Source organism: Dictyoglomus thermophilum H-6-12 (assembly GCF_000020965.1).
GTDB classification, from domain to species: domain Bacteria; phylum Dictyoglomota; class Dictyoglomia; order Dictyoglomales; family Dictyoglomaceae; genus Dictyoglomus; species Dictyoglomus thermophilum.
This window is the reverse complement of the sequence record NC_011297.1, coordinates 922,745-1,038,087: the sequence shown is the minus strand read 5'-3', so window position 1 is coordinate 1,038,087 and position 115,343 is coordinate 922,745. Positions and strand designations below refer to the sequence as shown.

The window sequence follows — 115,343 nt, the reverse complement described above, 5'->3', positions numbered from 1 at the left end:
ATCGCCGTTGATTTATAGGATTCATTTTAGTCAGTAATAATACCACAGTATGTTTTTTTTGTAAAGGGGTTTTGGATGAATTTAAAATAGATTTTTCAGACTTTCAAATTTACTTCCGATAATATATATTATGTAAAGTTAAAAGCATAATAAATCAACTTTCTTTATTTATTTAAACAATTGAATAAAAATTATAAATTTTTGGTATAATTTATAAAAAGTAAAAAGTAATCAGTACCAAAGGAAAATAGATACAACATTAGGGTGATGGGTGTGACTTTAATTAAAAAATTGAAAGGGTTTTCTTTGGTAGAACTTCTGGTAAGCATGACTATTTTGCTTATTATTATGAGTTTTTCTCTTCCTGTTTTTATCTCTTCTGGAGAAAAAATAAAAAAAACAGAGCTTTCAGAGATGGCAAAAAATATAGCCTTTTTTACTGTTGAATATATAAGATCAAGAAATGTTAATTATCAAAATAATCCTGGAAAAGGATCTATTATAGATGCCAAATATGGATCCACATATGGTACTAGTTATACATTAGGTAATGATTCCTATCATTATTATCCTGGGCTTGTAGATATAAACGGCGATCCATTAGTCATAAATGTTAATCCTTCTCTTCCTTATCAAACTTATAATGATAAGCCTCAATCTTTCTATTCTGTCCTACAAGGATTTGTTCCCTTTGGAGCTTCTGATGCCAACCTCGATAATGGAAAAGATAAAACTACTAATTTAATTCCTTTGGTTAAATATTCTAAAAATATATCAAAAAATCTTTTCAAGGCAAAAGGAACTTATATACCTAAAATTTATACAAATGATGTTAAAAAAACTAATCCAAATTCTCCTGACTATGATCCTCACTATACTAACGATGCCAGTTTAATGAAAAGTACTATGAACTACGAAGGTTTTAGGATTCTTACAAGAATTATAGCAAGAAAAAGATATACTAGTGATCCAGAACATGTCCAATTTTATGATGTTCTTGTAAGAGTCTTTTGGGTTTATGGTGGTAAAGAATACTCTTATGAGGTAGCAAATCAAATAATGACTTGGGGAGATTAAGATGAAAATTAAAAAAGATAAAGGTTTTACCCTTGTAGAGACTTTAATAGTTATTGTTATATTTATGATCATTTTCTCTTTAATATTTGGTGCCCTTCTCTATTCTTTTCAAATATCCCGTTCCCAACAAATATATAATGAAATTCTCGATGATATGAGTATTTTCATTCAACAACTTTCTAATGATTTAAGACAAGCTTATACTATAACTTTTCCTTCCTACTCAAGCTCAAATGATAGTACTTCTGACTTTAGTCAGAACAAGCTCATTGAATTTAATACGGTAGATGAAAATAATCATATTAGAAAAATTGTTTATCTACCTGGTACTGCCAACTCAAAGGGAATGAGAGCTATTCTTTATTCTCTAAATTTATCTAACGATAATGGAGCTACTTTTCAACAAATAATAAATAGCCAACCATTAACAGAGAAAGTTTTTAGAAACGTAATTATAAGAAGACCCTTTTGGGATCCAAGAGTTGTAGAGGTGGAAATTTTTGCAGAATCTATTCTTCCTTATGGAAATACCATGAGTATATATAGGACTTTTCTAATTTCTCTAAGGCAATAAATAATTTTTCTGACTGGGGGGAGTTTAGCTATGATTAAAATTAAGGAGAAAGGATATTCGACTATTGTATTGGTGATTTTTCTTGGTTTCATACTTCTTGGAATCTCGATAACTCTTCTTAATACTGCTTTGACTAAGGATGTTCTTTTTAGTGAGGAAAAAATGTCGGATAATTTACTTGTCGCATGTGATTTGATGCTTGATAATACTCTACTTACTATAAACGATTTTTCTAAACTACTACTTTCATCTGTACTTGACATAAACTCAGATATTTACAGGGGGTTAAATATAATATCCCAAAAACTAACTGACGAAAATATGATCAAAAAAGCATCAGCTTATTATACTTTGAGTTTACTTCTTTCTAAAATCAATGGTGGAGAAGTAGTTGATCTAAACACTACATTAAACCCGTATAGTGCTGTAGGAGCAGATTATAGCAATTATTCTCAGGCTATTAAAAGTTCTGGGTCTCTTTGGGATATTTTAGATAATTATGGAAGTTACTTGTACGATCTATCCGAAAAGAAATTATACAAAGTAGTTGGATTAAATAATAGCGGAATGTATTATTTAATTCCAAATCTATCCGAAATAAATGAAAATACTTTGGTACAAGAATTCTATTCAAATAATACATATCGTTTATCTACCTTAGATAGTAATCTTAGAACAACCAATCGTTGGGTTGTCTTAAGAACTAATGTTCAATACACTGATGACAGTGGGAGTAATGGAGAATTTCATATAAGAATTACCGGATATTATTTAAACAACCCTAATAAGATTAGGTCAATTTATTCCTCCGCTAAAATTGGAAGTATATTAGCACAAATTATTAAAGATTATACCAATACCATAATACCACCTGCTTTTACTCATGCAGTTTGGTCTGGAAATGGCATAACTATAAATGGAGCTCTTGACATATATTCAGGGAATATATCTCCCAATGGTACTTATACTACTCAGTATAGTAATGGAGATTTATATGTAGATGGAAGAGTAACCCTGCATGGAGCACCAAATATATACGGCAACTTGATAACCTCTCTACCTCAAGAAGCAAATCCTATTACTATAACTGGTAAACCATATATAGGAGGACAGATAATTTACAATCAAAAAGAATCATTACCAGAGATTCCCCTTCCTTTAGAGGATCAGATAAAACAGATAGCAAGTTCATCAGGAGTTATTCATAATGGATCTTTAACCACTTACAATAATTATAGTCTTGTAGTAAACGGAAGAACTTACAATGGGACAAATGTACCTTATTATATAAATGGAGCATTAACTTTAAATGCTGTTGGAAACGTGAAAATAAATCCTACTTCAACCAATCCCCCAGTAGCCTTGTATATTAATGGTAATCTTACTTTTAATGGTGATTGTACTCTTGAATTTTCATCTCCAGGCGTTATATGGGTAAATGGAGATGTAACTTTTAATGGAATAGTCAAGATAAAAGGTTCGGGTACTATAATTTCCACTAAGAAGATACAATTTAATGGAGCTCAGGGAATAAAATACTTGGATGATAAAAATATTTCTGCCCTTGTTTCTCTTGGACAAGGATCTAATGGTGGAATAGTAGTAAATGGAAGTGTAGAGTATCATGGACTAATGTATGCTCCTTATAGTAACGTCACTTTTAATGGTGAATCTACTATATTTGGAGCTGTCATTGGTGGGGGTTATGGAAGTACCCAGGGAGTTACTTTTAATGGAAAGCAGAATATAATTTATGACAACAGACTTGCTAATAATACCATTGCTCCACCTCCATTAATGGGAGAGCCAAAGAAGTATGTTAGTGTTTCTTTTGAAGTTACATCTTCTGCAGGAAAAGTATTAAGAAATAAATGGTCAGAGATTATAACTAAAACTGTTTCTGAAAATTATATAGGATCTTTAAATCCTGTAGTTAGTGTAAAGCTATGAGAAAAGGGTTTAGCTTAATAGAATTATATATTGTCCTTGCTGTTTTAGCTATTATTGCAATAATTGGTATTCCGACTCTGCGAAATTTTTATGAAAGAAAAGCTTTGGAAAATACAATTTGGCAACTTGCTCAAGATTTAAGGATTGTAAGAGAAAAAGCTATTACTCAACAACAAGACCTTATTGCGTACATTGGTGAAGATGAATATTATGTTGAATTTATGCAATATGGAATGCTACAAAATCCTCAAACTTATAATTTACATTTTGTTCCAGGAGATACAACCTCTCGATACTTTAAAAATGTAAAGTTTCCAAGAAACATAAAAATGCAATTGGTATCACCTACTCTAAACATAAATGGCAAAAACTATTTGGTGATTGTATTTAAAGCAGGTGGAAATACGGATGAGATTAGAGGACAGGCGAAGATTGTTAATTCTTTAAATGGCAGAAGATTATCTTCGGACACTAATATTACAAGTAATAATGGTTTAGTAATAACAGGTAAAAATTTAACTATAAATCTCTCTTATTCTATAAAGATAACTACTACAGGTAAGATTGCGATGATGTATTAAGATTATAGTTTGAATTATTTTTAAATTAGCCATTAGAAATTCTCAAACTTCTTTTGAATTCAAAGAAGATAGGTTTATTTTTTGTTTTTTATGTGTATAATATATTTTAGAAAGATCTTAAATATTAATAAGGAGTGTTAACAAATGAGAGGTAAAAAGGGGGAGAAAGGAGACATAAGTTTAATCACGGCGATTACCTTTGCTATCTTTATTACTGCTTTGATTGCCCTTGTTGTAAACTTCCCTATTGAACAATCCTTTTTTACCCGTAGAAATCAGGCAAGAGATCAAGTGCTTTATGCTACTCAAGTCGGTATTAAAACTGTTCTTACTACAGCCAGATATTACCTAAAAGACCAATTGACAAGGCGAAAACTAACAGATATAGATAGTGATTTTCTCTCATATGTTCTATCAAAAAATAACTCAAACCTTGTTAATACGATCAATTACATTTATACCAATACATCTCAAGTAGACCCTACTACTGTTTACTCTATATTAGATTACTCTTTTAGTTTGGCAAGCTATAGTGCAGTGGTAAGAGGTGGAACAACTGACGAAATTAGCTATACTTATGTATATACAATAACCTGTTTGGGTCGAAAAATAAACTTTAATCCACCTATTAGCCTTGAGGTAACGGTAACAGGTAAAATTGAGGGAGTATTGAGAAAGGAAAATTTTGCAAGATTTGCATTATTTACTGATAGACATGTAATGGGAGATGGTACAACAAGAGTTTGGTTTACAGATAGGACAAGATTCTATGGTCCTGTCCATACCAATGGAGAATTTGCTTTTGCATACACACCACAATTTTTTGATGAAGTATCTTCCTATTCAAGAACAGCTCTATTTTACAATGGAGGAAATCAAAGAAGGCTTGATGCGGATAGTAATCCTCCAAGAGATATTCCCTATTTTGCAAGAGGATTTGTCAGAGGTGCTCCTGCAATTAATCTTCCTACCGTAGCTTATACTCAGCTTTACGCTGCACTATCCTACTTCCCTAATGATAATTTTCCAACCTATTCACCCACATACTCTATTATAAGGCAGTACCTTGGTCTACCCGTTAGTAATCAGGCACCTGATAATGGAATATATACCATAACAATAGCCAATGGTGGAGGAATATATGTACAAGGTAATGCAAGCATAGAACTTGGAAAAGATTCCTTAGGAAGAGCAGTTTATACTATAACCCAAGGATCAAATACTTATGTATTCACTATTGATACTCAAAATAATAAAACTTATGTAAAAATAGGCAATAAAACTATAGAAATAAATAAAATTCCCAATGGAGTAATCTATGTAAATGGAAGTGTCACAAGTATAAAAGGCATAGTACAAAAAGATCAAAGAATTACAGTGGTTGCTAAGAATAATATAACTATAACACATCACATAACCTATGAGGAAGATCCAAGAAACAATCCCGATGCTGTGAATGTACTTGGACTCCTTGCAGAAACTGGCAATATAATTCTTGACCCTAGAAATAGTAATGGAACTCCACTACAAGATCCTAATATCCATGCAGTACTTATGGCCCCCAATGGGGTGGTACAAGTAGCTAACTATAACACTAGGTCTCCTGCGGGAGATGTGCACCTTTTAGGTGGTATTATATCCAAAAATTATGGTGCTTTTGGTACATTTACCACCGATAGAAATGGTAATCCGGTTCCTCAAAGCGGTTATGGGAGAGATTTCTGGTATGATTATAGAATGAGATCGGGGTATGCTCCACCTTACTTCCCCACTACAGGAAGGACAATACAGGAGGGTAACCCTCAAACCCAGAGGTGGGTATCTATTGACTCTTGGAGGGAACAATGGAAATAAAAAATATCGATAGGGTTTTGTTAATTATAAGCATAGCTATCTTTATAGTTATATTAATTTTCAAGGCATTTTCGATTAAATCTACCAGTGGTGATTATGTTTCTTCAGGAGAAGTAAAAGAGAAGATAGAGAGAGATGTGAATTTGGAAGTCGAAAGTAACATTAATACAACCAATACTATCAATGTAGAAAGTAAAGGAAGTTCTGAAAAAGGTCCTTATCCTCCCTTTGTGGAGTTTATTGAGTAAAAAAAATTAGGGGGTGATGGGGTTGAAGATAAATACTGAAAAAGGTCAATCTTTAATAGGTGTAACAATATTTACCATAATTCTAATGATATTAGTACTTGGATTAACAGGAGCAACCATTTGGAGTTATGCTCTAAATAAGAGAGCAAGAGATAGGGCAGAAGCCCAGGATATAGCAAAAAATATTATTGAGACAGTAAAAATTTGGGCAGGAAGTAGCGAGGCAAATTTTGATGCACTAATAGAAAATGAAGTGAATGAAACAAGAGCAATTCCAGCAATACCAACTATAAGACCTGCAATTCCTGCGGATCCACCTGACAATGATCGACTGTATACAGATTTTTATAATATTCCTAAGATAAATGGTGTTCCTAAATATGTAGTACAATTTTTGGTTAAAGATTATAAAAATCCAGATTCGTCAGTGGCTATTCTAAAAAGGATAACAGTAAGGGTTTATTATGCCAAAAATAATGGCAAAATTAATACTAATCTCCACAAACCTGGGCCCGGTGCGCCACCTAAAAGATACGAAAATCCTTTAGCAGAGCTTGCGGGGGTAGTTACAAGACCATGAAAAAAGGCATGACCTTAGTTGAACTAATAATTTCTCTCTTTATACTCTTTATAATAATCGCAGTAACCTTTGCTATATGGATGTCAGTACAAAGAGATCTTATATCCCAGAGGCTTGATAAAGAAATATATGATTCCTTTAATTCAGCGAGAACTAACATTCTTGATTCACTACTAAAAAGTATTTTTGTATATCCTCCAAATGTGAATGTCAGACTTACTGACAACTCAAGTTTCAACCTAAATATAAACGAAAGAGTAGGATATGACAAACTCCTAACTATAACTCCCGCACCTTCTGGAGGTTATTATTTAAATGTCTATTTAACAAGGCCAAGAATACCTATGGATAATGCCCTTCCTAATGCAAGAATGCTCTTGTATTATAGAAAATTAATAAATTGGACTCCTCAATATACTACTTACACTATTGCTGTTGCCTTTACTGGTACATCAAAAACTTTGAAAATAGGCAAGATAGTCAACTACCCTACAAATATAACCTTTACTTCAGGAGAAGGCCCCAGAATAATTGCTGATTACATAGTACCAAATGGCTTTACTTTGACCTACTATGTTATTGACTATAGTACTTTTAACCCAACGAACAATACATATACCTTAAATACTTATACTGATACTGTTCCTGCAAGAAATACTAATATCCAACAGGTTCAAGTTTATTTAAAAATTCAGAAAAGATACCAAAATATTGTTAGGACAAGAGATATAACATTTAACGGAACAATATTTTTAGAAGAGCTACCTATCTCCTACTAATTTTAAGATAAAGTCTCTATTATTTTTACGTAAAGTAATAGTGTTGTTATCTATGTCTACCTTTATTATTCGATAACCATCTACTTCTTTGCCCTTCTCTACTACGAAGCTCTCTTCTTTTTCAGGTTTTTCTAAAATTACCACCTCATTGTATTTTCCCTTTAATATGCCTCTAACAACAAAATTTGGTCTCTCACTTTCAGGGATAACTTTTACAACATTCTTATCAGGTAAAATAGAATTTATACTGCCAGATTCTTGTCTACGCTCTTCAATTAGTGGTTTAAATGGATCTGTTCTCCCCAAAGACAATTTATATTTTTTCTTTAAATCATTTAAGTTTTCAGCTATCTTAATTTGATCTATTTTTTCTAAGTTTTGCTGAACAAAAGATACCTTCTTTGCTGATATTATTTCTTCAAAATCGTCCCTTATCAATTTATCCATATTAATCACAAAATAAGTGTTTAAACCTAAGGATGCAATCAAAAAACCACTTAGAACATAATCTATTTTTCTCATACTACTCCCCTCCTCTCTCAAGTACATACACATCAAAAACTACATTAAGGGTCAATATATTATTGTCACTTACAAGTTGAACTTGATTAAAGCTTAAAGGATAACTTTGATCATAAAGGTCTCTAAAAAAGTCTATAAATTGGTTATAATTTCCCACAACCTTTAGATTAATAGGTAATTTTTTTAATTTTAAAGGAAAGCCTTCTGGAAGATCCTTTATTTCTTCATATTCTAATGGTTTGATCTCGAAGCTTGTTATTTTGTTTCTTTTCATCACTATACTTAGATCTTTGAAAAATATTGGCACTTCTTCCTCTTCTAAGAAAAGAAGATTTCTTTCTGAAAAGATTACATTTCTTTTTTCTTTAATCTTATTTAAAGTATCTCTGAGTGCATTAATGCTTTCTATGGCATTCTCTAATTCTAATTTCTTTGTTTCATATAATTTCTCCTTTTTACTCACTTCAGAGTACTTTGGCATTATAAATAGAACTAAGCCGAGGACTAAAACTATTATGAAGATGTATAAATGTATCTTGTTTTTCATTTGATATACCCCACTATCTCAAATCTTTGTATTTGACGATTTTGCAAAACCTCTAAGATAGCACTCTCTAACTTAACATTTTTTATTCTCTCATATTGAGATAGAGCAAGGAGGAAATCCGCCACACCTTCAGTATCAAGGCTATAGCCTTCTATTGTTAGTTTTTTATCGACCCCAATATCCACAGATGTAAGCCAGACGTTTTGAGGAACCATATATTTTAAATCAGAAAGAAAGAGAAAAGGTAATGATACTGTAGATCTTTCTTGGAGCCATCCTTCCAATATTTTTACTATTGCATTTTGAGTATCGACCTCTTTTCTCAGATTGTTGATCTGGTCATTATATTTTGTAATTTCTCCTTGTAAGTAGTTAATTCTCCTGTCTAAATCCTTGATTTTAATATCAAGATAGAGATTCAAAGGAAACATTAAAGATAAGGCAAGTAAAAAAGAAATAGCAGACCTTATTATTAATTCTCTCTCTATAATAACTTTTTCTTTTACAAAACTTAGTTTAGGAATGTTTGTTTCTCCATATAGAGCTGTTCCTAAAAGAGAAATATTAAGATCTTCTGTTATCTCTACTTTATATTCTGGAGATATGTTTTTTACAAAATTTTCTACAACTTTAAAATACCTCTCATCTTCTCCAAATATCACTATATTTTTATCTTTACTTTCATAGAAAGCACTGTTTAAATAAGTAACTACTTCTTCTTGCCAACTTAAAAAGGTAGTATCAGAGGATAGATCATTTAAATTATAAAAGTCGTTAATTCCCACGCTCAAGTTTATTACAGAGTTAATTTTTCTATCTCTTATGAAAACTAAATCTGTAGTTTCATTACCTATAAATATAATTCCATCGGGATATCTGTTCTTAAGAGATACTAAGATGTATCTTATACCTGAAATAAAAGAGGGCTCAAGGGATATAAGAGTAAGCCCCAAGTTTTTAAATATATTTTCCCAAGTATCAATTATTATTTTAGGGATTGTAGCTACGACAGATCTTACCTTATTTTTATCCTGAGTAATTACGGAGAAGGTAAAAGAGTTGTAGCTTTCATCAAAGGCTTGAAATTCTTCGAGATCATCAAGTATTGCCATTTCAAGATCTTTTAAAGACATGCTGGGATACTCGGAAGTTCTTATAGAGATATCTTTACTTTCAAAAAGTAATATTACTTCTTTATCCTTTATTTTATTCTCCTTTAGGAATTTTTCGATTTTTTCCTGAACTAAGTTTTTCTCTTCTAATCCTCTATTCCAAAAGTCTCCTTGTGGTATCTCCATTTCCTGGTAATCTCTTAATTCTATACTCTTCCCTTTTTTTAAAACTCTCGCCATTTTTAATCTACCATTAAGCCATTGAATGCTAATCATGATTTCACCACTCCGTCCAACTTAATATAGTTATGGAATATGGGGCAGAAGTTCTGCTTCTTAATCCCTCAATTTTTAAACCTCTTGAATAAGTATAAGTTTGTCCAGTATATACAACGGTGATATTAGAGAGAGCATTGATTACAAAATAGCTTTCTGTGGCACTATAAGTAAGGTCAGATTTTGCAACACCATAAAAGTCAGTGTAAGAGAAAGTAGTAGGACCAAAAGAAGTATAGGTGGGTATATTGGTGAACCAAATCAGGCTGTAGATTGCAATTTCAGCCATACCTTCTGCCAAATAAAGAGCCTGTTTTTCTGCTATTTGGGCTTGAGTTTTTGATATATTGCCCTCCCAAAAGATAATAAGACCTGAGAATATAAGGCTTATTATGGCAGTTACTAATAAAACTGTGATAAGAATTTGCCCCTTTTTCATGGCGAATTAGAATTCTTCCCTCCAGGAGTACAGTATACATTATAGGTCAAAAGCAAGACACGCACAGAATAGTTCAAATTACTACTACTACCCCAGTTTGAAGGATCGTTAGGAAACATGTCCCAGTATTTTCTCTCAAGAGAATAATGATATCTATAGTTTCCAGAACTTGACGGATATCCTCCCCAAGTATATGAATAATTAACTTGGTCAACAGTTGAACCATTAGGATCTGCTAAGGTTACAGTACCTGCAGTATCAGATAATTCTCCTCCGCCTGAGGCAAGTCCTCTTGAATTAGTTCTTATATAAGTAGTATTTTGTGCCAAATTATAATACCTATCCAGTGCCGATCTATTTCCTCCTATTACTGCATAACTTCCTGGAGAAAGATTCCAACTTCCTGAAGCAAGAGTCACTAGAGTATTACCGTTGATCTGCCAATTCTGTATATTTACAGTCTGGTTTGAGGTATTGTATATTTCTATAAACTCTATATCTCTTTCATTTCTACCACGTCCATTTTTATCATAAGGAGCTGGATAATACATTATTTCATTTATTACAATAGGAGGCAAAAGACAATATACATCTATTCTTGGGGTCGAAAGAGAGTAGTTCTTAAATTTACTACTTTCCCAATTTGATGGATCCTGAGAGGGATTTTGTATACTCTTTCTTGATAAGGAATAGTATGTATTTCCCGAAGGTTGTCCTCCCCAACTTTTATCATAGGTTACTTTATCTACTACTGTGTTATTGATATCTTGTAGCACCACTGTGTCGCCATTGTTCCCCAATGGATTATTATTCTGTCCTAAATATTGATCGCTTACTTCAAGAATGATACAGTTTTTAGGAATAAAATAATGAGAAGACAAATTTGATCCTTTAGCTCCTATGATGGCAAGACCTTGAGCAGGTACCGTATAGGTACCACTTAGCGTGTTTGAAATTATGTGACCGTTAATCTTCCAGCCATTAAGGTTTATTGAGGAATAGGTAGCATTACTAATCACCACAAACTCCATCAAATTCTCGCTTATACTATTTCCTTGTCTATCCCGTGGGGCAGGGTAATACATTATCTCACGAATAAAAATTCCTATAATCTGAGGTATTGTTTGAGATCTTAAAGCTACTGTAGTACTTATATATCTACCATCATCCATGGTAATACTTATGGATAGAGTTCTTATAGCAGAAGTTACAGTAGTATAAGTTAAGTTATCATCAAGTCCCATAAATCTTATCTCTCTTATCGGACCTGCAAGTATTTCTCCATCAACAGTAAAATAATATTTCCCATTGTAATAGGAGTAAGAGTATGTAGATTGATCACCTGAGGGAAAGGATAAAACCAAATATCCAAGGGTTTGAGTAGGAGGACTTATATCTAATACTTGGTTCCCCTGTCGTATATCCCTTGTGAGTTTATCTACAATAGTTTGTAGATTACTTATAGATTCTCTCTCTTCAGTCTTTTGAGAGAAAAGAATATTAAAATTACTTAAAATGTTTGCTAATAAAATAGCTATAAGTCCTAATATAAGTACAGTTATTAAAATTTCAATAAAAGTTAGCCCCTTTTTCATGCTAACTCCTTTTAGAGATATAAGTAATGATTATGGTCGAAGGTTCAAAGTCGTCTGACTTGTTATTATTATTCTCTTCCTTCCATACTTGTAGAAATATCTGCCTTAAAGAATAAGTAGTACCTACATTTAATACTGTCATACTATAAAAGTAATCGGTGTATCCAATATTAGAAAAATTCCCTGAATAGGTAAAAGTTGCATTCCAATTTGCTGTAACAACCTTTCTATATTCTTCTAATTTTTCTTCTGTAAGAAGTAGGCAATTTTTCAACATATTCTCATACTCATCACTTTTTACGATATAGGAAACTCCAACACCTATGGAGGACATTATAATACCTAATAATAATATAGCAATAAGGACTTCTAAAAATGTCAAGCCCTTGCTCATAGCCCTATAACTTCAACATATCCTAAGGAATTGATTTTTATAGTAGCAGTGTACACATCAATACTTAAGGTTAAGGTAGCAGAAGTTTCAGAATCATCTCCCATAAAGTTTCCATCGCTATCAAAAGAAAAAAGTGTAGCAGTAGAGATAACCTGATTAATATCCGACAATTTTCTTAAAACTATTTTGTTCTTATCATCTAAAAATATATATGAAGTGTAAGTGGTATAGGTGGGTGATGGCATTAAAGAGAGAGTCCAGATAGTCTTGTTTATGATTGCTCTTTGTCTAACAAATCTAATATCCTCTTTAAACTGATTTACTACATTTTCTAAAATAAGCTTTTTATCAGGACCAGATCTCAAAGATATTAAAGCTATTCCTAACAGAATAGCGAGGATAAAGACTATTGCAATAACCTCCAAGAGATTAAATCCCCTTTTCATATTTTTATTTTAATAAAAAATTAAGTATTCTACAATAGGAATCATTCATCTATAAAAACGACCTTACCATTTTTATAAAATTTTACCCCTTTTTTATAGAAGTATGTAGAAAAGATGATTTCTCCTTCAGGGTATATATTGCCATTTTCAAAATAAAAAGTGTAAGTATTTGTAGGACTAATACCTTTTATTCCAGAAGGTAGAAGTTGAGGTGGAACGTATACCTTTTTAGTTTTTTCTCCATAAATCTGATAAAAGAGTATAGTATTTAACTTAGGAGAATATTCAAAAGAATAAATAATCCTCTCTCCTTTAACTATAGATAGTTCTGAGGCATATCTTGAATTTATGATGACCTCATGAGACAAAATAAAGGTATAAACCCTTAACCAGTAGAAGATGTGAAGAAGCATGTATAGTGAAAGAAAGAATATAGAGAGGAGTAAAAAATAAATTACAGCTCTCTTATACTTTTTAAGCTTGGCATAAATAACTAAAAAACTTTTCATTTAAAAATAAACCCCGGGGAGAATACCCCGGGGGATAATATTTATAAAAATTTTATGGAGCAGTATAGGTTAAGGTGTATGCGTTTGCTGTGCTTGTATATCCTAAATAATTTTCATTACCAGATGTAGCCCAATAGGTTGAAGTTTGTGAGACATCAACGGCAGTATATGCCTTATTATTATATGGACATACAACGGGTTCAGCAAAATAAGTTGGATCTGACAAGAATGAAGAAAAGTTTGTTAAAGTTGGATATGTGTTGTTTTTATTTCTGTAATATTCAAGGCTTGTTCTTATAATTGCTATGTTAGATTTTTGAGCTGATCTTTTTGCATCTGCCACTGCATCAAAATATCTTGGTAAAGCAATGGCTACTAGGATTCCTAAAATTGCGATTACTACTAAGAGCTCTAAGAGTGAAAAACCTCTACTATTCTTCAAAATATTCACCTCCTTTCATATTTAAAATATTTTTAAAATTATTCTTTTTGTATTATAGCATTTTTAATTAAGTTTTCAACAATACATTATTATCTTCTAAATAGTCTCACCATATTAAACATAGGCAGATACATGGATATAACAATAAAGAATACGACTACTCCTAAAAAAATGGTCAAGGCAGGTTCTATCATAGAGGTAATTCTCTTTGTACCTATATCTATTTCTCTCTCTGCAAATCTTGTGTATTCTTCAAGCATGGTATCAAGTCTACCGCTTCTCTCCCCTACCACAATCATTTGCTTCAAAAGAGGAGTAAAAACCTCTTCATCCATCATATCAGACAGATTTCGCCCTTCTAAAACCCCTGATAACATCTTTCTTAAATGTTCAGAGAAATATAGGTTTCCTATCACATCTTCTAATATTTCTAAGGATTGGGTTATCAATATACCTCCTGTGATGAGAACATAAAAGGTACTTGCAAATCTTGCAAGAAGTATTTGCCTCCATAACTTTCCTATTTTAGGAATTTTTAATTTATATTCATCCCACCATCTCTTGACCTTTTTATTCTTCAAACTTTGCCTTACTCCCACAATAAAAAGGGAAATAAGGATTAGTATTATCAAAATATTGTTTTTAACGAAATTGCCAAGAGAAATGGTAATCCTTGTGGGTAGAGGAAGGGGAACATTAGTTCTTGCATAAACCCTTTGAAAAGTAGGAATTACAAAGGTCAACATAAAAATTACTACAATTATCGCTGCAATTGTAACAATAAGAGGGTATGTAGTAGCCGATTTTATCTTTTCTCTTAACTCATGCTGAAGATCAAAATACTTAGAAAGCTTATCCAACATTACGTCAAGACTTCCTGTGACTTCTCCAGCCCTAACAAGACTTATAAATATTTTAGGAAATACATTTTGGTATCTACTTAGAGCTTCTGAAAGACTCAATCCTGCATCCACATTCTTTCTTACATCAAAGAGTACATCTCTAAAGTAGGCATTGTCAGTTTGGGTAGCAAGAGTTGACAAACATTCAGTTAAAATTATTCCAGATCTAAGTAAGGTTGCGAATTGAGAAGTAAATAACACCAACTCTGGAAGGGTAACCTTTTTCTTATAAGTGAGAGTTTTCCACAAATCTGATTCTTTCTTTACAGAAACTACATATAGTTTTTTAGCTTTTAAAAGCTTTCTTACTTCCCTTTCGGAAGAGGCTTCTAAAATTCCTTTATATATTTTTCCTTGTAGGTCCTTAGCTACATACCTGAAGGAGGGCAAATCAACTCTCCTCCCAGGCTATTACTCTTCTTATCTCATCAATAGTAGTGATTTTGTTTAGAACTTTTTCTCTAGCATTCATAAATAGGGTTTTCATTCCTTCTTTAAGGGCAGTATTTCTTATCTCGTCTATGGATGCACCAGAATTTATCAAACTTCTTATATTTTTGGTAACTCTGAGAATTTCAAAAACTCCTGTTCTTCCTGTATATCCAGTATAATTACAGAAGAGACAACCCTTTCCTCGAGCAAGAGTTATATTTTTACCTTCCTCTTTTGTTAGACCAAGTTCTTCAATCTCCTCAGGAGATGGGGTATATTCTTCTTTACAGGAAAGGCATATAGTTCTTACTAATCTCTGTGCTACGATGCCAATTAGAGAGGAGGCTATAAGAAAAGGCTCAACTCCCATTTGAACAAGCCTTGCAATAGCACTTGCAGAGTCATTAGCATGGAAAGTACTCAAGAGCAAATGCCCTGTTAAGGCTGCTTCTATGGAGGTATTTAGGGTTTCGGTATCTCGTATTTCGCCTACCATGATTATATTGGGATCAAGTCTTAGAATATTTCTAAGTCCTGCTGCAAAATCTATACCTATTCGGGGTTGTATCTGAATTTGATTTATGCCCGGGAGAGCATATTCTACAGGATCTTCAAGGGTGATTATATTCACTTCAGGTTTGTTTAATACATTAAGAGCAGAATACAAAGTAGTAGTTTTTCCACTTCCTGTAGGACCTGTCACAAGGATCATACCAAAAGGTCTCTTTATAAGATTTTCAAAAACTTTCAAATCGTAATCTGACATTCCTAATCTATCAAGTTCGATAAGTACCTTGGTTTTATCTAAAAGCCTTATTACTACCATTTCACCATAAGTAGCCCCAATAGAAGCTACACGCAGGTCAAAAACTCTATTTTCATATCTATAGGTAGCTCTACCATCTTGAGGTCTTCTTTTTTCTGCTATATCCATTCCAGAGATTACTTTTATTCTTGTAACTACCGCATCTTGAACCTCTTTAGGAATGGTCATTATATCATAGAGTATTCCATGTATCCTGTATCTTACCTTCATTTCCTTTTCTTGAGGGTCTAAGTGAATATCACTGGCATTTCTGTTTATGGCTTCATTTATTATGGATGATACAAGTTTTACAATTGGGGCTTCCTCTACCCCTAAGGCTGGGGGTATCTCTACAGTAGGTTCTGGAGCAGTTTTTTGAAAGTCTTGTACTACTGTAAGGGTTGCTTTTTCTAAGGGAAAAAGTTTAGATATTGCTTGGTTAAACTCCTTATCTGTAATGATAAAAATTCTTATAGGAGATTTAACAATTCTTCTTATTTCATTTATTACCACAGGATCTATAGGGGGTACAACTGCTATATGTAAGACGCCAGACTCTCTTTTAATGGGAATAAATTTATATCTTCTTAATAGATTCTCTGGAAAACTCTTTGCAACCCTTTCATCTATCTGAACTTCAGCCAGTGAAATATATGGAATTTCGCTCTGTTTTTCTAAAACCTTTCCTATATCTTCTGGTTTTACATATCCTCTTTCTATAAGAATTTGTCCAAGTTTTGCTCCTGTCTTTTTTTGCTCTTCAAGAGCTTTTTCTAGCTGTTCTTTAGTAATCAGCCCTTGCTCTAATAAATATTCACCTAAGGGCTTTTTTTCCTTCATAATTTATTCAACTCTTCTTCAAGAAGGTTTTTGACCACATCAAGACTTGCTCTACCCCTTGTTTCTTTCATCACCTGACCAACCAAAAAATTTATAACTTGTTTTTTACCCTTTTTCCAATCTTCCACTGCCTTACTATTGTTTGATATAACATTTTTAATTATATCTTGCAAATAGGAAGTATCGGCTACAACTCTAAGGCCTTCTTTTTCTATTATAACCAAAGGATCCTCTTTTTGGGTAAGATATTTTCTTAAAACTTCTTTAGCTACAGGCCTTGTGATTTCATTTTTATCTACCATTTCTATTAATTTTACAAATTTTTCAGGATCGATATCTAAATCTTTAAATTCAAGCTTATTTTCATTTAAATAACTTAGTATCTCTACCGACAACCAGCTATGAAGATTTTTGGCGTTTCCATAAATTCTTAATGCTTTATCAAAAAAATCTGATAAATCTTTGTCAGATACAAGAATCTCCACATCTACAGGAGAAAGCTCTAAAGCTAAATATCGTTCTCTTCTTTTTGCTGGAAGTTCGGGTATCTCGCTTTTTAATTTATTTTTCATTTCTTCAGTTACCATTAAGGGGGGAAGATCTGGCTCTGGAAAATACCTATAATCTTCTGCCTCTTCCTTACTTCTTAAACTTACAGTTTTTTGCTTCTTTTCATCCCAATGTCTTGTTTCTTGGATAACTTCTTCGCCTCTTTTTAAGATTTCAATCTGCCTCTCTATCTCATATTCAAGAGCTTTTTCGAGAGAAAAGAAAGAATTAACATTCTTAATTTCTGTTCTTGTTCCAAATTTACCTTCCTCGGTCTGGATGGATATATTAGCATCGCACCTTAGGGAACCCTTTTCCATATCACCACTACTAATACCCAAATATCTCAATATAAGTCTTAACTCTTGTAAAAAAAGTCTTGCCTCTTTAGGAGAATTTATATCAGGCTCTGTAACTATCTCAATGAGAGGTATTCCTGCTCTATTGAAATCCACAAGACTGTAGTCAGATTCAGAGAGTCTATCTCCAGAGCCTATATGGAGAAGTTTTCCTGCATCTTCTTCAAGATGAATCCTTTTTATTCTTACTCTTTTTATTTCTCCATCTACATAAAGATCTATATATCCATTTCTACACAATGGTAGATCATATTGAGAAATCTGATATCCCTTAGGAAGATCAGGATAGAAATAATTCTTTCTATCAAATTTGGAATAATTAGATATTTCACAATTTAAGGCAAGACCAGCCTTAATAGCATATTCCACTGCCTTTTTATTTACCACAGGTAAAACTCCTGGAAAGCCCATACAAATAGGGCAAACATTAGTGTTAGGAGGCAAATTTTCATGCTCAGTACTACAAGAGCAAAATAGTTTTGTCTTTGTAGATAATTGGGCATGAACTTCAAGACCAATAACAGGCTTATACATCTTTATACTCTCTCCTTATTAGGAAGGGTAGGATATTTCTTTGAAAAATCTACAAATTGTTGATAAGCATAGGCAAATTGGAGCAATTTATCCTCTGTAAAGAAGGAACTCATGAATTGAATTCCAACAGGAAGATTATTGTAGAACCCAGCAGGCATAGATATGGCTGGAATTCCTGCAAGATTTACTGGAATAGTCATTATATCTGTTAAATACATTTGTAGTGGGTCAGATATCCTTTCTCCAAGCTTAAAAGGCAAAACAGGACTTGTAGGTGATGCTATAATATCTACTTTTTTAAAGGCCTCCTCAAACTCCATCCTTATTAGTCTTCTTACCTTTGTGGCTTTTAAATAGTATGCATCGTAATATCCTGCACTTAAGGCATAGGTTCCAAGAATTATTCTTCTTTTTACCTCACTTCCAAAGCCCTTTCCTCTAGTCTGTTTGTACATAGAAATGATATCTTCTGCAGTAAAGTCTCTATAACCGTATTTTACCCCATCATACCGAGCAAGGTTTGAACTTGCCTCTGAGGTAGAGATTATATAATAAACTGGAAGGGCATACTCAAGAGAAGGTAAAGATATTTCTTCAATAGTTACGCCCATTTCTTTGAATACATCAAAAGAATTCTCAAGGGTCTTAAGTACTTCCTCTGAGACTCCTTTATACCAAAGCTCTTTTGGAATTCCCACTCTCCAATTTTTAACACTTTTTCCCAAGCCCTCTAAATAATTAGGAATTTCGTAGGGAGATGATGTTGAGTCCATAGGATCATGTCCTGCAATGATTTGAAGTGTTATTGCTATATCTTCCACAGTTCTTCCAAAAGGCCCTATTTGATCTAATGACGAAGCAAAAGCAACAAGTCCAAACCGAGAGACTAACCCGTAAGTTGGTTTTAGTCCTATCACTCCTGTAAAAGATGCAGGAAGCCTTATAGACCCTCCTGTATCTGAACCTAAGGATACCGGAACCTCACCAGCAGAGACGCATGCTGCAGATCCTCCACTTGATCCACCGGGTACTCTTTCTATATCCCAAGGATTTTTGGTAGGACCAAAAGCAGAATTTTCGCAAGAAGATCCCATGGCAAATTCATCTAAATTTGTTTTTCCAATTATAATGGCACCATTTTCTTTTAGTCTTTTTACTACTGTGGCATCATAAGGTGGTATAAAGTTTTCAAGAATTTTTGAGGCACAAGTAGTCTTTATATTCTTTGTAAGAATATTATCTTTAATAGCAATAGGAATACCATACAAAGGAAGATTTGGAGATTTACTTTCAAGTTCTTTAACCTGCTTTTCTATATCTTCGTAAGGTATATGTAAGAAAGCGTTAATATAAGGTTCCCACTCTTTTATTTTCTCAAGATAACTTTCGACAACTTCTTTAACATTAGCCTCTTTATTTTCATAAATTTTTTTAATCTCTCTTAAAGTTCTCATTCTTCCCTCTTCATTATCCTTGGTATTTTAAATCCTAAGTCCTCAATTTCAGGAGCATTTTTTAAGGCTTCTTCCTGAGATATGCTTTCTCTTACTTCATCTTCTCTCCAAATGTTATAAAGAGGTAATACATGAGCCATAGGTTCTACATTTGAAGTGTCAAGCTCTTGAAGTTTCTTAAAATAATCAAGAATATTTTGTAGTTGTTTTGCAAAAAGTTCTTCCTCCTCCGGAGTAAGATGTAATCTTGCAAGATGTGCTGTCTTCTTAAGTTGTTCTTTAAAGTCTCTTCTCTCCATACTCTTAATATAAATGACAAGCCACAAAGTGGCCCGGATTAATTTCTTTTAAAATTGGCTCTTCTTTTGAGCAAATATCCATCACACTGGGACATCTGGGATGAAATCTACATCCTGAAGGAGGATTTACGGGGCTTGGAACGTCTCCAGTAAGCACAATCTTTTTCCTTTTTTCTGCCACTTCAGGATCTGGAATAGGTATAGCAGAGAGCAAAGCCTGAGTATATGGATGAAGGGGAGAATTATACAGATCATCATTATTGGCTATTTCTACAATTTTCCCCAAATACATCACAGCAATTCTGTCACATATATGTCTTATAACTGCTAAATCATGAGATATGAAAAGATAAGTTAACTTAAATTCTTTTTGAAGATCTTGCATCAAATTAATTATCTGAGATCTTATTGAAACATCCAATGCAGAAGTTGGTTCATCAGCGACTATAAATTTGGGGTTCAAGGCAAGAACTCTTGCTATTCCTATTCTTTGCCTCTGACCACCCGAAAATTCGTGAGGATATCTTGTGGCATGATAAGGGGCAAGACCCACAAGTTCTAAAAGTTCCTGAACTCTTTTCTCTTTCTCTTTAGAGTTTCTTACAATACCATGAACTTCTAATGGTTCTCCTATAATTTCACTTACAGTCATTCTTGGATTTAGAGAAGAATAAGGATCCTGAAATATTATCTGCATATCCTTTCTGATTTTTCTTAAATCTTTATTAGAAAGTTTTGTAATATCACTCCCATCAAAAATTATTTGCCCATCAGTTGGTTCAAGAAGTCTTATAATAGTCCTTGCTACAGTACTTTTACCACACCCTGATTCCCCAACAAGACCTAAAGTTTCTCCTTTTCTTATATAAAAACTTACATCATCAACGGCCTTTACATCACCAACATGCTTTGATAGTATTATTCCTCTCTTTATTGGAAAATATTTTTTAAGATTTTTTACTTCTATTATGATCTCTTCAGAAAAGTTATTCATAGGACCTCCTAAGATTTTTAGCATGTATACAACGAGAGTAATGTCCTGGTTCTATCTCTACAAGGTCAGGAATTTGCTCAAAACATTCAGGAGTTTTATATGGACATCTTTCAGCATAATAGCAGTAATTAGGAAGAGAGACCAAGTCAGGAGGTTGACCTTCTATTGCTTTTAATCTATCTTTTCTTACATCAAGCCTAGGAACTGATTCTAAAAGCCCTATGGTATACGGATGAGAAGGTCTCTTGAATATGGTCTTTACATCAGCATATTCTACAACCTTTCCAGCGTACATTACAAGAACATTATGACATGTTTCTGCCACTACTCCCATATCATGGGTTATAAGTATCAAAGACATACCTAACTCTTTTTGGAGTTGTTTTATAAGATCTAAGATTTGAGCTTGAATAGTTACATCAAGAGCTGTGGTAGGCTCATCAGCAATTAAGACTTCAGGATTACAGGAAAGGGCCATTGCAATCATAACTCTTTGTCTCATTCCTCCACTGAACTGGTGGGGATACTCATCTATTCTCTTACTTGCTTCGGGTATCCTAACCAATTCTAACATTTCAATAGCCTTTTTCCTTGCTGATGTTTTATCTAACTTTTGATGCAAAATTATAGCTTCCATTATTTGATCACCAATAGTAAATACAGGGTTTAATGAGGTCATAGGATCTTGAAAAATCATAGATATTTTATTACCTCGAATCTCTCTCATTTCAGTCTCTTTCTTCTCAAGCAGGTTCTCTCCCCTATACCAAATTTCGCCCCCCATGATTTTTCCTGGCGGATTTTGAACTAACCTCATTATAGAAAGAGCTGTTACACTCTTTCCGCTTCCAGACTCTCCAACTATACCTAAACTTTCTCCCTTACTAAGACTAAAACTAACATCGTCAACAGCCTTTACTATACCTTCATCGGTAAAAAAATATGTTTTTAAATTTTTAACCTCAAGCAGTAGCTCGTTCACAAGTGTTGCCTCCTTTTAAAATAAAACCCTTCCCGTTTTGGGAAGAGTTTTATTTTAAGAATTGGTGCCGAGGCCGGGATTTGAACCCGGACGGGCTTATGCCCATAGCACCCTCAATGCTACGTGTCTGCCAAATTCCACCACCTCGGCATTTTCTTTAAAGATTATATAAAGCTTTGCTTTAGCTGTCAAGATTTCTTACATGACTTTTTATATTGATTATTTTGTGGCTTTTTTTCCTGTTTTTTCTTCTTTTGGTTCTTCTTTTACATTATTATTTTCTACAGTTATCTCTTCAAAACCCCATATTTTTCTTATTTCTCTTTCTATTTCATCGGCGATTTCGGGATGCTCCTTTAAATATAACTTTGCGTTTTCCCTGCCCTGCCCTAATCTGATATCTTTATAAATATACCAAGTACCACTTCTTTCTATAACTTTTGCTTCAACTCCTGCATCTAATATACATCCTTCTCTAGATATTCCTTCCCCATAAATAAGCTCGAATTCTCCTTCTTTAAATGGTGGTGCAACCTTGTTTTTTACCACTTTAACCTTGACTTTTGTTCCTGTTACCTCGCTTCCCTCTTTCATTGATTCTGCTTTTCTAACATCTATTCTTACCGACGCATAAAATTTTAATGCTCTACCACCTGGAGTAGTTTCTGGGTTTCCAAAAAAAACTCCTACTTTCTCTCTCAATTGGTTAATGAAAATAGCCACAGTTTTAGACTTGCTTATTACTCCTGTAAGTTTTCTTAAAGCTTGGGACATTAATCTAGCTTGAAGACCAATAAAGGCATCACCCATCTCTCCTTCAAGTTCAGCCCTCGGAACCAAAGCAGCTACAGAGTCTATAACTATTACATCTACTCCTCCACTTCTCACAAGTATTTCTGCAATTTCAAGAGCTTGTTCGCCTGTATCTGGCTGCGATATTAAAAGATTTTCTAAATTAACCCCAATTTTCCTTGCATAATTAGGATCAAAAGCATGTTCTGCATCAATAAAGGCTGCAACGCCTCCCATTTTTTGTGCAGAGGCTATAATTTGTAGCGCTACAGTAGTTTTTCCTGATCCCTCAGGGCCAAAAAGTTCTATTATTCTTCCTCTAGGGACTCCACCAACTCCAAGAGCATAATCTAAAGTAAGTATACCTGTGGGGATAACAGGTACCTGGAATCTTTCCTGACTCCCCAATCTCATTATAGCGCCTTTTCCGAATTGTTTTTCGATTTGAAATATCGCTGACTCTAAAGCTTTTTCTTTTTCCATATATTAACTACCTCACCTCTATTTTTTCTTGTTTAATTATATCAATTCAAAAATTTTATAACAAGTTGAATTGAAAATCTTCGTCTATTTCATGCTTTAGCTCTTTAGATAGTAGTGAGTAAAGAGCCTCCTTGGGTGACTTGTTTTCGTAAAGTACTTTGTAGACCTCTTGAGTAATAGGCATGTACACTTTGTTTTCTTGAGAAATATAATAGGCAGACTTTGCAGTATAAACTCCTTCTGCTACCATTCCATTAAGCCTATTTAAAGCTTCTTCCAAACTTAACCCTTCTCCTATTAGTTTACCTATGGTCCAGTTTCTGCTAAGAACACTTGTGGAGGTTAATACTAAATCTCCTAATCCGGAAAGTCCTAGTATAGTGAAAGGATGAGCTCCATATAAAATTGCTATTCTATTTATTTCCACAAGACCACGAGTAATAAGACTTGCTTTTGCGTTATACCCAAATCCAAGACCATCAGATATGCCTGCTGCAATAGCTATTACATTTTTAAGGGCTCCACCTATTTCCACTCCTATTATGTCATCGCTTCTGTATATTCTCATAAAAGATAAGCTTAAGATGTCTTGTAGGTACTTTGCTGTATTTAAATTCATCGATGCAATAACAATAGCTAATGGCTTTTTTTCCATAACTTCTTTAGCAAAACTTGGACCTGAGAGAGTTGCAACTCTTTCAAAGTCTACATTAAGCTCTTCTTTTATTATCTCAGAAGGTCTTTTTAGAGTGGAGATTTCTATGCCTTTGCCTGTGTTAACAAAAAATTTTATCTTATCTAAGTATTCTTTATTTGTTTTTAAAAAATCCCTTAATCCTTGTATAGGAATACTAAATATCGCAATATCAACATCTTTTGTAGCGTATTCGATGTCCGACGTAATCTCTAGTAATGGATCAAGCTTATAACCAGGTAAATAATATATATTCTCTCTTAGTTCTAATATTTTCTTTACTTTATCCTCATTTCTACCCCATAATATTATCTTGTAGCCCTTTTCACATAAAACATTTGCAAGAGCTGTTCCCCAACTTCCACTTCCAAAAACGGTAATTTTCATTTTTTTATCTTCCAACTTATTTTGTGTTCCTCCCCCTTTATAAGTCTTTTCACATTAGGAATATGCCGGTATATAATAAAAATACAAACCAAGATTACTCCCGTAAGGTATTCTACAGGAGGTTTCTCGATACTATAGAGTAAAAAGGGATAAATAATAGCACAAGTAATAGAAGCAACAGATTTGTATTGGGTAATTGCTGCTATAATTATAGCAATTACAAAAATTATTATCGATGATTTTGGAAAAAGGTAGAACAATATTCCAAAGGAAACCCCAACACTCCTTCCTCCTTTAAATCCTGCAAATATGGGAAACGAGTGGCCAATTACAGCTGCAATGATACATAACAGTATAAAAAGATAGTCATTGCGTAAGAAGGTCTGAGCTAAATATACTGCAAGGATTCCTTTACCTACATCCATTATGGCAACTAAAATTGCTGGTCCCCATCCAAGTACTCTTAGTACATTTGTAGCTCCTAGATTTCCACTACCATGCTTTCGAACATCTACTCCTTTCCATAGCTTTCCGACAATTAGAGCACTGGGAATAGAACCAAGTAGGTAAGAAACTATTACGAGGATTACTTTTGTAAACATACCTACTCCCTCTTTCTTACCTCAATTTTTATCGGAGTTCCTATCCATCCAAAGTAACTTCTAAGGAACTTTTCAAAATATTTAACTACATTTTTATTCATTATTTCAGGTTCATTTACAAAAAACACAAAGGTAGGTGGAGCCACATCTACCTGAGTGGCATAATAAACTTTTAAAATTTTTCCTTTTTTTGAGAAATTTGTTTTAGAAAGTGCTTCTTCTATAGCTCTATTTACCTGAGAAGTAGGTATCCTCATATTTCTTAACTCAAAAAGCTTATCAACCCATGGCAATATCTTTTTTACATTATAATTCCTAATAGCAGATGTAAAGATGAAGGGAAAATAATCAAATGGTTGCAAAATTTGAGGAACAATCTTTTCAAACTCTCTTCGTTCTTTTAAAGATGGGAATAGATCAGTTTTATTAAAAACAATTAAACAGGATTTTCCTTTATCTTCAATATAATGTAGTATTCTTTTTTCTTGCTCTCTTACTCCCACTGATAAGTCAATAACCATGACAGCTACATCAATTTTTCTTATGGTTTGTAGAGTCTTCCGTACAGAAAGCTCTTCTAACCCCTCTTCTACCCTTGCTGGCCTTCTTAATCCTGGTGTGTCGACGATGATATATTTTTTACCATTGAATTCCCAAACCAGATCAACAGCATCTCTAGTAGTACCAGGAATCTCACTTACTATGCTTCGATCTTTTCCAATCAAAGCGTTGAGAAGAGATGACTTACCACTATTAGGTCTTCCCACAAAGGCAAATCTTATAAATTCGTCTTCAGTATGGGATTCTTCTGTTGGAGGCAATAGTGATATTATCAGATCTAAAAGTTCATATAAATTTTGCTTATGAAGGGCGGATATGGGAAAAGGCTCGCCTAATCCTAAGGTAGTAAAAGGAGCAAGATATTCTTCTTTATCGATCCTTCCTTCCATTTTGTTTACTACTAATATAACTTTCTTTCCGGACTTTCTTAATATATCTGCAAATTCATAATCTAAAGCTGTCAATTCTGATCTTCCATCTAAGACAAAAAGTATAATATCACTTATATTTATAACCTCTTGAATTTTCTCCTGAACAAGATGACTTAAATCGTCATTAAGGCCCCATCCAGCAGAATCTATCAAATAAAAATATTTGCCTTCGTGCTCACATAAGTGAACAAGAGGATCTCTTGTTACTCCTGGCTCATCAGCAACAATTGCTTTCTCTTCTCCTGCAATTCTGTTAAAAAGTACAGATTTTCCTACATTTGGTCTTCCGACTATGCTTACTACTGGAATGCCCTTTTTTATACCAAATGAATCTCTAAGGGATACAGACTCTTTAATAGCTCTACTACCTCCTCTACAAAGTCATTAGGTGTTGATGTACCTGTAATTATACCAACTTTATTGTCTTCTTTAAACCAACTTTTGTCTATTTCTTCTATATTCTCAATGTGATAAGTTGGTATTTTCTTACTCAAAGTGATATACAGCCTCCTCGTATTTGCACTATTTTTTCCACCTAAAACAAGAGCAAGATCTACCATTTCCGACAACTTTTTAGCTTTTTCTTGTCTCTCAATAGTTTCAGGACATATGGTGTTAAATATTCTAATCTCTTTACCCTTTTCCATTATTAGATTTACTTTTTGAAGAGCATTATCTAAACTTTGAGTAGTTTGAAAAACTATACCAATCTTAGGATAATTTTCAATCTTTTTTATGTCATCTTCATTTTCTACTACTATACCTTGATCATCCGTGTAGCTTAATATTCCTATTACTTCTGGATGATTTTTTTCTCCTATGATCACTACTTTGTATTTATTCTTGTTTAGATATTCTGCGAGAATTTGGACTTTCTTTACCAGAGGACAAGTAGCATCATATACTCTGTTCCCTAAAGTTCTATAGAATTCTATATCCCTCTGAGGCAAACCATGAGCTCTAACGATTAGAGCCTTTCCTTCAACAAATCCGTTTTTCTCAAGAATTTTTATACCTTTTTTGGATAACTCTTCTATAACTTTAGGATTATGAACTAAAGCTCCTAAAGTATATACTTCGCCCTCATTAGAAAGGACTTTTTCGGCAAGGGATATAGACTTTTTAACCCCAGAACAAAATCCATAAGGTGTAGCAATATACAAAATCATTTTAAAAGCTCCATTAAGTTTGCCTTTATTTTCTCATTTACTTCTTTTATATCTTCCTTACTTGGCCTTCTAACCTTAGGTATCTCTATAATTTTCCCTATTCTGATTTTAATTCGTCCCTTAACCTGAGGGAAGAATTTTTTCCTTCTCCATATTTTTTCGGTACCTTTAATACCTACGGGTAGAATAGGTAGGCCGTGAGTTAGGGCAAGAGAAGCAGCACCATCTTTTAATTCCAGAAGTCCCATCTCAGGATGATCATTTCTTGTTCCCTCCGGAAAGATTACTATTATTTCGTTTTCTTTTATTAATTTATTTATCTTTTTCCATGTTTCGTATTTAAAATCCTTTCTATCTACATCTATTGCACCAAGCCATCTTAAAAAAGGATTAAATATTTTGGATTTAAATAACTCCTTTTTAGCAAGATAGAACAACCTTTTATCAAAAGCGGCCCCTATTACAATAGGATCAAGTATACTCACATGATTTGCCACAAGAATAAAAGAACGAGAGGGAATATTTTCTTTTCCCTCTACCTTATATCCCCATGTAATTTTTAATAAAAAACGGACAATAATTATTAAGGTTTTATAGAAAAAATGAGAAATTGCTTTTTTAATTTTCTTCATAATTTAAAGATTCTCTCCTTAAGACAGCTTCTATCTGTTTCATTATATTATTTGTAAACTCTTCTTCTTTAGCTCTATCAGGCTCTCCTTCATAATAAACAGGCTGTAAAAATATTACTTTTATTTTTCCTCTTAAAGATGGTACCTTTTTCTCAGGAGGCCATATACGATCAGCACCTATTATAGCTGTAGGGATAACTGGAACTTTCATCTTAGCTGCAAAATATCCAATACCTCTTTTAGGCTTAACTTCTTTTTTCTCCATTCTTAATCTCGTCCCCTCGGGAAAAACCAGCAAAACTTCTCCTCTTTTTAAGGCCTCAATACCACCTTTTACTGCAGAAAGATCAGCATGTTCTCTATTTACAGGAATCCCACCCAGAAAACGAGCAAATCTTCCCAATAAAGGATATTGAAATCTCTCTATTTTGCCAAGAGCCTTTATAGGTCTAGGTAAACTTACAGCAATAGCTAAAACATCAAGACTACTTCTATGATTTGGAGCAATTATTACAGGTCCATATAAAGGTATATTCTCAATACCCTTTACTTCCAATTTATAAAGTTTTTTGAGGAATATCCTTATAATATTTGCGATACCTTTATATATTAGAGGCTGGAAACTCGTACTATATTTCCTCCTTTTCATAAGGGATCCCATCACAAGCAGGAGGAGTAGACTTTCCAACAGCACCTACAAGAACAAGCATGGTTAAGATATAAGGTATCATCTGAATAAATTGAGTAGGTATTCCTACTCCTTCAAGTCTTATCCTTACCGCCTCTGCTATACCAAATAATAGACATGCTCCAAATGCCCCTATAGGGTTCCAATTACCAAAAATCATAGCAGCAAGAGCTATAAAACCTCTACCACCTGTCATGTTTTCTACAAATACTCTTGCGTGCTCCAAAGAAAGAAAAGCCCCACCCAATCCGCCTAAAATACCACTTATTAAAACTCCTACATACCTATACTTATAAACATTTACTCCTAAAGTATCTGCAGCCTGAGGATTCTCTCCTACAGCCCTTAATCTTAATCCAAAAACCGTCTTGTATATTACGTAATTAGAAAAAAAGACTATAACTATCATTAAAATTATAAGTGGTGACAAATCTTTAAAAAGAATACCAACGCCTGGGATAGACGACAAAATAGGGATACTAATAGGACTAAATCCCTCAATATGAGGAGACGATCCTGCAGCCTTAAATATTAGCCTAGAAAGAAAAGTAGTACCACCAGATGCCAACATATTTAAAGCTGTACCACTTATTATCTGATTTACTTTGAATCTTATAGATACTATTGCATGAATCAAAGAAACAGTCATACCAGCAAGAATAGCAAAAATTATACCTATTAATGGACTTTTGAAAAAGTAAGTTCCTACAGCAGCAAAAAAAGCGCCAAAGAGCATTATCCCTTCTAAAGCAATGTTTACTACTCCACTTCTTTCTGAGAATACCCCACCTAAGGAAGCATAAGTAAGAGGAGTAGCCATTCTAATAGCAGATACTATAGTTTCCCAAGCAAATATAGACTCAAACATATAAAATTTTCCTCCTTCTCTTTAAGAAACGAATAACTACTTCGTTTGTAACTACAATGGTCAATATTATTATAGCTTGAAGAACAGATATTATTTCACGAGGAATATGAGTAAAGACATCCATACCTATAGCCATTCTATCTAACGCTCCAAAAAGAAGAGCAGAAAATATAATACCTATAGGATGGTTTTTACCAAGCAAGGCTACAGCTATACCAGTAAAACCCATTCCATGGGTAAAGTTATCAAGAAACCTATACCTATAGCCTAAAACATCATTAATACTCGCTAATCCCGCTAAGGCACCACTTATCAGCATAGATAATAAAATTATTTTTTGAGGATTTATTCCTGCATTCTCTGAGGCGTGGGGATTTAGACCTAAAGCTCTTATCTCATATCCAAGTTTTGTCTTCCAAAGCAGATAATAGGTGAATATTATGGCAAGAACAGCAATTATCAACGAACTATTTAAAGGATTACTCTCTGGAATATTTATTCCTATTTTCTGGAATATACTGAAGAGTTTTGGTAAGGTAGCTGAAGAAGGTAATTTAGCTGTTTGAGGAAGAGGGTATATTACACCTTTTTCCCTAAATGTATTCACAACAAGATAATTAGTAAGGGCATATCCTATCCAGTTCATCATTATGGTATTTATTACTTCATGAGCTCCTAATTTTGCTTTTAGAAGCCCAGGAATAAGAGCCCATAATGCTCCACCTAAGGCTGCAAAAAGAAGAGTAATAAATAAGTGTAAAAAGGGAGGAAATAAAGGAGCAATATATAAACCTGCAATAGCAGAAACAAAACCTCCCACAAGAATTTGTCCTTCTGCTCCTATATTAAAGAGTCCAGCCTTAAAAGCTACTGCTACAGCGAGTCCAGCAAGAATGAAAGATGTAGTGTTGAAAAGAACATATCCCCAACCATTAGGGTTACCTAAAGCAAAACTTATTACTTCCTTATAAGTTTCTATAGGATTGTGTCCTAATAAAAATATTACAATACCCCCAAAAAAGAGAGCAATTAAAATGGAGATTGCAGGACTTATTATATTTAGAATTAAATTTTCAAGAAAATCTCTATTTTTCAAGTTAGAGCCTCCTTTAACTCTTTCTGTCTTTTAACTCCAGTCATATAATAACCTAATTCTTTTTCATCTACTTCACCCTCAACAAAAGATCCTACTATCTCTCCATTATACATAACTAAAATTCTGTCGCTTAAATTTAATATCTCATCCAAGTCTGCTGAAACTAACAATATTGCCTTACCTTGGTTTCTTAAATTAACTAATAATTGATGTATGAATTCTGTAGCTCCAATGTCTAATCCTCTGGTAGGCTGGGAAGCTATTAAAAAATCAGGAGAAAAACTAATCTCTCTTCCTACCACTACTTTTTGTTGATTTCCACCAGAAAGATTTCTAATAGGAGTCTTTATGCTTGGAGTTTTTACATCAAATTCCTTCACAATTTTCTCAGCATGAGAATTTATCTTTTCATAATTTAGAAAAACACCCTTTGAAAATTCTTTATAAAAATGTAAGCCAAGAATAGAATTTTCTGCAACCGAAAAATCAAGTACAAGTCCTCTTTTATGTCTATCTTCGGGGATATGACCTATATGCAGACGCCTTTGTCTTATGGTTTTCGAGGTTATATCTTTTCCTCTTACATAGATTTTTCCTTTTTGTATAGGAATCAATCCCACTATGCTCTCTACAAGTTCGGTTTGTCCATTTCCTTCTACTCCTGCAATACCTACAATCTCTCCTGCTCTAACATTAAAAGAAATACCCTTTACCACATCAAGACCTTTTCTTCCTTTTACCCATAGATTCTCTACTCTAAATATCTCATCACCTTTTTTGATTTTACTTTTCTCTACTTTTAAGAAGACCTCTCTTCCAACCATGAGTTGAGCAAGTTGATATTTATTAGTCCTTTTTGTCTCAAGAGTATCTACCAATCTACCTCTCCGCATTACACTAACTCTATCGGATATTTCTAAAACTTCATTTAGCTTATGAGATATGAAAATTATAGTCTTACCCTGTGAAGATAAATTTCTTAAGATTTTGAATAGCTCCTCTACTTCCTGAGGAGCAAGAACTGCTGTAGGTTCGTCTAAGATTAAAACCTCAGCTTTTCTATATAAAAGTTTCAAGATCTCTACTCTTTGAGCTTCACCCACTGATAGACTTTCAACTTTTGCGTATAAGTCTACTTTAAAACCTGTACTTTCCAGTAATTCTTTAATTAAAGTTTCTGCTTTTTTAAAGTCAAGAGAGATACCATTTTTTATTTCAGATCCTAAAATTATATTTTCAATTACTGAAAATGGAGGAATAAGCATAAAATGTTGATGCACCATACCAATTCCATTTTCTATAGCATCCCTTGGAGAATTAAATATAACTTTTTTACCTTTAATGTAAATATTTCCCTTGTCTGGCTTATAAAGACCATAAAGAATTTTCATCAAGGTAGATTTTCCTGCTCCATTTTCACCAACAATAGCATGAATTTCTCCAGGATATATAGAAAGATTTACATTATCATTTGCTAAAACTCCAGGAAAAACCTTTGTTATTCCTTCAAGTTTTATAATCTCTTCCACAGAAAAACCTCCTTAGTAAAGCCCCCTCTTTATATAAAGAGGGGGCTAATCTAAATATTATTTACTTCTTCAAATATTTTGCCTTAAACTCTTCAAAGGTCTTATCATCATAAGGTACCACGATTTTACCAGCTATGATATCTTTCTTTATCTGTTCAACTTTTTGTATTACACCAAGAGGTAGTAGTTTAGTTTTTTCATAATCAACCCCATTGTTCTTAAGACCAAAAACCCTTATTCCACTCTTAAAATTACCCTCTTTCACATCTTTGATAGTCTCATATACTGCTACGTCTACTCTCTTCAACATGCTTGTTATAATTCTATCAGGCATAATCCAGGATTGAGGAGAATCTACTCCAATGGCGTACTTATTAGTCTCTTTTGCTGCTTCAAATACTCCCTCTCCTGAAGCTCCCGAAGCGTGATAAATAATATCTGCTCCTTGTTTATACTGAGCTAATGCTAATTCTTTTCCTTTTACAGGATCTTTAAAGGCATCTCCAGTAACACCTATGTAATTTATCAAAACCTTTACCTTTGGATTTACATACATTGCTCCAGCCTTATATCCTACTTCAAATTTGTGTATTAATGGCATATCCATGCCACCCACAAATCCTATAACGTTACTTTTAGTCATTAAACCTGCGATAACTCCTACAAGGAAGGATCCTTCATGTTCATTAAAAACTAAAGAAGATACATTGGGTAATCCTTCGATCACTCCATCAACGATTGCAAATTTTACCTTTGGAAAATCTTTTGCTACCGCTGTAATAGCATCGGTAAATAGGAAACCTACACCTATTACTAAGTCATAATTTTGCTCTGCAAGAGTTCTAAGGAGTTCTTCTCTATTTGCTCCTCCGGGCCCTGGCTCTAAATCTTTTCCTTCTACCTTGAGGACTTTTATAGCCCTTTGAAGTCCTGTATATGCAGCATCATTAAAGGATTTATCTCCTCTTCCTCCCACATCGTAAACAATACCTACTCTTATAGTTTTAGCTGAAAATCCAATACTCATCAAACCTATAAAGGAAAGAATCAGGAATAACACAAAAATTTTACGCATTCTAAAAACCTCCTTCGTTGAGTATAGTATTTGGTTGTGTACACAAAATAGACTTGAAATCTTTAAATCTCATCACCTCCCCGCAAAACTTTTCTTGGTTTTCCCTCTCCCTGAGAGGCAACGTATCCTTTTTCTTCTAATATATCTAAAAGTCTTGCTGCTCTATTATAACCTATACTAAACTTTCTTTGAATATACGAAGTGGATATAATTTTTCTTCCTTTTAAAAGCTCAATTACCTGAGGAAGTAATGGATCACTAAACTCTGAGATCTCTTCTCTTTCTTCTTCCTGTTCAAGACTTTCAAGGGATATAGGTTCTACAGAGATTTCTGGAACATTTTCTAAAATATAATTAACTACATTCTTAATATCTTTTTCGTCCACGTATGGCGCTTGAAGTCTTATAGGATGTCCACTGGTTATAGGTTGGTAGAGCATATCTCCTTTACCAATTAATTTTTCTGCTCCGCTATCATCCAATATTATTCTTGAATCTATTTGAGAGGATACTGCAAAAGCAATCCTTGAAGGAATATTAGCCTTAATTAAGCCAGTTATAACATCTACTGAAGGTCTTTGAGTTGCTACTACTAGGTGAATCCCAGCAGCTCGTGCTTTTTGAGCCAATCTACATATTAAGTCTTCTATCTCCTTAGGAGAGGTCATCATTAGATCATTTAACTCATCGATGATTATTACAATATATGGTAAGTTTTCTTTTTCGTTTAGATTTTTATACTCCTCTATATTTCTTACCTCATTTTTTTCAAAAATCTCATATCTTCTTTCCATCTCTCCAACAGCCCATTTAAGAGCGAATACAGCCTTTTTAGGCTCTGTAACTACTGGGTGTCTCAGATATCTACCCATAAGCTTATTGTAAATGGAAAGCTCTACTCTTTTAGGGTCTATCATAAGTAGATTTAAAGTTTCAGGTGTATTCTTATAAAGAAGACTTATAATTAAAGCGTTTATAAACATACTCTTACCTGAACCCGTGGTTCCTGCAATTAAAAGATGTAATACTTCAGATAGATTTGCAACCTTTATATTACCTATAAGATCTTTACCAAGAGCAAAGGTTAGTGGATGTTTTGACTCTATAAAAGCATCGCTTTCTAATATTTCTCTTAGATATACTTTTACGGGTTTTCTTCTCGGGATTTCTACTCCTACAACCGATTTTCCTGGAACAGGAGCTTCAAACCTTACACTTGGAACAGCAAGGGCAAGAGCAATATCATTTGATAAATTTAAGACCTTACTTACCCTTGTGCCAGGAGCAAGAGTGATGTTATATCTAATAACAGAGGGTCCTATATTCCAATCTTGCACCTTTGCATCCACCTTAAAGCTTTTTAGAGTTTCTTCTAAATTTTTGGCTATTTGCTCATAATCCTCGAGCTCAGCTTTACTGGGAGCAGAATATGACAAGATAGATGTGGGAATTGAAAAGTCTAACTTAGTCTTTCTTTCTATATAAGAAGTTATTTGATTACTCTCTTTTGAGGTTTTTTTTGTTGTCTTCTCAAAAGATCTATCAGAGATTTTTTGAGTTTCTAAGTCTAAATTTACCTTTTTGTTTTTTTCCTTTTTTATACTAACTTTAGACTTAGGTGGTGGAAGCAAAAAAACAGCAATCGTAAGTGTAGCAACAGAAAATATAATATATCCAAAAAAGCCAATGTAAGGGAATATATTAAGTAAAAGTCTTCCTAATTCTCCTTCATATTTATATAAATTGAAAAATTTTATAAAAACAGTAAAAAGGCTAAATAAAGAAATAAGATAAAGTACTAATGCCAGAAATTCTTTTTCAAGGATTTTTCCTCTTAAAAGATAATATATGGCAAGGCCTTGAATGACAACAAATGGAATTAGATATATGCCAAAGAAATTTTTCAAAAAGTCAACAAAAATTCTACCCAGAACCCCACTTGACTCTGGAAATAACCAAGATAAAAAACCAAATATATTTATGCAGATTAGAAAAATACCAACCAATTTTCTCTTTTCCATCTTTCTAAATTTCCCACACTAGAGGTATAATCACAGGTTTTCTTTTTAACTCTTCATTAAAAAAATTCTCAAGAGTTTCCTTGACAAGAGCCTCTTTGTTTATATTGCCATTTTTTCCAGCTTTCTTTCTAAAAACCTCTCTCACTCTTTCTCTTGCTATCTCTATAAGCTCCTCCGAATCTTTTACAAATATAAAACCTTTTGAGATGATCTCTGGTCCATCTAAAATAAGACCTGTTTCACTGTCAATAAGAACCCCTACGATCAGGACTCCATCCTCAGCTAATCTTTTTCTCTCCATTAAAATAATGTTTCCTACGTCTCCAATACTAAGACCATCTACATATATATTATTTAAACTAATTTTACCATCTGTTATTGCTCTTCCATCCTCAAACTCCAAAATAGTACCATTTTCTATTATTATTATGTGATCCTTAGGAATACCTAGCTCCAAACCTATTTTCTTGAGAAGAGCTAAATGTCTATACTCTCCATGATAAGGGATAAGGTATTTGGGCTTTAACAAATTTATAAACATTTTCACTTCCTCTTGAGCAGCATGCCCTGAAACATGAACTCCTGCGTCTTTACCATATATGACTTCTACACCTTTTCTAAATAATTGATCTACCATTCTGTAAACCATAACCTCATTTCCAGGTATGGGTTTAGTAGATAATATTACAGTATCTCCTGGCCGAAGAGAGAGTTGTTTATAAGAATGGTTTGTAAGAAGAGACAAGGCTGAATATGGCTCTCCTTGACTTCCTGTTGTAAGAACAAGAACTTTTTCATCAGGAAGATTATTAACATCTTTTATGTTTATCATAATATCATCCGGAATGTTTATATATCCTAATCTTTTAGCAACTTCTATGTTGGTTATTAAACTTTTTCCAGCTATAGCAACCTTTCTACCAAATTTTAATGCCATATCTACTGCTTGTTGAATACGATGGAAATTAGAAGCAAAAGTAACAAGAAATATTCTGCTTTTAGTAGAATTGAATATGTTCTCAAAAGAACTTTTTACCAAACTTTCTGATGGTGTTATTCCAGGTTGTTCTACATTTGTACTATCACAGAATAGAGCAAGCACTCCTCTTTTTCCAAACTCTACTAATTTATTAAAATCAGGAGGATTACCATCTATAGGCGTCTGATCAAGTTTAAAATCACCACTTATTACAATTAAACCAACAGGAGTAGTTATAGCAAGTCCAATGGTATCGGGAATGCTATGAGTTTGTCTAAAGGTCTCGATGGTAAAAGGACCTATAGTTATGGTATCATTAGGTTTAATCTTATTAAGATTAGCTTTAAGCCTAAATTCTTCTAATTTTTTTTCCACCAAACCAAGGGTCAAGGGAGTTCCATAGATAGGAATATCTAAGTCTTTTAATAAGTATTGAAGAGCTCCTATATGATCCTCATGCCCATGAGTAAGAATTAACGCTTTAACTTTGTCTTTATTAGAAATCAGATAAGATATATCAGGGATAACAAAGTCAATACCAAGCATATCTCCATCGGGGAACATTAAACCAGCATCTATTACAATAATAGTATCCCCGTACTGGAGAAGAAGCATATTTTTACCAATTTCTCCAAAACCACCAATAGGAATAATTTTCAGCCTATGCCTCATTTATCTGAAAACCGTACTCCTTTAGAATTTTTATCAGCTCAGCTCTATTCTTACTATCTATAGGGGATAATGGTAATCTACATTTTCCTACTTTGTATCCAAGTAGATTAAGAGCTTCTTTTAAGGGGATAGGATTCGTAGTTAAGAACAACCCTTTAAATATAGGTAAAAGCTTAAGATGCAACTCTGCAGCTTTTTCCACATTACCACTGAAATAACTATTTATCATTTCTTTTATCTCTTTTCCTACTATGTGAGAGGCTACACTTATTACCCCATCCCCTCCTACACTGAGTAATGGAAGGGTCATAGAGTCATCACCACTATACAGCAAGAAGGGACGTGGTAAAAGCCTTCTTATCATTGCAATTTGGTTAATATCTCCACTTGCTTCTTTTACTCCTACAATATTTGGACAATCTTGGGCTAATCTCTTTAAAGTTTCAGGAAGGATATTTACTGCAGTTCTCGAAGGTATGTTGTATACTATAATTGGTAAAGAAGTTTCAGAGGCAATTTTAGCAAAATGTAGATATAAACCATCCTGTGGGGGTTTGTTATAATAAGGAGCAGTAGCTAAAATACCATCAACTCCTATTTTTTCAGCTTCTTTTGTAAGCTCTACAGACTCTTTTGTACAATAATTGGTAGTTCCAGCAATAACTTTAGCCCTATTTCCTGCTATCTTCTTTACTCTCTCAAAAAGTGCTAACTTTTCTTCTTTAGACAAAGTAGGAGCTTCCCCTGTAGTTCCAGAGACAAGAATACTATCGCTTCCATCTTCAATTAACTTTTCTACAATTCTGTCAACCTCACTCCAGTTAATTTCCCCATATTCGTCAAAAGGAGTTATCATTGCTGTTATCAAACTACCAAAATGAACCATAATTCTAAGCCTCCTCCCTATTTAGAAAAGATTCGAGCCCATAAAAGAAACCTTCTCTCTTAATTATCTCTCTGATGGCCATTAATACTCCAGGGATATAACATTCTCTACTAAGAGCATCGTGTCTTATACTTAAAGTCTGACCGAGCCCCCCAAATATAATCTCTTGATGAGCAACTAAACCAGGTAATCTAACACTATGTATATTTATTGAGTCCAGTTTTCCGCCACGAGAACCTGGTAATTTTTCAACTTTTGTTGCGTCCTTATGGGTTAAGTTATGTTTTTTCATCTCTTCGGAAAGTATTTCTGCGGTTAAAATTGCTGTGCCAGAAGGAGCATCAGCTTTTTCATTATGATGTAGTTCAATAATCTCCACATCTGGAAAATATTTTACAACTTGTTTGGCGAGTTGTATCATTAATACAGCTCCTAATGCAAAATTAGGCGCAATTAAAATTGCCGTATTGTTCTTTACTGCAAGGTCTTTAAATTCATTTATCATCTCCTGAGTAAGTCCCGTAGTTCCTACCACCATTCTTTTTCCCATCTGTAAAATCTTTTTTATATTTTGATAGGCTGCTTCAGCATTAGTAAAGTCTACGGCTACGTCAAAATCCTCTTTCAATTCTTCTATACTTCCTAAAACTTCAAGAGAAATTTTATCTGTCCCAATAATTTTCTCATATTTTTCGCCTTTAAAGTATGGGTCTATTGCTCCTACAAGTTCGATATCTACAGCATCAATTAATGCTTTTCCTATAACTCTTCCCATTTTTCCACAAGCTCCAAATAAGATAGTCTTAATCATTTTTAATTTCCCCCTTTAAAACATCTTTATGTTGAGAGTTTATAGGCCCCACCACAGATATGGAAAAAGGTCTATTAAAAATATCCCTAATGGTATCATTAACATCTCCTACAGTTACTTTTCTTATTTTCCTTATTTTGTCAAGCCAAGGAATAATCTTTCCATACACAAGATAAGAATCTAAAAGATAAAATAGTCTCTGAGAAGGACTTTCTATAGCCATTAAAATACTATTTATTGTTTGTCTTTTAGCAAGATCCAATTCCTCTTTAGATATCCCATTTTTGAGCAAGTTTTCTCTTTCTTGAAGCAAAGTCTGAAAAGTCTCAACTACTGTTTGGGGAGCAGTTGCAGTATAAATGCCAAACAGGGAGGCATCTTTGAAAGTTAAAAGTTGAGTTTCTACGTTATAAACAAGCCCCTTTTTTTCTCTTAGTTCTCTAAATAATCTTGAACTTATACCACCTCCAAGACTTACTGAAAGCAGAGCAAGAGACTCCCTTCGAGGATCTCCAGGAATATAACCTTCTGTTCCCCACAATATCTGTACTTGTTCAAAATTCCTCTTTAAAAATATTGATCTTGGTCTATACTTTGGAGGTTTTTGGTTAATAGTTCTTAAAAGGTTATTCACATCATTTTTATAAAAATAGTTTGCAAAAACCTCCTCTACTTTTTTTGAAGATACATCCCCGCTTACTCCCACAATCATATTATCTGTTCTGTAATGCTTGTTATAAAAAGAAATTATAAGATCTTTATCAAAACTTGTAACAGATTTTTCTGTACCTAATATTTCTCTGACCAATGGATGACTATCCCAAGAAGCCTTAAAAAAATTATCAAATACTAATTCTTCAGGGGAATCCTTATACATTCTAATTTCTTCTTTAACTACTAATTTCTCTAAATTTATCTCATCATCTGAAAATTGAGGCTTTAAAATAATATCACTAAGAAGCTTTACCCCCTTAACAAAATGATAACTCAATATTTTCAAAGTAAAATAGGTTACCTCTTTTGTCGTGAAAGCATTAAGTTCTCCACCTAGCTGATCAACTTCTTTTCGTATCTCATCTATCCCTCTTTCAGAATTGTTTTTAAACAAAAGATGCTCTACAAAGTGAGCAAGACCATGTTCTTTTTTTTCCTCATGTCTTGATCCAACTTTAACAGCTACTATTATATTTATGGTCTTTCTAGAGGGTGTATAATCATGAATAATTTTTAACCCATTTTTTAATTCAATTTCAGAAATATTCATCTATTTGTACTAAAGATCTTTTCTAGTCAAACTTATCCTTCCACTCGAATCTATCGAATCTACCTTTATAAGAATCTCATCACCCAAATTAATTTCCTCTCTTGTTTGGTTTTTACCTGTACCGGTGGTTTTGTATTTTGAGATATGAAGAAGTCCTATCTTTCCTGGTAATATCTCTACAAAAGCTCCATAATCTGTAACTCTTATAACTTTTCCTAAGAATATATCTCCTTCCTTAATATCTCTCGTATAGTCCTGTACCATCTGAGCAGCTTTTTCTGCGGATTCTTGATCTGGAGCTGAAATATAAACCAAACCTTCAGGCTTTATATTTATAGTAGTATGAGTTTCCTCAATAATCTTCTTTATATTCTTACCACTTGGCCCAATAAGGTCTCCAATTTTACTAGGATTAATTTCTAAAACCATTATTCTCGGCGCATATGGGGAAATTTCAGGCCTCGGCTGAGGTATAGTCTTTTCCATAATATCAAGAATTTGATATCTTGCCTCTTTTGCTTGTTTCAAAGTTCTCTCAATAATTTCATAAGATAGCCCATCAACTTTGATATCAAGTTGCACAGCTGTAATACCATTTCTGGTTCCAGCTATCTTAAAGTCCATTCCTCCTAAAGCATCTTCAAGTCCCTGAATATCCGTAAGTACTTCAAACCTATCTCCTTCTTTGATAAGGCCCATTGCAACTCCAGCTACGTGTGTCTTTATCGGGACCCCAGCATCCATTAATGAAAGACTACTACCGCATACACTTGCCATAGAAGTAGAACCATTAGAACTCAATACCTCAGAAACAACTCTAATTGTATAAGGAAATTCTTCTTCTTTAGGAATAAGTGGAAGTAATGCTCTTTCAGCAAGAGCTCCATGTCCTATTTCCCTTCTTTTAGGACCTCTCAATGGCTTTGCTTCTCCAACGGAAAAAGGTGGGAAGTTATAATGGTGTATATATCTCTTAGGTTCGCTTTCTATAACACTTTCTATTATTTGTTCCTCTCCAGCACCTAAAGTTACAACAGAAAGAACCTGAGTTTCTCCTCTCTGGAAAAGGGCAGAGCCATGGACTCTTTTCAGAACTCCGACTTCACAACTTACAGGTCTTATTTCGTTTAACTTTCTTCCATCTACCCTTCTTTTTTCTTCAAGCACTACTTGAGATAATATTTTCTTTGCTTCTTGATTAATTATTTCATCAACTTGAGCAGTTATTTCTCCATAAATAGGTTTAAAATGCTCTATTACTTTCTTTTTCAAATCTTCAAGAGCTTTTTGTCTTTCAGATTTACTTGGGGTAAAAATAGCATCCCTTATTTGGTCAACCGTAACATAGTCTAATACAGCTCTCTTTAATCTTTCGTCAACTACAAAGGGATCGTAATTAAATGGCGCAGGATTTATTTGAGATAAGATTTCTTCTTGGAAGTTAATTACATCTAACATTGCACTATGAGCCTTAATAATTCCTTCCAAAAAGATATCTTCAGGTACTTCCTTTCCGTCGCCCTCTATCATCAACACAGCATCTTTTGTGCCAGCCACAACCAAATCAAGTAATAAGGAATTGCTTAAAGTAACCGGTGGATTTATATACCATTCATTGCCGTCCCAACCTATTCTGACAGCTCCAATAGGTCCTTTGAATGGAAGACCAGCAAGTATTATGGCACAAGATGCACCAATTATGGAAGGAATATCTGTAGAGTTCTCGTGATCATAAGAAAGCACAGTTACTATTACTTGAACTTCGTTCCTAAAATCTTTTGCAAATAAGGGTCTTAAGGGCCTGTCAATTAATCTGGCAAACAGAATTTCAGGCTCTGTAGGTTTTCCTTCTCTTTTAAAAAATCCACCAGGAATTTTTCCAGCAGCATATAATCTCTCTACATACTCAACAGTTAACGGGAAAAAATCTACATCTTCTTTTTTATCTTCCGAAGCTACCACTGTAACAAGTACAGTAGTCTCCCCGTACTGAACAAGAGCTGCTCCTGTAGCTTGCCAAGCAACCTTCCCTATATCAATTTTTAGTTCTTTTCCTGCAAATTCTCTTTTAAACGAACAAACCTGTCGCATAGTCTACTACTTTCTTAACCCCAATTCTTGTATTAGTTTCTTGTATCTTTCAAAATCTTTCTCTTGTAGATACTTAAGTAGTTTTCTCCTTCTACCAATCATCTTTAATAGACCAACACGAGAATGATAATCCTTCTTATGTACTTTTAAATGTTCTGTAAGTCTCTTTATTCTTTCCGTAAGCAATGCAATTTGTACTTCTGGTGATCCAGAATCATTCTCGTTTAATCTGAATTTTTCAATTATCTGTTTCTTTTCCTCTTTAGTTAGAGCCATATTTTACCTCCTTCTATATTACAAAAAATCGCCTATAGCAATGGTGACCCATCACTATAGGTTAGTTATATTTTAACATAATTTATCTAATATTGACAACCTCAGGAACTGAAAACTTCAATAGATTCTTCTTAGCCTCTTCTATGTCATTTACAAAAATACAGTAAAGATCACCTTTTTTCTTATTTAAGTCTTTTTCGTTTTGAAAGGGCAATATTAAAACATTTAAATTTTCAGAAAGAGCTATTGAATATTTATTATTTATCCCTAATACAGGTAAAACCTTACCTTCTTCCGAAACATCCCCAATTATACCTATTTTAAAGTCATCAATAAACTTAAGTCTATTACTATAAGCCCAAAAAGATAGCATCAAACATAACATATCGGACTTACCATAAAATTGAATATCATCTCTTACTTTAAACCCTTTAAACTCAATTAGCTTATATTTTGAGAGTCGATTGTAGAAATAAAGATCTTTCATCAAAAGATGATAAATAAAGTTGTAAAAATGTGGATTTTTAGCTCTCAATAGAATAATGTAAAAACTTGATGGAAAATCTTCTGGCATATTTAAAAATAAGTCCTTAATATTAACAACTTTGCCTTCATCAAAATAAACAAAAAAAGAAGATAAAGTCTCTAAGATTAAAATAGAAATTAAGATTATTACTATAATTCTGATTTGCACTTCTTTATAAGTTCTATCTCCTTTTTTAGGAGATCTTCTACTTTGCTTAATAAATTTTCAATATATGCTTCCATCTCCTTTTTCACTTCTTCTGCCTCTTTCTTTGCATTGTTAATTATTTCTTCAGCTCTCTTTTGAGCCTCAAGAGTAATCTTGTTATTACTTACAAGAATTTCCGCTTCTTTTTGAGCTTGCTTTATTATCTCTTCCGCTTCCATATAGGCTCTATTTATTATCCTCTCATTATTTTCTATTATCTTTTTTGCCTCATAAAATTCTTGCGGAATAGATTTATCAAGTTTTTCAATTAATTCCATCAATTTTTCCCTATCCAGAAGAACCTTATCCCAAACTGGTATAGAAGGTGAGTTCTCAAGAGTTTCTCTTAATATTTTCAAAGTCTCTAAAATCTCATCCATTTTTAATCAAACTCCTTTAGGCTTAACTCCAAATTTCTCATAGAGTTTTTCTGCCACATAGTCAGGAACAAGGCCTTTTATACATCCACCAAAACTCGCAATTTCTTTGACCACACTTGAACTCAAAAATGTATACTTTAAATCACTTACTAAAAAAACAGTCTCACAGTCTGGATATAACTTCTTATTTGTCAAAGCTTGTTGAAACTCATATTCAAAATCTGAGACTGCTCTGAGTCCTCTTATAATAATTTTAACATTAATTTTTCTCAAGTAATCAACAAGTAAGCCACTAAAATGATCTATTCTTACATTTGGTATATCTTTTAAAGAATGCTCTAACATATCAAGTCTTTCTTCTAAAGAAAAAAGAGGTTTTTTAGAAATATTCTCAGCGACAAGAACTATGATCTCATCATAAATTTTTGCTCCTCTTTGGATAATGTCAATATGCCCATTGGTAACAGGATCAAAACTTCCAGGATAAACTGCTTTTATCATGTTTTTTCTCCCTTTTTATAAAATGATAACACAGTCTCACCATATTTTTTCTCCAAAAATTTAAACAAATGAGCATATTTTTCAGGCAAAATCGTCTTTTTGTGATGTTCTATAATCAGCATACCTTGATCTTTTAGCCAATTAAAATCATTAACATATTTTACCACATCTACAATTTTTTCACCTAACTCATAAGGTGGATCTGCAAATATAATATCAAACCTTTCCAAAGAAAACTTATTTAAAAAATCAAATACATCTTTATAAATTACCCTTGTCTTATCTTGCAAACCAAGACTCTTAATGTTTTCTCTCAAGAGTCTTACAGCATTAAGGTGATTTTCTACGAAAACAACCTTTTCTGCTCCATAGCTTATAGCTTCAATACCTACAATACCAGATCCTGCAAAGAGATCAAGAAAAAAGCTTCCTAAAATTTTGTCTGAAATCATATCAAACATAGATTTTCTTACCTGTTCCATGGTAATCCTATAATTTCCCTGTTTAAGGACCTTTATTTTCTTATCCTTTAAAAGACCTCCAGAGATTTTTATTTCAGAGGACAATTTCTTTTAACTCTCCCTTCAAATATCTATTTAGCCACTTATTTATTAAATTCTTCTCATACTCACTTAATCTCTCATTTTCATATCTCATTAATTCGAAAGCTTCATTCCTCGCTATCTCAAAGAGTTTCATATCTTTTGTCAAATCCACAATGAGAGAATTAAGAGCACCGTGCTGTCTCGTTCCGAAGAATTCTCCAGGACCTCTAATTTCAAGATCTTTATTAGCTATTACAAAACCGTCGTTGGTTTCCACCATTACTTTTAATCTTTCAGTTGCATCTTCACCCTTAAGATCTGCTATAAGAAAACAATATGCTTGCTCACTTCCTCGCCCTACTCTTCCCCTCAACTGATGAAGCTGAGCAAGTCCAAATCTATGTGCATCCTCTATAACCATTATGGAAGCATTAGGTATATCCACGCCAACCTCTATAACTGTTGTAGCAACAAGAATTTGGATTTCACCATTTTGAAACTCTTCCATTATTCTATTTCTTTCTTCACTTGGTACTAATCCATGGATCAAACCTATTTTAAACTGGGGAAAGAATTTCTTTAATTCCTCATACAATTTCTTCGCCGATTCTGCCTCCAATTTCTCTGACTCTTCTATTAATGGACATACTACAAAAGCCTGTTTACCCTTCATGATTTCTTTCTCTACAAAGGAATAAACCTTTTTTCTTTCCCTTTTGGAGAAAAGATATGTTATAACAGGTTTTCTTCCAGGGGGAAGTTCATCTATTATAGAAATATCCAGCTCTCCATAAAGTACCAAGGCAAGAGATCTTGGAATAGGAGTTGCAGTCATTACAAGAAGATGAGGGTTTTCGCCTTTTTTCCACAGTTTTGCCCTTTGAATTACTCCAAACCTATGCTGCTCATCAATAATTACCAAGCCTAATTTCTTGAAAGTTACTTCTTCCTGAATTAAAGCATGTGTTCCTATTACTATAGGCAATTTACCTTCCGCAAGATCAAGATAAATATAAGTTTTTTCTTTTTTAGGAGTACTACTAGTTAAGAGTGCTATTCTTATACCTAAAGGCTCAAAAATCTTTTTAAGTCTATTATAATGTTGCTCTGCTAAGATTTCTGTTGGGACCATAAAGGCAGTTTGGTATCCGTTATCATAAGCAAGAATTGCAGCAAGGGCTGCAATTACGGTCTTTCCTGAGCCCACATCTCCCTGCAAAAGCCTATGCATAGGCCTTCCCGAGGATAAATCTTTTTTTATTTCCTCCCAAACTTTTTCTTGAGCTTTTGTTAATTTAAAAGGTAAAGAATTTAAAAACCTCTCTACTAACTCACTATCGGTTTTAAAAACAGGAGCAGACAGTTTCTCTATTTCTTTTCGCTTCTCGGCAAGGTTAAGCTGTAAGAAAAATAACTCTTCAAAGGCTATTCTCTTGGAGGCGCTTGCCATGGTTAGAAAAGAAGTTGGGAAATGCTTTTCCCAAATACTCACAGGTTTATCCATGAGATTGTATTTTTCTCTCAAATACTTAGGTAAAGGATCTTCAAGGAAAATAGAATAATCAGTCAATGCGTCATATATAATCTTCCTCAAGACTTTTTGAGTAAGACCAGAAGTCAATGAGTAAATAGGTACTATTCTTCCTACATTTAAGAACTCTTTGTCTTCTTCATCTAAAACTTCATATTCAGGGTTTTCAAATTCTATATGTTTTAAAACTCTCTTTACTTCACCAGAGATAAGTACATCAGTTCCCTGAGGAAGCGCTTGTTTAATGTATTTTTGGCCATACCATACTCCGTAAACTATACCAGTACCATCAGTTAATTTTGCTTTTATTATGGGGATTTTTTTATAAAGAGTTTTTGTCTCTTCGTAGTCTATGATTTTTACCTTTATAGTTACCTTTTCTCCAGGTTTCAATTCAGAAATTTTCTTTAATTTAGATCTATCGTCATAATCCCTTGGATAATAAGTGATCAGATCATAAATAGTGTATATTTCAAGCTTATTTAAAAGCTTTGCTCTATGAGGACCAACTCCTTTTAAGAATTGAACCGGTTTTTCCCAAAAATTCTCTTCCGTATAAAACTCTATTGCCCTTTCAATAATATCCTTAATTCTTAATACAATCTGGGATCTCTCTTCTTGACCCCTTTTTGAATAGTCTTTTATCAGATCCAAAACCTTTTGAGTCCAAAAACCATTATAGACGGGAAATTGTTTAATAGCTACGGTAATCGCTTTTTCAAGTCCATACTTGATACTCTTATCAGAAAAATTAGAAGAGATTTCCTCTTCTAATATTTTTTTGAGTCCCTTAAGAAGTTTTATTTCTATGGACATTATTAAGTTTATTCAATGCCAAAATAATAATAATAGAAGGGTTGGCCTCCGTATAGAAGTTCAACAGAATACTGAGGATACTTTTCTTTTATTATTGATAACAAAGTTTCTGCTTCTTTTTCTTTTACTTCTTCTCCATAGTACACACTTATAATTTCTGAACTTTCATCTAAAAGCAAATTCAAAAGGTCTAAAGAGACTTTATAAATATCATTTCCTGTTACTTTTACCTCGTCATTAGTAAGACCTATAAGATCACCCTCTTTTATGGCCAGTCCATTTACAGAAGAATCTTTTATAGCTCTTGTTATCTCTCCTACCTTAATCTTGTTCATGGCTTTTTCCATCTTTTCCTTTACAACTTCCCAACTATCCTTAGGGTTATATTCGTATAGGACTCTTATACCTTCAAGTACATGTTTTGTAGGAATTATAACCACTCTATCTTTATGAATACTTTCCAACTGTTTTGCCGCAAGAATAACATTTTTATTATTAGGCAAAATAAAAACTTTTCTTGCTCTTACTTTTTCCACTGCATTGGACAGCGATTCTACACTGGGATTTAAAGTTTGTCCTCCATTTACTATCATGTCCACGCCTAAACTCTTGAATATTTCGTTTATACCCTTTCCCCAAGATACAGCTACAAATCCAATTTCCTTTAATGGTGTCTTTACATCCTGAGATATTTCTTCTTTTAATCTCTCTTCATGCTGCTCAGCCATATTATCAATCTTTATCCTTGATAGACTCCCAAGCTCCAATGCTCTTTCAAGTACTAGTCCCGGATGGTTGGTATGAATATGAACCTTTAAAAGACCCGGAGCTTCTGAGGTTACTATACTATCTCCTTGAGTTTCAAGCCATTTTTTAAAGTTTGTAAAGTCAACATTTTCGTAGGAATTTATTATAAATTCCGTACAATATTGGTAAGTTAACACATAACTTTCAAGAATTTCTCTTTCAGGTTTTTCTTTTATCTCTACCACTTTTTCTTTCTCTTTTGGTAATTCTAATTCAACCCCAGAAAGGGCTTCATAAAAACCTGTCCATATCCAAACAAGACCTTGACCTCCTGCGTCAACTACTTTTGCTTCTTTTAATATAGGCAATAAATTAGGAGTATTTAAAAGAGATTCTTTAGCTTTCTCAAGGGTTCTCTCCATTATTTTTAAAATATCCTGTGTCTCTCTTAAAGCTAGTACTGCTTCTTTTACCCCATCTCTGAGTACAGTTAGTATTGTTCCTTCTGTAGGTTTAAGTACTGCTCTGTAAGCAACTCTAGTAGCATTCTGCCAACTTTTAACCCATATCTTAGCATCTATTTCTTCGTGATTCCTAATAACCTCACAAAAACCCCTTATAATTTGAGAAAGTATAACTCCTGAATTTCCCCTTGCTCCCATCAGAGATCCTTTTATAGCTGCGTCTGCTATGCTTCTTATAGTTAAGGTTTTTACTTTTTTAATTTCATTTAAAGTTGACCGCATTGTATAAAGCATATTAGTTCCAGTATCCCCATCAGGTACAGGAAAAACATTTAATAAATCTATTTCTTCTCTATGTTTTTCTAATTCATAAGTAGCATACTCAAAGAGTTTAACCAACAAATTACTATCAATTATGTATACGCCCATCATATCTCTTCTTCCCACATTATTGGTTCTTTTTCTTCTTTAACTCTTATACCCCACACATTTACATTTATTTCTTTTACATTAAGTCCTACCGTCCTCTCCAAACTCCACTTTACCCTTTCCATAACATTATGAGCTACTTCTGGAATTCTTACACCGTAAGCAACAATTATATAAAGATCAATTTTTATACCATCTTCGTCTATCTCTACTTTAACCCCTCTATTAGCTTCTTCCAATTTAAGTAACTCGCTTATTCCGTCTGCAATGTTACTTGCTGCCATCCCAACCACACCGTAGCTTTGAAGCGTGGCAACACTAGCCAATGTTGCGATAGCAGTAGGAGATATTTCTACCCATCCGAGTCCTGTGAAATATTTTTGTTTATTTTTTTCTTTAGATATAAAGTCTCGGATCCAGCGCATCTCTTAAACCATCTCCTAAAAGATTAAAACCAAACACTATTATCATTATAACAAGACCTGGAGCTACAGGATACCACCAACAACTTCTCAAATAAGCAAGCCCTGCCTGTACCATAGAACCTAAACTTGGAGTAGGTGCTTGAACTCCTAATCCTAGAAAAGAAAGCCCTGCCTCTAACATAATCATACCACCCATTCCAAGGGTTGCCTCAATTATAATTGGAGACAAAGCATTGGGCAATATATGCCTGAAAAGAATTCTCCAAGTAGATGCTCCAACCGCTTGAGCCGATGCAACAAAATCTCTCTCCCTGAGACTGAGTACTTGTCCTCTTACTATTCTTGATACTCCTGCCCAACCAATTATTGCAACTGCAATATACAAGTTGTGAATTCCCGTACCTAAAGTAGAGACTACAGCAATAACAAATAATAAGAATGGGAATGCAAAAAGTATTTCGACGATCCTCATTATCAAATCATCAATCCATCCTCCATAAAAACCTGCAATAAGTCCTAATACTGTCCCAAGAGAAATAGAAATAAGTTGGGCAAAAAAGGCAAATTGTAACGATATCTTTGTTCCATATATAATTCTGCTCAAAATATCTCTCCCAAACTCATCGGTTCCTAAAGGATGTTCCCAACTCGGCGGTTGCAAGGCTCGAGAAAGGTCAACCTCATTCCAAGGATAGGGTGAAATATATTGAGCTGAAAGAGCAACTATGACAAAAAAGATGACTATTCCAAGCCCTAATAAGGCAAGTTTGTTTTTAGATAATCTTTTCCAAGCGATTTTCCATAAACTTCTTGGTTTTCTATTTTCTTTTTTAATTTCAGTTGCCATAACTTAAAACCTCCAACTACTCGTACCTTATCCTTGGATCTATTAGAGCATAAGATAAGTCCACAATCAAATTTGCTAAAATATAAATAAGAGCTATCACAATGACCCCACCCTGAAGTACAGGAAGATCTCTATCAAGAATAGCTTGGACAACTAATCTTCCTATGCCTGGCCATGCAAATATAGTTTCAGTTAAAACTGCTCCAGTCAACAAATCTCCTACTACCATACCTGCATATGTTACTACAGGAATTAGAGCATTACGTAAAGCATGTTTAAATATAACTTTAGACTCAGGTAATCCCTTAGCTCTAGCAGTTGTAATATATTCCTGTCTTATCACTTCTAACATTGATGACCTTGCTAACCTAGCAAAATAGGCTGCAGGCCTTGTACCAAGAGTTATAGCAGGTAGTATTACTGCTTTTATACCATATTCAGAGATATATCCGCCCAAGGGTAGCCATCCTAATTTAAAGCCAAAAATAAGTAGCAATATTATTCCAACCCAATATACAGGAGCAGATACTCCTAAAAGAGCAATAACCATAGCAGTATAGTCAAAAAAAGAGTACTGCTTTACCGCTGAAATAATACCCGCTGTGACTCCTAACAAAATAGCTATTATGAAGGCAAAAAAGGCAAGAACTGCTGTTGCTTGTAATCTCTCTCCAATGGATTCAATAACTGGAATATTGGTCTTAAAAGATCTACCAAAATCCAACCTGATTATTCTCCCTAAAAAGAGGAGATATTGAACAGCTAAAGGCTTATCTAATCCCCAAATTGATCTAATTCTCGCTATAGTTTCTGCATCCGCTCTTTGTCCAGCAATAAGCCTTGCTGGATCTCCAGGTGCAATAAAAAACAGAATAAAAGTTATCAAAGTTACACCTATAAATACTGGTATGGCTTGTAGTAATCTTCTTACTATATATCTTAACAACTTAGTCCTCCTTTCTCATACAATATAAAGAGGGAGGAGATCTTTCTCCTCCCTCAAGTTTTTATTTCAAACTACTTTTTAGAAAGCCAAACTACTCTATATCTTACTCCAGAAATTCCCGTTAGAGGATCTAAATAGAGACCATTTACCCAAGGTTGATAAATAATTTGAGATATGTAGTAATAGATAGGAACTATTGGACAATCCTCAAGAATTATCCTCTCAGCCATTTCATAGTATTTAGCTCTTACAGACCAAAGAGTCTCAATTCTTGCTTTGTTTGTATACTCATCTACTTTATCATTCTTGTAGAAGCTATGGTTCCCTTCAGGGCCAAAGTTGGCAGAGTTGAAAAGAACCCATAAGAAGTTATCAGGATCAATATAATCAGCCACCCATCCAAGTCTATAAACAGGGAGTTCTCCTTTGTCAAGCAAATCAAGATAAACTGCCCAATCATAATTTTGTAATTTAGCTTTTATTCCAATCTTCTCTAAATCTGCTTGAATTGCCTCCATGATTCTCTTGTGTGCTACACTGCTATTGTAATATAGCGTTATTTCAGGAAGTCCTTTTCCATCTGGATATCCAGCCTTTGCAAGGAGTTTTTTGGCTTCTGCTACATTGTAGCTAAACTTTTCTTTTGCCCAATCATAGTTAGCTTTACTAAAGCCAGGCATAGATGGTGGTAATATAGTATAAGCTACTTGAGCCCTGTTTCTTCTAATAACCTTTACTATAGCCTCCTTGTTTATAGCACGAGCTATGGCTTGTCTCAAATATTTGTTATCAAGAGGTTTTTTCTGGACATTAAACCCTAAGTAGTATATACCAATAATAGGTTTTTCTAAGATGTATGGCTTATATTTAGGATCATTACTTACTCTATCCCATTCGGGATCTGGAATAGTAGTTACATCAAGTTGACCCTTTTCAAAATTCATAAAATCAACGTTCTCATCTGGAATTATCATCCATTCAATACCATCTAAATATGGACGCCCACGGAAATATTTTGGATTTGCCTTTAAACTTATTTTTACATCATGTTTCCATTCATTGAACATGAAAGCTCCAGTTCCTACAGGCCTGGTTGCAAAGTCTTTTCCAAGCTTCTCTACTTCTTCCTTAGGCACTACCCAGAAGCAAGAGTATGTCAAAGTAGAAAGGAACGGCGCAAAAGGTCTCTTTAAAGTAATTACTAAAGTATATTTATCTTTAGCTACCACATCTTTTATTGGTTCTGCAAAGCTTGCTCTTGGAGAAGCGGTTTTTGGATCCATAACTCTCTTAATAGAATAAACAAAATCTTCTGCTGTAACGTTCCTACCATTATGGAAATATACGTTATTATTTAAATAGAAAGTATAAACAGTACCGTCTTTAGAAATACTCCATTTTTTAGCAATTGAACCTACAACTTTACCGTTGGGATCGTATTCTACCAAACCATCAAAAATTTGTCTTGCTACCTCATCAGAGGCAGTATCAGTTATCATTGCAGGATCAAGAGTGGGTGGATCATTAACAAGACTTCTTCTTAGCACGCCACCATATTGAGGGGTATCAGCAGAAGAAACTCCTGCAAATAAGAAAATTAAAAAAACTAACAAAAACATTAAATAGACTTTACGCATCCTCGCAAACCTCCCCTTTCTAATTTTTTATTAATGAATAACAAAGATAAGCACAGATGTAATCATAAATAGCACAGCAAGAACAACGGTAGCTTGTTTTAACCCTTTTTCCATCTGCCTCTTTGCCTTATAAAAGGTAGTCTCTCCACCCCCAATAAAACCTAAACCTTCCCCCACCTCTGACTGAAACAAAATTACTGCTATCATACCTATGGAGACTAAAAAGTGCAAGATATAAAGAACAATAGTCATATTATCTTCTTCACCTCTTTTCTAACTTTTTACTATGTTCCAAAAAGACTGTGGCTTTAAGCTTGCTCCACCCACCAAAGCACCATCAATCTCATTTTGAGATAGGAATTCGGTAATATTTTGGGGATTAACACTACCACCGTACTGAATTCTAATTTTTTGAGAAACTTCTGTATCATACATTTCAGATATTATCTTTCTTATTAAACCTGCAACCTCATTAGCGTCTTCGCCCTTTGCAGAATGGCCTGTTCCTATAGCCCATACTGGCTCATAAGCTATAACAATTTTTTCCACGTTTTCTTTTTCTAAACCTTCCAAACCTTCCCTTACTTGTTTAGTAATAACTTCTTCTGTTTTCCCTCTCTCTCTTTCTTCCCATTTCTCTCCCACACAGAAAATAGGTATCAAACCATAATTAAAAGCAGATTTTATTTTCTTATTTATCATCTCATTAGTCTCAGAAAAATAATTTCTCCTTTCAGAATGTCCTATTATAACATAGGTACAGTTCAAATCTTTAAGCATTATGGGAGAGATTTCTCCAGTATATGCTCCTTCTTTTTCCCAAAACATATTTTGAGCCCCTAATTTAATAGCTGTATCTTTAAGAAGTTTACTAGCTACATATAGAGAGGTAAATGGTGGGCATATTACAATTTCCTTTTCCTCATATCCTTTTGAAAGTTCTATAAATTCTTTTATAAAACTCTCAGTCTCTGCACAAGTTTTGTACATTTTCCAATTTGCAGCAATAATTTTCCTCCTCAATTTCTTCCCTCCTAACAAGATATTTATATTAACCTAGCCAGCTGAAAAGCACACTTCTTAATTCCTATCCTAATCTTTCCTAAATTCGCCCCCTTACTGGAAACTACCACCAATATAGCAGGTTTTCCTTCTAATGGTACTATAAATACAGCTCCATCCTCAAATATTATAACCATTTCTCGGGTAGACCCCTTAGCAAGCTCCATTCCTATCATTTCTGATGCTCTCAAGCTTCCAGAAGCTACTGCTGCTAATGATTCAGTATTTGATCCATCTTTCGCTACACTTTCGATAAGAAGACCATCATCACTTACAAGAACAGAAACTTGTACTCCATCTAATCTTGAAATTTCTTCTAATGTTTCTCTTATACTAGCCAACTTATCCCCCTCTTTTATTTATTAACTATTTATCTTGTAAAACCGCCACCCCTGGCAGTTCTTTTCCTTCTAAGAATTCAAGAGATGCTCCACCACCTGTAGAAATATGAGTGAATTTATCTTCTAAACCTAACATTTGTATGGCTGCGGCGCTGTCTCCTCCCCCTACAATGCTTATACAATTTTTGTTTTCAGCTATAGCCTCTGCTATCCTACGGGTACCATTTGCAAAAGCTGGAATTTCAAATATCCCCATAGGCCCATTCCAAATTATTGTTCTTGCTTTTAAGATTTCTTCTCTAAAAAGTTCAATAGTCTTTGGTCCAATATCAACTCCAATATCGTCCTTTTCAAATTTATCCACGTCCTTTATAGAAGTAGGAGCATCCTCTTTAATTTCTTTTACTACCACAGCATCTTTAGGAAGTAAAAACTCAACTCCCCTCTCCTTTGCCATATTCATAATTTCTTTTGCAAGTTCAAGCTTATCATCCTCCACAATAGATTTACCTGTTTCATATCCAAGAGCTTTTAAGAAAGTGAACATCATTCCCCCACCAATGAGAAAACCATCTACTTTAGTCATTAGATTCTTTATTACTCCTATTTTATCTGATACCTTCGCTCCTCCAAGAATGCATATAAAGGGTCTTTCTGGAGATTCCAATGCTTTCCCCATAATCTCAATTTCTTTCTTCATTAAAAGTCCTGCAACACCAGGAATATATTGAGCAACTCCCGCGGTAGAAGCATGAGCTCTATGAGCAGTTCCAAAGGCATCATTTACATATAAATCAGCAAGTTTTGCGAGTTTTTTGGCAAATTCTGGATCATTTGCTTCTTCCTCTTTGTAGAATCTTATGTTTTCTAATAATACCACATCTCCCTCTTTCATATTTGAAATTTCTTTTTCGACCTCTTCTCCAATACAGTCATTAAGTTTCTTAACGGGTTTACCAAGAAGCTCACTTAACCTTTTAGCTACAGGGTCTAATCTTAAATCGTCCTGAAATCCCTTAGGTCTTCCAAGATGAGAAACCAAAATTACTTTTGCACCTCTATCTATTAGGTACTTTATTGTTGGTAAAGCTTCTCTTATTCTCCTATCATCAGTAATGACTCCATTTTTTATAGGTACATTAAAATCAACTCTAACAAGGACCCTTTTACCCTTTAACTCCTCATCTTGTAAATCCAAAATTGTCTTTTTAGCCATTAATAAAGCCTCCCTTCCTTTATAGATTTATATTATAGAAGTATACAATCTTTTGTCAATTTTTAAAACTCCTTCTATTTTATAAATTTTTTAACTACAAAATCTGCTACTTTAAAGGAATCATGCCTTATCAGATCACTATCATTTATAAAATCCCCAGACAAAATATTAATATTAAAATTTTCAAGATTTTCAAAATCCGGTTCTACAAAGTCTGCACCCCTCTCCCTATATTTTCTCAGGACCTCTTCAGAAGGCTTTTTTGTGTTCACTAAAATATAATTGATAGGATTAAATCCTAAATGTTCAATAATTGCTCTTAAGTGGTCTGATGCTTTATAACCTAAAGTTTCTCCAGGTTGAGTCATGACGTTACATATATACAGAATATTCTTTTTATCACTAACTTCTTTCAAAACTTCCTGAATTTCCTTTAGCAATAGATTGGGAATTATACTAGTATAAAGGCTCCCTGGCCCTATTATAATCAGATCTGATTTTTCTATAGCATTTATAGCTTCAAGTGTTGCTGATATTTTTACGTCTGGATCTACAGGCAACAATTCTATTCTTTTAATCCTGCTTCTCCCATAAGAAGAAATAGAAGTTTCTCCCAAAATCACAGTTCCATCCTCAAAATAAGCCTTAAGCTTTACCCTATTTAGAGTTGATGGCAATACCCTTCCCCTTATAGCAAGCACCTTACTGGTCTCTTTAATACCTAAAAGAAAATCACCAAGAATTGCTGCCATTGCCACTAGAAAGAGATTCCCAAAAGAGTGTCCTTTTAAATCGCCATTAGTAAACCTATATTGAAATAACTTTGCCATTAAAGACTCCTCATCAGCTAAAGCCACAAGACAGTTTCTTATATCTCCGGGAGGAAGCACTCCTAAATCCTCACTTAGTTTACCAGAACTTCCCCCATCATCACTTACAGTTACAATGGCATTTAAATTTAATTTATATCTCTTTAGACCTCTCAATATAGTAGAGAGGCCGGTTCCACCACCTATAACTGTCAAGGTTTTTTGCTCTTCCATATTACTTTGCAATATTCCTGTCTTTATCTACATCTCTATGAAAAAGATGGGTATTATATTTTTGAGATAAGTAAGAGAAAATCTCGTCGGCTATTACTACAGCCCTATGTCTTCCACCTGTACAACCTATAGCAATATTAAGAATATTTCTTCCCTCTTCTTGATATAAAGGTACTAAAAAGTCAAGAAGATTTTTCACATATTCGATGAAATCTCGAGCTTCCTTTTTACTCAATACAAAATTTTTAACCTCTTCTGCTTGGCCTGAAAATGGTCTAAGTTTTGGATCATAAAAAGGATTAGGCAGAAATCTCACATCAAAAACCAAATGAGCATCAATAGGCAAACCATATTTGAAACCAAAAGATGTTATAGTTATCAGAAAATTAGACTTAACTGATGAATTAAATGAGCTCAATATTTTCAATATATTGTCTTTAAGATCCTTTAATGAAAATTGTGAAGTATCAATAATATCTGTAGCAAAGGTTTTAATTTCTTGAAGTCTCTCCTTTTCAAGTTTAATGCTTTCAAGAATAGTTTTTCCTTCTCTTAAGAGCGGATGTATTCTTCTTGTCTCATTATATCTTTTAACTATTACTTCGTCATCAGCTTCTAGAAAGAGTATCTTAAACGGAATATTTTTAGAGTTGATTGTATCTACCATTTCTTTGAAATCTTCCAAAAAGTTTTCAGTACGTATGTCTATTACTACTGCAAGTCCAGAAATTTTACCATTCGTAGCTAAACATAAATCAATAAGAGTAGGCACCAATTTAGGAGGTATGTTATCTACACAGAAAAAACCAAGATCTTCCAAAATCCTTAATGATTGAGACTTTCCAGCACCTGATAATCCTGTTATTATAAATACTTGAAAATCCATAATCCACCTGTAAAATTGAATTTTGATTTTATATAATACTATAATATCATATTTTTCAGAGGAGGAAACAATTTTAAGGGATATGAAGAATAAATATGTTAAGGAGATAGCCTTAAGCAAAAACAAAAAGAGAAAAACCCTCTTATATGTCACACTAGGCATTCTTAGTGTTCTATTAATTTCATTAATTGGAGGATCCATTTATGTGTTAATGGTGATTAGAGACATTCCACCTATAGATAAATGGATGGAGATTAAACCTAGTCAAACTACTATAATATATTCTATAGATAATAAGATTTTAGGTAGATTATACAAAGAGAATCGCATCTATGTTCCCCTTTATAAAATATCTCCTTATCTTCAACAAGCAGTTGTGGTTTCAGAAGACAAAGAGTTTTATACCCATTCGGGAGTAAGTATAAGAGGACTGATAAGAGCAATTATTGTGGATCTTCTCCACTTAGAAAAGAAACAAGGAGGAAGTACTATTACTCAGCAAGTAGCAGAATTACTTTTCTTATCTCCAGAAAGAACTATAAATAAGAAAATTAAGAAGATCTATATAGCTATTAAATTAGAAAAATTCTTCACTAAGCAACAAATTCTTGAAATGTATTTAAATTTGATATATTGGGGACATGGCACCTACGGGGCAGAGGCAGCTTCACAATATTATTTTGGAAAAAGTGCTTCTGAATTGACCATACCCGAGGCTGCATTACTTGCGGGTATAATTCCTGCTCCTGAAAATCTTTCTCCTTATAAAAATCCTGAAAAAGCCTTAGCTTTGAGAAATATTGTAATTGAAAAGCTATATCAGGAAGGCTATATAAACCAAAGTGAGTATGAAAAAGCAATCAAAGCACCCCTCGGAGTAATAAAGAGAGATAATAATTCTTCTACTCAAAATATTGCACCATATTTCTTTAATTATGTATTAAAAGAGCTTATAAATAAATTTGGAAAGGATATGGTATATGGTGGCGGACTTAAAGTATATACAACTTTAGATACAAACCTTCAAAGCTATGCAGAAAGTTCATTAAAGAAGATTATTAGTCAATACGGAAAGAAATATAAGGTAAGTCAAGGAGCCTTACTTGCCATTGATCCCAATACCGGATATATAAAGGCCTGGGTTGGTGGAATAGACTATTCAAAAAGCCAGTTTGATAGAGTATCCATGGCAGTAAGACAGCCTGGATCAGCTTTTAAGCCCTTCGTTTATTTAACTGCTCTTCAAAAAGGATTTCAACCATATGATCTTATAGAAGAGAGGGAAGTAACCTATACTTTTAACAAAAAGGAATGGAAACCCAAAAACTATGATGGAAAGCTACATGGAACTGTCACACTTCAAGAAGCTTTAGAAAATTCATATAACATAGCTACAATTCTCTTACTTGAAGAGATAGGAGTTGGCGATGTAATAAGAAATGCACGAAGATTAGGCATAGAAAGTCCTCTTGAGCCAAGTCTTGCCCTTGCCTTAGGGACTTCTGGCGTTACCCTTTACGAACTTGTAAGAGCTTATTGCGGTTTCGCAAATGGTGGTAATAGAGTTACTCCCATAGCCATTTTAAGAGTTGAAGATTCAAAGGGTAATATTATATACAACAGTACTCCAGAAATTGTTCCAGTCATAGAAAAAGATGTAGATGCGACTCTTGTTAAGATGATGAAGAGGGTAATTACCAATGGAACCGGCAAAAGAGCAAATATTGGAAGACCCGCAGCAGGGAAAACAGGCACTACCGATGATTATAGAGATGCTTGGTTTATTGGATTTACTCCTGATCTTTGTGCTGGCGTCTGGATGGGTAACGATGATTATACTCCAACAAATAAGGTTCCTGGAGGGTTACTACCTGCAATGACATGGAAGGAATTTATGCAAAATGCTCTTAAAGACGTACCTCCTAGAGAATTTGACTTTCTAATAGAAGAAAAAACAGAAATACCACAAGGACAACCTAATACAGAGCAGAATCAAAATCCAACATACACCTCGCCATAAAATTATTTATGCCTCTTAATTAGCTCTTCGATGATTTCTCTTAATTCTGCGTCTTCTTCCACCAAAGAGATTAGAAAATGAAATGTTAAGTCTGCTCCCTCATATAAAAATTCATCCTTATTTCCTTTCATCCCAGCAATTATTGTTTCAACAGACTCTTCACCTAATTTTTGTAAAATTTTTTCCTTACCTTCTTTAAAAAGTTTTGCAGAGTAAGATCCATCTGGAAGCATTTTTTTCCTTTCTTTCAAAAGATTTTCAAGATAAAAAAGAAAACTTACTCCACCTTTTAGAGATCTATAAAAACAAGAAAAATTTCCTGTATGACAAGCAACTCCAATTTGTTCTACAATAAGGAGTAATGTGTCTTTATCACAATCTACAGCTATATCTATAACCTTTTGATAATTACCAGAAGTTTCCCCTTTATGCCATAAGGTTTTTCTACTTCTACTATAATACCAAGCTTCGCCTGTTTCTATTGTTTTCATTAAAGCTTCCTCATTCATATAAGCATGCATTAAAACTCTTCCTGTTTTGTAATCTTGTACTATTACAGGAATAAGCCCCTTTTCGTCGAATTTTAAATCTTTAATTAACTCCTCAATCTCTAATCTAATCTCACCCATATGCCCTTCTCCTTTAAGTATTTTTTAACTTCAGGAATAGTATAGGTACCAAAATGAAAGATTGAAGCAGCAAGAACTGCATCAACTCCTATTTTTAACGCTTTATATAAATCCTCTAAGGATCCCGCGCCACCAGAAGCTATCAATGGAAGATTAGAATAATTCAAGGCACACTCAAGAAGTTCATAGTCATAACCAGAAAGATGACCATCTGCATCTATACTAGTTAAAAGTATCTCACCAGCTCCTCTTTTTTCTACCTCAACTATCCAGTCTTTAAAATCAATGCCAGTAGGAACTTTCCCTCCTTTTACATAAACTTCCCAAGATTTTTTTCCTCTTTTCTTCACATCTATAGCCACCACAAGACATTGGCTTCCAAATTCCGAAGCAATCTGATTTATAATATCGGGATTTTCTACGGCTGCAGTATTTATTGAAACTTTATCTGCTCCCGCCTTTAAAAGTTTTCTTACATCTTCTATATTTTTTATACCTCCACCCACAGTTAAAGGCACAAAAAGCTCGGATGCTACTTCTGTAACTACATCTACAAAAGTTCCTCTTCCCTCTTCACTAGCAGTTATGTCAAGAAGTACTATTTCATCTGCTCCTTCCCTCTCATATCTTCTTGCAAGTTCCTTAGCATCCCCAACAATTCTGATATTTACAAAACTTGTTCCTTTAACCACATTCCTTCCAATAGTATCAAGGCAAGGAATTATTCTCTTAGCTAGCATCTATGATCTTCTTTGCCTCCTCCCAGTTAATTTTTCCTTCTAAAAGAGCTCTACCTATTATTATTCCTTTTATTCTTCCTGTATTTTCAGAAAGATCCTTTATTTTTATAACATCTTCAATAGAGGAAATACCTCCTGCTATCCACACATCATAATCATGGAGAGATAAGAAATTTTTAATATTTTCAAGATTTACCCCTTTAAGGGTACCATCACGAGATATATCTGTAAAAATTACTTCTCTTACTTTAAGAAGGTCAATTTTTCTCTTTATATCTCTCCATTCTATAAAATCTTGCCATCCCTTAATTCCCACTTTTCCATCATACCAGTCTATACTTGGAATTATTTTGTTTTCATATTTTGAGAATAGATCTAGAAGATAATCCAACTCCATACCTAAAATACTGCTCACAATAACTCTCCATACCCCCCAGCTTATGGCCTCTTCGATTTTTTCTCTACTCCTATAGCCTCCTCCAACCTCTACAGGAATAGAAACGCTTCTTACTATATCTCTTACTATACTCTTGCTTTCATCATTAGCATCAATAGCACTCTGAAGGTCAATAAGATGAAGCGCTTTTGCTCCTTTCTCCTCCCAATATTTAGCAAGATCTAACGGATTATTAAACTCAAGAACTATTTTTTCCTTTTTACCAGTCTCCATTCTCACTACCTTATGTTTATATATATCAATTGCAGGAATAATTAGCATTTTTTAATCTCCTCCAGAAAATTTTTTAAGAATTTTATTCCTTTACTACTACTTTTTTCTGGATGGTACTGTACCCCAACTATATTATCCTTCATAATAAAGGATGGGAAAGTTACACCGTACTCTGTAAGTCCATATACAATATCCTCTTCTGTATCTACATAATAAGAATGGACAAAATAAAAGAAAGAATTATCGGGTATATCCTTAAAAAGCATACTCTCCTTTTCTAATTTCACCTCATTCCAGCCAAGATGCGGAATTTTGTCAACAGGAATCCTTCTAACCTTACCCTTAAAAATACCAAGCCCAGGAATGCCTGGAGCTTCATCGCTTTCTTCAAAAAGTATCTGCATACCAAGACAGATCCCAAGAAAGTATTTTTCTTTCAAAAGTTCTCTCAAAATAACATCTTTATTATCTTCTCTTAACTTAATCATTGCTTGTGAAAAATTTCCTTGTCCAGGAAAAACAAGAAGATCCGATTTTTCCCAGTCTTTATAATCGCCACTTACCACCGGCTCAAGACCAATATACTTAAAGGCTTTAACTATACTAAATAAATTTCCTCCTGCATAATCTATAATAGATACCTTCACCATATCTTTCCTTTCGTAGACTTAAGATTAGATACTTCTTTTGATGCCTCGCCTAAGGCAAGCCCCAATGCCTTAAAAATGGCCTCTTCAACATGATGCAAATTTTCTCCTGACAGTATCCATATATGTAAGGTCATTTGAGAATTATTGACAAACCCTCTTAAAAATTCCTTTATAAGTCTTCCTTTTAAAATCTCTTTATCATCCTTTATCTCAAGATAAGGTCTTCCACTTATATCAACCACCACCATAACCAAAGCCTCATCCATAGGAATAACCTTGTTAGAGAACCTTAAAAAACTTGACTTAAGAATTGCACTGTTAAATGCTTTCCCCAACGTTATTCCTGTATCTTCTATGAGATGATGTGGATCTACTTCTATATCGCCTTTAGCATTTATCTCTACATCCCACCCTGCATAAAAACATAGGGTAGAGATAAGATGTTTATAATATGGAATAGGAAAATCTCCTAAAAATGACCCTTCGCCATCAAGATTTAAAGCTATCTTTACATAGGTTTCTTTAGTTTCTCTTTCAATCTCCGCCCTTCTCATAACACACCTCTTTTAAGATCTTTATAAAAACATCATTCTCCTTTATATCTCCAATAGAAACCCTAAGACAATTTTCAAGAAGAGGTTCTTTACTGAAATCTCTTAGTGCAACCCCTTCTTCCTCACAACTTTTTAAAATTTCCTCTCTTTTTCTAGACCTAAACAATATAAAATTTGCCTCTGAAGGATAGGGAACTATATCTTTTATATTTTTCATCTCTTCAAAAATTCTGTCTCTTTCTTCCTTTATTACTTCTATTTTTTCTTTTAATAAGGGCCACTTATCGATTAATTTTTCTCCTGCTATTTGAGTAAATATATTTACATTATAAGGTAGTTTGAAATTATTTAAATAATTCACAATTTTAGGATTAGAGATTAAATATCCAAGCCTTATGCCTGCACCTGAAAAGGCCTTAGAGAAAGTTCTTAAAATAATTATATTAGGGAAATTCTCTATATAGGGCAAGAATGTTAATCCAGAAAACTCATAGTAAGCCTCATCTATTAGTATGATCCCTGGAAAATCTTGAATTTTTTCAAAATCATCGCTTTTTATTAAAAAATTTCCAGTAGGATTATTAGGATTAGTAAGTATAAGAAGTTTAGGATTATATTTAAAGTAATCCCTAAGCATATCAAAGTCTAAAGAGAAATCTTCTTTGTTTAGTAATATTTTTATTATTTCTACTTTTTTTTGCTGAAGAATTTTTTCATATAAAGGAAAGGTAGGGACAGGTAATATAACTTTATCTCCCTCTTCTATAAATCCGTTGACTATCACCTGAATTAATTCTCCAGAGCCAGTTCCTACTAAGATATTATCAGCAGAGAAGCCCAAAAAATCTGCCAACTTAATTCTCAATCTTAAAGATTGACCATCGGGATATCTATTCCACGGAGTTTTTAACAGTTCCTCAATTATCTCTTCCTTTATCTCCTTAGGAACGTCATAAGGATTCTCATTTCTTGAAAGCTTAATGGGCAAATCAGGGACATTAACTTTATAACCCACATAATTATTTTTTAAAAGTTTATCTATATTCAAGTTTTTCACTCCTCTCCATAATTTCTCAAACTTTTTTCATGCATATAGAAACCTTCCTCTCTTGCTATTGTACTACCATATTTTGCAAGTATTTTTTGATCCTGAGTAGAGAGCTTTACAAAGCTGATCCTTTTAAGAAAAGAGTTTACCGAAAGTCCAGAAGAGAATTTTGCAGAACCACCAGTAGGCAAAATATGACTTGGACCAGCAATAAAATCGCCAAATATGGAGGAATGATTTATGAATATAGCACCTGCATTTTTAATATAAGGAATATATCTCTCTCCGAAAGGATCGATTATCTCAAGATGTTCTGGCCCAATCTGATTTATTAAATTAATTGCATTCTTCTCATTCTCTTCAATAATTAAGAAGGAATTTTTTAAGGACTCTTTTAAAATATCCCCTCTTTCCGAATCTTCAACTTCCTTTTTTATTAATTCCAACAAATCATAAACTAAATTTTCTGATACAATAATCCATCCTCTATCGTAAGGAGAATGCTCTAACTGAGCTAAGAAGTCACATACAACCTTTCTCAGATTTAAATCTTTATCATAGTTGACCCAAACTAATACTTCGCTTGGCCCAAAAATCCCATCAATATTTACATCTCCAAAAACCTTTTTCTTAGCCAAAGCCACATATAAATTTCCTGGACCTATGATCATATCTACCTTAGGAATAGATTCTGTACCATAAGCAAAGGCTGAAATTGCATGAGCACCTCCAAGTAGATATAATTCTTTTATTCCAAGAATTCTCAAAGTATAAAGCAAATTTTTATCATCCCTCTTGGACGGAGGTGTTGTTACATAGAGATTTTTAACTCCAGCAATAATTGCAGGAACAAGTCCCATAACTACGGTAGAAGGATAAGAGGCTCTACCACCTGGCACATAAAGAAGTACGCTATCAACAGGCACAACTAACTGTCCAAAAATACTTTCGCCATCTTTATAAAACCAAGAATTTTTGTACTCATGCATGTAGTAATTTTTAACTCTTTCAATCATTACTTTGATCGCTACAGCAAAATCAGTAGATAAATCAATATCAGGAACATTGATTTTAAAGCCATATTTTCTAGAGTCATAGTTGTCATATCTCAAAGAAAAATCATAAAGAGCTAAGTCTCCCTTAGTTTTTACCTCCTCAATTATAAATTCCACATTTTTTTCTATCTCTTTGATTTTTGAATCCTCTATTCTTAAGAAATTAGGGTCAAAATCTTTTCCTCTAATTACATTTATCATTTAATTTTCTCACCTCTTTTACAAAACTTAATATCTCATCTCTAAGATACACAAAACTTGCCACATTTGATACCAGGCAGGCAGAAGATTCAAATAAGACTTCCTTAATTTCGAGACCATTTTCTTTTAAAGTCTTTCCTGTTTCTACTATATCCACAATAAAGTCTGATATATTTAATATTGGACCCAGCTCTACTGAGCCATTAAGTTTAATAACTTTAATTTTACTCCACTTATCTTCAAGAAACTTTCTTGCGATGTTTTCGTATTTTGTGGCAATCTTAATCTCTTTACCATTTTTTTCTAAAGAGATATGTGGATACCCTGCTATAACCATTTTACAGTAACCAAAAGGCAACGATAGTAAATTAACTAAATTTCTTTCTTGCTCTAAAATTACATCCCTTCCAATAATTCCCAGATCTACAACTCTTTCCTCTACATATAGAGGAAGGTCCCAAGGCTTCGCAAGAAATACCTCAAACCTCTCACCACGTATTCTTAATTTACGTCCCTTTTCTTCGTCCAGAAGCTTCTTATCAAAGTTTCTCAAAAAATCTAATGTTTGTTCAAGCATTCTACCTGTGGGAATAGCAATTCTTATCATTTTAATACCTCTTATTAATTATTAGGAATAAATATAGAGACTATACCTTTCTCTCTTTCTCTCTTCATATCTTCATAAATCCTAATGAAATCATCATCAAAACCCATAAAGTATTTAGCACTTTCTTCAGGCATATTCTTATTAACTAATCCTAATAAATTCTCTTCAACAAAAGCAAACCCAAATCCATATAAAAGCTCATTATATTTATTCTTCTCAATATAACTTCCTCCGCCCCCCAACGCCAGTTTAGCATTTTTCAAATAAACCTCAAAGATAATACCATCGTAATACTCATAGGGTCTCATTAAAGCTGGATTCATCACAATGTTACTTTCTTTAAAACCCAATTTAATTAGATTTTCTATAAAACTAAGCAAAAGCTTTAATCCTTCCTCTATTAAAGGATTAACGAAATTAATAGAACTATCATAATAAAGAAGATTTATAACTTCATTTCTAATTTCGCTGGTAATTTCCAAATTCTCTAAAAAAGACACATAATCTCTCTTTATGAGATAACCCTTCAAGACCTTGATCCTTTCTTTGTCTTCTATCAACTTCCAGATAGGCTCCCATATTCTTGTGTTTCCAAGCTCGATAATGTAATCTTCAATATTTAATTCATCAAATATCTCCTTAATAATAAGAAGAACCTCCAAATCCCTCCAAATAGAAGGCCTATAAACAAGTTCCCATCCAATCTGATAGTTTTCCTCTACTTGACCACCATTCAATTTAAAAATTGGACCCATATAAAACATCCTTTTAGGAGTTTTCTCATATCTTATCGACTTTAATATCTCTCTTGTAATTTCTGGCCTTAAAGCCAAAAACTTTCCATTCTTCTCAAAATAAATAAGGTTTTTTTCTCCCCAAATATCCTCGTATAGGATAGGGATTCTTACCTCGTTATATCCCCAAAGTTCAAGTTTTCTTCTTATAACTTTCTCAAGATTTTCCCTCTTCATATTATCCTCTTTATTTCTTTAATAATTTAAAGTAAAAAAATTATATAATCATTAGAAATTTTTGTCAATAGAAATTTTTAAGGTTATAATTTTTACCATGAAGAGGAGAAAGATTAAAAATCTTTTTTTAATTGCATACTTTTTATTACTAATTTCTCAAACTTTTAGTGCTGAAAGATTTAATATAGCACCAACAGCTATTTACGAAAAAATTGTAACAGATAACTTAACCTATCACGTAACAAAAATAGAACCTGATCCTTTCTTAGAGATGGAAACAATTGTTTCTCAAAATAAACTTTCTGAAGTTTATAAGTATGAGAGTTATGATCTCATAATAAATGGCAATTTCTTTGATCCTAAAACCTTTGAACCTGTTGGTTTGGTTGTTAAAAACGGAGAGTTAATTCACCTTCCTATAAAAAGAGGAGTCTTTGGACTTACCTTTGACAACAAACCTATTATAGATATATTTCAGATCAATTTAAAAATAAAGATTGGTGAAAACATTATACCCGTAAATGCCATAAACTCACCGAGAGGTTCAGATAATCTAAACTTATTTACAAAATATTTTGGAAAAGAGACTCAAATTCGAGAGAATGCTTCTGCTGGAATTGATATAGAAGTAGTTCTTAAAGATAAAATTCCTTCTTTGGGAAAAACTAGCGGTATAGTATCAAACATCTATTATGGAGTTAAGAAAACCCCTATAAAAGAAAATACATGTATCATATCTCTTGGTGGTACAGCTCTAAAATATCTCCCTCTCTTTTCTATAGGAAAAGAGATTGAAATAATTACTGAGTGTAACCCTCCAATACCTCTAAAGGAGGCTATAGGTGGCGGACCCATACTCCTAAAAAATGGAGATATAGTACTTGGAAATACTGACGAACTGGCTTTTGATAACAACATCGTAAATTCAAGGCATCCGAGAACCATTATAGGGATAAAGAATAATAGTATATATTTTATTGTCATAGAGGGAAGAAAGGAAAATTCCGCAGGTGTATCCCTTAAAGAGGCATGTGAAATTTTGAAAGAAATGGGAATTAATGATGCCATAAATATGGACGGGGGTGGATCAAGTCAAAAATTAATATGGGGTAGATTGGTAAACCAAAAGGTAGAAAGACCTGTACCTGTAGCCTTTGGGATTAAAAATATGTATCCTTATACCCAACCCAAATATTTAGCCTTTAAGGAAAACGAGGATATTTATATCAAAAGGGGAGACAAGGTTAAGTTAGAATTGTTACTCCAAGATGAAAACTATCATACTTACCCGATTGAAAATTCAAATTTAACTTGGACCATATCAAATCCCATAGCAAACTTTGATACTAATACTTTTGTACTAGAAGGGAAAGATTTAGGGGAAGCCTTACTTACTGTAAATATGAATGGACTAAGTGCAAGTAAAAAAATTTACGTATGGGACTTTACTGCTTTAGAAATTAGTGTAGATGAGGAACAGATTTTCTTAGGAGATACTTTTAATATAAAGATCTATGCCATTGATAACTTTCTCAGAAAGACCGAGCTTCCTATTGATAATTTGAAATTTGATCCAAATTTCCTTACAAGGGATGGTAAAAAGTTTACTGCGATAAATGTTGGAAAAACAAGACTTGAATATACTTTAAATAATTTGTCAATCTCGTTACCCATAGAGATACTAAGTAGGAGTAACAAAATTTTTGAAGACTTTGAGAATGACAAAAACTGGGTTATAAAAGGTAAAGGCTATGATATAAATTCAACTACTTATACTTTAACTAGTGATTCTTATTCCGGTAAGAGTGCCCTCCTACTTACCTATTCCTCTCAAGAGAACAATTCTTTTATATACCTGGAAGTAAATATTCAAGTACCCGAAGACAAAAGCAAGTTCTCTATAGCCTTAAAAGGTGTTGGTGAAGGTTGGATAAGAGCTTTATTCTATGATAATGAAAAACAACCATGGGTTATAGATATTACAAATTCTTCTAATTTTAATTTTTCAAATTGGACTATTTTTGAGAGAGATTTAAAAAATCTAAAACCTCTTATCAACAAAAACCTTACTTATCCCGTATTTCCTATTAGATTAGATAGTATTTACATTGTTGGTCTTAACCCTACGGGAATAAAAGGTAAACTACTAATTGACACAATTAGCTTTTATTAGTCTTAAGAGATCTTAAGTAATATAAGAGATAGTCCATCCCAGCCATCAAAGAAAGAACTAAGCCTATCAGAAACACAACACTTGAAAAAGAAATGTTTAAAAGAGCCATTAAGATGGATATAGAAATTAACACCATTGCTAATTTACCATAAATTTTAGACGATATAATCTCAACACCCCTTATTAGGAAGAAAAAACCTACTAAAAGCATTATAAGTTCTTTAATAAAAAGAATTAACACTCCCCATAATGGAAAAATAGCCTTTAAACCCAGATATATTAAACTTATTATAACGATAATCTTATCTGCCAATGGATCTATTATTTTACCGAGATTTGAAGTTTGATTTAGTCTCCTTGCTAAATAACCATCCAATATATCACTTATAGCAGCAACTCCATAAAGAATTGCCGCTATAAATAAGTCATTCGTCAATAGGAAATATGTATAAAAAGGTATAATTGCTAATCTTATTAAAGTTATTATATTAGGCAAAGTCATAATCATATTGCTCATCTATATAATACTAATAATGCAGCCCCTATTCCTCCCGCATCTTCACCAAGCTCTGCCCACGAAAAAGTAACCTTATCTCTAAAACTTGGTAAAACTCTTTTATAAAACTCTTCTTTCATAGGCTTTCCTATATATTCTCTCACGTTTGCTACTCCACCACCAATTACAATCTTCTCAGGATCTATAATATGAACATAATTAGCAAGGGCAATGCCTAAATAATACCCTGCATAGTTAAAAATATCAACTGCCAACTTATCTCCTCTTTCTGCTGCCTGATAGATAATCTTAACAGTTACCTCATCCAAATTACCATTACAGAGTTCCCATATTAAACTGTTAGGATATTGGGGTAAGATACTCTTTGCATACTTTTCTATACCAGTTCCAGAAGCTATAGCCTCAATACATCCCCTATTACCACACCCACAGACAGGACCATCGGGAAGCACTGTTGTATGACCAAATTCACCTGCCATTCCATGAGCTCCAATCCAAAGTTTACCATTTAGCACAATACCCGAACCTATACCTGTACCAAGAGCTACACAAATCATAGTTTTTGTTCCTCTTCCTGCTCCTACTAACCACTCTGCCCAAGCAATCAAATTAACATCATTTTCTAAATAGACAGGTACATTAAAAGTCTCTTCCAGCTCTTTTCCTAAAAGAACTTCTTTTTTCCACTCATCTCCTAAATTGGGAGCATATAGGGTAGTTTTCTTATCTCTATCCATAAGGCCTGGAAACCCTATTCCTATTCCTTCGATCTCTGTTATTTTTAATCCTGCCTGATTCAGTACATTATCGATCATACTCTTAATTTTGTTTATAACATGATCCTTACCCTTCTCTGACTCCGTAGGTTGCTTATCTCTTCCCAAAACCTTTCCTTGATCATCAACAAGAAGTACATTTATTTTTGTTCCTCCAAGATCAACCCCAACAGCCTTACGCATAACTACCTCCTTATCTTCCTATAATAAATTCAAAATCATATTTCCTAAATGATTTCTCCCAAAATACTTCGGGTATTATAAATCTCAAGGGATATCTGTAATAGGGAGCATAAAAAGCTAAAATCCCACTAACCCTTGCTCCAGGAAATACTTTTCCATCCTTAAACTTCAAAAGTTCATAAGTTCTAATTAGTTCCATAATTTCTTTCTCTGTACTACTATCACTACTTAAAGAGATTGAAAAACTAGGAGGCTCATTGCTGCTAAAGGAAAATTCAAAGGAGACTTTTGGAGCATTCGAGCTTTGATAGTAAAATTCTCTTATTGGTACATACTGTCTTCCAGTATAATCTATTAACACTGACTTACTCAAAGGATAAATCCAAACACCCTCGTTAGAGTTATTTATTACTTCTAAATTTAAGACTATTATATCTTTAGCCAAACTATACCATTTAAAATCTCTTATTATCTCAACATTTATAGTAACATCATCTTTAGTGATACTCTGCGGAAATACCTGAAGGGGTTTTATACATCCTCCAATAAACACAATTAAAAGTAGACTAAAATAGAAAAAAACTAATCTCTTTTTGTGTATTTTCATACCTATTAACACCTCTAAAAAGTTAATAGTTTCATACTAATACATTTTAACCTAAAATAAGTATTCTTGACAATAAGGCTATAAGAGATTAAAAAAATATGAGGGAGAAAAACAAAAAGGAGGTGAGAATTATGCCCATATATGAATTTGAATGCGAGAAATGCCATGAAAGGTACGAAATCATGACTAATATTGGAGAAGATCTACCAAAAACCTGTGTGAAATGCGGGGGAAACCTCAAGAAGATATTCTCCCCAGTAGGAATAGTCTTTAAAGGATCAGGGTTTTATACTACAGATTATAAGAGAAAAAGTTCTGAATCCGAAGGTTCTAAAAACTCAGAGGGGGAAAAATAAAATTTCCCCCTTATTTTTTTACTCCTACCACAATTAAACGTCTTGAAGCCACATGAAACTTCTTTCCATCATAATCACCAATAAACCTTTCCACCCTAAACCCTTTTTCTTCTAAAACACGGGCTATTTCACTGGCTGTATACAAGTATATCTTCCTTATAAATTCTTTTTTAGTATTATTCTTTAAGTCAAATACAATTCTATTTGATATGTAATATCCAGATTCTGGCTCAAACTGATGCTCCGTTAATAAAATATAATCATTAAAAACATCCCAAGAATAAGGAATAAAGTATCTCAACAATGCATCTCTATTCTCAATATCTATCAGAAATCTACCTCCTTTTTTAAGTACATTGTAAACTTTCTCTATTGCTTCCTTATCTTCCTCATAGGTTGAAAGCCCAAAACTAGTATATAGAGAAAAAACCACATCAAACTTATATCCTAATTTTTCTATATCTTTATACTCCATCACGTAAAACTCTACATTAAAAACTCTATCCTTTTTGGCCTCCTCTTTAGCAATCTCAATCAAATCCTCAGATCTGTCTATTCCTATAGTTCTATAACCTCTTTTGCCAAGCTCGAGGGTATGTCTTCCAAAACCACATCCAAGATCTAAAATAAGATGTCCACGCTTAATAGAAAGTATAGATTCAATAAAATCCACCTCTTTGCGTGTTCTTTCAGGGGTGAGATGTTTTGCAAGATACGTATAATAATCTCTACTAAAATATATATCTCGCCAATCTCTATTTTCTTCCATACTTTTCCCTAAGATAATACAACAATATAGTCAAATCACCCGCATTAACTCCTGAAATTCTCATGGCTTGACCAAAAGTAGAAGGTCTTATTTTCTCAAGTTTTTCCCTACCCTCTCGAGATAGATGTGGTATCTCCCCATAGTTTATATCTTCAGGAATTTGCAGGTTTTCATATTCTTGAAATTCTTTTACTTTATCCAACTCTTTCTTAATATAACCCTCATATTTGATGTCAGTCTCTACTATCTCTCTCCACTTTTTAGGAAGATCTCCTGATAAACCTACTTTCTCTAAGTCCTCATAAGTTATCTCTGGCCTTTTAATTATCTGGATTAGAGGTACAGGTTGAGTAATTGGATTAGTTCCTTTGTCTAAAAGAATGTAGTTTATATTTTCGGGTTGTACCGACAACTTCTCAAGTCTCCTCTTCTCATACTTTATTTTTTCCATTTTTTCTTGAAACATTTTCCACATATCTTCCGAGATCAGACCTAACTTGTAAGCTTTAGGAGTAAGCCTTTGATCTGCATTATCAGATCTTAATAGTATTCTGTACTCTGCCCTTGATGTTAATATCCTATAAGGCTCATCCACGCCTTTTGTAACCAGATCATCTATAAGAACACCTATATACCCCTCATCTCTTCTAATTATTAAAGGCTCCTTACCAAGGAGACTCAAGGCTGCATTTGCACCTGCTATAAGCCCTTGAGCTGCAGCTTCCTCATATCCTGTGGTACCATTTATTTGTCCAGCAAGATATAAGCCTTTTATCTTCTTAGTTTCAAGAGTTAACTTAAGTTGATGAGGATAAACAATATCATACGCGATAGCATAACCAGGTCTTATCAATTCTACCTCCTCAAGACCTGGAATACTTCTCAGAATCTGTATCTGAATATCCTCAGGAAGACTTGTATATATGCCTTGTACATATATTTCTACAGAGTTTCTTCCTTCAGGTTCAAGAAATACCTGATGAGTTTCATGATGAGGGAACCACACATATTTCTCCTCTATTGACGGGCAATACCTTGGCCCTTTTTTCACCATCCCCCCAATTCTTGAAGCCGTCAAATGGATATTAGCAAGCACAATCTCTTTAGTCTTCTGAGTAGTCCTAGTAAGATATGAAGGTACCTGATCCCTTGGCTCTGGCTCTTCCCAAAAAGAGAAAGAATGAAGCTCTTCATCTCCAGGCTGAATCACGGTTTTACTAAAGTCTATAGTTCTCTTGTCAACTCGTGGAGTAGTACCTGTATTAAATCTTCCCACTTCAAGTCCTAATCTTCTTAATGCATCTGAAAGCCCCACAGAAGGAAACTCATTCATTCTGCCTGCAGGCTTAGACCAAGTACTTATATGGATTACCCCATTCATAAAAGTACCAGGAGTTATCACTACTCTCTCTGCATAAAACTCCTTTTTGGTGGACAAAATAACTCCTTTTACTTCATCATTTTCTACGATCAAATCCACAACTTCTCCTTGATAAACTTCTAAATTTTTAATAGACTCGAGAAATTCTCTCATTTTTGCAGGATAGACCCATTTATCTACTTGAGCCCTTAAAGCTCTTACAGCAGGTCCCTTTGAAGTATTTAGCATCTTAACTTGAATCATGCTTCTATTGGTTATTCTTCCTGTAAGACCTCCTAAAGCATCTATCTCCATAATGAGATGTCCTTTACCAGGACCTCCCATAGCAGGATTACAAGGCAGCCACCCCACAGTATCATAATTCATGGTTATCAATAACACCTTTACACCAAGACGAGCAGCTGCGTAAGCAGCCTCGCAGCCAGCATGTCCTCCTCCAACAACAATCACATCATACCTTTCCATTTCTCCTAACCTCTAAAACCCCAAGTTTTTTAAGAATAAATAGGATTAAAAATAAAGTACCGAAAAGTAAAATAGCAGAAATATACGGGTCTTGCAATAAGGAGATTATAATTGCAAGTAAAGACATACAGATAGTTATTAGATAAATAAATGCTATACTTTGCTCTGTTTTCATACCAATTCTTAAAAATCTATGATGAAGATGATCCTTATCATATTTCCAAGGAGCCCTACCTTCAAGTAATCTTCTTATTATAGAAAAGGCAGTATCAAGAACAGGAAAACCAAGAACCACAATAGGAAAAAATAAATTAATAATAGTACTAACCTTCAAAACTCCAATTATAGATATCGCTCCTAAGATAAAGCCTAAAAACATCGCACCCGAATCTCCCATAAATATAGAGGCTGGAGGAAAATTATAAAACAAAAAACCTAATACGCTACCTAAAATACTCGAAAGCAGCAACGCCATTTCAAACCTACCCAAAAGAAGAGAAATTATAAGAAGAGAAAAAGAGGAGATAACAGCCACACCACCAGCAAGTCCATCAAGCCCATCTATAAAGTTCATTGCATTTGTAATTCCTAAAAGCCATACAAAGGTTATTACATCAGCCCAAAAGCCTTTGATTATAATTTTAGTGTAAGGAATTCTCCAAACATCCACTCTTACACCTATGAAGACTGCTATTAATACTGCTAAAAAGGTTAACCAAAACTTAGGCTTAGGTTTCAACTCTACGAAGTCATCCAGAAGCCCCACTAGGAAAACTAAAAGCCCCCCAAATATAATTTTTTCTACAATTAATGATTTATTAAAAAGTACATTTACGATTAAAATACTCAAGAAAAATGCAACTCCACCAATTCTTGGTATAGGTTTTAAATGTACCTTCCTATCATTAGGAATATCAACTGCCCCTACCTGATAGGCAATTTTTTTGACCCAAGGCGTAAACAAAATAGAACCTATTAGAGATAGTACAAAGGTCAATAAAGCCATCATTTTTATTTTTCCTTCTTTTCCTTTAGCTCATACGCTAAAATTATAGCTTGGGCAATTTCCTTCATGGGTTTTCTCTTATCCATGCTTGCCTTCTGAATCAATCTAAAAGCCTCATGCTCTTTTAAACCTTCTCTATCCATAAGAATTCCCTTAGCTCTATCTACTAATTTCCTAGTTTCTAAAGCATCTTTAAGATCTTCAACCTCTTTCCTTAAAAGCTGAAATTCTTTAAATCTTGCAATTGCAATCTCAATGGCGGGGAATAGATCAGACTCCTTAAACGGCTTTACAATATAGGCTACCACTCCTACTTCCTTAGCTTTTTCCACCAGCTCTTTGTCAGAATAAGCTGTTAAAAAAATAATTGGTGCTATATTCTCTTGGGTCAAAATCTTTGCTGCCTCAATTCCATCTAAATTAGGCATTCTAATATCCATTATGATCACATCTGGTTTTAATTTTCTCGCAAGCTCTATTGCCACTTGTCCATCAGAAGCCTCACCCACCACTTCATAACCTTGACTTTCCAAAATCTCCTTTAAGTCCATTCTAACTATAGGTTCATCTTCTGCTATCAATACTCTTACAGCCTTCATATTTTCTCATCCTCCTTAAAGGATATCCTGAAAGATCTCATTGGCAAGAAGTACACCTTTCTCAGTTAGAAATATCCTTCCATTTTCTTCTTTAATTAGTCCTTCCTCCACAAAAATAGGATAATTTTTCATAAAATATTCTATCTTTTTACCAAATCTACTTTCAAATTCTTCTCTCGCTACTCCTTCCAAAAGTCTTAATCTCAAAAAGAGATAATCCTTAGCAAGATCTTCACCTATTAAAAATTCTTTTTCCTCAATAGGCAACTTTCCTTCTTTTATTTTTTCATAGTATACATAAAGATGTTTATGATTTCCATATCTCATAGGAGGATCATAAGAATAAGCTGACACTCCGAATCCATAGTACTTTTCCTGATACCAATATTTCAGATTGTGCCTACACTTATAACCTTCTCCTTTAGAAAAGTTTGATATCTCATAATGAATAAAACCATTACCCTTAAGAAAATCCATAGCAAACGAAAACATTTCCGCTTCTAAATCATTTTCAGGAAGTTCTATTTCTGACTTAAGGTACATTTCATAAAAGGGAGTATCTTCTTCAATAATGAGATTATAGATAGATATATGCTCAGGCTCCAGCTTTAAAGTCTCTTTCAACGAGAAGCAAAAATCTTCCTTTCTCTGAAAGGGAAGAGCATAGATTATGTCAATATTTATATTGTCAAATCCAGCTTCTCTCAAGATATTAAAAGTTGTATAAATATCTTTTACATTATGAATCCTACCGAGAAGTTTTAACTCTTTCTCAAGAAAAGACTGTGCTCCTATACTTATTCGATTAACACTAAGTTCTTTCCATGCTCTTACCTTTTCTTTATTTACTGTTCCAGGATTAACTTCCATAGAAATTTCTACATCTTTGCTAATTTCAAATCTTTTATATATAAAATCAAGTATCTTTTCTAAACTACACAAAGAGAGAATAGAAGGAGTTCCTCCCCCTAGATATATAGTATCAACTAGTTCATTATTTGATTTCATATCTATCTCTTTTAAAAGATATTCTACATATCTTCCTTCCTCATCTTCGGAATAACTAAAAGATACAAAATCACAATATGGACACTTCTTTACACAGAAAGGTATATGTAAATATATACCAATAGGTTTAGAAGAGCTCATCTGCCTTTAGTAAATTAAGAAGAGAGTAATTTGTCATATCTGATTGGAGAGGGGTAATAGAAATCTTTCCATTCTTAACTGCCCATATATCAGAACCTTCTTCTCCGATTTCCTCAATGTAACCATGCAACCAAAAATACTCTTTATTTCTCGGATCAAGTCTCCTCTCAACTATATTTCTGTAATGAAACTTACCCTGATAAGTAAAACAAATTTCATCTACTTTAGCATTTGGTGGTACATTAATATTTAAAAAAGTTCCTTCAGGAATAATTTTTAGAAATTTACCAAATAATCTAATTAGCAACTCTGTAGCTTTTTTAAAATCTTCCTCTTCTCCATCCTGAGATACAGAGATAGAGACTGCAGGAATACCGTTTAAAGAGGCTTCTCTTGCTCCTGAAACAGTACCTGAATAGATTATATCATTTCCCAAGTTGTATCCTTTATTTATGCCAGAGATTACCAGGTCTGGCTTTTGAGACAAGATGGCATAAAGTCCTAACAATACGCAATCTGCAGGATTGCCATTAGTACTCCATACTTTGACTTTCTTAAGAGGCCATTTAACTTCATTTACCCTTAAAGGTTTATGCAAAGTAATAGCATGACTTCCTCCACTTCTTTCTCTCTCAGGTACAATAATATAGACCTCTCCCAATTTACTAAGTTCTTTTCCCATGATCTTTAAGGCTGGAGAGTTTATTCCATCATCATTTGTTATTAGAATTTTATACTTTTCCATAGCCTAATCTCTCTTAAGAACAGTCCAAAAGGCTTCTTGAGGGATCTCTACATGTCCTATCTTCTTCATTCTCTTTTTACCTTCCTTTTGCTTTTCAAGGAGTTTCTTCTTTCTTGTTACATCACCACCATAACATTTTTGCAGAACATTCTTTTTAAGAGGTTTTATCTCTTCCCGAGCTATTATTTTACTTCCTATTCCAGCTTGAATTACTACCTCAAAAAGTTGCCTTGGAATAACATTTTTAAGCTTTTGCACTAGTTTTCTTGCCTCTTCGTAAGCTTTATCTCTATGGACAATAATAGAAAGAGCATCTACTGGTTTTCCATTTATAAATACATCAAGCTTCACAAGATTTTCTGGCCTATATCCTATAAATTCGTAATTCATAGAACCATAACCTCTAGTTATAGATTTTAATATATCAAAAAAGTCCGTAATTATCTCTGAAAGAGGAAGTTCTGCTGTAATTAGTATTCTAGTAGGTGTTAAATATTCCATATTTTTGAATATTCCTCTTCTCCTATCAATAAGTTCCATTATTCCTCCCACATAATCATTGGGAGTCACAATACTTGCCAATACAAAAGGTTCTCTAAACTCAGCGATATCATAAGGGGGTGGCAATTCCAAAGGATTTTGAACAATTTTTTTCTCGCCACTCTTGGTTATAACTTCATAAGCCACTAATGGCACTGTAGTAATTATATTTAGATCAAATTCCTTTTCTAATCTCTCCTGCACAATTTCAAGGTGAAGTAAACCCAAGAAACCGCAACGAAAACCAAAACCAAGAGCAGGAGAGGTCTCTGGCTCATAATATAAAGACGCATCATTTAGACTAAGCTTCTGAAGAGCATCTCTTAATTTATCATATTCTTCGTTTTCAATAGGATAAATCCCACAGAAAACCATAGGCTGAAGTCTTCTGTATCCAGGAAGAGGCTCTTTAGCTGGATTTTGAGCCAAGGTTATAGTATCTCCTACCCTCGCTTCGGCTATCTCTTTAATATTTGCAACTATATATCCTACTTCGCCAGCTGTTAAACTTTCTACAGGCTTCATTTCAGGAGAAAAAATACCAACCTCTTGAACCTCATATTCTTTATCAGTAGACATAAGCTTAATTTTATCTCCAATTCTCACTTCCCCCTCAAATACTCTCACATAAACTATTACTCCTCTATAAGAATCATACTTCGCATCAAAGATCAAGGCTTGAAGAGGATTTAAAGGATTTCCTTTAGGAGAAGGAATATATTTTACTATACCCTCTAATAGCTCCTCTATACCCCATCCTTCTTTGGCACTCACAAAAAAGGTTTCACCTATATAATCCTTACCCAACAATTCTGCAATTTCTTCAGCAACCCTTTCGGGTTCAGCATTAGGAAGATCTATTTTATTTACCACCGGTACTATAACAAGGTTATTCTCAAGAGCAAGAAGTAGATTATTTATGGTCTGTGCTTCGATGCCCTGAGAGGCGTCCACCACTAGTATAGCTCCTTCACAGGCAGCAAGACTTCTTGAAACTTCATAAGTAAAATCCACATGTCCCGGAGTATCAATTAAGTTCAACTCGTAAGTTTCTCCATTTTTTGATTTGTATAAAAGTCTAACAGCTTGAGCTTTTACTGTTATTCCTCTTTCCCTCTCTACGTCAAGAGTATCTAAGATTTGATCTTTCATTTTTCTTTTTTCAATTGTTCCAGTATACTCAAGAAGCCTATCTGCTAGAGTGGATTTTCCATGATCTACGTGGGCGATTATACTAAAGTTTCTTATTTTTGATGTATCCTTCATAAATATTTCTTCCTCCTTTTTTCCATATTCTAAATTATATAATAATCAAGTCATCTTTTGTTTTAGAGAATTTTATGCTATAATTCAGTCTGTTAAAAATTAACATCATAAAAATTTTAAGATAAAGGAGAGGGAAATAAAAGATGGCAAATACAAAGTCAGCAATCAAAAGAATTAAAATTAGTGAAAGAAATAGAATCAGAAACAGAATCAGATTAGGTAAAATTAAATTTTACACTAAGCAATTTCTAAAATTATTAGAAGAGAATAAAATTGAAGAAGCAAAAAAAGTACTTCCTGAAGTAATAAGCGCCATTGACAAAGCAGCTCAAAAAGGCACCTTACACAAAAACACAGCAGCAAGAAAAAAGTCTAAACTTATGAGGCTTCTTAATCAAAAACTTTCAGCTAACCTTTCTTCCTAATTTGAGTAGAACTTTTTCTATCAATATCCTTTGATCCTTAGCTGTAGTTTTATACTCTATATCAACCTGCCGCAGAAGGAAGTAAATCTCCATGAGCTCTGCGGCAGTGTATTTTGTTAATGCATCTATGGACTTTTTAACCACAAAAGGATGTAGATCCAGTTTATTTGCGATTTCTTCAGAAGAATAACCTTCTTTAAGAAGGGCGTTTATTCTTAAAAGTTGTCTCATTTGCTTTATTACTATCTCAAGTATAACCTGAGGATATACTCCTTCATTCCACAAAGTATCTATTCCTGAAAATGCAAGAAGAAAATCTCTTCTCAATAAAGCATCCAGAAAAGTGTAAAACGCAACTTCTTGGGTAGATAAAACCTTTTTAAGATCTTCTATTGTAACTGATTCTTTCTCTCCTACAAAGGCACAGATCTTATCTATTTCCTGCATCAAAACTCCCATCTTATCAGAATAATTTGTGGAGAGAAAATATACACTCTCTTCGTCTATAGATTTATTCCTTTCTTGAAACTTCTCCTTAATCCATTTTCTCAAAGCATCAGCCCTAAATTTTGTAAACTCAACTATACCTTCTGGAGGTATATATTTAGCATAACTAATCTTCTTAGGCTTCTCCTCCTCTGCATTAGCCATAAAAACAACACATGTATTTGTCAATTTTTTAAACAATAAATCAAGTTTCTTAGGCATATTCTGATCTTTTAGTTCCTGAGCATGCCTCACTACTACCAACTGAGTTCCCAAGAGTGGTGGGGATTCTAAATAAGGTATTATATTGTCCCAAGTAATCTCATCTGCAAAAAAGGCAACATAATTTGCATCCTTAAATCTTGCTTTTCTAAGCTCTATAAGAGCTTCTTCCATAAGAAATTTTTCCTCTCCTGTAAATAAATATACAGGAGAAAATTTCTTCTCTTTAAGTGAATGTTTAAACTCCCAGTAGTTCATCTTCCCCTCTTTTTCTCATTATCATTGGAAGTAATATGAGAAATAAACTAATTAACAAGCTTATTTTATAATGAGAAACAATTAAATGCAAACCTTGAAATAAAATATCCATTAAAATCGTTAAGACTTTTTCAAAGATATAACTTATTGGAAAAGAGGCAACTATTAAATAAAAAACAGAAAAGAAAAGAATTATACTAAAGATAGGAATAGAGAAAAAATTGGCAAGAATACTTATTGGTTTCAGTCCCCCAAAATAATAAATATTTAGAGGTGCTAAAAATAGCATAAGCCAGAAAGAACTCTCCCAAATCTCCTGTAAATAATTAGACATAAATTTTGGGAATTTAGGCTTATAAAGAAGACCTAACATGGCCATATAAGATAATTGAAAACTTATGTTAAATAATTTTAAAGGAGAGATAATAAGATTAATAAAAGCTACCCAAAAGATAGCATTTAGAGGATCCTCTTCTCTTCTTAGAAGAAAAGCAATAAGAAGGAAAACATATTCCCCTATTACTCTCCAAACAGGAGGATTATCACCTATTATCCATCCATAAAAAATTAAAATAGGAAGAAGCATAATTTTGGTAACAATTCTACGGAAGGGAAATAAAAAGCTAAAAATATTTATGAGGAAAGAAATATGAAGTCCAGAGATAGCAAGTAAGTGGGCAGTCCCAGTTTCTACAAACAGATTTTTTATCTCTTCAGAAAGACCTCTCTTCTCTCCTATTATTATGGCCAATAAAAAATTCTTTTTATAATCCCCAAATCTTGAATATATATCATTAATCTTTTCTCTTAAATTAACTCTTATCTTTTCTAAAGAACTTTTATTATTCTTTTTAAATAGATAAATCTTTTGAGCTTTAATCAAATATATAAGACTCTCATCCCAGAGAGCATAAAGATTAGATTGATTTAAGGGATATAATTTTACATTCTCCAATAGCAACTCGTCACCTATATTAAATTTTTTTGCTACACTTATCCTTCCTTTTTCATTAAATCCCTCTATTTGAACCACATAACTGTAAAAGTGCTTTTTCTCAAAATAATCCTTCACCACTACCCTTAAACTCTTTATATCTACATTTTCATATGCCCTAAATTGAGGGATATTGATTTTGTATAGATAAAATCCAATAAGGAAAAAAATTGCTAAAAATATGTAAAGCCAAATCTTTTTTCTTTGTGAAAGTAGAATTAATAGCGGAAAAAGTAAGAAAAAATAAAAAAAGCTTAGATTAAGCTTTGAAAATATGACTCCTAATATGTAAGAAATTAAAAAGTAGAAAGAATATGGAAATTTCAAAAAATCACCATGTAATTTGATCTTTTATTTTTTCAAGTTTTTTCTCTCCAATTCCTTTTACATTTAACAAGTCCTCTGCAGAAGTAAAAACTCCGTTTTCTTCTCTATACTCGATAATCCTCTGGGCTAAAGTCGGACCAATACCTGGAAGAGATTCTAATTCTTCTTTGCTTGCTGTATTTATATTTACTTTGCCCTTCTTCTCTAACCCATCTTTTAAAGCATTCTGATTCTTAGAATTACTATCCAAATTATCATCCTTTGGAGGTATATAGATTTTAGAACCATCTTTCAGAAAATCTGCAAGATTAATTCTATCCAAATCTGCAGAGGGCAAGGGTCCACCTGCTAAATTAACTGCATCAATAACCCTTGCCCCTTCCTCCAATCTATAAACTCCTGGATTTTTAACCTCCCCCGTCACATGAACAATAACAAAGTTACTTTTATCTTCAGTACTATTATTTTTATTCCCAAAATTAGCAAAGAAAGAAAATAAAATTCCAACAAATATTATTAAAAAGATAGCTAAGACTAATTTTTCCCTCTTTTCAAACATTATTTAATTTTTATTCAGCACTAATTTCTCTGTTTTTCCTAATTTAGATATTTGCTTAAGAAGCACCTCTATAGCTTTATTCAATTGTATATCATTATCCTTACCCACATTCTCTGGTGCCATCTCTACAACCACATCTGGTTGCACTCCTTCTTTATTTATATCTCTACCAGATGGCAGTAAATACTTCTCTGTAGTTATCTTCAAGGCAGATCCATCAGAGAGAGTGAATATAGTTTGAACTACACCTTTCCCAAAAGTCTTTTCTCCCACAAGAATTCCCTTACCATAATCCTTAAGAGCTCCTGAAAGTATTTCTGAAGCACTTGCAGAATATCTGTTTACAAGTACCACAAGAGGTTTATTCCATCTATATATCCCCTTAACTACTTTCTCTCCATACAAGTTTTTATCTCTATCAATTCTATAAACTACTACTCCTTTAGTTGTAAAAGTTTTTGTCTCCCCATTTTTTATTACTGTTTTCACCTGATCACTATCTGATATAAAAATACTTGCAATCATTACAGCAGACCTCAAATCCCCACCGGGGTTATTTCTCAAATCAAGTATTAATCCTGAGGTCTTCTCTAATTTTTTCAATGCATCTATCATCTTTTGAGGGGAATTCTGGGTGAATTCATAAAACTTGATATAACCAATGTTATTCTTTAAGGTTTTATAATCTACAACAGGCACCTCTATTATTTCTCTCTTTAAAGTATACTCATAGTATTTTTTATCAGAATCTCTATAAATTTTTATTTTAACTTCTTTCCCTACTTCCCCTCTAATTAGAGAAACAACCACATCTAAGGGTTTTCCAACAACTGATTGTCCATCAACTTCAACAATTTCATCTCCTGCCTTTATACCTGCCTTATATGCAGGAGTATTTTCTATAGGAGAGACTACAAGGATCTTGCCATCCCTTGATTCTATTCTTATACCTATTCCTCCAAATGCTCCCTGCATATCTTCAGTAAAAGTTTTAAAAGACTTTGGATCAAAAAACTCTGTATACGGATCATCAAGAGCTTTTACCATGCCCTTTATGGATTCATATTCTAACTTCTTGTTATCAAGATTTTTCTCAATATACGCATTTCTCACATAATACAACGCTTCGATATATACTCTTATGCTAGAAATAATATCCTCTAAAGAATCTTTTGCATTAGTGAGCTTAGGTAAAAAGAAAAACCCTATACCAATTATTACAACAAATAATAGAAGCCAAAATCTTTTTCTCACTTTCATCTTATCCTCCTTTTATCTTATTAACCAACTTAAAGGATCTACTGGATCTCCATTCACCCTTACTTCAAAATGTAAATGTGGCCCCGTACTAAGTCCTGTTGTCCCCACATAACCTATTATATCTCCTTCAGCTATTTCTTCGCCCACTCTTGCCACAATTTTTGAAAGATGTCCATAAACAGTAGAAATTTTACCACCATGATCAATTATAACCATATTACCATATCCTCCATACCAACCCGCAAAAATAATTCTACCAGATGCTGCTGCTCTAACGGGCGTTCCATAAGAAGCAGCTATATCAACTCCTGTATGAAAAAGAGGAGCACCACCTAATATAGGATGTCTTCTTATTCCAAACCCCGAAGTTATAGATCCAATAACTGGCCAAGATAGCCTTCCCTTTTGAGCCTTTTGAATGTTTGAAGAAGCCAATTTTCTAATCATCTGCTCTATCTCTTTCGATTCCCTTTCTAAAGTTGCTACTACTTGTTGCTGATATCTTTTTTGAGTTCTAATTTTTTCTAAGTAAGCTAATTTTTCATTTTTCTTCCTCTCTATATAGGCCTTTTTTTCAGCTATACTTCTCACTAAAGCCTCAACATTTCTTTTTTCTTCTTCCCATTTCTTTTTTGTTTGCTCAATGTCTTTACATTGAGTATTTAGATTGTTGAGTCTTCCTGCTTCAAGTTTCATAAGGGATTTTAAATAATAAGGAACTGCTATCTGATAAAAAGGATCATTTAAAAATATTAGACTAAAAGAGTTTTTACTCTGCAGTAATTTATAAGATTCGCCTAAATTTTCCTTAAAATTCAAACTTCTGTATTTTAAATTTCTTTGAAGAATATTCAACTGTGTAGACAATACAGTTAACTTAGCCTGTGCTTCCCTTAATCTCGACTCAGCAACATTTAATTCCCTTTCTGCCCTGTCAAGTTCATAATCAATTTTGCTTATTTCACGAACAATATTGAATTCGGTAGATTCCAAAGCTTTAATTTGCTGTTTTAGGGACTGAATTTGCTTTTGTTTCTGTTGCAATTCTTTTTGCTTCTGAAGAATTATAGATGAAGTATCGGCCCCGTAAGCTAAGACTATTATCAATGTTAATGTCAAAATGACACTTATAAAGGCTCTCATTTTAGTCTCTGAAAACTCATTAAAGCAGAAGTAAAGCTTACTATTATGCTTGAGAGTATAAAGTACAAAAGCCAAACCAAAATATGCTTAATATCAAATACAAATTCAAAATACGGCAGATAAATCATTACTTGCTCTTTTATAAAAGAAGAAATAAAAAAGACTAACAAAAAAGATATAAATGCCGATGTAAGAGTAACAAAAATATTCTCCCATATTTGAGAAGATACTGAGAAATTTGGAAAAGCCAAGTGGGCATGAGCAAGAAGTTCTACTGAGATTATTAAAAAAGCAAGACTACCTAAGTAGATATATAGCTTCTTAATATAGTTTATAACACTATTAAGCTTATACCATTGATTTACCATCTCTTCAGAATATCTTACTTCCTCTACGAAGTTATAATTCATAATAAAACTTAATAAATACTCAATATTATCAAGGTTTAAAGGAGTAATTTCTAAGGCTTTAGGTAAACTATCAGGTGATCCCCATGCAAATATGTCATTTTCCTTTCCAATAATCTCCTTTAGCTTCTCCCACGCATCTTTCTGAGTTATGTAACTTATTTCTTTTATACGAAAGTTTGCTTTCAGATCATCTATAATCTTTAATACCTGAGAATCAGGAGTTTTTGGTGTTATAAAAGCATAGATTTTTATTTTTTCAATCCACATATTTAAAGAACCATTCATAGCTGTAATAAAAATTGCAAGAGAGAAAAAAACAAAGTATAAGATAATGAAACCCAAATATAAAAATATACCCTTACTTTTCAATCCTTCCCAAAATTCTTTAACCCCTGACATATTTAAATTATACCTCTATATCTTATAGAAAAGCAATACAATCAAAATTCCTATGATACTCCCAAGATTTAACTTTAAATTAAATCCAAGAGTAAAGACAAAAAAATAAAAATCGAAATTAACAGGAGAAAAGCCAATACTTATTCCTCTCTTCAAAAATTCAAGTTTATCTGACAATGCTTCCGCTAAAACCCCACCTACTAAAAACCCTAAAATTAGTAAAAGAACAAACATTCTTGTAGAAGTCTTGTTTCTTCTCATAATTCACCCCCAATATATTTCTCTATAAATTTCAATACATACCCCCCTACTACTCCATTAAAAAATCCTGTTATAACCCCAAAAACTATTAAAAAAGGCGCATAATATAGAATAGCAGAATGAAAGACAAAAAACATCACTATTATAAGTTGAATAAAATTATGAGTCAAAGCTCCTATTATACTGTTAGAGATTAAACTAATTTTAGACTTAGCTAGTATTCCCATAACTATAGTGCTCCCCATTCCCCCAAAAAATCCTAAATAAAAAGATATGTTTAAAAAACCCCCTAATATAATGTTTACTATGATCACCCTAAATAGAGTTATAATCAATGCTTCTCTTAAACCCAATATGTATACAGCAATTAAAGAGATTATATTTGCAATTCCTACTTTACCTCCAGGAAGAGGAAAAAAGGGAGTTATAAACAGGCTTTCTAAATAATAAAGCACACAAGCAAGAGCTAATAACAATCCCAATAAAGAAATATAATATACTCTATTTTTTCTAATATTCGCAGTTTTCATTTTTTTACAAAATATATGTTGGGAGAATACCAAATTTTCCTATCTTTAAAGACAATTATAACCCCCAAGTCTGCAAACTTTTGCCAATAAGACATTGCTTTATCTCCCATCACAAAAAAGGCTGTAGATAAAGCATCAGCTTCTACAGCCTTCTTACTTATAACACTTACACTCATAATCTCTTCTTGGGGATAGCCTGTTTTAGGATTAATCAGATGACAGTATCTCACTCCATTTTTTACAAAGTACCTCTCATAATCTCCTGACGTAGCTACAGATCCTTCATTAATGTAAACTGATCCTATATAATCATCCAATCTACGAGGATCTCTAATTCTTATCTCCCACTTATTATCCTCTTTAGGTCTACCATAAACCCCTATTTGTCCACCTATATTTAGAAGAGCACCTCTTATCTTATATTTTCCCAATAATGATAATAGTCTATCCAAGATATAGCCCTTTGCTATTCCTCCAAGATCAATTTCCATTCCTTTAGGAACAAATACCATACTGTCTTTTATTTGAATTTTCTTATAATCCACCCTCTTTAACTCTTTTCTCAAAACAGCCTCCTCAGGTACTTTGTAATCCTTATCATAAAAACCCCAAAGCTCTAAAATAGGAGCAATTGTAGGATCAAAATAGCCATCGGTCAGCCTTGAGTAATATATTGCTTTTTCTATCACATCAATGGTATCCTTTGATACTTTTACCCACTTTCCTGAATTAGAATTTATCTTATATATCTCACTTTTTTTATTAAATCTATCCAAAATATCAGCTAAATGTTCTAACTTTTCCCAACAATCACTTACAGCTTTATCTCCATCTTTCCCCCAAACTCTAATTTCCACAAAAGTATCCATCAAGATTCCCTTTTTGTAATATTCTTTCTGTTCATTAAAATTCTTTATAAATAAAAAAAGTAAGAACCCTACAACTAAAAGAGAAATAATTATCTTTATTTCTTTAGTAATATGAGAGCCTTTGTAGGACATTTCTCCACACAGATTCCACAGCCATCACAAAGATTGTAGTCAATAACAGGAAATCTTCCATCCATTTTTATAGCACCCTTAGGACACACTTTTTCGCAGATTCCACAACCTATACATGCTTTAGAACATACTTTTCTAGCCTCAGGACCTGGGAGTTCTGACCTACATCCTAAAAGAAGAGGTATATTGATAGGAAGAAGAGTTAAAATTCCTCTTGGGCAAGCTTTTACACATAAGCCACATCCTGTACATTTTTCAATATCTATCTTTGGAAGACCATCTTCTCCCATATAAATTGCGTCAAAGGGGCATACCTTAACACAGTCTCCAAATCCTAAACATCCTGTGGTACATCCTTTGTACCCAGCTTGAACCATATTTGCAGCCTTACAAGTATCTACACCTTTATAAATATATCTATCCTGAGCTATTCCTCTCCCACCTTGGCAAGTAAGAAAAGCCACATTTTTAGTTATAGTAATATTTTCATTTAATCCTAGTACCTCTGCTATACCCTTAGCAACCTTTTCTCCTCCAGCAACACAACCAGTATAAGGAGCTATCCCCTCTACCACTGCTTTTGCAAACCCTTCACAACCAGGATATCCACAAGCACCACAATTAGCCCCTGGAAGTACATTTAATATTTTTTCAATACGCGGATCAGTTTCTACTTTCAATTTCTCTCCAGCAATTGCGAGGCCTACTCCAAATAAGAGTCCTATCAAGCCTAATACCATTAAAGATATAAATACTAGTCCCATATCTTAGAACCTCCCCTAATGCGCTAATCCTTGAAAACCTAAAAAGATAAGAGCAAGAAGACCGGCAGAGATAAAAACTATAGGATAACCTTTCCAAAACTCAGGTATATCTGAGTATGATAATCTATCTCTTATACTTGCAAGCAGAATCAAAGCAATAGTAAAACCCAAAGATACACCTAAAGAATAAACTATAGCTTCTATTAAATTATGCCCATAATTTATATTCAACAATGTAACCCCAAGTATAGCACAGTTAGTAGTTATTAGAGGTAAATATATTCCCATAGCTTTATATAACCCTGACAAGAACCTTTTTATAACCATTTCTACCAATTGAACCAAAACTGCAATAACAAGGATAAAAGCAATAGTCCTTAGAAATAATAAATTTAAAGGCACTAATATATAGTAGTAGATGAAGAAAGTAACCACTGAAGCCATTACCATAACAAAAGTAACGGCAGCCCCCATACCTATAGAGGTTTCAATCTGAGTACTCATTCCTACAAAAGGACACAAAGCTAAAAATCTCATGAAAACAATATTATTTATTAGAGAGGCAGATATGAAAAGCATAAAAAGTTTGCCTATTATATTCATAATTATTACCTCCTACCCATCCTCTTTTCAAACCACTTTAACAAACCTATCAATAGGCCTATACCCCAAAAAGCTCCTGGAGGCATTGTAAATACCTTAGCTGGATTAAACCAACTGAACAAAGTTTTTCCCAAGATAGTACCATTTCCTAAGAATTCCCTGATTAAACCAAGAGCCACAATAGCCCAAATATAACCTATACTTATACCAATTCCATCGGCAATGGACTCTAAAACATTGTGCCTATATGCAAAAGCTTCTGCTCTCCCAATAATAATACAATTTACCACGATTAAAGGAATAAATATACCCAACGCCTTATAAAGCTCTGGAAAATAAGCTGAGATTACCAAGTCAACAATTGTAGTAAAAGTACCAATTACAATAATAAAAACAGGTATTCTTATCTCATTTGGGGTTATGGGTCTCAATAAAGAAACAAAAATGTTAGAAAAAATCATCACAAAGGAAAAAGCAAGTCCCATTCCAATTGCATTCTGTACGCTTGTAGATACTGCAAGTACAGAACAGAGACCTATCATCAATATGAGTACAGGATTCTCCTTAAAAATACCATTAACTACATACTTAAGAAAGTCTTTCATATCTTACCCCCCCCTAAATCTTATTATGCTTTAAAACCTCATTAATTGCTCTGACTACTGCCGAAGAGGATATGGTTGCACCTGAAACAGGCTTAACGTTCTTCTTAACTTCTAAATTTGCTTCTTTCTTACCTATAAACTGTGCTAAGAAATCATCTTTCGTAACCTCAGTACCAAGACCAGGAGTCTCCTGTTGGGATACAACCTTTACTTTTTCTATTGCTCCGCTATCATTTATTGCAACAAGTAATACTATATCACTACTATATCCTTTGGTAGACACTTCCCAAACTCTTCCTACATCTTTTCCATCCTTTTTTGCTATATATATTTCCTTTATGGTAACCAGGGGATCAAAACTATTTGGCTTATTTGATGACGACACAAAATCTGAAGCATCAGGAATAAGTTCTTTAAGTAACATTATTTTCTCTCTTATTTTATTAGCTTCTATAACCTTCTGTGTGGTTTCATAGGTATAAGCAAGAACACCACCGGCTATTGCACAAATAATAAATAAAGTTAACCCATATCTTAGGATGTTTTTCATTTTTTCACCTCTCCAAATCTACGAGGTTTTACAAGGTTATCAATCAGAGGAGTCAAGGCATTCATAACAAGAATCCCATAAGAAACACCCTCAGGATAAGCCCCCCAAAATCTTATAACTATAGTAAATAAACCTGCCCCTATACCGAAAATTAGCCTACCTTTCGAGGTCAACGGGGTAGTTACCCAATCTGTAGCCATAAAAAATGCTCCTAAAAATAAACCTCCTGATAATATATGGAAGATAGGATCTTTACCTACCAAGAATGAAACTATGAATACTGTCAAAATAAAAGAAACTGGAATTTTCCAATCAATAATATTTTTATAGATAAGCCATAAACCACCTAAAAGTAAGAGTAAAACTGATGTTTCTCCGATACAACCAGCTCTGTTTCCTATAAAAAGTTCCCAATAGCTTGGTAAAGAATATCCTGCAAGTTTAAGCTTTTCTATGGCAAGAGGTGTGGCAGTAGAAACATTAGACATAAAACCTAAACCATTTATGGGCTTTACCCAAGAAGTCATGATTTGAGGATAAGAAGATAAGAGAAATGCTCTCCCTACAAGAGCAGGATTTAAAAAATTTTCCCCAATTCCCCCAAAAACCTGCTTAGCAAGTAATATTGCTACACCTGTTCCAATTATAGGAATCCAAAGAGGAACATTTGGGGGTAGAATTAATGCAAGCAAAAGCCCAGTAACTACAGCACTATAGTCTTTAAGTATAGTAAGTGGTTTTCTTCTAATATATAAGGCAAGAGCTTCCCATAAAACTGAAGAAATAACACTCACAATTATTACTATAAGAGAGTAGATACCAAAAAAGTATATACCTCCAAGAGTAGCAGGCAAAAGTGCAAAGATTACTTGCTTCATTGCGTAAGAAGTATCTTCATGGGTAAAAATATGAGGAGAGGAAGAAACAATTAGTTTTTCATTTTCTAATTCCATAAATAGTTCTCCTCCCTTTACTTTCTTCTCTTTGCCAAAACATCAGCCTTTCCTACCCTAATCCATTGAAGAAGAGGTCTTCTCGAGGGACATATATAGTTACAAGAGCCACATTCAATACAATCTAATATTCCCAATTCTTCCGCTTCGATTAATTTACCTTTTTTAACATATCTCGCTAACGTTGTTGGCATAAGTCCCATTGGACATACATCTAAGCATTTTCCACATCTTACACAAGGTATTGGTTCATAATATTCTACTTTCTCCTCTGGAAATACTACTACTCCAGATGTACCCTTAATTATTGGAATATTTAAGTCGTATATAGCAACTCCCATCATAGGTCCCCCAAATAAAATTTTTCCAGGTTTACCTTTAAAGCCTCCTGCATGTTCTATCAATTTTATTACAGGAGTACCTATTAAAACCTCCACATTTTTAGGAGAATTAACACCTTCTCCTGTAACAGTAACACCTCTAGAGATTAAAGGAAGCCCCGTTCTGAAATGCTCAGCTATGGCTGCCGCTGTACCCACATTATTCACTACCACTCCTACATCCATAGGAAGACCACCAGATGGTACTTCTCTATCTAATATTGCTTTTATAAGATGCTTTTCCGATCCTTGAGGGTACTTTGTAGGTAAAGTAACTATCTCAATATCACTATCTGCATATTTTTTCAGGACTTCAACTGCGTCTTTCTTATTATCCTCAACTCCTATAATTCCTCTCTTCACTCCAAGAACATACATTAAAATACGTAAACCCTCTATTATTAGTTCTGGTTTTTCTAACATCAATCTATAATCAATAGTCAAGTAAGGCTCACATTCTGCCCCATTTAAAATAACAGTATCTATCTTCTTCTCAGGAGGAGGAGAAACCTTAACATGAGTAGGAAAAGCTGCACCTCCAAGGCCAACAATACCAGCTTCTCTAATTCTAGTTTTAATCTCATCAGGTGAAAGATTTTGCCAATTTAAAGAAGGAGTAATTTCGGGATAAACTTCATCCTTTCCATCAGGTTCTATTTCTATGCCCAAAATCTGTTTTCCTGTTGGATGGGGATAAAGACCAATTCTTTTAACAATACCTGAAGTAGGAGCATGAATAGGGGCTGAAACATATGCTTGTTTATCTCCTATTTTTTGCCCTTTATATACATAATCTTTTACTTTCACTAAAGGATCATTAGGGGCTCCTGTGTGTTGCCATGTAAAAATGATCAGTTTGTCTGGAAGAGGTAATCTAGATATAGGTATATCCTTAGAAAGTTCTTTCTTTTCGGGAGGATGTACACCACCTTTAAAACTAAGCCCCTTCATGTGGACCTCCTAGTTATTCTAAAGTCTTATATCTCTCCTGTAAAAATTCAAATTTCTTCTTAAGATTTTCTAATTTCTCTTTTTCTTTTTCAACAACCTCTGTAGGAGCTTTTTCTATGAAATTTTTATCTGACAAACGCTTTTCTATCTTCTCTATTAATAAAGAGACATCATCTATTTCTTTTTTCACTTTTTCGCGCTCTTTATTTATATCTATTAAACCTTCTAAATTCACATAATAATTCACATCCTCTACAATCTTATGGGCTACATGTTTGAGATCCTTCTTTTCTGAAGTACTAGAGAGCTTAGCCTTTGCAAGAGTATAGAAGTAACCGGAATATCCTTGAAGAATAACCTCCTTATATTTATTAGGTGTGCTAAATTCCACATTAATAACCTCATTAGGTAAAATATTAAATTCTGATCTTATTGCTCTTATACTTCTTATAGAGTCCATAAGAAATATCATATCTCTTTCGGCTTCTTCGTCTATTAATGATTCATTTGGTTCTGGCCATTTTGAAATCATTATACTCTCATCAGTTGATGGGAGCTTTTGCCATATCTCTTCTGTAATAAAAGGCATAACGGGATGTAAAAGTTGCATACTTTCTTTTAATACTCTCCAAAGAATAACTTGTGCAATTAATTTACTCTCTGGATCTTCGGTACTAGAAAGTCTCGGCTTTGAAAGCTCAATATACCAATCACAAAATTCGGACCAAAAGAAGTTATAAATAGTCTTAACATATTCACTAAACCTAAAATTCTCCAGATGCTCAGTAACCTCACGAATTACTTTCTGCAACCTAGTTAATATCCATTTATCACTCAAAGATAAGGAGTGCTTACTAAGATCCACCTCATTGTAATTTAAATTAAAATCTAAATTTGAGATTACAAATCTTGCAGCATTCCATATTTTATTTGTGAAATTCTTAGTATTCTCAAAATTCTCCTCATGGAATCTCAGATCCTGCATTTCGGTACACTGAATAGCAAGACCAAATCTTGTTACATCCGCCCCATATTTATTTATGAGTTCTAAGGGATCTACACCAGTCCCTTTAGATTTACTCATTCTTTTACCTTCCCTAGTGAGAACCGTAGGATGCACATAAACATAATAAAATGGAATGTCTCCTTTAAACTCAAGCCCCATCATAATCATTCTGGCAACCCAGAGGTTTATAATGTCTCTTGCAGTACTTAGAACTGAAGTGGGATAAAAATAATTCAAATCTTCAGTATCCTCAGGCCATCCTAAGGTTCCAAGAGGCCACAATGCCGAACTAAACCAGGTATCTAATACATCTTCATCTTGTTTTAGGTTTTTAGAACCACATTTTTCGCATTTTTCGGGTTGTTTTTCCTCTACATTAATATGCCCACAATCTTCACAATACCATGCTGGTATCCTATGTCCCCACCAAAGCTGTCTTGAAAGACACCAATCTTTTATGTTATACATCCAATCAAAATAAACCTTCTTCCAGCGATCAGGTACAAATTTAACTTCTCCTTTTTCTACAACTTCTATAGCAGGCTTTGCAATATTTTCCATTCTCATAAACCATTGCTTCGAAATTAAAGGTTCAATAGGAGTTCCACATCTATCGCAAGTGGCAAGATCATGTATATAAGGTTCTTTTTTCAATAAATATCCTTCTTTTTCTAAATCTTCCTCAATTTTCTTCCTACATTCAAAAACATTCAATCCTTTGTATCTTCCTGCATTTTCATTCATTATTCCATTTTCGTCTATAACAGAGATAAATTCTAAATTATGTTTTTTACCAATCTCAAAATCATCAGCATCATGAGCTGGTGTAACTTTTAATGCTCCTGTACCAAAAGAGGGATCCACATGCTCATCAGCAATTATTGGAATTACCCTTCCTACGAGAGGTAACACTACCTTTTTACCTATTAAATTTTTATATCTTTCATCTTCTGGATTAACTGCAACCGCTGTATCTCCAAGCATAGTTTCAGGTCTTGCTGTAGCTATTATCACATAACCATCCTCATTGTGTAAGGGATACTTTATATGCCAAAGAAAAGAATTCTCTTCCACATATTTTATTTCGAGATCAGAAAGAGCAGTTTTACAACGAGGACACCAGTTAATAATCCTTTCACCTTTATAGATATATCCTTTTTTGTATAACTCCACAAAAGCTTTTATGACAGCCCTCGAATAGACTTCATCCATAGTAAATCTAAATCTTTTCCAGTCACATGAAACTCCCAACCTCTTCAACTGTTCCACAATAGTATTTCCGTATTTCTCTTTCCATTGCCATACCCTTTCAAGAAACTTCTCTCTACCAAGATCCCATCTTGTTTTACCTTCTTTTAAGAGTTCCCTTTCCACTACCATCTGGGTGGCTATACCAGCATGATCTGTACCTGGTATCCACAAAGCATTAAACCCCTGCATTCTTCTCCATCTTATAAGAATATCTTGGATGGTAGCATTAAGAGCATGTCCCATATGAAGAGATCCAGTAATATTAGGAGGGGGCAACACTATGGAATAAGGTTTTTTGTTTTTGTCTACATCAGCATGAAAATAGTCCTTTTCAAGCCAATATTTATACCACTTATCTTCCACCTCATTAAAAGAATAGACCGAAGGCATACTCTCTTTCATTACTTACAGCCCCCTTTATCCAGCAAGCTTTTTTAATAACTCCTGAGAAATTTTCCCTCGATTATAAACCAGTTCAGGGGTTATTGTAAATCTCTTAATACCAAGATTAGGAAGTTCATACATTAAATCCAACATTAATTCCTCCATTACTGCTCTAAGTCCTCTTGCACCTGTAGCTTTCTCAAGAGCTTCCTTTACTATAGACCTCAAAGCTTCATCAGTAAAGTCAATCTCTACCCCTTCTATGGAGAGTAATGCTTTATATTGTTTAACAAGGGCATTTTTAGGTTCAGTTAAAATTTTCAAAAGGGCTTCCTCACTTAAAGGCTCTAATACTGCAACTACAGGGAATCTTCCTACAAATTCGGGAATCATCCCAAATTTAATAAGATCCTCGGGAATAATATGATTCAAGATTTGAGTTAGAGATTTACGATTTTTAGGCTCTATTTGAGCTCCAAATCCTATACTAGAAACATCCAATCTTTTCTCAACAATCTTTTCTATGCCCTCAAAGGATCCACCAGCTATAAACAATATATCCTTAGTATTTATCTGAATAAATTCTTGATAAGGATGTTTTCTTCCACCCTGAGGTGGAACATTTGCAATAGTACCTTCTACTATCCTTAAAAGAGCTTGTTGTACTCCTTCTCCTGAAACATCTCTGGTTATGGATGGATTTTCAGATTTTCTTGAGATTTTATCTATTTCATCTATGTAAACAATCCCCTTTTCGGCCCTTTTGATATCCCAATCTGCATTCTGAATTAATCTTAAAAGAATATTTTCTACATCTTCACCCACATATCCAGCTTCTGTTAATGTTGTAGCATCAGCTATAGCAAAAGGTACCTTAAGAAACTTAGCTAATGTCTCTGCCAACAGGGTTTTTCCAACTCCCGTAGGACCAATAAGCAAAATATTGCTTTTTTGTATTTCCACATCTTCTGTTATTTTGGATTTCATAAATATTCGTTTATAATGATTATAAACAGCAACTGATAAAATTTTCTTAGCTCTCTCTTGTCCTATCACATACTGGTCAAGAAAATTTTTTATCTCATGAGGCTTTGGCAAAACAAAATCTTCAAATTCCTCAGTTACGTCCTCTTCTTCATCCTCTTCTATGATGTCATAAGCTAATTTCACACATTCGTCACATATATATACACCTGGTCCTGCAATTAATTTTTTAACCTCTTTTTGTGTCCTTCCACAGAAAGAACAGCGAATATCTCTATCGCTCATAGATCATCTCCTATTCTTTTTTACTTTCTAAAACCTCATCCACAATACCATACTCTTTTGCTTCATAAGCAGACATAAAGAAATCTCTATCAGTATCTCTTTCAATCTTTTCTATAGGTTGACCAGTATGGTGGGCTAAAATTTCGTTTAAAACTCTCTTGATTTTTAAAATCTCCCTAGTGTGGATCTCTATATCAGCTGCAGGTCCATAAGCTCCTCCAAGAGGTTGATGAATCATCACTCTCGAGTGAGGTAATGCATATCGCTTGCCTTTATCTCCTGCAGCAAGTAAGATAGCAGCCATACTTGCAGCTTGCCCTACACAAACTGTGGCCACCTTAGGTTTTATATGTCTCATAGTATCATAGATGGCAAGGCCTGCGGAAACCTCACCACCTGGACTATTTATGTAAAGATATATATCTTTCTCAGGATCTTCTGACTCTAAAAATAAAAGCTGAGCAACTACTAAATTTGCTACCTCATCATTAATTGCTGTTCCTAAAAAAACTATTCTACTCTTCAAAAGGCGAGAATATATATCATAGGCTCTTTCGCCCCTTGGGGTCTGTTCAATTACAATCGGAACTAACATTTCTCATCATTCCTCCTCTACAACATTTTCTTTTATCAAAAATTCCCTCACTTTTTCTCTAAGCATATTTCTTTTTAAAGTGTTAATTGTACCTTCCCTCTCTAACTCTCTTCTAATTTCTTTATAATCCTTACCCTCATTTTCTGCAATTTCTTTTATCACATTTTCTACTTCTTCTTCAGAAACATCAATGTTCTCAACCTCAGCAATTTTATCAAGAATCATTTCTATTTTAATTCTTCTCCTTGCATCCTCTATTACATTGTTTACAAATTCATCTCTATTAATACCCCTTTGGGCAAGATAGTCTTCCAAATTTAAGCCTTTTTTATTTAGTTCGCTAAGAAATTCTTTCAATATATTTTCTGCCAAATAATGCACATAACTTAGAGGAGGATCAAGTTCGGTAGTCTCCAATATCTTATCCAGTATCTCTGCAAAAAGCCTATCTTTCTCTAGTCTTTCTCTCTCTTCTCTAATACTTTCTTTCACTCTTTCTCTAAACTCCTCTAAAGAATTCGCATTTACTTTCTGAAGAAAAGTTTCTTCGTCGGGTTTTTCATATCTCCAAATCTTCTTAACTCTCCATTTTAAAGGCAAGGTCTGTCCAGCAATTTCCTTCTCATAAAAATCTTCAGGAAAATTCACTTCTATAATTTTCTCTTCCCCTACCTTCATTCCAATTAACTTCTCTTCTAAATCTGGTAGCATCTGCCCATTAAGAGTAAACCATAAAGGCGGAAGCTGAGTACCATCTTCTTTTTCCCTTTCAAGATAAACCACGTCACCTTTTTCTACACTTCCATCTTCCACAGAATTTAACTTACTGAGTTGAAGTTCAATTTGTTCTATTACTCTATCAACCTCTTCTTCTGAAACCTCAATTTTTTCTCTCTTTATTGAAAAGCCCTTATAATTCCCAAGCTTAAATTCAGGGGGTATCTCAATCACAATAGAGAATTTCAAATTTTCGTTTTCTTTCCAACCTTCAGGTAACAAATCAAAATAAGGATCTTGTAAAGGTGTGAGTTTTTCGTTTTTAAGAATCATATTTAAAATATCTCTCGCAACTATTCTTATTGCCTCATCCTCAAAAGCCTCACTACCCAAGTACTTTTCAAGTACAGGACGAGGTGTATAACCCTTCCTAAAACCAGGAACCTGATATCTTTTTACTAAATTTTTATAAGCCCTTTCTAAACTCTGCTCTCTTTCTTTTGCATCTACCTCTACGTTTACTTTTATTCTGCTTCCTTGAAGTTTTTCTATCTCATATTTGAAACTTGATTCATTAATTGGCATCAATCTAACCTCCCTATAACAAAATAATACCTCAGATGTAAATCTGAGGCTGTTTGATACATTATATATAAAATTTTGGAGCGGGAGACGGGATTTGAACCCGCGGCCTTCTCCTTGGCAAGGAGACGCTCTACCCCTGAGCTACTCCCGCACCCAAATTCTTCACTACTTTTTTGGTGCGAGGGGTGGGATTTGAACCCACACGGGAAATCCCACTAGATCCTAAGTCTAGCGCGTCTGCCATTCCGCCACCCTCGCACAACTGGTGAGCCGTGCAGGAGTCGAACCTGCAACCCCCTGATTAAGAGTCAGGTGCTCTGCCAGTTGAGCTAACGGCCCAAGAATGGCGCGCCCGGAGGGATTCGAACCCCCGACCCACGGATTAGAAGTCCGTTGCTCTATCCTACTGAGCTACGGGCGCTTTTATCTATATCTGGGGTGAACGGCGGGATTTGAACCCGCGACCACTGGGGCCACAACCCAGCGCTCTGCCATACTGAGCTACGTTCACCATTCATTACTTTCCCACGACTTTTGGCGCGCCCAGGAGGACTTGAACCTCCGACTTGCAGATTCGAAGTCTGCCGCTCTGTCCACCTGAGCTATGGGCGCAAAGCCCATTTAAAATTTTGGAGCGGGAGACGGGATTTGAACCCGCGGCCCTCAGCTTGGAAGGCTGATGCTCTACCCCTGAGCTACTCCCGCTCTTTTTCTCTTAACTGGTCGGGGCAGCTGGACTTGAACCAGCGACCTCCTGGTCCCAAACCAGGCGCGCTAAACCAACTGCGCCATGCCCCGATAGCTAAGATAATATTATAAAAAAATTTTTCTTAAGTCAAGAGATAACAACAATTTTAACTACACCTCTAAAGAATAAAGCTCTTTTTTATTGATTATATCTAGAATTGATATTTTTTTACCATCTATTAAGGCAATAGTCTTATGAGGAACTTTTGGAAGAGAGGGACTTCCTGGATTTAAAAGTATTCTATTTTTTTCTTTCTTCAAAACAGGAGTATGTATATGCCCAAAAATCAAGACATTTACGTCATATTTTTCCGCCATATTCCAAAGATCTTTTTCTTCTTTATCCTCCCCATGAGTCACTAAAATCTTTAGTGGGTCAAAGTAGAGTAATATGTAGGGAGATGCTATAGGATAACTTAAAACTAGCTGATCTACTTCAGCATCACAATTTCCTTTAGCTATAAAGAAGGGCTTAGAATTATTTATTAACTCAGCAAGCTTAGGAGGATTATATCCTGAAGGAAGTGGATTTCTTGGGCCATGATAAAGAACATCTCCAGCATGGATTATGTAATCACTTTCCTCTACAAAATTTCTAACATGTTCCCAAAAACTAATATCTCCGTGAGTATCACTCATTACTAAAAGTTTCATAAAAATCACCTCCCGTATTGCAATCTCTCCCACAAGTGTCTAGGAAATCCTAACATTTTCATATACTTCTGCAAACTCTCCAAATTATATTCTACTCTGTAAAATTCTATAACCTTTGACTTTGTATCATAGACTACATAACTTGATTTCCAATTACCATCTCTTGGTTGTCCTACACTTCCAGGATTTATCAAGTATTTATGACCTCTTTCTAATTTTAGCTTTCCCTCATTTATAAAACTTACATAATAAATCTCCTTCTCTTTTTCAGAAAAGATAAAAACACCAGCAAGATGCGTATGTCCAAAAAAAGCAATATTTTTCTCCATTAACTCAAAATTTGCAAAAACAGAATAGTAGTTAATGAGATACTCATCTAATGGATCTCTTAAACTACCATGTACAAGATATAGGTCTTCTAATTCTTTTATTTGAGGTAAATTTTTTAACTTTTCGATATTCTCAATAGAAATATTTTCCTTTGTCCAATCAATAGCAAATCTTGCATATTCATTAAAATCATCATAACTCCTTATACCAGCCACAGCAGCATCATGATTACCAATTACTTTAAAACTAAATTTTTTCAGATAATCTACGCACTCATTAGGAAAAGGCCCATATCCAACTATATCCCCAAGAAAATATATTTCATCAACTTCGCCTTCAAGATTTTTATATACTCTCTCAAGAGCAGGCAAATTACTATGTATATCAGATATTACGCCAACCCTCATCTCTATCTAACCATAGATAAATCTTTTTCTAAAGGAGAGGTAAGATCAACATGTCCAGCTAGAGTCTCGACAAAGGCTCCTCCAATAAGTATTTGGACCTTTTTAATTTCAGGAAATTCAGTTAATGAATTAACAACACTATATACTGTTAAGATCTCTCCTAAACTTCCTCCTGGATGATTCTTCCTAAATTCCTCTGAAAAATTTACATAAGCTATACCATCTTTTACACTCAAACTTAAGAGTTTTGTACCTCTCGGTATAGGAAAGTGATACTGATTTTTATTTGACTCATCAATCAAATTCAATATAACCTTTTTGTAAATACTATCTCTAAAGATTAGCCTTTCGGCTAAAGTAGTCTCAATTTCAGAGTCACTTTTTTTGAGGTTTTGAGTGTCTGGATTATAAGTATATAATACTACTTTAGTTTTTAAAGGAAGAAAGAAAAACAAAAAAATAATGAATATTAACAAAAAACTAATCAGGACTCTAATCGCTATTCTTTTCACTTCTCCTTACCTCATAAATTAATAATTAATAGATCAATAATCTATCTTCTAATAGTATTACTCTTCTTAATTATTCCGTCAATAACCCTTAAAAATTCTTCATTATTTCTCGTCTCTCTAAGCATTCTCTTAAGCCCTTCTATTGCCTCTCCCTCTTCTTGACCTATTAGGGTTCTTCTTAAGAACCATATCTTTCTTAACTGATCTTCAGGATACAATAATTCTTCCTTTCTTGTACCAGACCTTGATATACTTATTGCAGGAAAGATTCTTCTATCAGCAAGTTTCCTATCTAAAACCAGTTCCATATTTCCAGTACCTTTGAACTCTTCAAAAATGACATCATCCATTCTACTTCCTGTTTCTATTAAAGCTGTAGCAAGAATAGTTAAACTACCGCCATCTTCAATATTTCTTGCAGCTCCAAAAAACTCCTTTGCATGATGTAGGGCTGCAAGTTCGACTCCACCCGAAAGAGTCCTACCACTAGAAGGTACAGCCCAGTTATAAGCTCTTGCTAATCTTGTAATACTGTCAAGTAAAATTACCACATGTTCGCCATACTCTACAAGCCTCTTAGCTCTCTCTAATACAAGCTTAGCTACTTGGATATGCCTCTCAGGTGGTTCATCAAAAGTAGAACCAATAACCTCTCCTTGAACTGATCTTCTGAAATCTGTAACTTCTTCAGGCCTTTCATCTATTAGTAGGATAAATAATTTTACCTCTTTATGATTTGCAGATATTCCATTTGCTATTTTCTTTAATAAAGTAGTCTTACCAGCTTTTGGTGGAGAAACAATCAATCCTCTTTGACCCTTTCCTATAGGAGCAAGAAGATCTATTAGTCTCGTATCTACCTCATCAGGAGTAGTCTCAAGCTTTAATCTTTCAGTAGGATGATAAGGAATTAAATCATCAAATTTAGGCCTTTGTCTCGAATGCATTAAATCTCTTCCATTTACAGTGTCAATTCTTAGAATAGCATACCATCTTTCATTTTCTTTTGGAGGACGTACCATTCCTCCAATTAAGTCTCCATATCTTAAACCAAATTTTTTAATCTGTGAGGCGGAAATATATACGTCTTCATCACTGGGCTTAAAATTTTTCCTAATAAAGCCATAACCATCTTCTGTGATTTCCAAATAGCCCTCTCTATATATACATTCAAAACCGTCAATAATAACCTTATCCTTTTGCTCCTGCTTTTCTTCCTTTTTTTCTTCAACTTTTTCCTCAACAGTTGCTTCTTTTTCTTCTACCTCTTCTTTTTCGGTAACAACAGAAGAAACTCTATCTTTAGATAGTTCAGAAATTTCTCCCCCCTCTTCTAACTTCCTACTAATAGCCTCTATCATTTCTTCTTTCGTCATACGATAATAACCAGGTATTTTTAATTCTCTGGCTATTTCTACCAACTCTGCTCTAGTTTTGAGTACTAAATCCTCATAAGACATCCCTTTACTTAACCTCCTTTTTGGAAAAATTTCTAAAAGTTTTAGTAAATTAAAGAAATCATATTTACATTAGAAAAAAAGAATAAAATCGTGAAGGTACAAAAATAAATATTGCTGAAAAGTCAAGTTAGTATAAAACAATTATTTTAAAAAGTCAATTATAGTATATAATAAAAACATGGAAATTTTAATAGGCACATCAGGATGGAGTTACAGTTGGAATCCTAAAAGAGATTTAGAGTGGTACATAGAAAACACTCCTTTTAACGCCATTGAAGTTAATAGCAGTTTTTACCATTTTCCTAGAGAAAAGACCATCCTGAAATGGATTGAATATGGTCATAAGTTGAGATTTGTGATAAAAGTACATAGATCTATAACTCATCTTTACAAATTCAGTAAAGATGCCCAAGAAAATTGGGTGAAATTTTACAAACTATTTGAACCTTTAGAACCTTTTATAGATCTTTATCTATTTCAAATTCCTCCTAGTCTAGGATCCGAAAATCTTTCAAAAATAATAGACTTCCATCAATTTACTCAAATAAACGACAAATTTGCCTTTGAACCCAGAAAAATAGATTGGTTTAAAGAAGAGATTATAGAAAAACTAAAAGAAAATAACATAACTTTCGTTTCAGTAAGTGCTCCAAAACTTCCAGATGAGATCATTGTAACAACAAATAAGGCGTATCTAAGATTTCATGGAAAAAACAGATGGTATTCTTATAAATATACAGAAGAAGAGTTAAAAGAATATGCAGACAGGATTAAAAAACTGAGCGTAGACAAAGTTTATATATTCTTCAACAACGATCACATGTTAGAAAACGGCCTAACTATGTGTAAGCTATTGTCATCTTAACTCTTCAAGTAATTTTCTATACTCCTTAGGTATTCGAGCTTTTATTTCAACAAAATCTTCCCTATAATTTTCTTCCTCTATATATAACTTTCCCTTATATTTCTGAAATACATTATATTTGTCATAGGGGATATTAATCTTATATCTTCTCACACCTTTCAGAAGTTCACTTACGATTAGATCTTTTAACCTTTCTATCCCTATTCTTTCTTTTGCAGAAATAAACACTGAAGGTCTATAATCTAACTCCTGCCTTAAATATCGAATCTCTTCTTTAGTTAAAAGGTCGATTTTATTATATACCCTAATTATAGGCTTCTCTTCTATGCCCATTTCCTCTAAGACAGATTCCACAACCTCTATTTGCTTTCTAAAGTTCTTGTCTGATACATCTATCACATGAAGTATCAAATCCACATAGTATATCTCTTCAAGAGTTGCTCTAAAAGCAGTCAATAACTCTTCAGGTAAGTTTCTTATAAAACCAACAGTATCAGATATTAAAACCTCCCAATTATTCCTAAAATTAATTTTTCTCACTGTAGGATCTAAAGTAGCAAATAGCAGATCTTCAACTAAGACATTTGCTCCCGTTAACAGATTAAATAGAGTTGACTTTCCAGCATTGGTATATCCTACAAGAGCAACTTGAGGAAGATTTAGCCTTTTCTTTCTTTGAATCTCCCTTTCTTTCTTTATATCTTCTAATTCTCTTTTTAGAGCATATATCCTCCTTCTAATTTTTCTTCTATCAATCTCAAGCTTAGTTTCGCCTGGCCCCCTAGTACCTATACCTCCTCCAAGTCTGGACAAAGCCTCCCCTCTTCCAACAAGCCTTGGAAGTAAGTATTCTAATTGTGCAAGTTCTACCTGAATTTTTCCTTCTTTAGTTCTTGCATGTTGAGCAAAAATATCAAGAATCAACATTGTCCTATCTATTATCTTCGTAGGTATTTCCTTCTCTAAATTCCGTAGTTGCACAGGCGTTAGATCATTGCTAAATATAACTAAATCTGCTCTTTCTTCTATAACCAAATATTTCAATTCTTCTAATTTACCACTTCTTAAAAACGAAGCAGGATCAGGATCTCCACCAAAAAGCAAGACCTTTTGTACTTTTACTCCTGCAGTTTTAGAAAGTAATTTAAGTTCTTCTAATTCTTCTAAATCACTTACTTTAGCAACAAGGATGGCTTTTTCGATTTCCAATCATCCCTCCCAAAAAATTCTTTAACTCTTTTCAGAGCTTCAATTAACCTATTCTCATTTATAGTAGTTGAGATTCTTATATATCCTTCTCCATATTCTCCATAACCAATACCAGGCACTACAAGTACTCCAATCTCCTCTAAAAGAAATGCCGCAAAATCAGTAGAGGTAAACCCTTCAGGAACAGGAACCCAAACATAAAAAGTACCCTTTGGGGGTAGTATGTCAACCCCCATACCTTTAAAAGCATCAAGTACCATATCTCTTCTTTTTTGATAAATTTTTACACTTTCTTTTGGAAAGTCTCTTAAATTATTTAAAGCCTCAATAGCAGCATACTGTATTGCCTGAAAAACACCTGAATCCACATTAGTTTTAACTGTAGAAAGAATGGAAATTAAATCTGCATTACCCACCGCATAACCTATTCTCCATCCAGTCATATTGAAGGTCTTTGAAAGAGAGCTAAACTCTACAGCAATGTCCTTAGCCCCGTCAACCTCAAGGATAGAGGGAGCTACAAATCCATCAAAAGTTATCTCTGAATACGCATTATCATATAAAATGACGATATCATACTCTTTTGCAAATCTTACAGCTTCTTCCAATCCTTTTTTATCTATTACTGCCCCAGTAGGATTACTAGGATAATTCAAGAACATAACCTTAGCTCTCTTAGCAATATCCGATGGAATATCTTCCCATTTGGGAAGAAACCTATTCTCAATTTTAAGCGGTATGGAATAAGGTTCTCCCTCAGCAAGTAAGGTGGAAATTCTATAAACAGGATAACCAGGATCCGGACATAGGACTATGTCTCCTTTATCTACAAGTCCCCATATCATATGTACTAATCCCTCTTTAGAACCTATGAGAGATAATACCTCTCTTTTAGGGTCTAACTCCACATTAAACCTATATTTATACCAATCTGCCACTGCTTTACGATATTCTAATAAACCTTCGTAGGAAGGATACCTATGATTTTCAGGATTTAATGCTTCTTCACATAATTTTTGTACTACAGGCATTGGAGTAGGTTGGTCAGGATCACCAATTCCAAGACTAATCACATCAATTCCTCTTTTTATAGCTTCCTCTTTTAATTGATCTATGCGAGCAAATAAATATGGTGGTAGATTTTCAATCCTTTTTGCTCTCTTAATCATTAACTTTATCCACTCCTTCCTGATCTTGATATCTATAACCTTGACTCTCCCAATCGTTTATTATGGTATTATAAACTAATTTAGCAAGTTGTGAAAGAGAATATTGAGAAACATCAAACCAATGAATATCCTTATACTTTTTAAACCATGTATATTGTCTTTTTACAAACTCTTTTGTTCTCTTTTTTATAAGATCTATGCTCTCTTCAAGAGTAAGTTCTCCTTTCAAATATTTTAATAACTCTTTATAACCTATACCTTGCATAGAAACAAAACGCTCATCTATGCCTTTCAAATAAAGGTTTCTAACTTCATCAATCAATCCCTTTTCAATCATTTTATCAACTCTTTGCTCTAAGATCTTATAATGTAACTCTCTTGGCATATAGAGACCTATTTTAGAGACAAAAAATCTATCTTCCTTTTTCTCTCCTGCTATTTCGCTTATAGGTTTACCAACTTTGTGATATACCTCAAGAGCTCTAATTATCCTCTTTAAGTCTCTTGGATGAACCTTAGATGCAGTCTTAGGATCTACTTTTTTTAACTCCTCATATAATTTGTATTCCCCTTCTCTTTCTGCTATCTCTCTCATCTTCTTTCTAAACTCTAAATCAGGAGGAACATGAGGAATAGAAAATTCTCCAAATAGTACTTTATAGTAGAGAGGAGTTCCCCCTACAAGCAGAGGATAATGGCCTCTTTCATATATCTCATCTATAGCTTTTAAAGCCCTCTCTTTAAACTCTGCAACAGTAAAGAAATAATCTGGTGGAACTATATCTATTAAATGGTGAGGTGCTCTTTTCCTATCTTCTAAAGAGGGTTTTGCAGTGCCAATATCCATACCCTGATAAACCTGCATGGAATCCACAGAGACAATTTCTACAGGAAGATATTTAGCAAGCTCGAGAGAAAGATCTGTTTTTCCAGTACCTGTTGGACCAAGAATAACTGCTAAGGGTATCTTCATCTCCTGTGAAAATACCTCTCTAAATCCTCTCTACTAATTTCCCATATGTAGGGTCTTCCGTGAGGACAGGTTAAAGGGATATTTTTCTCAAAGATTAATTTTATAAGCATCTCCATCTCCTCTCTAATGAGGATATTACCACTTCTTACAGCACTATGACATGCCATACTTTTGATTATCTTATCTTCTAATTTTGAGAGATCTTTTTCACTTATATCTGATATTATTTCACGAAAAAGATTTTCAATTGATTTTGAATCAAAATTTAAAAATTCATATGGAACCTTGACAATCCTTATATGATATGGTCCAAAATCTTCCCAAGAAAAGGCAAATCTCTCTAACAAATCTTTATATTTATCTAATAGGATTTTCTCTTCTTCTGAAACCTCAATAACTACAGGGAAAAGGATCTCTACATTTTGAATATATCCTAAATTCAATTCTTCTTTCAACTCTTCATATTTTATTCTCTCATGAGCTGCATGCTGGTCTATTATATAAACCTTATCTTTTGTTTCTAAGATTATATAATTATCAAATATTTGTCCTACTATTCGAAAACCTGATCTTAAAGGAATATATTCGCTTACTGCCTCTGATAATTTTTTTTCCGATTTGTAAGGTTTAAATTCAAGGGGTAAAGAAAGGATTTCTCTATCTAATGTTATTTGAGAATCACTTTTGTATTCCTTACTTTCTGTTTCTGGCGCTTTCATATTGATGAAGAATTTCTTTTCCTCTTCGTCCAAAGCTTCTCTTATACTCCTAAATACAAACTCGTATACTTCTTTCTCCTTTTGAAACTTAACCTCTCTCTTTGTGGGATGCACATTAACATCTACTTCGCTGTATGGAACAGTCAAGAAAATTATAGAAAAAGGAAAATATCCATCGAGAATTCTACCTTTATACCCTTCTCTTATAGCCTGAAGAATAGTATTATTTCTTACCCATCTTCGGTTTACATAAAAATAATCCTGAGATTTTAATGCAATGAGCTTTCCAGGCTTACTTACAAAACCCTCTATACAGTAATCACCCTCTCGTTTTTGAAAAGATATTAAGCTCTCTTGCACCCTTATATCAAAAAGTAGAGAAATCAAATTTTCTAGATCACCATCTCCTGGAGTTATAAACTTGCTTTTACCATCCTGAATAAGCTGGAAAGATATTTGAGGATAAGCTATTGCAATTCTCTTTACAAAATCAATGATTAAGTTTGTTTCTGTAGCCTTACTCTTCAAAAACTTTTTTCTTGCAGGCACATTATAAAAGAGATCAGAGACTTTAATAACAGTCCCTTTAGAACCTTGCCAAAGATTAACTTCTTTAATTACTCCTCCCTCAACTTTTATAAAGACACCATCCTCTAATTCTGTTTTTGACCTTAACTCCATTTTGGAAACACTTGCTATACTAGCGAGGGCTTCTCCTCTAAAACCAAGGGTTTTGATGTTATACAGATCTTCTTCGGTTTTTATCTTACTAGTAGCAAATCTATTCAGAGCAAGGATAGCATCTTCTCTTGTCATTCCCTCTCCATCATCTATCACTGATATTAGGGTTTCACCACCGTTTGCAAATTCAACAATAATCCTAGTAGCTCCTGCATCAATGGAATTCTCAACCAGCTCCTTTACCACTGATACAGGCCTTTCTACTACTTCTCCAGCAGCTATTTTGTTTCTCAGTTCTTCAGGTAATAAGACTACCTTTCCCATAACTTATTTTATAAGTTCTTTCCATTCATGAATTTTTAAAAGGGCTTGAATTGGAGTAAGTTCATTAGTATTCAAAGAAAGAATTTCATTTCTTAATTTTTCAAGTTTAGAATCTGTTATTTCTGAGAACAGAGGAAGTTGTATAACTTCTTTCTTTTTTATTTCTCTTCCCTTCTCAAGCTCCAAAAGAATCTTCTCTGCCCTCTCAATCACCTCTCTTGGTAAGTCAGCAAGCTGAGCCACATATATTCCATAACTTTTATCTGCAGGCTTGTCTACTATTTTATGTAAGAAAATTATCTCTTTACCTTTTTCTTGTACTGCCACACTCAAATTTTTAAGATGTCTCAATTCCTTTTCCAGTTCAGTAAGTTCATGGTAATGAGTAGCAAAAAGAGTCTTTGCCTTTATCTTATTATGTATATACTCCACTATAGCCCAAGCGATACTTATTCCGTCGTAAGTACTGGTTCCTCTACCCACCTCATCAAGAATTATAAGACTTCTCTCGGTAGCATGAGAAAGAATATTTCCAACCTCTTTCATCTCCACAAGAAAAGTACTCTCACCAGAAGATATATCATCCCATGCTCCTATTCTTGTAAATATTCTATCTACCACTCCTATTTTGGCTTCTTTGGCAGGAATAAATGAACCCATCTGAGCAAGAATAATAATTAAAGCAATTTGCCTTATATATGTGGACTTTCCAGCCATATTAGGACCAGTTATTAGATCAATAAATTTCTCCCTATTAAGATAAGCATCATTGGGAACAAAGGTGCCTGGAGGAAGCATTCTTTCAATTACAGGATGTCGCCCCTCCCTTATTATCACATCATAATCATTGGTAACCTGAGGACATACGTAATTGTACTCTCTTGCCGCTTTTGCAAGAGAAATATAAACATCTATCTCGCCAATAATTTGAGCAAAAGTAGTAATATCTCTTGAATGTTCGATAACCTTTTTTCTTAAATTTTGAAAAAGTTCTTCTTCTATTTTTTTGATATTATCCTCTGCATGTAAAATCTTATTCTCCCATTCTTTCAACTCCGGTGTAATAAATCTCTCTGCATTAACCAAAGTCTGTTTTCTTATATAATCAGGAGGAACCAGATTTAAGTTAGCTTTTGTTACTTCTATGTAGTAACCGAAAACCTGGTTATACCCAATCTTAAGAGATTTTATACCAGTTCTTTCTCTTTCTCGGTTTTCAAGATTGATCAACCAGTCCTTGCTCTCTCTTAAAAGCCTTCTCAACTCGTCAAGATTGGGATCGTATCCATCTTTTATATATCCTCCATCTTTAATATGTGAAGGAGGACTTTCCACAAGAGCTCTATCAAGTTCCTCATATAAAGGCTCAAGATCAGGTAGATTTTCTTTTAATTCTTTCAATCTATCTGATTCTGCCTTTTCAAGAGACTTTCTCAGTAAGGGTAAAAAAGATAAAGCTTGCCTCAAATATATTAATTCCTTAGGGGTAGCAGTATTATAATTGATCCGAGAATTTATCCTTTCAAGATCAGGCATTTCCTTTAATATATCTTCTATTTCTCTTCTCCAAGGTTCCTTTTCTAAAAATTCCTTTATTGCTCCTTGTCTCTTTTTTATTGCATTTACATTTAAAAGAGGCTGTAAAATCCATTTTTTTAAGAGTCTTGCCCCCATAGATGTTAAAGTTTTATCAAGTACCCATATTAAACTACCTCTTCTCTGTCCCTCTCTTACTGTTTCAAGAAGCTCTAAATGTTTTATAGCTGTACTATCAAGGATCAAATACTGTTGGGGTTGATAAATTTCCACCCTCTCAATATGAGTTGGAATAGTAAACATAACCTCTTTTATGTAGTTCAGAGCCCCATTTACGGATCTTTCTGCAAGAGGGTATTTTTCTTTATCATCAGAATACTTAATAGCATAATCGGAGAATTGAAAATAATTATCATCCAAAAGAGTAATTTTAGGGTCTACTTCTCTTTTTAGATCAGTTAACAACTCTGAAAATAAATCCTTTAACGAAAAGGGTAAAATTATTTCTTTAGGTTTTAATCTAACTAACTCTGAATAAATTATCTCCTCAGCCTCTTTTCCTCTCCACTCTGTAGCAAAGAATTCACCAGTGGACACATCGATAGTAGCAAGAGAGATATACTCTTTATTCAAAGCATAGATTGAGGATAAAAAATTATTATTCTTATCCTCAAGAAGAGTATCCTCTACTAGAGTTCCAGGAGTGATAACTCTTACTACCTCTCTCTTAACAAGTCCTTTCGCCAATGCTGGATCTTCTACTTGCTCACAGATTGCTACTTTATACTTTTTTTGCACTAACTTAGATAAGTAACTATCCAAAGCATGATAAGGTACGCCAGCCATAGGAATTCTTCTGCCCTTACCAATTTCTTTAGAAGTTAATACAATATCAAGTTCTTGAGATATTATCTTTGCATCTTCCTCAAAAGCCTCATAAAAATCTCCTAACCTAAAGAGGAGAATAGCATCAGAAAATTGATCTTTTATAGATTTATACTGTCTATATAAAGGAGTCATATTCTCCATACTATAAATCAACCTCTCTTATAACTTCTCCTTTTAATGACCAGAGCCTTGCTTCGGTAATTTTCACCAGGAGAAACTTACCTATCAATTCTTTCTCTGCCTCAAAAAATACTAACCTATAATTCTCTGTTCTTCCAGAAAGCTCTCTTGGATTCTTAGGATTGACCTCTTCTGCAAGCACTATCTCTTCTTTTCCAACCCTAGAAAGATTTTTCTCATATATTATTTTTCTTTGTAAATTCTCAAGTTCATCAAACCATCTTTTTTTAGTTTCATAAGGTATAAGATCTTCATAATTTGCAGCAGGAGTTCCTGGCCTCTTAGAATAAATAGCAAGATTAACTGTATCGAATTTTATCTCTTCTAAAGCTCTTCTTGTAGCTAAAAAGTCCTCTTCTTCCTCTCCTGGAAAGCCAACAATAATATCTGTGGAAAAAGAAGCCTTTGGAATCTCTGCCCTTATTTTTTCAATTAAGGCTTTATATTCACTATAAGTGTATCCTCTTCCCATCCTTCTTAAGATCCTATCAGAGCCTGCCTGTAAGGGAAGATGCCAATGTGGACATACCTTTGGATGTGTAGCAACAACCCTAATCAGTTTATCTGAAACATCCCTTGGATGAGAAGTAAGAAATCTTATCCTTTTTATTCTTGGAATCCTGTGAATTTCCACAAGTAGATCTGCTAAGTCAACATTTCCAAGATCTTTACCATAAGAGTCTACATTCTGTCCAAGTAGGGTAACCTCAACTACCCCTTGACTTGCCAAATATTCAACTTCCCTTATTATCTCTTCAGGATCTCTACTTTTCTCCCTTCCACGTAAATATGGCACAATACAATAAGTGCAGAAATTATTACATCCATAGATTATTGGTATCCAGGCTTGAAATTTATTCTCTCGCTTTATAACTCTAAAATCCACATCCTGTGGACTTGGAATATCCTCAGCAAGTACAACCTTTTTCTTACCATCTAAGCTCTCTAAAATCTTAGGAAGCTCCGTAAACTTATAACTTCCAAGTACAAAATCCACATGAGGAAATTTTTCAATAAGCTCCTCTTTCATTCTTTGAGCCATACAGCCAAATATTCCTATCAAGAGATTCTGATTTCTCTTCTTAAGCTTTCTTAACTCACCAAGTTTCCCAAAGACCTTTTCCTCGGCTCTTTCCCTAACAGAACAAGTATTTAATAAAATAATATCTGCCTCCTCCATCTTCTCCGATGGAGTATATCCAAGATTTTCAAGAATTCCTGCTACTTTTTCTGAATCAGACTTATTCATTTGGCAACCATAAGTTATGATATAATACTTAGGCATCTTCTTCTCCTTTTGGAAATGTTATTTTTATAATTAAACCATTTGTTTTTTTGTCTATTTCAAGCTTTCCTTTTATTTCCTCATTAAGAATATTTATTAATTGAAACCCTAAACTCCCTTTTGAAAAGGAAACATCAAAAGATATGTCTTCACTTTTCAAAACTTTATTTTCCACCATTAATATTATATCCTGATTTTCTTGATAAATATATAAATTAATCTCCGCTTCCAAATCCTCATAAGCCCCATGTTTTACTGCATTTTGTAAAAGCTCATTCATAATTAAACTTACCGATGTGGCCTTTTTAGAGGATAAAAAGATACTCTTTTTATTCTTATAAAAACCAAATCTACAAGGCAAATGCTCATAAGTCTGCTTAAAAGCATTAAGAAGTTTTTCGGCAACTTCAATTATATCGACTCTATCCTCTTCAAATTTAGAGAGAGATTCGTGTACATAAGCAATACTATTTATCCTATTTATGCTTTCCTGAAGTGCATGCTTTGCACTCTCAGAATCAAGTCTTCTCATTTGAATTCTCAACAAACTAGCAATAGTTTGTAGATTATTTTTTACTCTGTGATGAATTTCTTTTATCAACACAGATTTAAACTTTAACTCTCTTTCCTTCTGCTTAATCTCGGTTGTCTCTCTCACCAAATAAAACAGCCTCCACAAATTTTGATCTCCTTTAGTTAATGGAAAAATTCTCCTATAGAAACTTCTCGTCTCCTCATCGTATTCCTCAAAAGTCTCTTCTCCATAAACCCTCGGTATTCCAGTCTCAACAAAATTTTCTATGTACTTATAGAAGAAGGAATCTTTTATCTTTTTTCCCCAGATATTTCCCACTTCTCCTAAGGTTCTAAACAGTCTAACTGCAGACATATTTGCAAAGAGAACAATCCCATCTCTATCTAAAATCATAATTCCTTCCCCTTCTATCAACGGTTCATTATAACCCTTCCAACTAAGTTTAAATCTTGTGAGATTTCTGATTAGCCATTGAGATGTTTCCTTATAGCTTCTTGAATTGTATGGAAATTCACCATGTACTAGAAGATTTCTCTGAACTTTCAAAAGTCCTATTATACTATTATCCTTCTTAATTGGGTGAATCTCTTCCTCTACCGGAAATCCACCAATTATAATACCGCTTTTTACTACCTTCTGCTTTCCAGTATTTATAACTTCAAATAGATTAGGATCATCCTCTAAAAATATTAGTTTTCCTACTTCTTGTCTCAAAGAAAGAGGAGGCACCAGTTTGGGATGAGCTTCAGCAATCAAAATAACTGCAGATAGATCAGTAATAGGTTGATATAGATAAATATCAGCACTTAGTAGATCTGAGATTAAGGATAAATAAGGTACGTAATCTTTTAGTTCCTCTAAAAGGTAGGTGGTTTCTTTCTTTATCCTTGCCATTATTTCCTAAGTTCTTCTAACCTCTCTAATGCTTCTTGAGTCTTATCTTTACTTCTTAATACTATCAATATAGTATCGTCTCCTGCCACACTTCCCACAAAATAATCATAACTGTTTAGATAATTATCAAGAAGAAAGGCAACAGCCTGTGCATTACCAGGAAGGGTCTTAACCAATATTAGATTTTCTGCAAAGTCTATATTCACAACTACCCTATGGAATAAATCTTTAAGAGAAGATACATTTATAGTATTCTCTGGTACAATATATCTCTTCCCAAGATCTGAACTCTGTCTTATTACTCCTAGCTCCTTGAGATCCCTTGAAAGAGTAGCTTGTACCACGTAAATTCCTTCCTCTTTTAGAGCCTCCATTAGTTCCTTTTGGCTACTTATATTTCTTTTCTTAAGTATTTCCTTTATTTTCTCTAACCTTTCTCTTTTATTCAATTTTCACTAATTCCCCGCTTTCGCACACTCTTCGCAAATGCCATAAATAGTCAAATGATATTCTATATTTTTGAAATGAGTTTTTTCTTCGATTTCTTTTACCATATGCTCACTCTTAAAAAGTGATGCATCTAAGTCTTGCACCTTTCCACAGACTTTACAAATCAAATGGTGATGAAATTCGGTTTTTGCGTCATATCTTGCAATAGCATTGGCATCATAAAACTTTAAAGCCTTCCCTTCTTTTACCAAAAGCTCTAAAGTTCTATATACGGTACCAATACTTACCTTAGCTTTTCTATCTTGCGCTCTTCTAAAAACGGTAAGAGCGTCAGGATGATCCATGCTATTTGAGAGGATCTCCATTATTAATCTTCTTTGTCTTGTTTCTCTTTGCATTTTCTGCGTACTCCTTTCCATCAATTAACAGTTTAATTTAAAATTATTCCTTTGTCAAAATAATTATACTTTTGTGATATAATACCTTAGCAAAAAAAATCAATAAGAAAAAGGACTTTTTATGAAAAAATATTTTATTAAAGCTAAAAAAATTTATACTTTTGACTCTAAAAAAAATATATACAATTTTATAATAGTTGATAATGGTAAAATTTCTGAACTAGGAAATAATTTGATTATTAATGAAAATACATTACCCATCTTAGACCTATCAAATTATATTATACTTCCTGGCTTTATCGATTCTCATGTTCACCTTACATCTACGGCTATGAATGAAATATCAGTAGATTTGAGTTCCTTTACATCCTTAAAGGAGATAATAAAGACTTTAGAAGCTCTGAGAGATTCACTCCCTGAAGGTGAATGGATCATCGCAAAAGAATTCGATCCTACTAATCTGGAAGAGAAAAGAAATATAACTCAAGAAGAACTTGACAGGTACTTCCCAAATCACCCAGTTTTAATAATAAGAAAAGATGCACATTCAAGCATAATTAACTCATTAGGATTGAGACTTTTAGAGATAGAAATTTCACCTATCAATGGATTAATCAAAGAAAGAGATCATCAGATTGCCATAGGTAAAGCTTATCAAAGTATTGATCCATCTTTATTAGTAAAGGGATTAATAAAAACCTTAAAAAAAGCAGCAGAAAAGGGAATAACAACTATCCATGCCCTTGAAGGAGGTTATACCTCACCTCCTAACTCTCCGCAACTCCTCTTAGGACTGAAACAATATTTTCCTATAGATGTGATTATTTACTATCAAACTACTTCTATAAAAAAAGTAAAAGACTTAGGCTTAAAAAGAATAGGTGGATGTTTATTAGTTGATGGCTCTATAAGCACCCTTACCGCTGCCATTTCTGAACCTTACTTAACTAATCAAGGTCATGGTGTCCTTTTTTGGGATATTGAGTCCCTCTCAAATTTTATAAAAACAGCCCATAAAGAGGACTTACAAATTGCATTTCATGCAGTAGGAGACCGAGGTATAGATCTGCTTTTGAAAGCATATCAAAGAGTACTTAAAGAGATGCCTAAAGAAGATCATCGACATCGCATAGAACACTTTGAACTACCTCAAAAAGAACACATAAAAATTGTATCCCAACTAAATTTAACTTTATCTCTCCAACCAAGCTTTCTATACTTTTGGGGAGGAGAGGGAAAACTTTATGAACAGCTCCTTGGAAAAGAAAGAGCAAAAAGAATTATACCTCTAAGAAGCATTCTAAATGAAAATATAGTTGCAGGAGGAGGATCTGACAGTTCTGTAACGCCTATGGATCCCTTCTTAGGAATCTATTCTGCCATAAACCATCCTAATGAAGAGGAAAGCATAACTTTGGAAGAGGCGATTAAAATGTTTACTTACAATAGCGCTTATATAGGATTCCTTGAAAAGGAAAAAGGATCTATAGAAAAAGGTAAGGATGCAGACCTAGTGATTTTAGAAAAAGATCCTTTCGAAATCAAGAATAAAGAGGAATTACTAAATATAAGAGTTTTAGGCACAATTTCAAAAGGAAAATTCGCCTACAAAGATCCAAACTTAATTACGAACTTCTGATATATCTGATAGAAGAGACATTCTTTTAAGAATTTCCTGACCCACTAAAAGTCCAGAGACAGAAGCCTGCATAAGCCCTCTTGTGATTCCAGCTCCATCTCCGATTGCAAAGAGATTTTTAATCTCCGTTTCCAGAGAAGAATTAAGTTTTACCCTTGCAGAATAGAACTTAACTTCTACGCCATAAAGTAAAGTATGTCTTGAGTATATTCCTGGAGTTACTTTATCCAAAGCTCGGATCATTTCTATAATGTCTACCAAATACCTGTATGGTAATACCAAACTCAAATCT

Annotated in this window: 116 protein-coding genes, 9 tRNA genes and 1 other annotated feature (2 of these 126 running past the window's edge); of the genes, 14 read left to right on the top strand and 111 right to left on the bottom strand. The window is 33.7% G+C overall.

Annotated elements, in window-relative coordinates:
• Positions 1–11 (bottom strand) — a binding site (T-box leader); it reaches 213 nt to the left of the window's first position.
• A gap of 256 nt (positions 12–267) precedes the next feature.
• The 8 genes from DICTH_RS05125 (at position 268) to DICTH_RS05090 (ending at position 7,643) form a co-directional block, all read left to right on the top strand.
• Complete coding sequence (locus tag DICTH_RS05125) at positions 268–1,077, top strand: PilW family protein (RefSeq protein WP_012546957.1); 810 nt, start codon at positions 268–270, stop codon at positions 1,075–1,077.
• Position 1,078: 1 nt separating this feature from the next.
• On the top strand, positions 1,079–1,651 hold the full coding sequence (locus DICTH_RS05120; RefSeq protein ID WP_012548000.1) for a PulJ/GspJ family protein: 573 nt from the start codon (positions 1,079–1,081) through the stop codon (positions 1,649–1,651).
• A 30-nt stretch (positions 1,652–1,681) separates the two neighbouring features.
• Positions 1,682–3,601, top strand: coding sequence for a DUF7305 domain-containing protein (locus DICTH_RS05115; RefSeq protein ID WP_012547160.1), 1,920 nt, complete (start codon positions 1,682–1,684; stop codon positions 3,599–3,601).
• A complete protein-coding gene (locus DICTH_RS05110) occupies positions 3,598–4,182 on the top strand; it encodes a pilus assembly FimT family protein (RefSeq protein ID WP_012547141.1) in 585 nt (194 codons plus the stop codon). The genes DICTH_RS05115 and DICTH_RS05110 overlap by 4 nt, the downstream gene beginning before the upstream one ends.
• A gap of 144 nt (positions 4,183–4,326) precedes the next feature.
• Positions 4,327–6,036, top strand: a complete 1,710-nt coding sequence (locus DICTH_RS05105; protein WP_012548470.1) for a DUF4900 domain-containing protein — start codon at positions 4,327–4,329, stop codon at positions 6,034–6,036.
• Positions 6,027–6,284: a hypothetical protein gene (locus DICTH_RS05100; RefSeq protein WP_012547093.1), complete on the top strand. Its 258-nt coding sequence runs from the start codon at positions 6,027–6,029 to the stop codon at positions 6,282–6,284. The genes DICTH_RS05105 and DICTH_RS05100 overlap by 10 nt, the downstream gene beginning before the upstream one ends.
• A 22-nt stretch (positions 6,285–6,306) precedes the next feature.
• Positions 6,307–6,864 carry a type IV pilus modification PilV family protein gene (locus DICTH_RS05095; RefSeq protein ID WP_012547886.1) on the top strand — a complete coding sequence of 186 codons (558 nt, stop codon included), beginning with the start codon at positions 6,307–6,309 and terminating at the stop codon, positions 6,862–6,864.
• Positions 6,861–7,643 (top strand): hypothetical protein, encoded by a 783-nt coding sequence (locus DICTH_RS05090; protein WP_012547947.1) that lies wholly within the window; start codon positions 6,861–6,863, stop codon positions 7,641–7,643. The genes DICTH_RS05095 and DICTH_RS05090 overlap by 4 nt, the downstream gene beginning before the upstream one ends.
• On the opposite strand, the gene DICTH_RS05085 is transcribed toward DICTH_RS05090, so the two are convergent.
• The 51 genes from DICTH_RS05085 to rapZ form a co-directional block, all read right to left on the bottom strand.
• Complete coding sequence (locus DICTH_RS05085) at positions 7,626–8,165, bottom strand: hypothetical protein (protein ID WP_012547073.1); 540 nt, start codon at positions 8,163–8,165, stop codon at positions 7,626–7,628. The genes DICTH_RS05090 and DICTH_RS05085 overlap by 18 nt on opposite strands.
• Position 8,166: 1 nt before the next feature.
• Positions 8,167–8,712, bottom strand: coding sequence for a hypothetical protein (locus DICTH_RS05080; protein ID WP_012548385.1), 546 nt, complete (start codon positions 8,710–8,712; stop codon positions 8,167–8,169).
• Positions 8,709–10,100 (bottom strand): PilN domain-containing protein, encoded by a 1,392-nt coding sequence (locus tag DICTH_RS05075; RefSeq protein WP_012548281.1) that lies wholly within the window; start codon positions 10,098–10,100, stop codon positions 8,709–8,711. Before DICTH_RS05075 ends, DICTH_RS05080 begins: the two co-directional genes overlap by 4 nt.
• A 4-nt stretch (positions 10,101–10,104) precedes the next feature.
• A complete protein-coding gene (locus DICTH_RS05070; RefSeq protein WP_012548574.1) occupies positions 10,105–10,539 on the bottom strand; it encodes a hypothetical protein in 435 nt (144 codons plus the stop codon).
• Positions 10,536–12,134, bottom strand: coding sequence for a lamin tail domain-containing protein (locus DICTH_RS05065; RefSeq protein ID WP_012547577.1), 1,599 nt, complete (start codon positions 12,132–12,134; stop codon positions 10,536–10,538). The genes DICTH_RS05070 and DICTH_RS05065 overlap by 4 nt, the downstream gene beginning before the upstream one ends.
• A 1-nt stretch (position 12,135) precedes the next feature.
• Positions 12,136–12,528 carry a prepilin-type N-terminal cleavage/methylation domain-containing protein gene (locus tag DICTH_RS05060; RefSeq protein ID WP_012547883.1) on the bottom strand — a complete coding sequence of 131 codons (393 nt, stop codon included), beginning with the start codon at positions 12,526–12,528 and terminating at the stop codon, positions 12,136–12,138.
• Positions 12,525–12,953 (bottom strand): pilus assembly FimT family protein, encoded by a 429-nt coding sequence (locus DICTH_RS05055; protein ID WP_012548744.1) that lies wholly within the window; start codon positions 12,951–12,953, stop codon positions 12,525–12,527. Before DICTH_RS05055 ends, DICTH_RS05060 begins: the two co-directional genes overlap by 4 nt.
• A gap of 62 nt (positions 12,954–13,015) precedes the next feature.
• The gene (locus DICTH_RS05050) at positions 13,016–13,483 is read right to left on the bottom strand and encodes a hypothetical protein (protein WP_012547108.1); all 468 of its coding nucleotides are present in this window, start codon (positions 13,481–13,483) and stop codon (positions 13,016–13,018) included.
• Between the two features lie 52 nt (positions 13,484–13,535).
• The gene (locus tag DICTH_RS05045; RefSeq protein ID WP_236608248.1) at positions 13,536–13,934 is read right to left on the bottom strand and encodes a type II secretion system protein; all 399 of its coding nucleotides are present in this window, start codon (positions 13,932–13,934) and stop codon (positions 13,536–13,538) included.
• An 80-nt stretch (positions 13,935–14,014) separates the two neighbouring features.
• The gene (locus DICTH_RS05040) at positions 14,015–15,217 is read right to left on the bottom strand and encodes a type II secretion system F family protein (protein ID WP_012547366.1); all 1,203 of its coding nucleotides are present in this window, start codon (positions 15,215–15,217) and stop codon (positions 14,015–14,017) included.
• Between the two features lies 1 nt (position 15,218).
• Entirely contained in the window at positions 15,219–16,904 is a 1,686-nt protein-coding gene (locus DICTH_RS05035; RefSeq protein ID WP_012548212.1) for a GspE/PulE family protein, read from the bottom strand.
• Entirely contained in the window at positions 16,901–18,346 is a 1,446-nt protein-coding gene (gene gatB / locus DICTH_RS05030; protein WP_012548755.1) for an Asp-tRNA(Asn)/Glu-tRNA(Gln) amidotransferase subunit GatB, read from the bottom strand. Before gatB ends, DICTH_RS05035 begins: the two co-directional genes overlap by 4 nt.
• A gap of 2 nt (positions 18,347–18,348) precedes the next feature.
• Entirely contained in the window at positions 18,349–19,800 is a 1,452-nt protein-coding gene (gene gatA / locus DICTH_RS05025; protein WP_012547535.1) for an Asp-tRNA(Asn)/Glu-tRNA(Gln) amidotransferase subunit GatA, read from the bottom strand.
• Positions 19,797–20,099, bottom strand: a complete 303-nt coding sequence (gatC, locus tag DICTH_RS05020; RefSeq protein WP_012547109.1) for an Asp-tRNA(Asn)/Glu-tRNA(Gln) amidotransferase subunit GatC — start codon at positions 20,097–20,099, stop codon at positions 19,797–19,799. The genes gatA and gatC overlap by 4 nt, the downstream gene beginning before the upstream one ends.
• Before the next feature lie 4 nt (positions 20,100–20,103).
• Positions 20,104–21,093, bottom strand: coding sequence for an ABC transporter ATP-binding protein (locus tag DICTH_RS05015; RefSeq protein ID WP_012547916.1), 990 nt, complete (start codon positions 21,091–21,093; stop codon positions 20,104–20,106).
• Complete coding sequence (locus tag DICTH_RS05010; RefSeq protein ID WP_012548109.1) at positions 21,086–22,075, bottom strand: ABC transporter ATP-binding protein; 990 nt, start codon at positions 22,073–22,075, stop codon at positions 21,086–21,088. The genes DICTH_RS05015 and DICTH_RS05010 overlap by 8 nt, the downstream gene beginning before the upstream one ends.
• Positions 22,076–22,137: 62 nt before the next feature.
• Positions 22,138–22,225 (bottom strand) — tRNA-Leu (locus DICTH_RS05005).
• A gap of 69 nt (positions 22,226–22,294) precedes the next feature.
• The gene (recA, locus tag DICTH_RS05000; protein ID WP_012547022.1) at positions 22,295–23,350 is read right to left on the bottom strand and encodes a recombinase RecA; all 1,056 of its coding nucleotides are present in this window, start codon (positions 23,348–23,350) and stop codon (positions 22,295–22,297) included.
• A 55-nt stretch (positions 23,351–23,405) separates the two neighbouring features.
• Positions 23,406–24,446, bottom strand: coding sequence for an NAD(P)H-dependent glycerol-3-phosphate dehydrogenase (locus DICTH_RS04995; RefSeq protein WP_143707869.1), 1,041 nt, complete (start codon positions 24,444–24,446; stop codon positions 23,406–23,408).
• Positions 24,428–25,033 carry a glycerol-3-phosphate 1-O-acyltransferase PlsY gene (gene plsY / locus DICTH_RS04990; protein ID WP_012547687.1) on the bottom strand — a complete coding sequence of 202 codons (606 nt, stop codon included), beginning with the start codon at positions 25,031–25,033 and terminating at the stop codon, positions 24,428–24,430. Before plsY ends, DICTH_RS04995 begins: the two co-directional genes overlap by 19 nt.
• A 2-nt stretch (positions 25,034–25,035) precedes the next feature.
• Positions 25,036–26,319 (bottom strand): ribosome biogenesis GTPase Der, encoded by a 1,284-nt coding sequence (der, locus tag DICTH_RS04985; protein WP_236608292.1) that lies wholly within the window; start codon positions 26,317–26,319, stop codon positions 25,036–25,038.
• 23 nt (positions 26,320–26,342) lie between these two features.
• Positions 26,343–27,194, bottom strand: a complete 852-nt coding sequence (gene ispH, locus DICTH_RS04980; protein ID WP_012547369.1) for a 4-hydroxy-3-methylbut-2-enyl diphosphate reductase — start codon at positions 27,192–27,194, stop codon at positions 26,343–26,345.
• A complete protein-coding gene (locus tag DICTH_RS04975) occupies positions 27,191–27,826 on the bottom strand; it encodes a lysophospholipid acyltransferase family protein (RefSeq protein WP_012547319.1) in 636 nt (211 codons plus the stop codon). Before DICTH_RS04975 ends, ispH begins: the two co-directional genes overlap by 4 nt.
• On the bottom strand, positions 27,813–28,475 hold the full coding sequence (locus DICTH_RS04970; RefSeq protein ID WP_012548028.1) for a lysophospholipid acyltransferase family protein: 663 nt from the start codon (positions 28,473–28,475) through the stop codon (positions 27,813–27,815). The genes DICTH_RS04975 and DICTH_RS04970 overlap by 14 nt, the downstream gene beginning before the upstream one ends.
• A complete protein-coding gene (locus tag DICTH_RS04965; protein ID WP_012546970.1) occupies positions 28,456–29,382 on the bottom strand; it encodes an ABC transporter permease in 927 nt (308 codons plus the stop codon). Before DICTH_RS04965 ends, DICTH_RS04970 begins: the two co-directional genes overlap by 20 nt.
• Positions 29,375–30,478, bottom strand: coding sequence for an ABC transporter permease (locus DICTH_RS04960; protein ID WP_012548778.1), 1,104 nt, complete (start codon positions 30,476–30,478; stop codon positions 29,375–29,377). Before DICTH_RS04960 ends, DICTH_RS04965 begins: the two co-directional genes overlap by 8 nt.
• Positions 30,475–32,007, bottom strand: coding sequence for an ABC transporter ATP-binding protein (locus tag DICTH_RS04955; RefSeq protein ID WP_012547610.1), 1,533 nt, complete (start codon positions 32,005–32,007; stop codon positions 30,475–30,477). The genes DICTH_RS04960 and DICTH_RS04955 overlap by 4 nt, the downstream gene beginning before the upstream one ends.
• Before the next feature lie 61 nt (positions 32,008–32,068).
• Positions 32,069–33,082, bottom strand: coding sequence for a BMP family lipoprotein (locus tag DICTH_RS04950; protein ID WP_012547169.1), 1,014 nt, complete (start codon positions 33,080–33,082; stop codon positions 32,069–32,071).
• A gap of 62 nt (positions 33,083–33,144) precedes the next feature.
• Entirely contained in the window at positions 33,145–35,103 is a 1,959-nt protein-coding gene (locus DICTH_RS04945; protein WP_012547927.1) for a DNA translocase FtsK, read from the bottom strand.
• A gap of 4 nt (positions 35,104–35,107) precedes the next feature.
• A complete protein-coding gene (locus DICTH_RS04940; RefSeq protein ID WP_012547818.1) occupies positions 35,108–36,754 on the bottom strand; it encodes a ribonuclease J in 1,647 nt (548 codons plus the stop codon).
• Complete coding sequence (gene dapA / locus DICTH_RS04935; protein ID WP_012548588.1) at positions 36,744–37,640, bottom strand: 4-hydroxy-tetrahydrodipicolinate synthase; 897 nt, start codon at positions 37,638–37,640, stop codon at positions 36,744–36,746. The genes DICTH_RS04940 and dapA overlap by 11 nt, the downstream gene beginning before the upstream one ends.
• A gap of 4 nt (positions 37,641–37,644) precedes the next feature.
• Positions 37,645–38,451 carry a 4-hydroxy-tetrahydrodipicolinate reductase gene (gene dapB, locus DICTH_RS04930; RefSeq protein WP_012547543.1) on the bottom strand — a complete coding sequence of 269 codons (807 nt, stop codon included), beginning with the start codon at positions 38,449–38,451 and terminating at the stop codon, positions 37,645–37,647.
• Complete coding sequence (locus DICTH_RS04925; protein WP_012548361.1) at positions 38,444–39,715, bottom strand: M16 family metallopeptidase; 1,272 nt, start codon at positions 39,713–39,715, stop codon at positions 38,444–38,446. The genes dapB and DICTH_RS04925 overlap by 8 nt, the downstream gene beginning before the upstream one ends.
• Positions 39,716–39,724: 9 nt before the next feature.
• Positions 39,725–41,806: a polyribonucleotide nucleotidyltransferase gene (locus tag DICTH_RS04920; protein ID WP_012548646.1), complete on the bottom strand. Its 2,082-nt coding sequence runs from the start codon at positions 41,804–41,806 to the stop codon at positions 39,725–39,727.
• Between the two features lie 6 nt (positions 41,807–41,812).
• Positions 41,813–42,082 carry a 30S ribosomal protein S15 gene (gene rpsO, locus DICTH_RS04915; RefSeq protein WP_012548131.1) on the bottom strand — a complete coding sequence of 90 codons (270 nt, stop codon included), beginning with the start codon at positions 42,080–42,082 and terminating at the stop codon, positions 41,813–41,815.
• Between the two features lie 82 nt (positions 42,083–42,164).
• Entirely contained in the window at positions 42,165–42,776 is a 612-nt protein-coding gene (locus DICTH_RS04910) for a S16 family serine protease (RefSeq protein ID WP_012547287.1), read from the bottom strand.
• Positions 42,758–43,195: a hypothetical protein gene (locus DICTH_RS04905; protein WP_012548415.1), complete on the bottom strand. Its 438-nt coding sequence runs from the start codon at positions 43,193–43,195 to the stop codon at positions 42,758–42,760. The genes DICTH_RS04910 and DICTH_RS04905 overlap by 19 nt, the downstream gene beginning before the upstream one ends.
• 6 nt (positions 43,196–43,201) lie before the next feature.
• Complete coding sequence (gene coaD / locus DICTH_RS04900; RefSeq protein ID WP_012547046.1) at positions 43,202–43,696, bottom strand: pantetheine-phosphate adenylyltransferase; 495 nt, start codon at positions 43,694–43,696, stop codon at positions 43,202–43,204.
• Entirely contained in the window at positions 43,693–44,262 is a 570-nt protein-coding gene (gene rsmD, locus DICTH_RS04895; protein WP_012547865.1) for a 16S rRNA (guanine(966)-N(2))-methyltransferase RsmD, read from the bottom strand. The genes coaD and rsmD overlap by 4 nt, the downstream gene beginning before the upstream one ends.
• Positions 44,252–46,588 carry an ATP-dependent DNA helicase RecG gene (gene recG / locus DICTH_RS04890; protein ID WP_012548735.1) on the bottom strand — a complete coding sequence of 779 codons (2,337 nt, stop codon included), beginning with the start codon at positions 46,586–46,588 and terminating at the stop codon, positions 44,252–44,254. Before recG ends, rsmD begins: the two co-directional genes overlap by 11 nt.
• Positions 46,589–46,596: 8 nt before the next feature.
• A complete protein-coding gene (locus tag DICTH_RS04885) occupies positions 46,597–48,231 on the bottom strand; it encodes a DAK2 domain-containing protein (protein WP_012547672.1) in 1,635 nt (544 codons plus the stop codon).
• On the bottom strand, positions 48,228–48,653 hold the full coding sequence (locus tag DICTH_RS04880) for an Asp23/Gls24 family envelope stress response protein (RefSeq protein WP_012547823.1): 426 nt from the start codon (positions 48,651–48,653) through the stop codon (positions 48,228–48,230). The genes DICTH_RS04885 and DICTH_RS04880 overlap by 4 nt, the downstream gene beginning before the upstream one ends.
• Positions 48,625–49,500 (bottom strand): ABC transporter permease, encoded by an 876-nt coding sequence (locus tag DICTH_RS04875; protein WP_012548340.1) that lies wholly within the window; start codon positions 49,498–49,500, stop codon positions 48,625–48,627. Before DICTH_RS04875 ends, DICTH_RS04880 begins: the two co-directional genes overlap by 29 nt.
• A 16-nt stretch (positions 49,501–49,516) precedes the next feature.
• Positions 49,517–50,446: an ABC transporter permease gene (locus DICTH_RS04870; RefSeq protein WP_012547302.1), complete on the bottom strand. Its 930-nt coding sequence runs from the start codon at positions 50,444–50,446 to the stop codon at positions 49,517–49,519.
• 71 nt (positions 50,447–50,517) lie between these two features.
• Positions 50,518–52,083, bottom strand: coding sequence for an ABC transporter substrate-binding protein (locus DICTH_RS04865; protein ID WP_012548169.1), 1,566 nt, complete (start codon positions 52,081–52,083; stop codon positions 50,518–50,520).
• Between the two features lie 30 nt (positions 52,084–52,113).
• Positions 52,114–52,335, bottom strand: coding sequence for a preprotein translocase subunit SecG (gene secG / locus DICTH_RS04860; RefSeq protein ID WP_012548001.1), 222 nt, complete (start codon positions 52,333–52,335; stop codon positions 52,114–52,116).
• 21 nt (positions 52,336–52,356) lie between these two features.
• Positions 52,357–53,106 (bottom strand): triose-phosphate isomerase, encoded by a 750-nt coding sequence (gene tpiA, locus DICTH_RS04855; RefSeq protein WP_012547325.1) that lies wholly within the window; start codon positions 53,104–53,106, stop codon positions 52,357–52,359.
• Positions 53,107–53,129: 23 nt separating this feature from the next.
• Positions 53,130–53,486, bottom strand: a complete 357-nt coding sequence (locus DICTH_RS04850; protein ID WP_012547968.1) for a roadblock/LC7 domain-containing protein — start codon at positions 53,484–53,486, stop codon at positions 53,130–53,132.
• A gap of 25 nt (positions 53,487–53,511) precedes the next feature.
• Complete coding sequence (locus tag DICTH_RS04845) at positions 53,512–54,702, bottom strand: phosphoglycerate kinase (RefSeq protein WP_012546923.1); 1,191 nt, start codon at positions 54,700–54,702, stop codon at positions 53,512–53,514.
• Between the two features lie 74 nt (positions 54,703–54,776).
• Positions 54,777–55,745, bottom strand: coding sequence for a gluconeogenesis factor YvcK family protein (locus DICTH_RS04840; RefSeq protein ID WP_012548706.1), 969 nt, complete (start codon positions 55,743–55,745; stop codon positions 54,777–54,779).
• A gap of 1 nt (position 55,746) precedes the next feature.
• A complete protein-coding gene (gene rapZ / locus DICTH_RS04835; protein ID WP_012547604.1) occupies positions 55,747–56,631 on the bottom strand; it encodes an RNase adapter RapZ in 885 nt (294 codons plus the stop codon).
• 82 nt (positions 56,632–56,713) lie between these two features.
• Here rapZ and DICTH_RS04830 point away from each other — a divergent pair, with 82 nt between their 5' ends.
• Positions 56,714–58,651, top strand: a complete 1,938-nt coding sequence (locus DICTH_RS04830) for a transglycosylase domain-containing protein (protein ID WP_012548474.1) — start codon at positions 56,714–56,716, stop codon at positions 58,649–58,651.
• Between the two features lie 2 nt (positions 58,652–58,653).
• On the opposite strand, the gene hisIE is transcribed toward DICTH_RS04830, so the two are convergent.
• The 9 genes from hisIE to DICTH_RS04785 are packed head-to-tail and all read right to left on the bottom strand — an operon-like array spanning position 58,654 to position 65,776.
• Positions 58,654–59,280 (bottom strand): bifunctional phosphoribosyl-AMP cyclohydrolase/phosphoribosyl-ATP diphosphatase HisIE, encoded by a 627-nt coding sequence (gene hisIE, locus DICTH_RS04825; protein ID WP_012547727.1) that lies wholly within the window; start codon positions 59,278–59,280, stop codon positions 58,654–58,656.
• Positions 59,262–60,020 carry an imidazole glycerol phosphate synthase subunit HisF gene (hisF, locus tag DICTH_RS04820; RefSeq protein ID WP_012548082.1) on the bottom strand — a complete coding sequence of 253 codons (759 nt, stop codon included), beginning with the start codon at positions 60,018–60,020 and terminating at the stop codon, positions 59,262–59,264. Before hisF ends, hisIE begins: the two co-directional genes overlap by 19 nt.
• Entirely contained in the window at positions 60,010–60,738 is a 729-nt protein-coding gene (locus tag DICTH_RS04815; protein ID WP_012547225.1) for a 1-(5-phosphoribosyl)-5-[(5-phosphoribosylamino)methylideneamino]imidazole-4-carboxamide isomerase, read from the bottom strand. Before DICTH_RS04815 ends, hisF begins: the two co-directional genes overlap by 11 nt.
• Positions 60,732–61,340 (bottom strand): imidazole glycerol phosphate synthase subunit HisH, encoded by a 609-nt coding sequence (gene hisH / locus DICTH_RS04810; RefSeq protein WP_012548274.1) that lies wholly within the window; start codon positions 61,338–61,340, stop codon positions 60,732–60,734. Before hisH ends, DICTH_RS04815 begins: the two co-directional genes overlap by 7 nt.
• A complete protein-coding gene (hisB, locus tag DICTH_RS04805) occupies positions 61,334–61,894 on the bottom strand; it encodes an imidazoleglycerol-phosphate dehydratase HisB (RefSeq protein ID WP_012548418.1) in 561 nt (186 codons plus the stop codon). The genes hisH and hisB overlap by 7 nt, the downstream gene beginning before the upstream one ends.
• Positions 61,875–62,951, bottom strand: a complete 1,077-nt coding sequence (gene hisC / locus DICTH_RS04800) for a histidinol-phosphate transaminase (RefSeq protein ID WP_407919138.1) — start codon at positions 62,949–62,951, stop codon at positions 61,875–61,877. Before hisC ends, hisB begins: the two co-directional genes overlap by 20 nt.
• Complete coding sequence (gene hisD, locus DICTH_RS04795; RefSeq protein ID WP_012548329.1) at positions 62,948–64,198, bottom strand: histidinol dehydrogenase; 1,251 nt, start codon at positions 64,196–64,198, stop codon at positions 62,948–62,950. Before hisD ends, hisC begins: the two co-directional genes overlap by 4 nt.
• Positions 64,182–64,805, bottom strand: a complete 624-nt coding sequence (gene hisG, locus DICTH_RS04790) for an ATP phosphoribosyltransferase (RefSeq protein WP_012547808.1) — start codon at positions 64,803–64,805, stop codon at positions 64,182–64,184. The genes hisD and hisG overlap by 17 nt, the downstream gene beginning before the upstream one ends.
• A gap of 14 nt (positions 64,806–64,819) precedes the next feature.
• Entirely contained in the window at positions 64,820–65,776 is a 957-nt protein-coding gene (locus DICTH_RS04785) for an ATP phosphoribosyltransferase regulatory subunit (RefSeq protein ID WP_012547035.1), read from the bottom strand.
• Positions 65,777–65,873: 97 nt separating this feature from the next.
• Between DICTH_RS04785 and DICTH_RS04780 the strand changes: the two genes are divergently transcribed.
• Entirely contained in the window at positions 65,874–67,949 is a 2,076-nt protein-coding gene (locus DICTH_RS04780) for a phosphodiester glycosidase family protein (protein WP_012547299.1), read from the top strand.
• Here DICTH_RS04780 and DICTH_RS04775 read toward each other — a convergent pair.
• The 3 genes from DICTH_RS04775 to DICTH_RS04765 are packed head-to-tail and all read right to left on the bottom strand — an operon-like array spanning position 67,936 to position 70,032.
• Positions 67,936–68,457 (bottom strand): CDP-alcohol phosphatidyltransferase family protein, encoded by a 522-nt coding sequence (locus tag DICTH_RS04775; protein ID WP_236608285.1) that lies wholly within the window; start codon positions 68,455–68,457, stop codon positions 67,936–67,938. The two genes, DICTH_RS04780 and DICTH_RS04775, sit on opposite strands and share 14 nt — an antisense overlap.
• 5 nt (positions 68,458–68,462) lie before the next feature.
• A complete protein-coding gene (locus tag DICTH_RS04770; protein WP_012548593.1) occupies positions 68,463–69,425 on the bottom strand; it encodes an ROK family protein in 963 nt (320 codons plus the stop codon).
• Between the two features lie 10 nt (positions 69,426–69,435).
• Positions 69,436–70,032, bottom strand: a complete 597-nt coding sequence (locus tag DICTH_RS04765) for a hypothetical protein (protein WP_012547571.1) — start codon at positions 70,030–70,032, stop codon at positions 69,436–69,438.
• A gap of 131 nt (positions 70,033–70,163) precedes the next feature.
• Here DICTH_RS04765 and DICTH_RS04760 point away from each other — a divergent pair, with 131 nt between their 5' ends.
• Positions 70,164–70,388 carry an FmdB family zinc ribbon protein gene (locus DICTH_RS04760; RefSeq protein ID WP_041723218.1) on the top strand — a complete coding sequence of 75 codons (225 nt, stop codon included), beginning with the start codon at positions 70,164–70,166 and terminating at the stop codon, positions 70,386–70,388.
• Between the two features lie 10 nt (positions 70,389–70,398).
• Here DICTH_RS04760 and DICTH_RS04755 read toward each other — a convergent pair whose 3' ends face one another.
• The 7 genes from DICTH_RS04755 to lepA are packed head-to-tail and all read right to left on the bottom strand — an operon-like array spanning position 70,399 to position 78,308.
• Complete coding sequence (locus tag DICTH_RS04755; RefSeq protein WP_012548253.1) at positions 70,399–71,157, bottom strand: class I SAM-dependent methyltransferase; 759 nt, start codon at positions 71,155–71,157, stop codon at positions 70,399–70,401.
• Entirely contained in the window at positions 71,144–73,003 is a 1,860-nt protein-coding gene (gene mnmG, locus DICTH_RS04750) for a tRNA uridine-5-carboxymethylaminomethyl(34) synthesis enzyme MnmG (protein WP_012548185.1), read from the bottom strand. The genes DICTH_RS04755 and mnmG overlap by 14 nt, the downstream gene beginning before the upstream one ends.
• Entirely contained in the window at positions 72,990–74,012 is a 1,023-nt protein-coding gene (locus DICTH_RS04745; protein ID WP_012547479.1) for a glycosyltransferase family 4 protein, read from the bottom strand. The genes mnmG and DICTH_RS04745 overlap by 14 nt, the downstream gene beginning before the upstream one ends.
• Positions 74,013–74,014: 2 nt before the next feature.
• On the bottom strand, positions 74,015–74,608 hold the full coding sequence (locus DICTH_RS04740; protein ID WP_012548320.1) for an ANTAR domain-containing response regulator: 594 nt from the start codon (positions 74,606–74,608) through the stop codon (positions 74,015–74,017).
• Between the two features lie 15 nt (positions 74,609–74,623).
• The gene (gene hemW, locus DICTH_RS04735) at positions 74,624–75,757 is read right to left on the bottom strand and encodes a radical SAM family heme chaperone HemW (protein ID WP_012547739.1); all 1,134 of its coding nucleotides are present in this window, start codon (positions 75,755–75,757) and stop codon (positions 74,624–74,626) included.
• Positions 75,744–76,502 (bottom strand): 5'/3'-nucleotidase SurE, encoded by a 759-nt coding sequence (gene surE, locus DICTH_RS04730; protein WP_012548473.1) that lies wholly within the window; start codon positions 76,500–76,502, stop codon positions 75,744–75,746. Before surE ends, hemW begins: the two co-directional genes overlap by 14 nt.
• 3 nt (positions 76,503–76,505) lie before the next feature.
• The gene (gene lepA / locus DICTH_RS04725; protein ID WP_012547645.1) at positions 76,506–78,308 is read right to left on the bottom strand and encodes a translation elongation factor 4; all 1,803 of its coding nucleotides are present in this window, start codon (positions 78,306–78,308) and stop codon (positions 76,506–76,508) included.
• Between the two features lie 143 nt (positions 78,309–78,451).
• Here lepA and rpsT point away from each other — a divergent pair, with 143 nt between their 5' ends.
• Positions 78,452–78,733, top strand: a complete 282-nt coding sequence (gene rpsT, locus DICTH_RS04720) for a 30S ribosomal protein S20 (RefSeq protein WP_012547871.1) — start codon at positions 78,452–78,454, stop codon at positions 78,731–78,733.
• On the opposite strand, the gene holA is transcribed toward rpsT, so the two are convergent.
• The 31 genes from holA to rho all read right to left on the bottom strand — a co-directional run bounded on the left by holA (position 78,713) and on the right by rho (position 101,306).
• Entirely contained in the window at positions 78,713–79,699 is a 987-nt protein-coding gene (holA, locus tag DICTH_RS04715; protein ID WP_012548711.1) for a DNA polymerase III subunit delta, read from the bottom strand. The two genes, rpsT and holA, sit on opposite strands and share 21 nt — an antisense overlap.
• Positions 79,680–80,774, bottom strand: a complete 1,095-nt coding sequence (locus DICTH_RS04710; protein WP_236608284.1) for a ComEC/Rec2 family competence protein — start codon at positions 80,772–80,774, stop codon at positions 79,680–79,682. The genes holA and DICTH_RS04710 overlap by 20 nt, the downstream gene beginning before the upstream one ends.
• A gap of 250 nt (positions 80,775–81,024) precedes the next feature.
• Positions 81,025–81,579: a helix-hairpin-helix domain-containing protein gene (locus DICTH_RS04705; protein ID WP_012548293.1), complete on the bottom strand. Its 555-nt coding sequence runs from the start codon at positions 81,577–81,579 to the stop codon at positions 81,025–81,027.
• Between the two features lie 3 nt (positions 81,580–81,582).
• Entirely contained in the window at positions 81,583–82,839 is a 1,257-nt protein-coding gene (locus DICTH_RS04700) for a S41 family peptidase (RefSeq protein WP_012547946.1), read from the bottom strand.
• 12 nt (positions 82,840–82,851) lie between these two features.
• The gene (locus DICTH_RS04695) at positions 82,852–83,982 is read right to left on the bottom strand and encodes a murein hydrolase activator EnvC family protein (protein WP_081428030.1); all 1,131 of its coding nucleotides are present in this window, start codon (positions 83,980–83,982) and stop codon (positions 82,852–82,854) included.
• Positions 83,979–84,791, bottom strand: coding sequence for a cell division protein FtsX (locus tag DICTH_RS04690; RefSeq protein ID WP_012548600.1), 813 nt, complete (start codon positions 84,789–84,791; stop codon positions 83,979–83,981). The genes DICTH_RS04695 and DICTH_RS04690 overlap by 4 nt, the downstream gene beginning before the upstream one ends.
• 15 nt (positions 84,792–84,806) lie before the next feature.
• Positions 84,807–85,052, bottom strand: coding sequence for a DUF4321 domain-containing protein (locus DICTH_RS04685; RefSeq protein WP_012547548.1), 246 nt, complete (start codon positions 85,050–85,052; stop codon positions 84,807–84,809).
• The gene (locus tag DICTH_RS04680) at positions 85,049–85,582 is read right to left on the bottom strand and encodes a Gx transporter family protein (protein ID WP_012546915.1); all 534 of its coding nucleotides are present in this window, start codon (positions 85,580–85,582) and stop codon (positions 85,049–85,051) included. The genes DICTH_RS04685 and DICTH_RS04680 overlap by 4 nt, the downstream gene beginning before the upstream one ends.
• Positions 85,579–86,583, bottom strand: coding sequence for an FAD:protein FMN transferase (locus DICTH_RS04675; RefSeq protein WP_012547752.1), 1,005 nt, complete (start codon positions 86,581–86,583; stop codon positions 85,579–85,581). The genes DICTH_RS04680 and DICTH_RS04675 overlap by 4 nt, the downstream gene beginning before the upstream one ends.
• Positions 86,547–87,347 (bottom strand): RnfABCDGE type electron transport complex subunit B, encoded by an 801-nt coding sequence (locus DICTH_RS04670; protein ID WP_012548371.1) that lies wholly within the window; start codon positions 87,345–87,347, stop codon positions 86,547–86,549. Before DICTH_RS04670 ends, DICTH_RS04675 begins: the two co-directional genes overlap by 37 nt.
• 15 nt (positions 87,348–87,362) lie before the next feature.
• A complete protein-coding gene (locus DICTH_RS04665) occupies positions 87,363–87,950 on the bottom strand; it encodes an electron transport complex protein RnfA (RefSeq protein WP_012548186.1) in 588 nt (195 codons plus the stop codon).
• A 5-nt stretch (positions 87,951–87,955) separates the two neighbouring features.
• A complete protein-coding gene (gene rsxE, locus DICTH_RS04660) occupies positions 87,956–88,555 on the bottom strand; it encodes an electron transport complex subunit RsxE (RefSeq protein ID WP_012548759.1) in 600 nt (199 codons plus the stop codon).
• A 13-nt stretch (positions 88,556–88,568) separates the two neighbouring features.
• Positions 88,569–89,105 (bottom strand): RnfABCDGE type electron transport complex subunit G, encoded by a 537-nt coding sequence (locus DICTH_RS04655; RefSeq protein WP_012547502.1) that lies wholly within the window; start codon positions 89,103–89,105, stop codon positions 88,569–88,571.
• Positions 89,102–90,058, bottom strand: coding sequence for an RnfABCDGE type electron transport complex subunit D (locus tag DICTH_RS04650; RefSeq protein ID WP_012547868.1), 957 nt, complete (start codon positions 90,056–90,058; stop codon positions 89,102–89,104). Before DICTH_RS04650 ends, DICTH_RS04655 begins: the two co-directional genes overlap by 4 nt.
• Positions 90,059–90,075: 17 nt before the next feature.
• Positions 90,076–91,389, bottom strand: a complete 1,314-nt coding sequence (gene rsxC, locus DICTH_RS04645) for an electron transport complex subunit RsxC (RefSeq protein WP_012547295.1) — start codon at positions 91,387–91,389, stop codon at positions 90,076–90,078.
• A 13-nt stretch (positions 91,390–91,402) separates the two neighbouring features.
• Entirely contained in the window at positions 91,403–94,048 is a 2,646-nt protein-coding gene (locus DICTH_RS04640; RefSeq protein ID WP_012547709.1) for a valine--tRNA ligase, read from the bottom strand.
• A 15-nt stretch (positions 94,049–94,063) separates the two neighbouring features.
• A complete protein-coding gene (clpX, locus tag DICTH_RS04635; RefSeq protein ID WP_012547111.1) occupies positions 94,064–95,299 on the bottom strand; it encodes an ATP-dependent Clp protease ATP-binding subunit ClpX in 1,236 nt (411 codons plus the stop codon).
• Positions 95,300–95,309: 10 nt separating this feature from the next.
• Positions 95,310–95,894 (bottom strand): ATP-dependent Clp endopeptidase proteolytic subunit ClpP, encoded by a 585-nt coding sequence (gene clpP / locus DICTH_RS04630; protein ID WP_012548391.1) that lies wholly within the window; start codon positions 95,892–95,894, stop codon positions 95,310–95,312.
• 6 nt (positions 95,895–95,900) lie between these two features.
• Positions 95,901–97,196 (bottom strand): trigger factor, encoded by a 1,296-nt coding sequence (gene tig, locus DICTH_RS04625; protein ID WP_012547566.1) that lies wholly within the window; start codon positions 97,194–97,196, stop codon positions 95,901–95,903.
• A gap of 76 nt (positions 97,197–97,272) precedes the next feature.
• Positions 97,273–97,347 (bottom strand) — tRNA-Gly (locus DICTH_RS04620).
• Between the two features lie 23 nt (positions 97,348–97,370).
• Positions 97,371–97,454 (bottom strand) — tRNA-Leu (locus tag DICTH_RS04615).
• A 5-nt stretch (positions 97,455–97,459) separates the two neighbouring features.
• A tRNA-Lys gene (locus DICTH_RS04610) sits at positions 97,460–97,535 on the bottom strand.
• A 5-nt stretch (positions 97,536–97,540) separates the two neighbouring features.
• A tRNA-Arg gene (locus DICTH_RS04605) sits at positions 97,541–97,617 on the bottom strand.
• 13 nt (positions 97,618–97,630) lie between these two features.
• Positions 97,631–97,707 (bottom strand) — tRNA-His (locus tag DICTH_RS04600).
• A gap of 24 nt (positions 97,708–97,731) precedes the next feature.
• Positions 97,732–97,808 (bottom strand) — tRNA-Arg (locus DICTH_RS04595).
• Between the two features lie 18 nt (positions 97,809–97,826).
• Positions 97,827–97,901, bottom strand: a tRNA-Gly gene (locus DICTH_RS04590).
• Positions 97,902–97,916: 15 nt separating this feature from the next.
• Positions 97,917–97,994 (bottom strand) — tRNA-Pro (locus tag DICTH_RS04585).
• 60 nt (positions 97,995–98,054) lie between these two features.
• The gene (gene yfcE, locus DICTH_RS04580) at positions 98,055–98,597 is read right to left on the bottom strand and encodes a phosphodiesterase (protein ID WP_012547982.1); all 543 of its coding nucleotides are present in this window, start codon (positions 98,595–98,597) and stop codon (positions 98,055–98,057) included.
• Positions 98,598–98,602: 5 nt separating this feature from the next.
• Entirely contained in the window at positions 98,603–99,334 is a 732-nt protein-coding gene (locus DICTH_RS04575; protein WP_012547170.1) for a metallophosphoesterase family protein, read from the bottom strand.
• A 2-nt stretch (positions 99,335–99,336) separates the two neighbouring features.
• The gene (locus tag DICTH_RS04570) at positions 99,337–99,846 is read right to left on the bottom strand and encodes a GerMN domain-containing protein (protein ID WP_143707868.1); all 510 of its coding nucleotides are present in this window, start codon (positions 99,844–99,846) and stop codon (positions 99,337–99,339) included.
• A 41-nt stretch (positions 99,847–99,887) separates the two neighbouring features.
• Complete coding sequence (gene rho / locus DICTH_RS04565) at positions 99,888–101,306, bottom strand: transcription termination factor Rho (RefSeq protein ID WP_012548062.1); 1,419 nt, start codon at positions 101,304–101,306, stop codon at positions 99,888–99,890.
• A 178-nt stretch (positions 101,307–101,484) separates the two neighbouring features.
• Between rho and DICTH_RS04560 the strand changes: the two genes are divergently transcribed.
• The gene (locus tag DICTH_RS04560) at positions 101,485–102,171 is read left to right on the top strand and encodes a DUF72 domain-containing protein (RefSeq protein ID WP_012547222.1); all 687 of its coding nucleotides are present in this window, start codon (positions 101,485–101,487) and stop codon (positions 102,169–102,171) included.
• Here the strand turns inward: DICTH_RS04560 and hflX are convergent.
• From hflX to DICTH_RS04515, 9 genes are read right to left on the bottom strand one after another with little or no spacing between them, the layout of a single operon-like run.
• The gene (gene hflX / locus DICTH_RS04555) at positions 102,163–103,380 is read right to left on the bottom strand and encodes a GTPase HflX (protein WP_012548294.1); all 1,218 of its coding nucleotides are present in this window, start codon (positions 103,378–103,380) and stop codon (positions 102,163–102,165) included. The two genes, DICTH_RS04560 and hflX, sit on opposite strands and share 9 nt — an antisense overlap.
• Complete coding sequence (locus tag DICTH_RS04550; RefSeq protein ID WP_012547193.1) at positions 103,344–104,549, bottom strand: LL-diaminopimelate aminotransferase; 1,206 nt, start codon at positions 104,547–104,549, stop codon at positions 103,344–103,346. Before DICTH_RS04550 ends, hflX begins: the two co-directional genes overlap by 37 nt.
• The gene (miaA, locus tag DICTH_RS04545; protein WP_012547989.1) at positions 104,542–105,522 is read right to left on the bottom strand and encodes a tRNA (adenosine(37)-N6)-dimethylallyltransferase MiaA; all 981 of its coding nucleotides are present in this window, start codon (positions 105,520–105,522) and stop codon (positions 104,542–104,544) included. The genes DICTH_RS04550 and miaA overlap by 8 nt, the downstream gene beginning before the upstream one ends.
• Positions 105,519–107,246 (bottom strand): DNA mismatch repair endonuclease MutL, encoded by a 1,728-nt coding sequence (gene mutL / locus DICTH_RS04540; RefSeq protein WP_012546921.1) that lies wholly within the window; start codon positions 107,244–107,246, stop codon positions 105,519–105,521. The genes miaA and mutL overlap by 4 nt, the downstream gene beginning before the upstream one ends.
• Positions 107,247–107,249: 3 nt before the next feature.
• On the bottom strand, positions 107,250–109,811 hold the full coding sequence (mutS, locus tag DICTH_RS04535) for a DNA mismatch repair protein MutS (RefSeq protein ID WP_012547689.1): 2,562 nt from the start codon (positions 109,809–109,811) through the stop codon (positions 107,250–107,252).
• Position 109,812: 1 nt separating this feature from the next.
• The gene (miaB, locus tag DICTH_RS04530; RefSeq protein WP_012547682.1) at positions 109,813–111,135 is read right to left on the bottom strand and encodes a tRNA (N6-isopentenyl adenosine(37)-C2)-methylthiotransferase MiaB; all 1,323 of its coding nucleotides are present in this window, start codon (positions 111,133–111,135) and stop codon (positions 109,813–109,815) included.
• Positions 111,128–112,564, bottom strand: a complete 1,437-nt coding sequence (locus tag DICTH_RS04525) for a sensor histidine kinase (protein ID WP_012548458.1) — start codon at positions 112,562–112,564, stop codon at positions 111,128–111,130. The genes miaB and DICTH_RS04525 overlap by 8 nt, the downstream gene beginning before the upstream one ends.
• Entirely contained in the window at positions 112,564–113,013 is a 450-nt protein-coding gene (gene argR / locus DICTH_RS04520) for an arginine repressor (protein ID WP_012547372.1), read from the bottom strand. Before argR ends, DICTH_RS04525 begins: the two co-directional genes overlap by 1 nt.
• A 6-nt stretch (positions 113,014–113,019) precedes the next feature.
• Positions 113,020–113,412 carry a Fur family transcriptional regulator gene (locus DICTH_RS04515; protein WP_012548241.1) on the bottom strand — a complete coding sequence of 131 codons (393 nt, stop codon included), beginning with the start codon at positions 113,410–113,412 and terminating at the stop codon, positions 113,020–113,022.
• Positions 113,413–113,533: 121 nt separating this feature from the next.
• On the opposite strand from DICTH_RS04515, the gene DICTH_RS04510 reads away from it, so the two are divergent.
• On the top strand, positions 113,534–115,051 hold the full coding sequence (locus DICTH_RS04510) for an amidohydrolase (protein ID WP_012548055.1): 1,518 nt from the start codon (positions 113,534–113,536) through the stop codon (positions 115,049–115,051).
• On the opposite strand, the gene DICTH_RS04505 is transcribed toward DICTH_RS04510, so the two are convergent.
• Positions 115,034–115,343 carry the 3' portion of an NAD(P)/FAD-dependent oxidoreductase gene (locus tag DICTH_RS04505; RefSeq protein ID WP_012546983.1) on the bottom strand. The gene runs 1,100 nt beyond the window's last position, so 310 of the gene's 1,410 nt are visible here — the last part of the coding sequence; its start codon lies off the right edge, out of view; it ends in the stop codon at positions 115,034–115,036. The two genes, DICTH_RS04510 and DICTH_RS04505, sit on opposite strands and share 18 nt — an antisense overlap.

Excerpts from the sequence above, each read along its gene's own strand:
- gatA (WP_012547535.1), bottom strand. The coding sequence starts at position 19,800 with ATGAGAACTTTAAGAGAGATTAAAAAAATTTATGAAAATAAAGAGGCT.
- secG (WP_012548001.1), bottom strand. The coding sequence starts at position 52,335 with ATGACTATTGTTCTTTATATCTTGCACTTTTTAGTCTCCATAGGTATG.
- DICTH_RS04845 (WP_012546923.1), bottom strand. The coding sequence starts at position 54,702 with ATGGCTAAAAAGACAATTTTGGATTTACAAGATGAGGAGTTAAAGGGT.
- DICTH_RS04940 (WP_012547818.1), bottom strand. The coding sequence starts at position 36,754 with ATGAGGCATAGGCTGAAAATTATTCCTATTGGTGGTTTTGGAGAAATT.
- DICTH_RS04905 (WP_012548415.1), bottom strand. The coding sequence starts at position 43,195 with ATGGATGAGATTTTAGAGACTTTGAAAATATTAAGAGAAACTCTTGAG.
- mnmG (WP_012548185.1), bottom strand. The coding sequence starts at position 73,003 with ATGGAAAGGTATGATGTGATTGTTGTTGGAGGAGGACATGCTGGCTGC.
- DICTH_RS04950 (WP_012547169.1), bottom strand. The coding sequence starts at position 33,082 with ATGCGTAAAATTTTTGTGTTATTCCTGATTCTTTCCTTTATAGGTTTG.
- hisD (WP_012548329.1), bottom strand. The coding sequence starts at position 64,198 with ATGATAAATGTAATTAGAGGAAAAGATTTTGACCCTAATTTCTTAAGA.
- DICTH_RS04965 (WP_012546970.1), bottom strand. The coding sequence starts at position 29,382 with ATGTTTGAGTCTATATTTGCTTGGGAAACTATAGTATCTGCTATTAGA.
- lepA (WP_012547645.1), bottom strand. The coding sequence starts at position 78,308 with ATGAAGGATACATCAAAAATAAGAAACTTTAGTATAATCGCCCACGTA.
- DICTH_RS04830 (WP_012548474.1), top strand. The coding sequence starts at position 56,714 with ATGAAGAATAAATATGTTAAGGAGATAGCCTTAAGCAAAAACAAAAAG.
- DICTH_RS05105 (WP_012548470.1), top strand. The coding sequence starts at position 4,327 with ATGAGAGGTAAAAAGGGGGAGAAAGGAGACATAAGTTTAATCACGGCG.
- DICTH_RS05110 (WP_012547141.1), top strand. The coding sequence starts at position 3,598 with ATGAGAAAAGGGTTTAGCTTAATAGAATTATATATTGTCCTTGCTGTT.
- DICTH_RS04705 (WP_012548293.1), bottom strand. The coding sequence starts at position 81,579 with ATGTTTGAAAAGAGGGAAAAATTAGTCTTAGCTATCTTTTTAATAATA.
- DICTH_RS05075 (WP_012548281.1), bottom strand. The coding sequence starts at position 10,100 with ATGATTAGCATTCAATGGCTTAATGGTAGATTAAAAATGGCGAGAGTT.
- DICTH_RS05070 (WP_012548574.1), bottom strand. The coding sequence starts at position 10,539 with ATGAAAAAGGGGCAAATTCTTATCACAGTTTTATTAGTAACTGCCATA.
- DICTH_RS04970 (WP_012548028.1), bottom strand. The coding sequence starts at position 28,475 with ATGAAAAGGAGGAAATATAGTACGAGTTTCCAGCCTCTAATATATAAA.
- coaD (WP_012547046.1), bottom strand. The coding sequence starts at position 43,696 with ATGATAAAAGCAGTTTATCCTGGAAGTTTTGATCCTGTTACCAATGGG.
- DICTH_RS04865 (WP_012548169.1), bottom strand. The coding sequence starts at position 52,083 with ATGCGTAAAGTCTATTTAATGTTTTTGTTAGTTTTTTTAATTTTCTTA.
- DICTH_RS04945 (WP_012547927.1), bottom strand. The coding sequence starts at position 35,103 with ATGGAAAAGAGAAAATTGGTTGGTATTTTTCTAATCTGCATAAATATA.
- DICTH_RS05090 (WP_012547947.1), top strand. The coding sequence starts at position 6,861 with ATGAAAAAAGGCATGACCTTAGTTGAACTAATAATTTCTCTCTTTATA.
- DICTH_RS04920 (WP_012548646.1), bottom strand. The coding sequence starts at position 41,806 with ATGCGACAGGTTTGTTCGTTTAAAAGAGAATTTGCAGGAAAAGAACTA.
- DICTH_RS04665 (WP_012548186.1), bottom strand. The coding sequence starts at position 87,950 with ATGAATATAATAGGCAAACTTTTTATGCTTTTCATATCTGCCTCTCTA.
- rho (WP_012548062.1), bottom strand. The coding sequence starts at position 101,306 with ATGTCTTATGAGGATTTAGTACTCAAAACTAGAGCAGAGTTGGTAGAA.
- surE (WP_012548473.1), bottom strand. The coding sequence starts at position 76,502 with ATGGAAAAGTATAAAATTCTAATAACAAATGATGATGGAATAAACTCT.
- rsxE (WP_012548759.1), bottom strand. The coding sequence starts at position 88,555 with ATGAAAGACTTTCTTAAGTATGTAGTTAATGGTATTTTTAAGGAGAAT.
- DICTH_RS04695 (WP_081428030.1), bottom strand. The coding sequence starts at position 83,982 with ATGAGAGCCTTTATAAGTGTCATTTTGACATTAACATTGATAATAGTC.
- DICTH_RS04770 (WP_012548593.1), bottom strand. The coding sequence starts at position 69,425 with ATGCGTAAGGCTGTTGGGGTTGATCTTGGAGGAACAAAAATAAATGTA.
- rpsT (WP_012547871.1), top strand. The coding sequence starts at position 78,452 with ATGGCAAATACAAAGTCAGCAATCAAAAGAATTAAAATTAGTGAAAGA.
- DICTH_RS04745 (WP_012547479.1), bottom strand. The coding sequence starts at position 74,012 with ATGATGGCTTTATTGACCTTTGTACTATCTCTAATAGGTTCTATTTTG.
- dapA (WP_012548588.1), bottom strand. The coding sequence starts at position 37,640 with ATGGTTCATTTTGGTAGTTTGATAACAGCAATGATAACTCCTTTTGAC.
- miaA (WP_012547989.1), bottom strand. The coding sequence starts at position 105,522 with ATGAAGATACCCTTAGCAGTTATTCTTGGTCCAACAGGTACTGGAAAA.
- DICTH_RS04700 (WP_012547946.1), bottom strand. The coding sequence starts at position 82,839 with ATGAAAGTGAGAAAAAGATTTTGGCTTCTATTATTTGTTGTAATAATT.
- DICTH_RS04875 (WP_012548340.1), bottom strand. The coding sequence starts at position 49,500 with ATGGCAACTGAAATTAAAAAAGAAAATAGAAAACCAAGAAGTTTATGG.
- DICTH_RS05080 (WP_012548385.1), bottom strand. The coding sequence starts at position 8,712 with ATGAAAAACAAGATACATTTATACATCTTCATAATAGTTTTAGTCCTC.
- clpP (WP_012548391.1), bottom strand. The coding sequence starts at position 95,894 with ATGTTAGTTCCGATTGTAATTGAACAGACCCCAAGGGGCGAAAGAGCC.
- DICTH_RS04670 (WP_012548371.1), bottom strand. The coding sequence starts at position 87,347 with ATGGGACTAGTATTTATATCTTTAATGGTATTAGGCTTGATAGGACTC.
- DICTH_RS05085 (WP_012547073.1), bottom strand. The coding sequence starts at position 8,165 with ATGAGAAAAATAGATTATGTTCTAAGTGGTTTTTTGATTGCATCCTTA.
- DICTH_RS04560 (WP_012547222.1), top strand. The coding sequence starts at position 101,485 with ATGGAAATTTTAATAGGCACATCAGGATGGAGTTACAGTTGGAATCCT.
- hisIE (WP_012547727.1), bottom strand. The coding sequence starts at position 59,280 with ATGGGTGAGATTAGATTAGAGATTGAGGAGTTAATTAAAGATTTAAAA.
- DICTH_RS04775 (WP_236608285.1), bottom strand. The coding sequence starts at position 68,457 with ATGATTATGACTTTGCCTAATATAATAACTTTAATAAGATTAGCAATT.
- rapZ (WP_012547604.1), bottom strand. The coding sequence starts at position 56,631 with ATGGATTTTCAAGTATTTATAATAACAGGATTATCAGGTGCTGGAAAG.
- DICTH_RS04575 (WP_012547170.1), bottom strand. The coding sequence starts at position 99,334 with ATGAGGGTTGGCGTAATATCTGATATACATAGTAATTTGCCTGCTCTT.
- gatC (WP_012547109.1), bottom strand. The coding sequence starts at position 20,099 with ATGGAGAGAAGAGACTTTAAAGAACAACTTAAGAAGACAGCACATCTT.
- hisH (WP_012548274.1), bottom strand. The coding sequence starts at position 61,340 with ATGGTGAAGGTATCTATTATAGATTATGCAGGAGGAAATTTATTTAGT.
- mutS (WP_012547689.1), bottom strand. The coding sequence starts at position 109,811 with ATGGAGAATATGACTCCTTTATATAGACAGTATAAATCTATAAAAGAT.
- DICTH_RS04510 (WP_012548055.1), top strand. The coding sequence starts at position 113,534 with ATGAAAAAATATTTTATTAAAGCTAAAAAAATTTATACTTTTGACTCT.
- DICTH_RS05115 (WP_012547160.1), top strand. The coding sequence starts at position 1,682 with ATGATTAAAATTAAGGAGAAAGGATATTCGACTATTGTATTGGTGATT.
- DICTH_RS04755 (WP_012548253.1), bottom strand. The coding sequence starts at position 71,157 with ATGGAAGAAAATAGAGATTGGCGAGATATATATTTTAGTAGAGATTAT.
- dapB (WP_012547543.1), bottom strand. The coding sequence starts at position 38,451 with ATGATTAAGACTATCTTATTTGGAGCTTGTGGAAAAATGGGAAGAGTT.
- mutL (WP_012546921.1), bottom strand. The coding sequence starts at position 107,246 with ATGGGAAAGGTAGTCTTATTACCTGAAGAACTGAGAAACAAAATAGCT.
- DICTH_RS04780 (WP_012547299.1), top strand. The coding sequence starts at position 65,874 with ATGAAGAGGAGAAAGATTAAAAATCTTTTTTTAATTGCATACTTTTTA.
- DICTH_RS04740 (WP_012548320.1), bottom strand. The coding sequence starts at position 74,608 with ATGAAGGCTGTAAGAGTATTGATAGCAGAAGATGAACCTATAGTTAGA.
- rsxC (WP_012547295.1), bottom strand. The coding sequence starts at position 91,389 with ATGAAGGGGCTTAGTTTTAAAGGTGGTGTACATCCTCCCGAAAAGAAA.
- DICTH_RS04785 (WP_012547035.1), bottom strand. The coding sequence starts at position 65,776 with ATGAAGAGGGAAAATCTTGAGAAAGTTATAAGAAGAAAACTTGAACTT.
- recG (WP_012548735.1), bottom strand. The coding sequence starts at position 46,588 with ATGTCCATAGAAATAAAACTTCTTAAGGGACTCAAAAAAATATTAGAA.
- DICTH_RS04815 (WP_012547225.1), bottom strand. The coding sequence starts at position 60,738 with ATGCTAATTATTCCTGCAATTGATATATATAAACATAAGGTAGTGAGA.
- DICTH_RS04515 (WP_012548241.1), bottom strand. The coding sequence starts at position 113,412 with ATGCAAAGAGAAACAAGACAAAGAAGATTAATAATGGAGATCCTCTCA.
- DICTH_RS04685 (WP_012547548.1), bottom strand. The coding sequence starts at position 85,052 with ATGAGAAGAAACAAGACTTCTACAAGAATGTTTGTTCTTTTACTAATT.
- DICTH_RS04840 (WP_012548706.1), bottom strand. The coding sequence starts at position 55,745 with ATGGAAGAGCAAAAAACCTTGACAGTTATAGGTGGTGGAACCGGCCTC.
- DICTH_RS05100 (WP_012547093.1), top strand. The coding sequence starts at position 6,027 with ATGGAAATAAAAAATATCGATAGGGTTTTGTTAATTATAAGCATAGCT.
- rpsO (WP_012548131.1), bottom strand. The coding sequence starts at position 42,082 with ATGGCTCTAACTAAAGAGGAAAAGAAACAGATAATTGAAAAATTCAGA.
- gatB (WP_012548755.1), bottom strand. The coding sequence starts at position 18,346 with ATGTATAAGCCTGTTATTGGTCTTGAAGTTCATGCCCAATTATCTACA.
- clpX (WP_012547111.1), bottom strand. The coding sequence starts at position 95,299 with ATGAGCGATAGAGATATTCGCTGTTCTTTCTGTGGAAGGACACAAAAA.
- DICTH_RS04765 (WP_012547571.1), bottom strand. The coding sequence starts at position 70,032 with ATGAAAATACACAAAAAGAGATTAGTTTTTTTCTATTTTAGTCTACTT.
- DICTH_RS05050 (WP_012547108.1), bottom strand. The coding sequence starts at position 13,483 with ATGAAAAGTTTTTTAGTTATTTATGCCAAGCTTAAAAAGTATAAGAGA.
- DICTH_RS04655 (WP_012547502.1), bottom strand. The coding sequence starts at position 89,105 with ATGAAAAACATCCTAAGATATGGGTTAACTTTATTTATTATTTGTGCA.
- hisF (WP_012548082.1), bottom strand. The coding sequence starts at position 60,020 with ATGCTAGCTAAGAGAATAATTCCTTGCCTTGATACTATTGGAAGGAAT.
- DICTH_RS05060 (WP_012547883.1), bottom strand. The coding sequence starts at position 12,528 with ATGAGCAAGGGCTTGACATTTTTAGAAGTCCTTATTGCTATATTATTA.
- hemW (WP_012547739.1), bottom strand. The coding sequence starts at position 75,757 with ATGAGCTCTTCTAAACCTATTGGTATATATTTACATATACCTTTCTGT.
- DICTH_RS04650 (WP_012547868.1), bottom strand. The coding sequence starts at position 90,058 with ATGGAATTAGAAAATGAAAAACTAATTGTTTCTTCCTCTCCTCATATT.
- DICTH_RS04880 (WP_012547823.1), bottom strand. The coding sequence starts at position 48,653 with ATGCGCTGGATCCGAGACTTTATATCTAAAGAAAAAAATAAACAAAAA.
- ispH (WP_012547369.1), bottom strand. The coding sequence starts at position 27,194 with ATGATTTTGTATATTGCTACACCTTATGGATTTTGTTCTGGGGTTAAA.
- DICTH_RS05015 (WP_012547916.1), bottom strand. The coding sequence starts at position 21,093 with ATGAATAACTTTTCTGAAGAGATCATAATAGAAGTAAAAAATCTTAAA.
- tig (WP_012547566.1), bottom strand. The coding sequence starts at position 97,196 with ATGCCAATTAATGAATCAAGTTTCAAATATGAGATAGAAAAACTTCAA.
- plsY (WP_012547687.1), bottom strand. The coding sequence starts at position 25,033 with ATGTTTACAAAAGTAATCCTCGTAATAGTTTCTTACCTACTTGGTTCT.
- hisG (WP_012547808.1), bottom strand. The coding sequence starts at position 64,805 with ATGATAAGAATTGCTATTCCCACAGGTAGAATGCTTGAACAAACATTA.
- DICTH_RS05065 (WP_012547577.1), bottom strand. The coding sequence starts at position 12,134 with ATGAAAAAGGGGCTAACTTTTATTGAAATTTTAATAACTGTACTTATA.
- DICTH_RS04525 (WP_012548458.1), bottom strand. The coding sequence starts at position 112,564 with ATGGCAAGGATAAAGAAAGAAACCACCTACCTTTTAGAGGAACTAAAA.
- DICTH_RS04690 (WP_012548600.1), bottom strand. The coding sequence starts at position 84,791 with ATGTCAGGGGTTAAAGAATTTTGGGAAGGATTGAAAAGTAAGGGTATA.
- DICTH_RS05035 (WP_012548212.1), bottom strand. The coding sequence starts at position 16,904 with ATGAAGGAAAAAAAGCCCTTAGGTGAATATTTATTAGAGCAAGGGCTG.
- DICTH_RS04640 (WP_012547709.1), bottom strand. The coding sequence starts at position 94,048 with ATGAAAGAGAGTATGCCTTCGGTCTATTCTTTTAATGAGGTGGAAGAT.
- DICTH_RS04675 (WP_012547752.1), bottom strand. The coding sequence starts at position 86,583 with ATGTCCTACAAAGGCTCTCATATTACTAAAGAAATAAAGATAATTATT.
- DICTH_RS05125 (WP_012546957.1), top strand. The coding sequence starts at position 268 with ATGGGTGTGACTTTAATTAAAAAATTGAAAGGGTTTTCTTTGGTAGAA.
- DICTH_RS04975 (WP_012547319.1), bottom strand. The coding sequence starts at position 27,826 with ATGAAGAAAATTAAAAAAGCAATTTCTCATTTTTTCTATAAAACCTTA.
- DICTH_RS04760 (WP_041723218.1), top strand. The coding sequence starts at position 70,164 with ATGCCCATATATGAATTTGAATGCGAGAAATGCCATGAAAGGTACGAA.
- holA (WP_012548711.1), bottom strand. The coding sequence starts at position 79,699 with ATGAACTACTGGGAGTTTAAACATTCACTTAAAGAGAAGAAATTTTCT.
- DICTH_RS04680 (WP_012546915.1), bottom strand. The coding sequence starts at position 85,582 with ATGAAAACTGCGAATATTAGAAAAAATAGAGTATATTATATTTCTTTA.
- DICTH_RS04550 (WP_012547193.1), bottom strand. The coding sequence starts at position 104,549 with ATGATTAAGAGAGCAAAAAGGATTGAAAATCTACCACCATATTTATTT.
- hisB (WP_012548418.1), bottom strand. The coding sequence starts at position 61,894 with ATGAGAAGGGCGGAGATTGAAAGAGAAACTAAAGAAACCTATGTAAAG.
- DICTH_RS04885 (WP_012547672.1), bottom strand. The coding sequence starts at position 48,231 with ATGATGGGCGTATACATAATTGATAGTAATTTGTTGGTTAAACTCTTT.
- recA (WP_012547022.1), bottom strand. The coding sequence starts at position 23,350 with ATGGAAAAAGAAAAAGCTTTAGAGTCAGCGATATTTCAAATCGAAAAA.
- DICTH_RS05120 (WP_012548000.1), top strand. The coding sequence starts at position 1,079 with ATGAAAATTAAAAAAGATAAAGGTTTTACCCTTGTAGAGACTTTAATA.
- DICTH_RS04925 (WP_012548361.1), bottom strand. The coding sequence starts at position 39,715 with ATGAATATTTCTGAAATTGAATTAAAAAATGGGTTAAAAATTATTCAT.
- yfcE (WP_012547982.1), bottom strand. The coding sequence starts at position 98,597 with ATGAAACTTTTAGTAATGAGTGATACTCACGGAGATATTAGTTTTTGG.
- miaB (WP_012547682.1), bottom strand. The coding sequence starts at position 111,135 with ATGCCTAAGTATTATATCATAACTTATGGTTGCCAAATGAATAAGTCT.